This is a genomic window from Dyella flagellata (genome assembly GCF_030160275.1).
In the GTDB taxonomy this organism is placed as follows: Bacteria; Pseudomonadota; Gammaproteobacteria; order Xanthomonadales; family Rhodanobacteraceae; genus Dyella_B; species Dyella_B flagellata.
On the sequence record NZ_BSOA01000050.1, the window covers coordinates 114,111 to 203,153 of the forward strand.

75 protein-coding genes and 1 tRNA gene (1 of these 76 cut by a window edge) are annotated in these 89,043 nt (G+C 60.0%); 31 read left to right on the top strand and 45 right to left on the bottom strand.

Annotated features, from left to right (window positions below):
* Nucleotides 1–231, top strand: the 3' end of a protein-coding gene (locus tag QQJ96_RS21805) for an HlyD/EmrA/EmrK family protein (RefSeq protein ID WP_284334146.1). Its footprint begins 999 nt before the window's first position; the window shows 231 of its 1,230 coding nt (coding positions 1,000–1,230); the start codon falls outside the window, past its left edge; its stop codon occupies nt 229–231.
* A gap of 189 nt (nt 232–420) precedes the next feature.
* The gene (locus QQJ96_RS21810) at nt 421–1,941 is read left to right on the top strand and encodes a DHA2 family efflux MFS transporter permease subunit (protein WP_284334147.1); all 1,521 of its coding nucleotides are present in this window, start codon (nt 421–423) and stop codon (nt 1,939–1,941) included.
* A 69-nt stretch (nt 1,942–2,010) separates the two neighbouring features.
* On the opposite strand, the gene QQJ96_RS21815 is transcribed toward QQJ96_RS21810, so the two are convergent.
* Nucleotides 2,011–2,532: an acyloxyacyl hydrolase gene (locus QQJ96_RS21815; protein WP_284334148.1), complete on the bottom strand. Its 522-nt coding sequence runs from the start codon at nt 2,530–2,532 to the stop codon at nt 2,011–2,013.
* A gap of 280 nt (nt 2,533–2,812) precedes the next feature.
* On the bottom strand, nt 2,813–3,733 hold the full coding sequence (locus tag QQJ96_RS21820) for a LysR substrate-binding domain-containing protein (RefSeq protein WP_284334149.1): 921 nt from the start codon (nt 3,731–3,733) through the stop codon (nt 2,813–2,815).
* Between the two features lie 294 nt (nt 3,734–4,027).
* Between QQJ96_RS21820 and QQJ96_RS21825 the strand changes: the two genes are divergently transcribed.
* From QQJ96_RS21825 to QQJ96_RS21835, 3 genes are read left to right on the top strand one after another with little or no spacing between them, the layout of a single operon-like run.
* Nucleotides 4,028–7,231 carry an efflux RND transporter permease subunit gene (locus QQJ96_RS21825; protein WP_284334150.1) on the top strand — a complete coding sequence of 1,068 codons (3,204 nt, stop codon included), beginning with the start codon at nt 4,028–4,030 and terminating at the stop codon, nt 7,229–7,231.
* Entirely contained in the window at nt 7,221–8,411 is a 1,191-nt protein-coding gene (locus QQJ96_RS21830) for an efflux RND transporter periplasmic adaptor subunit (protein ID WP_284334151.1), read from the top strand. The genes QQJ96_RS21825 and QQJ96_RS21830 overlap by 11 nt, the downstream gene beginning before the upstream one ends.
* Nucleotides 8,398–9,825: an efflux transporter outer membrane subunit gene (locus QQJ96_RS21835; protein WP_284334152.1), complete on the top strand. Its 1,428-nt coding sequence runs from the start codon at nt 8,398–8,400 to the stop codon at nt 9,823–9,825. Before QQJ96_RS21830 ends, QQJ96_RS21835 begins: the two co-directional genes overlap by 14 nt.
* A gap of 136 nt (nt 9,826–9,961) precedes the next feature.
* On the opposite strand, the gene QQJ96_RS21840 is transcribed toward QQJ96_RS21835, so the two are convergent.
* Complete coding sequence (locus tag QQJ96_RS21840; protein WP_284334153.1) at nt 9,962–11,998, bottom strand: hypothetical protein; 2,037 nt, start codon at nt 11,996–11,998, stop codon at nt 9,962–9,964.
* 438 nt (nt 11,999–12,436) lie between these two features.
* Here QQJ96_RS21840 and QQJ96_RS21845 point away from each other — a divergent pair, with 438 nt between their 5' ends.
* Nucleotides 12,437–12,619, top strand: coding sequence for a hypothetical protein (locus QQJ96_RS21845; RefSeq protein WP_284334154.1), 183 nt, complete (start codon nt 12,437–12,439; stop codon nt 12,617–12,619).
* Nucleotides 12,620–12,704: 85 nt separating this feature from the next.
* Here QQJ96_RS21845 and QQJ96_RS21850 read toward each other — a convergent pair whose 3' ends face one another.
* The 5 genes from QQJ96_RS21850 to QQJ96_RS21870 all read right to left on the bottom strand — a co-directional run bounded on the left by QQJ96_RS21850 (nt 12,705) and on the right by QQJ96_RS21870 (nt 22,115).
* Complete coding sequence (locus tag QQJ96_RS21850; RefSeq protein ID WP_284334155.1) at nt 12,705–13,472, bottom strand: polysaccharide deacetylase family protein; 768 nt, start codon at nt 13,470–13,472, stop codon at nt 12,705–12,707.
* Between the two features lie 314 nt (nt 13,473–13,786).
* Nucleotides 13,787–16,876 carry a TonB-dependent receptor gene (locus tag QQJ96_RS21855; protein ID WP_284334156.1) on the bottom strand — a complete coding sequence of 1,030 codons (3,090 nt, stop codon included), beginning with the start codon at nt 16,874–16,876 and terminating at the stop codon, nt 13,787–13,789.
* Nucleotides 16,877–17,127: 251 nt separating this feature from the next.
* A complete protein-coding gene (locus QQJ96_RS21860) occupies nt 17,128–19,614 on the bottom strand; it encodes a protease pro-enzyme activation domain-containing protein (RefSeq protein ID WP_284334157.1) in 2,487 nt (828 codons plus the stop codon).
* Nucleotides 19,615–20,529: 915 nt separating this feature from the next.
* Complete coding sequence (locus tag QQJ96_RS21865) at nt 20,530–21,537, bottom strand: FecR family protein (RefSeq protein ID WP_284334158.1); 1,008 nt, start codon at nt 21,535–21,537, stop codon at nt 20,530–20,532.
* Complete coding sequence (locus QQJ96_RS21870) at nt 21,537–22,115, bottom strand: RNA polymerase sigma factor (RefSeq protein WP_284334159.1); 579 nt, start codon at nt 22,113–22,115, stop codon at nt 21,537–21,539. Before QQJ96_RS21870 ends, QQJ96_RS21865 begins: the two co-directional genes overlap by 1 nt.
* A 275-nt stretch (nt 22,116–22,390) precedes the next feature.
* Between QQJ96_RS21870 and QQJ96_RS21875 the strand changes: the two genes are divergently transcribed.
* Together QQJ96_RS21875 and QQJ96_RS21880 are read left to right on the top strand one after the other, a co-directional pair.
* A complete protein-coding gene (locus QQJ96_RS21875; RefSeq protein ID WP_284334160.1) occupies nt 22,391–22,594 on the top strand; it encodes a hypothetical protein in 204 nt (67 codons plus the stop codon).
* Nucleotides 22,595–22,891: 297 nt separating this feature from the next.
* Nucleotides 22,892–23,515: an OmpH/Skp family outer membrane protein gene (locus QQJ96_RS21880; protein WP_284334161.1), complete on the top strand. Its 624-nt coding sequence runs from the start codon at nt 22,892–22,894 to the stop codon at nt 23,513–23,515.
* Nucleotides 23,516–23,714: 199 nt separating this feature from the next.
* Here the strand turns inward: QQJ96_RS21880 and QQJ96_RS21885 are convergent, their stop codons facing one another.
* The 5 genes from QQJ96_RS21885 to QQJ96_RS21905 form a co-directional block, all read right to left on the bottom strand.
* On the bottom strand, nt 23,715–26,066 hold the full coding sequence (locus QQJ96_RS21885) for an isoamylase (RefSeq protein WP_284334162.1): 2,352 nt from the start codon (nt 26,064–26,066) through the stop codon (nt 23,715–23,717).
* A 314-nt stretch (nt 26,067–26,380) separates the two neighbouring features.
* Nucleotides 26,381–27,013, bottom strand: coding sequence for a DUF4142 domain-containing protein (locus QQJ96_RS21890; protein WP_284334163.1), 633 nt, complete (start codon nt 27,011–27,013; stop codon nt 26,381–26,383).
* A 146-nt stretch (nt 27,014–27,159) separates the two neighbouring features.
* Nucleotides 27,160–28,293: a CHASE2 domain-containing protein gene (locus tag QQJ96_RS21895; protein ID WP_284334164.1), complete on the bottom strand. Its 1,134-nt coding sequence runs from the start codon at nt 28,291–28,293 to the stop codon at nt 27,160–27,162.
* A 58-nt stretch (nt 28,294–28,351) separates the two neighbouring features.
* Complete coding sequence (locus tag QQJ96_RS21900; protein WP_284334165.1) at nt 28,352–30,001, bottom strand: FecR domain-containing protein; 1,650 nt, start codon at nt 29,999–30,001, stop codon at nt 28,352–28,354.
* Nucleotides 30,002–30,134: 133 nt separating this feature from the next.
* Nucleotides 30,135–32,576 carry a PAS domain-containing hybrid sensor histidine kinase/response regulator gene (locus QQJ96_RS21905; protein ID WP_284334166.1) on the bottom strand — a complete coding sequence of 814 codons (2,442 nt, stop codon included), beginning with the start codon at nt 32,574–32,576 and terminating at the stop codon, nt 30,135–30,137.
* A gap of 5 nt (nt 32,577–32,581) precedes the next feature.
* On the opposite strand from QQJ96_RS21905, the gene QQJ96_RS21910 reads away from it, so the two are divergent.
* The 4 genes from QQJ96_RS21910 (at nt 32,582) to QQJ96_RS21925 (ending at nt 35,424) form a co-directional block, all read left to right on the top strand.
* Nucleotides 32,582–32,677 (top strand) — tRNA-OTHER (locus QQJ96_RS21910).
* Complete coding sequence (locus QQJ96_RS21915; RefSeq protein WP_284334167.1) at nt 32,667–32,981, top strand: hypothetical protein; 315 nt, start codon at nt 32,667–32,669, stop codon at nt 32,979–32,981. Before QQJ96_RS21910 ends, QQJ96_RS21915 begins: the two co-directional genes overlap by 11 nt.
* Nucleotides 32,982–33,127: 146 nt before the next feature.
* Nucleotides 33,128–33,793 carry a response regulator gene (locus QQJ96_RS21920; RefSeq protein ID WP_284334168.1) on the top strand — a complete coding sequence of 222 codons (666 nt, stop codon included), beginning with the start codon at nt 33,128–33,130 and terminating at the stop codon, nt 33,791–33,793.
* A gap of 314 nt (nt 33,794–34,107) precedes the next feature.
* Nucleotides 34,108–35,424 carry a sensor domain-containing diguanylate cyclase gene (locus QQJ96_RS21925; protein ID WP_284334169.1) on the top strand — a complete coding sequence of 439 codons (1,317 nt, stop codon included), beginning with the start codon at nt 34,108–34,110 and terminating at the stop codon, nt 35,422–35,424.
* 107 nt (nt 35,425–35,531) lie between these two features.
* Here the strand turns inward: QQJ96_RS21925 and QQJ96_RS21930 are convergent, their stop codons facing one another.
* The 8 genes from QQJ96_RS21930 to QQJ96_RS21965 form a co-directional block, all read right to left on the bottom strand.
* The gene (locus tag QQJ96_RS21930; protein WP_284334170.1) at nt 35,532–35,681 is read right to left on the bottom strand and encodes a hypothetical protein; all 150 of its coding nucleotides are present in this window, start codon (nt 35,679–35,681) and stop codon (nt 35,532–35,534) included.
* Nucleotides 35,682–35,801: 120 nt separating this feature from the next.
* Nucleotides 35,802–37,529, bottom strand: coding sequence for a S53 family peptidase (locus QQJ96_RS21935; protein ID WP_284334171.1), 1,728 nt, complete (start codon nt 37,527–37,529; stop codon nt 35,802–35,804).
* Nucleotides 37,530–37,751: 222 nt separating this feature from the next.
* The gene (locus QQJ96_RS21940; protein ID WP_284334172.1) at nt 37,752–38,357 is read right to left on the bottom strand and encodes a DNA-3-methyladenine glycosylase I; all 606 of its coding nucleotides are present in this window, start codon (nt 38,355–38,357) and stop codon (nt 37,752–37,754) included.
* Nucleotides 38,358–38,371: 14 nt separating this feature from the next.
* The gene (locus tag QQJ96_RS21945) at nt 38,372–38,659 is read right to left on the bottom strand and encodes a YciI family protein (protein WP_284334173.1); all 288 of its coding nucleotides are present in this window, start codon (nt 38,657–38,659) and stop codon (nt 38,372–38,374) included.
* 27 nt (nt 38,660–38,686) lie between these two features.
* Entirely contained in the window at nt 38,687–39,265 is a 579-nt protein-coding gene (locus tag QQJ96_RS21950) for a TetR/AcrR family transcriptional regulator (RefSeq protein ID WP_284334174.1), read from the bottom strand.
* 134 nt (nt 39,266–39,399) lie between these two features.
* Nucleotides 39,400–39,780 (bottom strand): VOC family protein, encoded by a 381-nt coding sequence (locus tag QQJ96_RS21955; protein ID WP_284334175.1) that lies wholly within the window; start codon nt 39,778–39,780, stop codon nt 39,400–39,402.
* Between the two features lie 32 nt (nt 39,781–39,812).
* Nucleotides 39,813–40,610 (bottom strand): alpha/beta fold hydrolase, encoded by a 798-nt coding sequence (locus QQJ96_RS21960; protein WP_284334176.1) that lies wholly within the window; start codon nt 40,608–40,610, stop codon nt 39,813–39,815.
* Nucleotides 40,611–40,721: 111 nt separating this feature from the next.
* Nucleotides 40,722–41,342 (bottom strand): TetR/AcrR family transcriptional regulator, encoded by a 621-nt coding sequence (locus QQJ96_RS21965; RefSeq protein ID WP_284334177.1) that lies wholly within the window; start codon nt 41,340–41,342, stop codon nt 40,722–40,724.
* A 96-nt stretch (nt 41,343–41,438) separates the two neighbouring features.
* Between QQJ96_RS21965 and QQJ96_RS21970 the strand changes: the two genes are divergently transcribed.
* Nucleotides 41,439–42,515, top strand: a complete 1,077-nt coding sequence (locus QQJ96_RS21970; RefSeq protein ID WP_284334178.1) for an MBL fold metallo-hydrolase — start codon at nt 41,439–41,441, stop codon at nt 42,513–42,515.
* 13 nt (nt 42,516–42,528) lie between these two features.
* Here the strand turns inward: QQJ96_RS21970 and QQJ96_RS21975 are convergent, their stop codons facing one another.
* Complete coding sequence (locus QQJ96_RS21975) at nt 42,529–43,668, bottom strand: cysteine desulfurase family protein (protein ID WP_284334179.1); 1,140 nt, start codon at nt 43,666–43,668, stop codon at nt 42,529–42,531.
* Nucleotides 43,665–44,924: an MFS transporter gene (locus QQJ96_RS21980; protein ID WP_284334180.1), complete on the bottom strand. Its 1,260-nt coding sequence runs from the start codon at nt 44,922–44,924 to the stop codon at nt 43,665–43,667. The genes QQJ96_RS21975 and QQJ96_RS21980 overlap by 4 nt, the downstream gene beginning before the upstream one ends.
* Before the next feature lie 147 nt (nt 44,925–45,071).
* On the opposite strand from QQJ96_RS21980, the gene QQJ96_RS21985 reads away from it, so the two are divergent.
* Nucleotides 45,072–45,416, top strand: coding sequence for an ArsR/SmtB family transcription factor (locus tag QQJ96_RS21985; RefSeq protein ID WP_284334181.1), 345 nt, complete (start codon nt 45,072–45,074; stop codon nt 45,414–45,416).
* Entirely contained in the window at nt 45,406–45,924 is a 519-nt protein-coding gene (locus QQJ96_RS21990) for an SRPBCC family protein (RefSeq protein ID WP_284334182.1), read from the top strand. Before QQJ96_RS21985 ends, QQJ96_RS21990 begins: the two co-directional genes overlap by 11 nt.
* A gap of 74 nt (nt 45,925–45,998) precedes the next feature.
* On the opposite strand, the gene QQJ96_RS21995 is transcribed toward QQJ96_RS21990, so the two are convergent.
* Together QQJ96_RS21995 and QQJ96_RS22000 are read right to left on the bottom strand one after the other, a co-directional pair.
* A complete protein-coding gene (locus tag QQJ96_RS21995; protein WP_284334183.1) occupies nt 45,999–47,138 on the bottom strand; it encodes a Fic family protein in 1,140 nt (379 codons plus the stop codon).
* 250 nt (nt 47,139–47,388) lie between these two features.
* Entirely contained in the window at nt 47,389–48,234 is an 846-nt protein-coding gene (locus QQJ96_RS22000) for an SMP-30/gluconolactonase/LRE family protein (protein WP_284334184.1), read from the bottom strand.
* Nucleotides 48,235–48,526: 292 nt separating this feature from the next.
* On the opposite strand from QQJ96_RS22000, the gene QQJ96_RS22005 reads away from it, so the two are divergent.
* Complete coding sequence (locus QQJ96_RS22005) at nt 48,527–49,399, top strand: ATP-grasp domain-containing protein (protein ID WP_284334185.1); 873 nt, start codon at nt 48,527–48,529, stop codon at nt 49,397–49,399.
* Between the two features lie 131 nt (nt 49,400–49,530).
* Nucleotides 49,531–51,099: an HDOD domain-containing protein gene (locus QQJ96_RS22010; protein WP_284334186.1), complete on the top strand. Its 1,569-nt coding sequence runs from the start codon at nt 49,531–49,533 to the stop codon at nt 51,097–51,099.
* A gap of 549 nt (nt 51,100–51,648) precedes the next feature.
* Here the strand turns inward: QQJ96_RS22010 and QQJ96_RS22015 are convergent.
* Both QQJ96_RS22015 and QQJ96_RS22020 read right to left on the bottom strand, forming a co-directional pair.
* Nucleotides 51,649–53,601, bottom strand: a complete 1,953-nt coding sequence (locus tag QQJ96_RS22015) for an alpha/beta hydrolase family protein (protein WP_284334187.1) — start codon at nt 53,599–53,601, stop codon at nt 51,649–51,651.
* A gap of 111 nt (nt 53,602–53,712) precedes the next feature.
* Nucleotides 53,713–53,964, bottom strand: a complete 252-nt coding sequence (locus tag QQJ96_RS22020) for a hypothetical protein (protein WP_284334188.1) — start codon at nt 53,962–53,964, stop codon at nt 53,713–53,715.
* 513 nt (nt 53,965–54,477) lie between these two features.
* Between QQJ96_RS22020 and QQJ96_RS22025 the strand changes: the two genes are divergently transcribed.
* Nucleotides 54,478–56,274 carry a chloride channel protein gene (locus QQJ96_RS22025; RefSeq protein WP_284334189.1) on the top strand — a complete coding sequence of 599 codons (1,797 nt, stop codon included), beginning with the start codon at nt 54,478–54,480 and terminating at the stop codon, nt 56,272–56,274.
* A gap of 122 nt (nt 56,275–56,396) precedes the next feature.
* Here QQJ96_RS22025 and QQJ96_RS22030 read toward each other — a convergent pair whose 3' ends face one another.
* Nucleotides 56,397–56,717 carry a DoxX family protein gene (locus tag QQJ96_RS22030; protein ID WP_284334190.1) on the bottom strand — a complete coding sequence of 107 codons (321 nt, stop codon included), beginning with the start codon at nt 56,715–56,717 and terminating at the stop codon, nt 56,397–56,399.
* A 68-nt stretch (nt 56,718–56,785) separates the two neighbouring features.
* Nucleotides 56,786–57,319: a dihydrofolate reductase family protein gene (locus QQJ96_RS22035; RefSeq protein ID WP_284334191.1), complete on the bottom strand. Its 534-nt coding sequence runs from the start codon at nt 57,317–57,319 to the stop codon at nt 56,786–56,788.
* Nucleotides 57,320–57,878: 559 nt separating this feature from the next.
* Here QQJ96_RS22035 and QQJ96_RS22040 point away from each other — a divergent pair.
* The 5 genes from QQJ96_RS22040 (at nt 57,879) to QQJ96_RS22060 (ending at nt 63,590) form a co-directional block, all read left to right on the top strand.
* Entirely contained in the window at nt 57,879–58,091 is a 213-nt protein-coding gene (locus QQJ96_RS22040) for a cold-shock protein (RefSeq protein ID WP_284334192.1), read from the top strand.
* Nucleotides 58,092–58,715: 624 nt separating this feature from the next.
* Complete coding sequence (locus tag QQJ96_RS22045) at nt 58,716–60,605, top strand: hypothetical protein (RefSeq protein ID WP_284334193.1); 1,890 nt, start codon at nt 58,716–58,718, stop codon at nt 60,603–60,605.
* A gap of 83 nt (nt 60,606–60,688) precedes the next feature.
* Complete coding sequence (locus QQJ96_RS22050; protein ID WP_284334194.1) at nt 60,689–61,228, top strand: hypothetical protein; 540 nt, start codon at nt 60,689–60,691, stop codon at nt 61,226–61,228.
* 398 nt (nt 61,229–61,626) lie between these two features.
* Complete coding sequence (locus QQJ96_RS22055; RefSeq protein ID WP_284334195.1) at nt 61,627–62,685, top strand: methyltransferase; 1,059 nt, start codon at nt 61,627–61,629, stop codon at nt 62,683–62,685.
* A gap of 302 nt (nt 62,686–62,987) precedes the next feature.
* Nucleotides 62,988–63,590 carry a hypothetical protein gene (locus tag QQJ96_RS22060; RefSeq protein WP_284334196.1) on the top strand — a complete coding sequence of 201 codons (603 nt, stop codon included), beginning with the start codon at nt 62,988–62,990 and terminating at the stop codon, nt 63,588–63,590.
* Between the two features lie 62 nt (nt 63,591–63,652).
* Here QQJ96_RS22060 and QQJ96_RS22065 read toward each other — a convergent pair whose 3' ends face one another.
* The 3 genes from QQJ96_RS22065 to QQJ96_RS22075 all read right to left on the bottom strand — a co-directional run bounded on the left by QQJ96_RS22065 (nt 63,653) and on the right by QQJ96_RS22075 (nt 65,914).
* Complete coding sequence (locus QQJ96_RS22065; RefSeq protein ID WP_284334197.1) at nt 63,653–64,186, bottom strand: dihydrofolate reductase family protein; 534 nt, start codon at nt 64,184–64,186, stop codon at nt 63,653–63,655.
* A 212-nt stretch (nt 64,187–64,398) separates the two neighbouring features.
* Nucleotides 64,399–65,079 carry a response regulator gene (locus QQJ96_RS22070; protein WP_284334198.1) on the bottom strand — a complete coding sequence of 227 codons (681 nt, stop codon included), beginning with the start codon at nt 65,077–65,079 and terminating at the stop codon, nt 64,399–64,401.
* A 67-nt stretch (nt 65,080–65,146) separates the two neighbouring features.
* Complete coding sequence (locus QQJ96_RS22075) at nt 65,147–65,914, bottom strand: Hpt domain-containing response regulator (RefSeq protein WP_284334199.1); 768 nt, start codon at nt 65,912–65,914, stop codon at nt 65,147–65,149.
* A gap of 486 nt (nt 65,915–66,400) precedes the next feature.
* Here QQJ96_RS22075 and QQJ96_RS22080 point away from each other — a divergent pair, with 486 nt between their 5' ends.
* Nucleotides 66,401–66,742, top strand: coding sequence for a helix-turn-helix domain-containing protein (locus QQJ96_RS22080; RefSeq protein ID WP_284334200.1), 342 nt, complete (start codon nt 66,401–66,403; stop codon nt 66,740–66,742).
* Nucleotides 66,743–67,062: 320 nt separating this feature from the next.
* The gene (locus tag QQJ96_RS22085) at nt 67,063–67,911 is read left to right on the top strand and encodes a DNA adenine methylase (RefSeq protein WP_284334201.1); all 849 of its coding nucleotides are present in this window, start codon (nt 67,063–67,065) and stop codon (nt 67,909–67,911) included.
* Here QQJ96_RS22085 and QQJ96_RS22090 read toward each other — a convergent pair.
* The 7 genes from QQJ96_RS22090 to QQJ96_RS22120 all read right to left on the bottom strand — a co-directional run bounded on the left by QQJ96_RS22090 (nt 67,908) and on the right by QQJ96_RS22120 (nt 76,202).
* Complete coding sequence (locus tag QQJ96_RS22090) at nt 67,908–69,308, bottom strand: ParB N-terminal domain-containing protein (RefSeq protein WP_284334202.1); 1,401 nt, start codon at nt 69,306–69,308, stop codon at nt 67,908–67,910. The two genes, QQJ96_RS22085 and QQJ96_RS22090, sit on opposite strands and share 4 nt — an antisense overlap.
* 122 nt (nt 69,309–69,430) lie before the next feature.
* Nucleotides 69,431–72,052 (bottom strand): nucleoside triphosphate pyrophosphohydrolase, encoded by a 2,622-nt coding sequence (locus QQJ96_RS22095; RefSeq protein WP_284334203.1) that lies wholly within the window; start codon nt 72,050–72,052, stop codon nt 69,431–69,433.
* A 24-nt stretch (nt 72,053–72,076) separates the two neighbouring features.
* A complete protein-coding gene (locus tag QQJ96_RS22100; protein ID WP_284334204.1) occupies nt 72,077–72,745 on the bottom strand; it encodes a hypothetical protein in 669 nt (222 codons plus the stop codon).
* Nucleotides 72,742–73,428 carry an HIT family protein gene (locus QQJ96_RS22105; protein ID WP_284334205.1) on the bottom strand — a complete coding sequence of 229 codons (687 nt, stop codon included), beginning with the start codon at nt 73,426–73,428 and terminating at the stop codon, nt 72,742–72,744. Before QQJ96_RS22105 ends, QQJ96_RS22100 begins: the two co-directional genes overlap by 4 nt.
* 869 nt (nt 73,429–74,297) lie before the next feature.
* On the bottom strand, nt 74,298–74,603 hold the full coding sequence (locus QQJ96_RS22110) for a hypothetical protein (protein WP_284334206.1): 306 nt from the start codon (nt 74,601–74,603) through the stop codon (nt 74,298–74,300).
* Between the two features lie 564 nt (nt 74,604–75,167).
* On the bottom strand, nt 75,168–75,734 hold the full coding sequence (locus QQJ96_RS22115; protein ID WP_284334207.1) for a PIN domain-containing protein: 567 nt from the start codon (nt 75,732–75,734) through the stop codon (nt 75,168–75,170).
* The gene (locus QQJ96_RS22120; RefSeq protein ID WP_284334208.1) at nt 75,735–76,202 is read right to left on the bottom strand and encodes a helix-turn-helix domain-containing protein; all 468 of its coding nucleotides are present in this window, start codon (nt 76,200–76,202) and stop codon (nt 75,735–75,737) included. It abuts the gene before it with no gap.
* Nucleotides 76,203–76,504: 302 nt separating this feature from the next.
* Between QQJ96_RS22120 and QQJ96_RS22125 the strand changes: the two genes are divergently transcribed.
* The 3 genes from QQJ96_RS22125 to QQJ96_RS22135 are packed head-to-tail and all read left to right on the top strand — an operon-like array spanning nt 76,505 to nt 79,398.
* Entirely contained in the window at nt 76,505–77,539 is a 1,035-nt protein-coding gene (locus QQJ96_RS22125; RefSeq protein WP_284334209.1) for a two-component system sensor histidine kinase NtrB, read from the top strand.
* Nucleotides 77,532–78,929 carry a nitrogen regulation protein NR(I) gene (gene ntrC, locus QQJ96_RS22130; protein ID WP_284334210.1) on the top strand — a complete coding sequence of 466 codons (1,398 nt, stop codon included), beginning with the start codon at nt 77,532–77,534 and terminating at the stop codon, nt 78,927–78,929. Before QQJ96_RS22125 ends, ntrC begins: the two co-directional genes overlap by 8 nt.
* A gap of 16 nt (nt 78,930–78,945) precedes the next feature.
* On the top strand, nt 78,946–79,398 hold the full coding sequence (locus tag QQJ96_RS22135) for a GNAT family N-acetyltransferase (protein WP_345782723.1): 453 nt from the start codon (nt 78,946–78,948) through the stop codon (nt 79,396–79,398).
* Nucleotides 79,399–79,485: 87 nt separating this feature from the next.
* On the opposite strand, the gene QQJ96_RS22140 is transcribed toward QQJ96_RS22135, so the two are convergent.
* From QQJ96_RS22140 to QQJ96_RS22160, 5 genes are all read right to left on the bottom strand, one after another.
* Complete coding sequence (locus QQJ96_RS22140) at nt 79,486–81,381, bottom strand: phospholipase D-like domain-containing protein (protein WP_284334211.1); 1,896 nt, start codon at nt 81,379–81,381, stop codon at nt 79,486–79,488.
* 200 nt (nt 81,382–81,581) lie between these two features.
* Entirely contained in the window at nt 81,582–82,133 is a 552-nt protein-coding gene (locus tag QQJ96_RS22145) for a YceI family protein (protein WP_284334212.1), read from the bottom strand.
* Nucleotides 82,134–82,174: 41 nt separating this feature from the next.
* Entirely contained in the window at nt 82,175–82,648 is a 474-nt protein-coding gene (locus QQJ96_RS22150) for a SixA phosphatase family protein (protein WP_284334213.1), read from the bottom strand.
* Between the two features lie 60 nt (nt 82,649–82,708).
* Nucleotides 82,709–83,341 (bottom strand): nucleotide-binding protein, encoded by a 633-nt coding sequence (locus QQJ96_RS22155; protein ID WP_284334214.1) that lies wholly within the window; start codon nt 83,339–83,341, stop codon nt 82,709–82,711.
* Between the two features lie 157 nt (nt 83,342–83,498).
* Nucleotides 83,499–84,527, bottom strand: a complete 1,029-nt coding sequence (locus tag QQJ96_RS22160) for a hypothetical protein (protein WP_284334215.1) — start codon at nt 84,525–84,527, stop codon at nt 83,499–83,501.
* A 181-nt stretch (nt 84,528–84,708) separates the two neighbouring features.
* On the opposite strand from QQJ96_RS22160, the gene QQJ96_RS22165 reads away from it, so the two are divergent.
* Nucleotides 84,709–84,894 carry an antitermination protein NusB gene (locus tag QQJ96_RS22165; protein ID WP_284334216.1) on the top strand — a complete coding sequence of 62 codons (186 nt, stop codon included), beginning with the start codon at nt 84,709–84,711 and terminating at the stop codon, nt 84,892–84,894.
* 153 nt (nt 84,895–85,047) lie between these two features.
* Here the strand turns inward: QQJ96_RS22165 and speE are convergent, their stop codons facing one another.
* Nucleotides 85,048–85,899 carry a polyamine aminopropyltransferase gene (speE, locus tag QQJ96_RS22170; RefSeq protein ID WP_284334217.1) on the bottom strand — a complete coding sequence of 284 codons (852 nt, stop codon included), beginning with the start codon at nt 85,897–85,899 and terminating at the stop codon, nt 85,048–85,050.
* Between the two features lie 269 nt (nt 85,900–86,168).
* Here speE and speA point away from each other — a divergent pair, with 269 nt between their 5' ends.
* Nucleotides 86,169–88,058, top strand: coding sequence for an arginine decarboxylase (gene speA, locus QQJ96_RS22175; RefSeq protein WP_284334218.1), 1,890 nt, complete (start codon nt 86,169–86,171; stop codon nt 88,056–88,058).
* Nucleotides 88,059–88,160: 102 nt separating this feature from the next.
* Entirely contained in the window at nt 88,161–88,961 is an 801-nt protein-coding gene (locus QQJ96_RS22180) for a 3-hydroxybutyrate dehydrogenase (protein WP_284334219.1), read from the top strand.
* The last annotated feature ends 82 nt before the right edge of the window (nt 88,962–89,043 follow it).

The following is an 89,043-nucleotide window of genomic DNA, read 5'->3' on the forward strand; positions in this document are numbered from 1 at the left end:
CTGGACAAGAATCCGCTGCGCATCGGCATGTCGCTGACCACCGACGTGAACCTGCATGACCAGAACGGCCCGACGCTGTCGCAGTCGCCGCGCACCGAACCACGCTTCAGCACGGACGTGTACAAGGACCAGCTCGCCGATGCGAATGCACAGATCGAGCGGATCATTCACGAAAACCTGGGTCAGGCGGTGAATGCCAAGGGCGCCGCTCCCATGGCAAAAGCGCGCTGATTCGCTGGAGCAGCACCATCTATCACCCCTCTCCCTGCGGGAGCGGGGCAGGGGGTGAGGGTCCGGGCGGAGCGCGACGTTGAAGGTTCAGGCAAGTCTTGATCTACGCGCGCCAATCGCACCCTCGCTCCAACCCGCTCCCGTGAGGAGAGGGGCCAGCTATACGCATCGTTATGCAGGTGACATTTCATGAGCACCCATTTCCGTCCACCCAACCTGGTTCTGGCGACGATCGGCTTGTCGCTGGCCACGTTCATGCAGGTGCTGGACACCACCATTGCCAACGTGTCGCTGCCGACCATCGCCGGCAATCTCGGCGTGAGTTCGGACGAGAGCACCTGGGTGATCACCTCGTTCGCGGTGAGCAACGCCATTGCCTTGCCGCTGACCGGCTTTCTCACCCGTCGCTACGGCGAGGTGAAGCTGTTCGTGTGGGCCACGCTGGCGTTCTCGATCGCCTCGTTCCTGTGCGGCATCGCGCAGAGCATGGGCATGTTGATCGTATTTCGTACCCTGCAAGGCGCCGTGGCCGGTCCCATGTATCCGATCACGCAAGCCTTGCTGATCGGCATCTATCCACCCAACAGACGGCCGATGGCGCTGGCGCTGTTGGCGATGGTGACGGTGGTGGCGCCCATCGCCGGCCCGATTCTCGGCGGCTGGATCACCGACAACTACTCTTGGCCGTGGATCTTCTTCATCAACGTGCCGATCGGCATCTTCGCGAGCTTCGTGGTGGCCAACCAGCTGCGCCTGCGTGAAGTGGTGACCTCACGCCCGAAAATGGATTACGTGGGCTTGATCACGCTGGTGATCGGCGTGGGCGCGCTGCAGGTGGTGTTGGACAAAGGCAATGACGAAGACTGGTTCAATTCCAACTTCATCATCATCACCTCGATCATCTCGGCCATTGCCATCGCCGTGTTCCTGATCTGGGAGCTGACCGACAAAGAGCCGATCGTCGATCTGAAGCTGTTCCGCCATCGCAACTTCCGCATGGGTACCATTTCGCTGGTGCTGGCCTATGCGGCGTTCTTTGCCATCAACCTGCTGGTGCCGCAGTGGCTGCAGATCAACCTGGGCTACACCGCCACCTGGGCCGGCTTCGCCGCGGCGCCTCTGGGTATCCTGCCGGTGATTCTTACGCCTTTCGTAGGCCGCTACGCCGCGCGCTTCGATTTGCGCATGCTCACCGCGCTGTCCTTCGTGGTGATGGGGGCCACCTGTCTGATCCGCTCGGGCTTCTATATCGGCGTGGACTTCAATCACATCGCCTCGGTGCAGTTGCTGCAAGGCCTGGGCGTGGCGCTGTTCTTCATGCCGGTCACGACCATTCTGCTGTCGGATCTGCAGCCGCATGAAATCGCCTCGGGCGGCGGCGTGGCTACCTTCCTGCGCACAGTGGGTGCCAGCTTCGCCGCCTCGCTCACCAGCTTCATGTGGGAACGCCGCGCCGTGCTGCACCACTCGCAACTCGCCGAACAGATCACGCCCTACAACCCGACCGCGCAGGCGGTGATCAACCAGAGTGGCAATACGCAGACAACGTTTGCCAGGTTGAATGAAACGATCAGCGCGCAGGCACTGCAGATTTCCTTCAACGAAATCTTCCACGTGCTGGGCTTGATCTTCCTGTCGCTGATCGTGGTGATCTGGATGGCCAAGCCGCCGTTTGGGGCGAAAGCCGGGGCAGGTGGCGGCGGCCATTGAGTGTAAGCGTTCGCCGCAATAAAAAAGGCCTCACACGAGTGAGGCCTTTTCATTTAGCTGGTGCGCGGCTTAGAACGCGATGCCGACCACCGCCATCGTTTCGCCGCGATTGGGTTCATGCATGCCGGCGTTGGAGATATGGCGCAGGCCAACGCTCCAATGATCGCCCTGGTAGCCGAACGTGGTGGTGAATTCGAAGGCGCTGCTCAGTGCCATGGTGCGTCCGGTATGCAAGGTGGGCTGTTCGCTGATGAACAGGCGCCGGTACCACGCATCGGCGGGGCCGTAGTGGAAGCGCACGCCGGCGGCCACCAGGCCGATGCTGTCGCGGGTGGTGTAGCGGCTGCTGTCGAAGCGCTTGAGGTCGCGGCCGCTGATCCAGCCGGCGGTGATGTCGGGCGCCCAGCTGAAGTTGCTGCTGCCGAACTGATGCTGGTCGAAGATCACTTCGCCGAAGGCGGCAGGCGCGCTGTAACTATCCATGTAGCTGACGCCGCCTTGCAATTCGAAGCGAGCCGCCATGGCGGGGAGGGCCGGCAAGGCAAACATCAGCACGGCGGCGGCGAGGCGTGTAACGGGATGTAAGCGCATGTGGGATGCCTATGTAGGGGATCAGGAAGCGTTTATGTACTAGAAAGTTTACAAATGATTAAGGCGGCTTGCCAGCCATATTGGTGTCATTTGCGGCAACTCAATGTTGCGGAAGCTGGATCCGTACAACGAAAGCGGGATGTAAGCCTGCAATGCCTGTAGGTGTAGGCTGAGCCGATAGTCCCAGCTCTCTACGCAGCATCCCGATGCTGGGATTGCCATCCCAGCCTATGCGTGTAGCCAGGACGGTGACGGGTAGGCGGAATAGATCAGAGCATTCCTAGTGCTCTTCCAGGCTCCTGGACACCTGCCACTGCGTAATATCCAGGAACGCGCGCACCATCGGGTCATCCGCATCGTCGCGGTAGATCGCCCATACGGCCGTAGCCGCTTCCGTATGGGCCAAGGGGCGATACACCACGTTCTCCACCTTCATGCGCTGGATCGAGCCAGGTAGCACCGCTACGCCAAAACCGCCGGAAATCAGCCCGATGATGGTAGGCAGCTCGCGTACTTCATACAGGATGCGCGGACTGAAGTCGGCGCGCGTGCACAGAGCAATAATTTCGTCGTACAGACGCATGCTCAGGTGGCGCTGGTAGACGATGAAATCCTCGTCGGCCAGTTCGTGGATGCCGACCGGTCCGCTGGCGGCGGCCAGCGGGTTGCTGGCATGCATCGCTACCGTCAGCGAATCCTTGAATAGCTCCATGGCCTTGATGCCGGGCGGCAGCGCTTCCGGGCGGATCACGCCCACGTCGATCAGGCCTTGCTCCAGCGCGTCGATCTGCAACGACGTAGCCATTTCATGGATCAGCAGGCGCACCTCGGGCAGGCGTTCGCGAAAACGGGCGAGCACGCGCGGCACCACCACCGTGAACGGGACGGAGGACACCAGGCCCAGATGCAATTCGCCCAATTCTCCACGCTGCGAACGCGCCACGGATTCGGCAGCTCGCTCGGCCTGGGTGAGGATGGTGCGCGCACGAGGCAACAACGCGCTGCCGGCGCTGCTCAAGGTGATGCCACGGCCCTTGCGCTCGAACAACTTGGCGCCCAGGCGTGTTTCGAGCGCGTGGATCTGCTGGCTGAGCGGCGGCTGCGAAATGCCTAATCGTTCTGCCGCCCGGCCAAAATGCAATTCGTCGGCCACGGTGACGAAGTATTTCAGATGCCGCAGCTCGAGGTAATCATTCGTCATACATATCAAGCCATTCGCTTTACTGTATCGATCTTAGCAAGTCGTACAACTAACCTTCACGTCTGTCGGCGAATTCCCCCCGAGGCCCTGGGCAGGTGCCCATCCTTGAGTCGCCACAACGTCATACCCGCGTGACCGGCTTCGCCCTGAGGCCTTCTGCGAACGTGGCGGCAAGGCAAAAACGAGCACATGCAAAGGATTGCAGATAGTCATGTCCAAAGCGCCGCCCACCATCGGGACGCTTCTTGAATCCCTCTCGCCGCCCCGACGAGTCATCCCTGGAGTACATCCATCATGCTGAGGATCGTACGGCTTGCATTGGAGCGGCCTTACACCTTTGTTGTTCTCGCGTTGCTGATTCTGATTGTCGGGCCGCTGGCGGCCTTGCGCATGCCAACCGACATCTTTCCGGACATCAAGATCCCGGTCATCGCCGTGGCATGGACGTACACCGGCCTGCCGCCAGACCAGATGGCCGGTCGCATCGCCTCGCCGTTCGAGCGCGTGCTCACCACCACGGTGAACGACGTGGAGCACATCGAGGCGAAGTCGATGGCCGGTTACGGCATCATCAAGATCTTCTTCCAGCCCGGCGTGAACATCGCGACCGCCAACGCGCAGGTGGCGGCGGTGTCGCAAACCATGCTCAAGCAGTTGCCGCCGGGCATCACGCCGCCGTTGATCCTCAACTACAACGCGTCGACCGTGCCGATCCTTCAGCTTGCCCTGTCGGGCAAGGGCCTCAGCGAGCAGAACCTGGCCGACCTGGGCCAGAACATCCTGCGCCCGCAGCTCACTTCAGTGGCGGGCGCGGCGATTCCCTATCCCTACGGCGGCAAGACGCGCCAAGTGCAGATCGACGTGGATTCCGCAGCGCTGCAGGCGCGTGGCTTGTCTGCGCAAGATATTGCCAATGCGTTGGCGGCACAGAACCTGATCGTTCCGGTCGGCACGCAAAAGATCGGTGCGTTCGAGTATACCTTGAACCTCAACGACGCGCCGTCCGACATCAACGAGTTGGGCAATCTGCCGATCAAGCAAGTGAACGGCACCACGATCTATATTCGCGATGTCGCCCATGTGCGCGACGGCTCACCGCCGCAGACCAATATCGTGCACGTGGACGGCAACCGTTCCGTGTTGCTCACCATTATGAAAAACGGTTCGGCATCGACGCTGGCCATCGTGGCTGGGATCAAGCAGCGTCTGATCGACAGCAAGGGCCTGCTGCCGGATAGCCTCAAGGTAGCGCCGATCGGCGACCAGTCGTTGTTCGTGCGCGCGGCGATCAGCGGGGTGGCACGCGAAGGCGTGATAGCCGCTGCGCTGACCAGCCTGATGATCCTGTTGTTCCTCGGTAGCTGGCGTTCCACCGTAATCATTGCGGTGTCGATCCCGTTGGCGATTTTTGGCGCGATCGCCTTGCTGTCCGCCTTCGGCGAAACGCTGAACATCATGACCCTGGGCGGCCTGGCGCTGGCCGTGGGCATCCTGGTGGACGACGCCACGGTGACCATCGAGAACATCAACTGGCATCTTGAGCACGGCAAGGACGTGGAAACGGCGATTCTCGATGGCGCCAAGCAGATCGTGACGCCAGCCTTCGTATCGCTGCTGTGCATTTGCATCGTATTCGTGCCGATGTTCTTCCTGGACGGCGTGGCGCGCTTCTTGTTCGTGCCGATGGCCGAATCGGTGATCTTCGCCATGGTGTGTTCGTTCATCCTCTCGCGCACCCTGGTGCCGACGATGGCGAAATTCCTGTTGAAGCCGCATGCGCCGCACGTCGATGAGCAAGGCGTGTACGTAGAGCCGCCGCCGTCGCGTAATCCGTTGGTGCACTTCCAGCGTGCGTTCGAGGCGCGCTTCGAACGTGTTCGCGGCGTGTATCACGGTATGCTTGATCTTGCCCTGGCCCACCGCAGGCCGTTCGTGGTCGGTTTCCTGGCGTTCGTGCTGGTGTCGTTCCTGCTGGTGCCGTTCCTGGGTCGAAACTTCTTCCCCGACGTGGACGGCGGCCAGATCCTGATGCACGTGCGTGCACAGGTTGGCACGCGCGTGGAGGAAACCGCCAATCTGTTCAACCGGATCGAGGGCACCGTACGCACGGTAATCCGGCCGGAAGACCTGGGTACGGTGGTGGACAACATGGGTCTTTCCGGCAGCAGCATCAACACTACGTACAACAATACCGGACTGATCGGTGAACAGGACGGCGACATCCAGATCGCACTCAACCAAGGTCATCGCCCCACGGCCGAGTACGTGCGCCAATTGCGCGAATTGCTGCCGCGCAAGTATCCGAACGCGACGTTCTCGTTTCCGCCGGCAGACATCGTCAGCCAGATCCTGAACTTCGGTTCGCCTGCGCCGGTCAATCTGCAGATTCGCGGTCCCAATCTGGCAGCTAATTTCGCCTACGCGAACAACCTGCTGGGCCAGATCAAGCGCATTCCCGGCGTGGTCGACGCACGCATCCAGGAATCGCAGGCCAACCCAAGCTTCGACGTCAACGTGGATCGTACACAAGCGCAGTTGCTCGGCATCACTGAGCGTGACGTCACCAATAGCATGGTGGTTAACCTGGCCGGTTCCAGCCAGGTAGCGCCGACGTACTGGCTCAATCCTGCCAATGGCGTGTCGTATCCGATCGTGATGCAGGCGCCGCAATATGCGCTCGACAGCCTGGCGCAGCTGCGCAACCTGCCCATCAACGGCAGCAATGGCCAATCCCAGGTGCTGGGCGGCCTGGTTACGCTCAAGCGCAACAACACCAATGCGGTGGTCGACCAGTACGATATCCAATCGGTGGTGCAGATCTACGCAGCCACACAAGACCGCGATCTTGGCGCGGTAGCCGCCGACATACAGAAGCTGATTGCCCAAACGGCCAGCCAGCAGCCGAAGGGTTCCCATGTGATGCTGCTGGGCCAGGTTGAGACCATGAATAGCGCTTTCTCGGGCCTGCTGTTTGGTCTGTTGGGTGCAATCGTGCTGATCTATCTGCTGATCGTGGTGAATTTCCAGTCATGGAGCGATCCGTTCGTGATCATCACCGCGTTGCCTGCCGCCTTGGCCGGCATCGTGTGGATGCTGTTCGCCACGCATACACCGTTATCGGTACCGGCGCTGACTGGCGCGATCATGTGCATGGGGGTGGCTACTGCCAATTCGATCCTGGTCGTGAGCTTCTGCCGCGAGCGCCTGGCCGAACACGGTGATGCCGCGCTGGCGGCGCTGGAAGCCGGCTTCACGCGTTTCCGCCCAGTCTGCATGACCGCCCTGGCGATGATCATTGGCATGGCGCCGATGGCGTTGGGACTGGGCGAAGGCGGCGAGCAGAACGCGCCGCTTGGTCGCGCGGTGATCGGCGGCCTGATTTTTGCCACCGGCGCGACGCTGCTGTTCGTGCCGGTGGTGTTCAGCATCATCCATGGGCGCCACCACCATGCAGCAAAGAAAGCTGACGCCTCAGGAGAACCAAGCTATGTCGTCTGAAGCAACCCACCGTCCTTCACAAAATCTTTCAAAGCGCGGATTGCGCCTTACTGGCATCGCGTTGGTGATGGTTCTGCTGGTCATCGTGGTGATCGGACTCATTACGCGCGCCACGCAGGCGAAAAGCCTGAAAACCTGGACCCAGGAGCAGGCCGTTCCCACTGTCGCCGTGGTCATGCCGGAACCCGGCAAGGCCGGTCCGGTGCTGGATCTGCCCGGCCAGTTGCAGGCTTATACACGAGCGCCGATCTATGCGCAGGTCAGCGGCTACTTGAAAGAGTGGAAGACCGAAATTGGCGCGCCGGTGAAGGCCGGCCAATTGCTTGGTGAAATCTCCACGCCGGAATTGGACCAGCAACTGCAGCAAGCACGCGCAGACCTCGCCAGCACCAAGGCGAATGCGGACCTGGCTGCGGTGACCGCCAAGCGCTGGCAGGCGATGTTGGGCAGTGATTCGGTGGCCCAGCAGGACGTTGACCAACGTACCGCCGATTACACCGCCAAGCTGGCGCAGATGAGAGCGGCGCAGGCGAACGTGGAGCGCATGGAGGCGGCCAAGGCCTTCGCGCGCATCGTGGCACCCTTCGACGGCGTAGTGACGGCGCGTGATACCGACGTCGGCGCGTTGATCAATGCCGGCGGCGGCACCGGCCCCGAGCTGTTCGTGGTGTCGGACATCCACAAGTTGCGCGTGTATGTACAGGTGCCGCAGCGCTATGGGCCGTCCATTCGTCCCGGCAGCATGGCCGTGCTTACGGTGCCCGAATACGCGGACCGCCAATTCCACGCACAGGTGACCGCCATCGCCAATGCTGTCAACGTCACCTCAGGTACTACCTTGGTGCAATTGCAGGTCGACAACGTCGATGGCCAGCTGATGCCGGGGGCTTATGCACACGTGCGTTTCAACCTGCCGGTGGACGCCGCCGCGCTGCGCGTGCCGGCAAGCTCGCTGATTTTCGACAATGCCGGTTTGCGCGTGGCAACGCTCGGCAGCGGCGATAAGGTCGCCTTCAAGAAGGTGAGTATCCTGTTCGACTACGGCAAGTCGGTGGAAATCGGCAGTGGCCTCAATGCCGACGACCGCGTGATCGACAGTCCACCGGACGGCATCAAGGACGGTGATGCCGTGAAGATCGCCACCGAGGACGCCATGGCGAAGCCGCATGAAAAAGTTTGAGTCCCTGCTGTTAGTCGCGATCGCCGCGGCATTGGGTGGTTGCTCGCTTGCGCCACCGTATCAACCGCCGCCCACGCCGTCGGCGCAGGCGTATCGTGATCTCGGCCCGTGGGTAGCCGCGCAGCCAGCCGATCAGCTGCCGCGCGAAAACTGGTGGCAGCTGTACCACGACACCGAGCTGGATGCGCTGCAGACCAAACTGCTGGCAAACAACGCGGATCTCGCTGCCGCGCTGGCGCATTACCAGCAGGCCCAGGCCTATGCGATGCAGGCACGTTCCGATCTGTTCCCGCACATCGGCGCCGGTGCCACTGGACAGCGTCAGCGCCAATCCGATCATGCGCCGCCGCTGCGCAATCCCAGCGCGCCATCGGACTACAACAGTTACACCGTCGATGCGCAGGCGAGCTATGAAGTGGATCTGTGGGGCAGGGTGCGCAACTCGGTCGAAGCAGGGCGTGACAATGCGCTGGCTGCGCAGGCGGATCTCGCCGCGGCACAGCTGAGCCTGCAAGCTGGGCTCGCGGACAGCTATCTTCAGTTGCGCGGGCTCGACCAGCAGATCGAATTGTTGCAGCAGACCATCCAGGCCTACGAGAAAGCACTGAAGCTTACGCAGACGCTACATGGCGGCGGCATCGTATCCGGCCTGGACGTATCGCGTGCGCAAACGCAGCTTTCCGATGCGCGCTCCCAATGGTCGCAAACGCTCGCCCAGCGCGTGCTGATGCAGGATACGATCGCCGTGCTGGTGGGCGAAAATGCAGCGAACTTCAGCCTGCCGGCGCGCATCGAGCCGGTCGAAGTGCCGGTCATTCCGCTGGATCTGCCTTCGACCCTGCTGCAACGGCGCCCCGACATAGCCGCGGCGGAGCGCCGCGTCGCCGCAGCCAATGCAGGCATCGGCGTTGCGCGCGCCGCATGGTTCCCTTCGTTGACGCTCAATGCGCAGGGTGGCTACCAAAGCACCGGCTGGGCGAACCTGCTTACCGCGGGAAATAACATCTGGGCCTTGGGGCCGACGCTGGCCCTGAATCTCATCGATGGCGGCTACCGCAAGGCGACCGTCCAGGCGGCCAAGGCAAAGACCGATGAGGCCGGCGCCAGCTATCGCGGTGTCGTGCTGGGCGCTTTCCAGCAGGTGCAGGACAACCTTGCCCTGCTCGATCACCTGGGCACCGCCAGCGCCAATCAAAAAGATGCCGCCGATGCCGCCCGGCATGCACTGGATCTTTCGATGAGCCAGTACAAGCAGGGCGCGGTCAGCTACCTGGACGTAGTCCAGGCGCAGACCACTGAGCTGCAGGAGAAGCGCGGCCTGTTGGAGCTTGATACCCAGCGACTGCGCGCCAGTGTGCAGCTGATTCGCGCCCTCGGCGGCGGGTGGTCGGTTGAGCAGCTGGCGCAAAAATGATCGCCGCGCTTAGGCTCTCGTCGCTCCGGGTATTCACGTAGGCTGGGATGACAATCCCAGCTTACGTTCTCGCTGTAGCCGAATGTGCTGAATAAATCAGAGCAGCCCTAGTCGCGTGACCGCAACGTGGTGCGAACTACATGTCACGGTGCAACCAGCCCGAACTGTAGTAGAACTCGTGCAGCTGACTATCAGAGCCGACGTATTCGATTCGTACCGCACCGTCTGAACCCGTGAACTCAACCGGATCGCCGGCTAAAGGAATTGCGCCGCGCGTTGCCTTGGTCAAATCGTTGTGGACCCATGCGTTTGTCCACCACACGAGTTCATGAAGATCGTTGTCAGTACCGCGATAGATGATACGTGGCGCACCACCGGCCATGACCCCTCTGGGATTTCCTTGCGCCGGTGTCGCACCCGTCAGACTGGTAACGTCGGTGTGATGCCAGCCTGCGGAATCCATGAGAAATTCATGGACGTCGCCTGCATTGTCTCGATATACCACTCGGGGATTGCCGGATGAATCGACATATCCTTGCGGATCCGAGTAGGCGCTACCCGATCCTGCGATCCCCGTCATTTGCCACTGATTCCAGGCATTGTTGAAGTAGTACAGTTCAACCACCTGGTTGTTTATGTCCCTATAGACAATGCGGGGAACCCCATTGGCCACGTAACCCATGGGCTTCCCAATAGCATTTACTTGGGTAGGAGCACTAGGCAGGCTATTTTTACTCAGATCAAGGTCATGCCAGCCGGTGGAATCCAGCGAAAGCTGGTACACATCACCGGAAAGCTGGTAGACGACATGGGCTGCGCCAGTGGCGTCCGCGTAGGGCTTCGGATCGGATACCACACTATTTGGGGGCGGCGTCGACGTCATTTCCCACTCGGACCACGCACCATTTTGCTCGAAGATTTCCCGGATACATTGAGCCGTGTCGAGATAGACCACCCTGGCCTCGTTGTTGGCGAAATAGCCCGCCGGGTCTCCGGCGGCGCTACCGGAAGCCAAGTTCAGCAACGTATTGGGATTGCCACTGAGATCGCTGCTAAAGAGATTGATATTGGTACCATCTCGGTACACCACGCTAGGGCCAGGCTGATTGAAGGTGGACGGTGAGCCTGACACTTGATGGGGGATGGTAGGTGTTACGCGAAGCTTCGATACGGACATCCCCATTTGCGCATAGTCTCCGGCGGCCGGAGCAACCTCCCCATTTACGCCGATAAGCGTGACGGCATACTTCAGTGGGTCCGTTGAAAGCTTGTCATAGCCAGACTGACCGGAAGAAGCCACCGCACTGAGCACATGAGCGAAGTCGCTGGTGCTTATACGAAAATGCACCTTTTTCTCAGGAGAAAAAGTCCCCGATTGAAAGTTTATGGAGTCACTCGGCAAAGGCGATTGTAACCATTCCGAAGGATCGGTCGTGCTTTGGTTGATCGTGGTTTGGGCAATGGGGAGGAAGGTGGTGTTCGTAGCGTCTGTGTGAACTAGCTTTAAGCTGTCATCTCCCGGTTTTGGAGAGTAATAGCCTATTTGGTAGGTGAATTTGCATTTTACCTTCTGGTTGACACCGTTGACGACTATGTCGATGTAGCAGCCGCCACTCTCATCTTCCAGAATAAGCTCAAAATAAGCTTGTCTCGATGACCACTCGCTTTGAGTGGGGCCGTTTCCCGTGGATAGATCGTTTGCTACGGCAGTCCAGAACGAAATGTCCACGTCATAAGCATTCGACGGAAAGAGCATTGCGTAAGGCGGGATGTTGTACCAGCAACCTATATTCAGCGAGCCGGAACCTTTGGATAGCTGTGTAGTCGGGTCCTGGGTATTCAGCCAAAGGCCGACTTCATCACCAAGCACCTGGACGCCACTATATCCGTATTGATTCGTGTGACCGCGTTGATAGTCCGAGAGCGAAAGGGTTGAGGGGATGGTGAGATAAGTGTAGGTACCCAATGGCCAGCTAATGTCCACCAGAGGCGGATAACTCATATCCCACGCGTCCCTTACCACAAAGCGGTTATAGGCGGGAAAATCATCGGCGCCTTGAGGGCTCTGTACCACTTGATCAACCGTCGTCTTCTGGTCGACGGAAGGTTGATAGAACGGCAGCGATGGTGGCAGGCTTCCACTTGCATTGCTCGGTACCAGACCGATAGGCATACAGTCTGTTGGCCCAAGTGATACGGTGCCAACCGTCGATGGAGTGCTCGCTCGAACTGCGGCGGTTGGTAAACATAGCTGTGCTGCCGAAACCAGTAAGGCGAATACGCCTCCTATCCAACGATGCCTACTAGGTTGAACTTCCTGCATTTTGCTACTCCCCTGTCCATGAACGTCTGAATCCAGTCCGAGTTAATACTTTCGACTGAAGATGGCTTGCAGCTCAGATTCCCGCTTGAGCTGATATTGAGTCTAGCTGGAATTGTCTTGGGCCCAACTGCGTGCTCGCAGCAGCGCTTAACGCCTTTACTCGTCATGCCAGCATGCGCTGGGATAAAAATGAGGTGCTGTTGGGGCTTTGCTAATGAAATTGTATCGAGGAACGTATCTTTGTCGAACCCATGCAACAATAGGCGGACCAAGAGCCGAGAGCCACGCATGAGCACCAAGCCCAACGCCGATACCAGCGTCAACAAGGAAGGCGAGAAGGACGCCGCCAACCCGCCGGGTGGCATGCATGGTCCGCATCATTGTGCCTTGGATATGGCGGAGATCGCCGCGCAGGACGAAGTACAGCACGAAGACGCGCTACGCCACTCCTCGTTGCGGGTGCCTCGGTAGGCTGGGATACCTTAGCGCGTAGGCTGGGATGCTAATCCCAGCGTTCCATACGGCATGCTGCCGGGATTGCCATCCCAGCCGCGTCTTAGTTGATCGCGACGTTTTCGGAAGAAAGCTGGTCCGGCAGCACGAACTGAAAGCCGCGCTGCTCCAGCCGGGTGAGCATGGCATCGAGCGCCGCGGCGGTCGTCGGCTTTTCATGCATCAGCAGGATCGAGTGGTCTGCGGTCTGCTCGACGCTGTCGTTGAGGATCTGCTCCGGTTCCGTCGTACGACCGTCTTCGCTGTTGGCGTTCCACAGCATTTGTTTCATGCCGGATGAGCGCACGACCCCGGCGATCCGCGGCGAAGTCGAGCCAAACGGCGGCCGGAAGTAGTAGGGCCGCATGCCGGTGAGTTCCGCGATGCGGTTGCTGCAGCCACTGATCTGATGCTCCAGTGCCGGCGCCGCGAGCCGGTCCAGCCGCAGATGGTCGTAGCTGTGATTGCCGATCAGGTCGCCATCACTTTCGAGCCGGGCCAGCACGCCACGGTTAGCTGAGTTGATGTGACTGCACACCAGGAAGAACACAGCGTGCGCATGGTGCTTGCGCAGCGTCGTCATGATCTCTTCGTCCACGCCGTAGCCATACGGGCCGTCATCAAAAGTCAGCACCGCATACTTGCGGCCCGCCAGGAAGTCGCTGATCTTGCGCCAGACCTGTGTGTTGGCGTGCTTGAGGCTTTCGTTACCCTGGTCCAGTACAAAATGTGGCGCCGCGATGCCACGCCCGGTCAACAGCAGCGCGTAGAGCAGGAAGGTCAGCAAGATGCCGCAAAGGGCGACGTAGCGGCGGTAGGCATACCACAGCATGGGGGCTCACTTGTATTGGATGCTTCGGTGGTTGCGCCATCGGGCAAGGCAGGCGCGAAAACCTGCCAACAGACCGTACTGCTCCCCCGTGATCTTTGAGTCTTGATACGGCGTTGGCAGCCAAGTTCAAGCACGTGGCGTGCCAAATGCTTCGGGGCCATTTCGAAGGGCCCAGCCGCCACCCTGGCGCGGCGGCCATGCTTGAGCTGACGTAATGCGGCTTTTCACCTACTCGTCGCGGCAGTTTGACGCGTCGCTCTCAGCCATTTTGGATGGCCAAACATCTTCACATACGTGAAAGACTGGGCGTCCCTCTAATGCCCGTTGCCGCCCAATCGCAAATCCATTTGCAGCATGATCTCCCGCCCGTAGATGTTGTAGTTCTCGTTATTGAAATAGGGATATTCCACGTAGCCGGTATCGTTGGGCGGCATCTTGTTCGTAATGTTATTCACCAGCAACGATAGCGCCAGGCTGCGTGTGGGCCGATAGGTGGCGCTGGCATTGAACGTGACCCAAGGCGATACGTGAGAGGCGCCGGGATAGCCAATGCCGTTATTGTTGGCGAGATAGTTGGGTGACGGGCCGTAGCGATGCCCATACAGCGTGCCGCTCCAGCGCGCGGCAGGACTGGTCCAGGTAATGCTACCGCTGGCGATACTCTTGAATTCCGTACTCGATTGCGCATCGGCAAACTGATTGACCGGCGCCTGGCCGGGCGCTTCCTGGTAACTGTGATGCAGCATGTCGTTGTAATCGAAGTGAAGGTCGAGCGTGCCGAAATGAAAAAGCGCGAAGCGATAGCGCGCACTGCCCATGACGGACTCGGTCACTTCATTGGCGAGATTTTCGTAATAAGCGGCAATGCCGGTAATCGGGCCTTGGCCGCCCTGGCGCTGCACCTGGGCGAGCGCAGCACGGCATCCGGACGATGCAGCAACAAGTTGGCCAAGCAGGCATTGCGCATCGGTGCGCAGCAGCAAGTCCGTATCCTGCTGCAACACTTCGTTGCGGATGGCGATGTGCAGGTAATCCAGGCTGAGATCGAAATCGTCCAGCGGCGACCATACCATGCCCATGCTCCAGCTTTGCGCCGAGGTCGGCTGCAACTTCGAATTCGCTAGCGGCACACCGGGGATGGAGGGGATCTGATAATCCGTGCCGCAAGCCGTGCTGTGGGCCAGCGCGCAGTAGTAATAATCGTTGCCGGGGACATAGAAATTGGATGGCCCCAGTAAAATGGAGGCAAGATCCGGCGCCTTGAACGAGGTGGTGTAGTTGCCTCGCAACAGCAGGCTGTCCATCGGCCGGTACTCCACCCCAGCCTTGTACGTGAATTTGTGATTGTTGCTGGCTCGATCGAGCGCGTAATAGTCGTAACGCGCGGACAGATCGAGCGTCAGCGCTTTCAGTAGCGGCAGATTCCATTCAAACGCCGCTGCCGCATGGGATCGCTGTCCGCCGCCACTGGTGGCCGCGTGTGCGTAGATCGCATGCTGCGTGAACAGAGGGATGGTCGGTTCGTACCAGGCTTCGTCACCGCCCTCGGCCAGGATGGCGAAGCCCGCATCGCCCCCAGGCAGGGCGAACAGTGAGGCATTGCTGAGAGTCGCGCGGGTATTGTTGATCCAGCTGTTACTGTACTCGTCGACGCCGCGCGCGAAGCTCGCATATTGCGCAGGCGTGATCGCGCGGAAGAACGCCGCGTAATTCGGGTTGGATAGCACATTGACGCCGAATTGCGGATCCGCTCCGACGACCGGACCGAGCAGGCCAGTGAAGAACCTGTTGATGTCAGCCTTGAACCATACCGGTTCCACCACGTGCGTGCGATCGCCGGTACGCAGATAGTAGATGTCCCAGTTCCAGCCCGAGTCGCCCCATTGCCCGTTGGCGCCGATATCGGCCTGGTAAAGCTGATCGTTCTGGCGATCCATCTGGCCTGCCGCGCTATCTGGCATTTCCTCCGGCGCAAAGACTTTTTCCAGATAGAGGTAATGGCCGGTCGCCGCGTCCTGGATCCATCCGTGCCATTCGGAGACGCCGGGAAACCAGCGCTGCTGCTGCTGATTTATCAGAGCGTCGCCGTACAGCCTGATGTGATCGGAAAGCCGATAGGAAAGCTTCAACATGCCATCGATGTTGCGCAGCTGGTTGCTGTAGGTCGTATAGCCATCGACCTTGGTCGACCCGCAATAAGCCCCTGGCAATGGCGGATTGGCGACCAGCATCGTGCTACCGCCGAATAGCTGGCTCGCACAGCCATTGGGCGGGTTGTGATAGCCCTGCAGGTAGCCGTTGTAAGTGCCCGGGGAGCCGTAATCCTGGATGTCGGACTGCACGGCGGGCTGCGGCGCATCGTTGGCGGTCAGGGTACGTTGATAGCCCCATATCGGCGAGACGTTGTCGAATTCAAACCCGGCCAGTACGCGCCACTTGCCGATGTCGCGGCCATACGCGCCGCTGATGCGCTGATTGGCGCCTCCGCCATCCGTATAGCGGCCCACCCGCACCGATATTTCACCGCCATCCAGTTGTGACTTGGTAACGATGTTGATGACGCCGCCGATCGCCTGCGAACCGTAGATTGACGAAGCACCGCCCGGCATCACGTCGATATGGTCGATCAAGCCCACCGGAAAATTGGTTACGCTGGTGAAATTGACGGTGGCGTTGTACAGCCGTCCGAAATTCGCCACCGGCTTGCCGTCCAGCAGGATCAGCGTGAACTGCGGCCCCAGCCCGAACAGGCTCACCGGTTGGGCACCCTGCGTGAACGATCGGGCGGCTTGCGGCCCTTGCACCGAACCGGTTGCCAACACCAGGTTCTGCAATACCTCAGACAGGCTGTTGAAGCCGCGTGCGCGGATGTCTGTCGCGCTGATGGTGTAGGTGGGCGTGGCGGTCTGGATGTTTGCGTTGCTGATCAGGGAGCCGCTTACGGTGACGGCGTCGAGTGTCCGGGGCTTTTCGACTGCGGCGATGGCGGCGATCGTTCGATCCGGCCGTGGATGCAGGACGGCCGCGGGTTCCAGCACGAACGTGGTGGCATTGATGACTTTCCAGCTCAGCCCCGTGCCGGCCAGCAGCTGTTTCAAGGCTTCGGTTGGCGCAAAGCGTCCGGATACGCCGTGAGTGGTCTTGCCGGCTACCAGCGCCGGGTCGTAGACGAGCTGGATGTCGCCCTGCGCGGCGAACGCATCCAGGGCATTGCGCAAGACACCGGCCGCGACGGCATAGCTTTGCGCTTCGGCCTCCGATGGGCTGGCAAATACGGGAGACGTTACCGAAAGAGCGATGATTGAGCCCAGTAGCAGCGGACGCAGGCCCAGCATGGCATGACGAAGCAGGGAGGCAGGCTCTCCAATAGCATCGATGACGCGCGGCCGATAAAACCGCGGCATCCACCCCCCACAGCTCCCGCGCATTCGCGTCTTTTGCCTCCCCGCCCCATCCCCGCCAAGGGACATGTTCCACCCGCATGCTGCGGGCAGTTCGATGATAGGGCAACGCGGGTCGCTCGTGCGGCCTGATTTCAGAGCATGCTTAACCTAAGAGCCCGCCCGCGCGAACGCGGACGGGCTCCAGGCCCGGCTGGCAGGGGCTGCCGGAACTCAATCCATGGCACGCGTCCTTGCGCGCCCTAACGTGAGGCTTAGAAGCCCAGGCTCCAGCTGTTGAGCGTGCCGTAGTCGCCGTAGTAGCCCGGATCGTTGTCGATCACCTGCAACTGCCAGGTGCCGTTGGCCGGCACCGACGAAGCATCCACCGGCCAGGTCATGTCGATGTTGCCGTCGTTGTTGTAGTCGGGATTCTGCAGCACGAAGGTGGTGCCGTTGGGTGCCACCAGCTGGATGGTCAAGTCGCCCGACCAGTTGTGGGTGATGTTGGCGTGCACTTGCAGCGTGGCCGATCCATTGCCGGACAGCCCGGTGACCGGGATGTTGCTGGTGATGCTGGCGTTGTCGTTGATCACCACCGCATTGTTGTTGCTGAACGTGCCGCCCGTGCTGCCGCCGCTGCTTACCGTTACCGAGGTGGTCTTGGTATTGGTGGCACCGGTGCTGTCCGTCACCGTCAGCGTGACGGTATAAGTACCGGCCGCTGCGTAAGTGTGGCTGGGATTGGCGGTAGTGTCAGAGCCGTTGTCGCCGAAATTCCACGCATACGAGCTGATCGTGCCGCTGGTGTCGGTGGAGCTGTTGGTGAAATTCACCGTGAGCCCGTTCACTGCGTCGGTAAAGTTCGCCACCGGGGTGCCGGTGGTGGTGCCACCGCTGCCGCCCCAGTATTTGGTGACGTAGGCATTGAACAGGGAGATGTCCAGGCTGCCCCAGCCGGTGGCGGTGTCAAAGCCCGCGGCTGCGTTGTAGCCGTAGCCGTTGTAACCATTGTTGCCCGAGGTCACGTCATGCAGCGGCGAGGCATCCTTCGGGAAGTAGGTGTACATATTCTGCGTCGGCAGGCCCAGCGAATTGTTGTTGGCCGATTCGATGCGCGCCCACAGGCCCACGAACAGCGGGGAAGCCAGGCTGGTGCCGCCCACCTGCTGGTTGGCCTGGCCATTGATGACGATCAGCGCGCCCGAGCTGGAGGCGGCGTCGAAAGCCACGTCGGGCAGCTCGCGTTTGGTCACCGAGGCGCCGAGCGCGGTGGTTTGCCAGGCCGGCGCATTTTCGAACAGGCTCACGCCGCCGCCGGTTGCCCACAGGCGCTGGTTGTTGTCCGGCGTGCCATTGTTGTTGGCGCCTTGCGGATCGACGGCCGCCAGGCCTTCGTTCCATACCGTTTCACCGCTCCATGCGGTGTTGCCGTTGGTGCTCAGCGTGGTGCCGCCCACTGCCACGACATTGGGCGAGGCAGCCGGTTCGCTCACGCTGTAATGACTTAGATCGATCTGCACGGTGCCGCTGGCGTCGGCGACATAACCGGGCGAATGTTCGGTCGGGTCGCTGGACCATTGATAGACGCCTGAGTCGCCTGAGGACACCGAGAAGATCTGGCCCTGCGCCACTGCCTGGGCGAACACCTTGTCGTCCGCCGCCTGTGTACCGGAGTTGTTGGCGGCTGTTTCGTCCTCGCCCAGCGAGACGTTGATGATCTTGGCGACGTTGTCGGTGACCGCTTTGTTATAGGCGGCGGTGATGCCGGCATCCGTGAGCTGGCTGTCGCTGCTGTCGCCGTTGATCGCGGCATAGAAGATCAGCTGCTTCACGCCGCCAGACATGGCGACGATGTCCTGGCTGTCCAGATCCCACTCACCCGGATTGCCGTCATTGGCGAGCGTACCGGTGCCCGCCGCAACCGTCTGCGTGTTCACCGTTGCCATGCCAGCGCTCTGGGTGAAGCTATTGAGGTCGCTGATCGTCTGGGTCATGTCGCCCCAGGTGATGATGCCGACCACGGTGTTCGAAGCGGTGGGCGTATTGCCTGCGTCGTAGATCTGCGGGAAATCGGTCGGGTTATGGGCAACCACGCCGGCCGCCGCCTGGGCTTGTGCAGCATCGCTGCTGATGCGATGCGACATCACATGCGGCTTGACGTAATCCTGCAAGCCGAGCACGCCATCGACGATGCCGCCGAGCGATTGCGGCACGGTCACGTCGTTACCGTTGGCAAAGTGACGCTCGCCCTTGAAATTGAAGGTCTTCATGTTCGCGTTGAAGGCCGCGTTGGCATTGGCGGCGGTGCCGTCCGCAGAGACCAGCAAACGGTTCGGTGCGACCTTGATGTTGGTGAAACCGTAGGCTTCCAGATGCTTGACCACGGCTTGCACCTGCGCGTTGGTCGGTGCGAATTGCGCCTTGAACTGCTTGGGCGTCAGGTATTGCTGGTAGTTCGCGCTGCCGGGCTGATTCACCGTGGCGAGAAAGCTCTGCAATTGATCGACGTTGCGCAGGTTGAGGCTTACTTCCACATGCAGTGGCTTGCTGGCTTCCAGTGCCACGATTTGCGTAGCGTCGATGGAAGGATGCCCGGTCATGATCAGCTGGGAAACCTTGTTGTCGACGTGCTGGATACCGGCATGCGTACGGGTGCCTACCCGTGTTTCGGCGGCATGCGCCGTGGACAGCAAGGCCAGCGACAACGCGGCTGGCAACAGCAAAGAACGAATCCCCAATAGCGCGGAATGCTTAGACATGTATGAACTCCCCGATCTTTTTTAAGGGCGAACAAAGCCGATGCGGCTCGTAAGCCCCATGCGATAGTTGTTGCCGCGTTTGCGGCACATTGATTCACAGCAATGCCCGGCGCCGCTGATAGAACCCCTCCCGACGGCTGCGTCCCCTTGATCCCTCTACGCAAGCCGCGTTGAAGCGTCGCCGAACTTTAAGACGGAGGCCGGGAAGACATCCCTACCTGTGTGATGCAAGCTTGCACGTGGCTTGCGAAAGTTGGGACGTGTGCCCCAATGGCCCCCATTTTTGGTTCTCGCACGGTTGCTGCATGTCGCGAACGTGCTGCATTGCCTGCGGCGCTTTCGGACGCAAGCGCCCGAGTCACTTCTCTTTGCTGGCCCAAAGAGAAGTAACCAAGAGAAATGGCCTAAAAGGCTCGTGGCTCGGGGAGGGCAAAAGCCTGAACGTGTATGGCTAGACAGGTGGTTGGTCGCCCAGGGTTCCACGGCGCCGCTATACCGCGAGGCGTCGAAGCGCTGAGGAAGTAAAGAGCCCGCTTGCGGAAGCGCGTAGGCTGGGATGCCAATCCCAGCTTTCTCCATGGCATCCCGATGCTGGGATTGTCATCCCAGCCTACATGCTTGCCGCCTGGCTTTAAGCCCTCAGCGCTTGGACGCCTCGCGGTATAGCGGCGCCGTTTAAGCTTGGCCCGCCAACGATCAAAGCAAAGCGTGAACGTTCAGGCTTGTAACCCACACAGTGCCAAGAGTTCTTCAGGCCATTTCTCTTGGTTACTTCTCTTTGGGCCCGCAAAGAGAAGTGACTCGGGCCCTTTAGGGACCGAAAGCACCGCAGGCAATGCAACATCGTTGCGACATGCAACAGCAGTGCGACGACAACAAGGGGGGGCTGTTGGGGGCTTGTCCCCAAACCCACGCTCACCGCGATAGCACAATTTGCGCGTGGTTAACGCGGCGGGCGTGAATCGCCCACCCTTGCTGTAGCAGCAGCAAGAACGTCTGCTGATCGCTGGTGCGGAAAATGCCGCTGATGTGGATGTTCTGCAGCGACGGATCGCCAATGGCCAGCTTCGTGCTGCTGTAGCGATTCATCTCTTGCAGCAGTTGCTGCAATCGCCAGTCGTGCACGAACAGTTTGCCCTGGGTCCAGCCTTGGGCCTGCTGCAGGTCCAGCGGATGCACCGGGCTGATGTGTCCGGCTTGGTCGAAGCCCAAGCTTTCTCCGCCGATCAACGAGGCGGTTTGTGTCGTGCCATCGGCGGCCTGCGTGGCAATCGCCAATTTGCCTTTCAACAGCGCTACGCCGGTGCAAGCATCGTTGAGGCGTACCTGGAACTGCGTACCCACCGCTGTTACCGTTCCGCTGCCCGCATGCACCACGAACGGCCAGGCATGGTTGCCCTGCACGGTGAATTGCGCTTGCCCATGCAGCAGATCCACTCGCCGCGTACGCGAGCTGTAGCGAACGGAGACCTGGCTATCCGTATCGAGCAGGATCGACGAACCGTCCGCCAGCTGCACTGTGCGCTGCTGGCCCGCGGCCGTGCTGTAAGCGGTGCCAGCCGGATCGGCCGAGGTCGACAGCCAGCGGGGCAGGGCGACTACGGCGACAAGTATCGCCAGGCCCGCGGCCAGGACCGGGAACGCCCAGCGCCGAGGCGCACGCGTACCGGGCTCAGGAAGTAGGGCGCGGCGCGCGGCCGCCATCACGGCCGGGTCCCGGGTGGCCTCTTCGCTGCGCTTCCATAGCAGCTCCAGTTCGCGGTATGCCTGCGCATGGGCCGGATCGGCGTTGCGCCAGCGCTCGAACGCGGCATGCTGCTCGGGCGGACAGTTGCGGTCGAGCAGGCGTGCAAACCATTGCTCCGCCTCGTCTTGCGAGCCGGCTTGCACCCCCCTGTTGGCGTTTTCCCTGTCCATGTTCATCAAGACGTTTCAGCCGTCGAATCACCTACCTTGCGCCGCAGCTGGGCAAGGGCCGTAGCCAGGTGCTTTTCGACCATCTTTACCGAGATATCGCAGCGCTTGGCGATCTCCGCGTGGCTCATGCCGTGCACACGTTTGAGCAGGTACACGCGCTGGCATTTGGGCGGCAGTTCCAGGATGGCCTTGGACAGCCGTGCCACTTGCTGGTCGTAAAGGGCCCGCTGTTCGGGCGTGTGCTCGCCGGTGGCAATCTCCAGGCCATCCAGCCCCACGTGGTCGCGGTTATGGTGGCTCAGCGCGACGCGGTACTGGTCGTGGGCTACGTTTACCGCAATTCTGTACAGCAGCTGTTTCCAGGCTGTCGGCGGCTCCGACTCGCGATAGCGCAGCAGCTTGGTCATGCTTTCCTGCGCCGCGTCTTCGGCATCCTGTTCGCTGGCTGTGCGCGCGCGCAGAAACTGCAGCAGCCCACGGAACTGGCCGCGCAGGAACGTATCAAAATGATGCGCGTTTTCGCGTGCACCGACGACTGGAATGCCCGGTCCCCCCATCGGCGCACTCTCCTGCTTATTCTTCATTCCCGCTTTCGCACTCGCACCCCACCCAGCGTGGGACGACTGTGGCGCAAAACGGGGTGCTATGCAAATCGCGCCATTCAAACGGAAGCGATGGCCTGCCTCGGGCGCCATACCCGCGTCCACCGCTTCGAGCGGTCTTCGGACAGCGCCAAGATCGATCCAAACAGGGCCATCCCACGGCTGCTTGTGCATGGCGGCGATTCACGCAGCAGGCAGGACTTTGTCACACACTCCGATGCAAGCTGCCTGCATCCATCCTCCGAAGCAGGGCACCCGTGAACGTGGCGATCCAGCTTGAAAAGCATGAAGTATCTGGCCTGGAAAGCGTCGCGGTAGGACGTGCTTCGGCGGTACCCGAATCGATCGCCTCGCGTCTGCTCGCCATGGGCCTGGTCCAGCCAGTGCATGAACAAGAACGCGGCGTGACGTTGCAGCTGACGCCCATGGGTCTGTCCTTCATTCGCTCCAGTGATCAGTGAAGGCGTTTAACTCAGTAGCACAATGCCGCCTGGCAGCGACGTAAATTCGCCCCGTGGCGGCCTGGATCAGCACCGACAGATCGGCCAGCGGCTGCACTATGCGGACAGGCTGTACCAGCAGCGTTATGACCCTCGGTCCGCATCGGCCAAAAAAGCCGTAGCTGGGATGTCAATCCCAGCATGGCTGCCTGCCGGAAGCCGGGATCGGGAGCCAAGCCCATGGGTTGCTGCAATTGCAATTCAAATAGCGTACGGTGGCTCTTTTTCGACCACCCGTTTCCATCTGAAGGATTCAGCATGCGCATTGACCGAACCCTCTCCGCCGTTGCCGCCATCCTCCTCGCCGGCCTCCCGGCCGCCGGCGCCCACGCCCAATCCAGCGACAACGGCTCTTCGTTCGGTGGTCCGGCCATCTCCGGCGTCTGCTTCTTGTCGCGCGAGGCGATCTTCGCCAACGCCAAGGTCGGCCAGGCCGCGTCCGCACGCCTGGCGCAGCTGACGCAACAGGCACAGAGCGAAATTGACGCGGAGCGCAAGCCGATCGATGCCGACGTGCAAACCTACCGTTCACAGGCGGCGTCGCTACCCGCCGATCAGCGTCAGTCCCGTGAGCAAGCGTTGGCACAACGCATGCAAAAGGTGCAGGCAGACCAGAATCTGCGCGCACGCGAACTGGAAGCCACGCGCGCCAAGGCCATGAGCCAGATCGGGCAGTACGCGCAATCGGTAATCACTGCCGCCTATCAAAGCAAGAAGTGCGGTTTGTTGCTGGATCGCACCGTGGTGCTGGGTGGCAATACCACCAACGACCTGACACCCGTGGTGATACAGGGCCTGGATGCCAAGGTCACGACCATTTCATTCAACTTGGAGCAGGCCCCCGCCAATAGCGGCGGCGTTTCGGGTGGCGGCCAGCAGTAAGCCGGTGACGAAACCATGCGTGTGGTGCAACCCGTTCTATGGCCAGGCACATTGTGCAACGGCTGCAAAGGGCTCAACGAATGTCGTGTGGCGTCATTGATCGCCGCTTGTTTAGTCGACTGAGCGACGGGTTTGTTCTGCGGAAAGCGCAAAGGGAGGGGGCAGCCCCTCCCTTCTTTTTTGCTTTGCGTAAGCGCGGCTATTTGGAAATCAGCAGCAGCAGCGATTGTCCGCATTGGCCATAGGTGGCGCCAGCCCCGCCGATCAGCGTTTCGTTGCCAGGGGTGACGAAGGTGTTGGGGCCGTCGTTCCAGTCGCAAGTGTCGGTCACTCGATACCAGTTGGTGCCGGTGGGTGGTGGCGGCAGGGTGAAGGTGACGCTGCCGGACCAGCCGTTGTAGGCGATGTACATGGAATTGCCGTCGCCGAGCGCGGAGCCGTTGACCGTGTAGGCAATGGCGTAGTTGCTGGTGTTGTTCCAGTAGCTGCTGTCGGCGACCGCACCGCTGGGTTCGTACCAGACGACCTGGCTTGAGGTGTACCACGTGGCTGGGCGCAATGCGGGGTGGGCCTTGCGGAAGGCAATCAGGCGCTGCGCGAAGTTGTAGAAGTTAGATTGATCCGTGGTCCAGTTGTAGTCGAGCCAGTTGGCGCTGGAATCGAGGTTGTAGGCGTTGTTGTTGCATTGAAGCGAGCGCATGTATTCGTCGCCGCCCTGCATCAACGGCGTACCTGCGGAGAGCATCACGAACGCCAGGCCGGTGCGTGCAGCGCGGCGTTGATCAACCGCGGTGCCGGTGCCCTTGGACATGCCCTGGTCCCAACTGTAGTTGTTGCTGATGCCTCCGTCGGACGGGCCATAAGGCCACGGCTGGCTGTTATTGGAGCCGTTGCAGGAATACACGTCCTTCAACGTAAGTCCATCGTGGACATCGATGAAGTTAGTGGAATTCCAAGGGGATCGGCCGCCGGACTGGAACAGGTTGGATGAGCCGGAGAAGTCGTTCGCATCCTGCGTGATGTGAATCGTCATGTTGCCCAGCTCGTTCTGCGCCTGGCGCAGGCTGTCGCGGAACAGGCCATTCCATTCCGACCAGCCTTGCGGGAACTGGCCCTGGTTATCGCTGCCATTGGCGGCCCACGGTTCGGCGAACAGGTCCAGGCCGCTGCCACCGCCTGCCGGGCGTACGGTGAGGTTGCTCAGGATCTGATTCAGCGCGATGTTGGGATCGGCCGTATCGAAATTGAAGCCGCCATTGGGACAGTTGGGTGCGGCCGACTCGTAGGACTGATTGAGGCAGCTGTTGCCCAGTATCGGCCCTTCATCAAAGCGGAAGCCGTCGACGCCCATCGTCGTGCTCCAGTAAGCGAGCGAGTCGATGATCATCTGCTGCGCTACCGGATTGTAGGTATTGAAGGTGTTGCCGGTGCCGGTGGCGTCGTAGAAATACTGGTTGCCGGTGGTCAGCTCGTAATAGGTGGCGTTATCCAGGCCGCGCCATGAGTATTCGGTAGCGACGGTGGGGTCGGTGCTGCTCCAGGTGCCGCCTTCGGAAGTGTGGTTGTACACCACGTCCATGTACACCTTGATGCCGGCATCATGAAAGGCTTGCACCATGGCCTGGAACTCCGCCGTAGGGCCGCCGGGCGATTGGTCGTACGCATAATGGCGATCCGGCGCGAAGTAGTCTTCGGTCATGTAGCCCCAGTAGTTCTGGTTGGCATCCGAATTGGGCACCACGTCGTTGGCGTCGTTCTGGGTTTCCTGGATCGGCAGGAATTCCACCGCGGTCACGCCGAGGCTGGCGAGATAATTGGCCTTCAATCCCGCGCCGTAATAGGTGCCTTGGTATGGCGAAGGAATGCTGGAATCCTGCTTGGTGAAGCCGCGTACGTTTACTTCGTAGATCACATCGTCTTTCTGTGCGCCGGTCGGCTTGGTGCCCGTGCTTTGCGTGCTGGGCGCAAGCACGATGCCCTTGGGCGCGTACGTGCCGCTGTCGATCAGGCGATAGGCCACGCCGAAGGAGCTATCGACCGTGCCGCCGGTGGCAAAGATGTGGGTGTTCTGGTTGCTGGTATTGAGCGGGTCCTGGCTGATTTCCTGTGCATACGGGTCCAGCAGCAGCTTGTTCGGATCGAAGCGGTTGCCGTTGCTGTCGACATCGGAGATGAAACCTGCTGAAGAGCCTTTGCTCCAGCTCGCGTCATACGGCCAGTTCGGGCCCCAGGCGCGATAGCCGTAGTACACCGCGCCGGTGATGCCGGCGCCTTGAATGGCCGACACCGGCACGATCGCCTGCCATACGCCGTCACCCTGGTTGGTCATCAGGTAGGTGGCCGATTCCTGCGCACCATAGCCACTCGCGTAGAGATACAACACGATGCGGCTGGCTTGCGAGGAGTAGACGCGAAAGGTGATCTGGGTTTGCTGTGCGTCGTAACTTGCGCCCAGGCTCATGCTGTTGATCGCCGCGTGAGCGGGCATGGCGGGTATCGCCGCGAGGCTGGCGCATGCCAGCAAGGCGGCAAGTAGCTTCGAGAACTTCATACGGGCGTGCCTCCTGCTTCGTGGTTGAACAGGTTCTGCGCTGGATTTCCCTCAAGGTGCAATGCAGGTATGAGCATCTGCATGGCCGCAGCTTGCCGCACGCCGAATCGATCTCCCCATCGATTGCGTGTGTGTGGCTATGCGTAAAGCTGGTGCGCCGGATGGTAGGAAGCATCGCGGTGCAGCAACCAGGGGCTGCATACGTATTCATTGAGAATAGTTGTCGTGTTTTCACGCATTGCCTACGCGCAAAAAAAACCGCCGCGATCTTACGATCGCGGCGGCCTGCAAGGTTCAGCCGGATTAGCGGTGCATCACCATGGTGCCGCCACCAACGAGATCGGTTCCCAGAACACCGGTGCCTTCGACCCGGCATGCGCATCGGCCGAAGCCAGCGCCTCCTGGTGCCGCGTGGTCCAGCCGGAGGAGCGCAACACCATCATCGCCACCGTCAGGTTGCCGCGCAGCGCCGGGATCGCGTCGTGGGCGAAATCCTTCAACGCGGGATTGCTGGCGTTGAGCTTCATGGCTTCATAGGCCGAGATCATGCGGCAATGGCTGCGCACTGCCGCGCTGGCGAAGGTCCTATCGAAGGCTTCGCCGTTGAGAGCCTGCATATGTTCCAACATGGCTTGGCCCGAGGGCGTCGGCGCAGCCTGCTGATCGCTGCCCGGCAGCAGCTGCGCCATGCGAGCGCTTAGCGCGCTGCGCTGCTGGATGATGGTGTTGGCCAGTTCGATCACGCGCGGGTTGCTGGATTTGGCCAGGGCCAGTTTCGCCATCGCGACCTGGCTGGCGTTGTCGTTCATGGCGCGGCTGAGAAAGGCCTGTTCGTCTGCCTGCAACGGTGGATTGGCGTCAGTGGCTTGTACCAGTCCCGCCGCCATCGTCATCCATAGCAAGACCATTGAGACGGGAACGAACCGTGAGAACCTTGCAACGCGCATGACGTAACGCCTTTATTGCCGAGCTGTGCCCCTTATGGCTCCCAATCTGAACTTGCACTAGTTCAAAAGGTGTTTAGAAATCGTCAGACAAGTATCGTCCGCTGCTTGCTGGCTGACTTTTCTTCAGCAAGCTCAGTCCAGCGTCTTCACTCACGCGTCGGGCGGCGATGGCGCATTAACAATTGCCAGGCGACGAACTCGACGGCGATCACCGCCAGGCAGCTCACCGGCGGCCACCACAGGTAGTACCCGCGCAGCATGCTTACGCTCACTGCTAACACCAGGGCCGTGCTGATCAACAGCAACAGCCAGTTCCGGCCAATGCCGGGCAATCCGTACAGCAACAGTGGCAGCGTCAGCATGGCGGCGCCAAGTCCGAGCTGGCGCAAGAAATCGAGCGGCGTGACGAGCATGCCGCGCTCCAGCGATTCCAGGACGTTCGCCTGATACTCCACGCCGGGCATGGGCGAATCGGGTGTCTGCAGGATGTCGCCCAGGCCCACGGCGGTGGCGCCGACCAGTACCCAGCGATCCTTGAGCAGGTTCACCGGCACCCGGTTATTGAGCACATCCACGTACGACAGTCGGCCAAAGGCGCCGGCCCGGCCGGCGTAGCGCAGCAGCACGTAGTTGTCGCGCATCCATAGATACGGAGAAGCATCGTTGTGGGCGGGATCGTGCAGGCCGGGCAGGGTGCTGCTGGACGCGTGGTTGCCGAGTTGCAGCAACGCCAGCGCTAGCGATGGCCAGTAAGGACTGCCGAGTCCGGCCTTGAGATAGGCGCCGCGCACCTGCTCGTCGTTGTCCTTGGCGACATCCACCTGGCCGAGCGCCGCCACGTTCTGGCCGATGCTGCTCACCGGCAGCGCCTCCTGCAGCTGACCGCCCAACGAGACCGATTCGGCGAACACCGGCAGCACTACCTTGCCGTTGCGCTGGATGGCGGCGGCAACCTGTTTGTCGTCGTCCGGATTATTGGAGGGCGTCGACATGGTGACGTCCATGCCCACACCGCGCACGCCATAGGCGCTGAGGCGGTCGATCAGCTGCGCATGCACCGAGCGCGGCCAGGGGAAGCGGCCGATCTCATCCAGACTCCTGGCGTCGATCGCGACGATCACGACGTGATCGTCCGGCGTGTAGCGCCAGTAGCGCGCATTGAGGTCGTAGAGCGCGTTGTCCCATGGTACGGTGACGCCGCTGACGATCAGCAACACCAGCAGGCCGGTGCCGGCCATCCACAGCATGCCGCGGACCAGCCAGGCAAAGGTGGTGGGCATTACCTGGCGATCCCACAGCTGGGCCAGCCGCCTTGAGAAAGGCGGAACATGCTGCTGGCTACAGCAACAACCACAACACCACCCCGCCGCCGGCGGCGACCGCACCGATACGGCAAGCAATGCAACCGCCCAGCCGAACCTTCTGCACTGCCCCCCATGGCCCCGCATAACCATCGGTGTCCAGCGTCTGTACGCGCACGTACCAGGTACCCGAGCCAGGCTTCTTGATTTGCAGCGTCGGCTGGTCCAGCGTCTGGTCGATCCGCGGATGCGCGAAGTCGGGGTGGCGGTCGAGCTGGATGCGATAGCGCTGCCCCGGCGTGCCTGCCTGCCAGCCCAGGCTCACCTCGCTCTTGGAGGCCTTGGGTTTGCCCACTTCCGGTGCGGGCGGCTGGGGTACCAGGTCGAACGGCATCGGCTCGGTGAACGGACCGAGCTTGCCATGCCTGTCGCGGGTGGCGATGCGCCAGTAGTAGTGGCCATACGGCAACGCATTGGGAGCGCGCACGTTATCGCCGGTGAGCTGTGCTTCGCTGGCCAAGGGCTGCGCGAATTGTTCGTCGCTCGCAAGCTGCCATACGTAGGAGCTGGCTTCCAGGCTTTCCGTCCAGTGGAAGCTTGGGCGAGTGTCGCGCACCTTGCCGCCGGGCAGCGGCTCCATCACCAGCGGCGGTTGCGGATGGGCATTCATGTGCAGGCTGCACACGGCATCTTCGCCCTCCAGCTTTTGCCCATCGATGCCACGCACGCGCACGGCGTAGTCGCCGTCCGGCACATCGGGCAGGTTGAGCTGGGCGGCGCTGGTGACGTGATCGAGCAGCAAAGCTTCGAATTTGTTACTGGAAGCCAGTTGCACGCGATAGCGCGTGGCGCCATCAAGCGATGCCCAGGCCAATACGAACGGCAGCTTGCTTATCGGCTGCGCCGGACAGTGCAGGGCCGGCGCGGGCAGCAGCAGTTGCGCCTGGGTCGGCCTGGCGCCATCGTTTACGGCCACGCCATGTTCCTTGGGCACCAGCACGTGCGCGTGATCGCCGCCCACGTCCACTCGCCCGGTCAGCACTTCGGTGCGCGACTGGCTCTCTTCGGCGGTGACCCGAAAATGCGTGCCGCGCACGCTGGAAATCGTCCCCGGGGTTTCCACGCTGAAATGCGCACCCACACCGGTCATCGGCGTTACCGTGTTGGTAACGCGGCCGTGTTGCAGGCGCAGGCGCGTATCGACCATGCCGGTACGGCCGTAGGCGCTCATCTGGTCCAGGTCCAGCGCGCTGTTTTCTTCCATCAGCACGCGCGAGCCGTCGGCGAACTGCAAGCTGAGGCTGGCGTTGGCATCCGTACTCAGGTGTGCACCGTAGCCAAGCGTCATGCCGGGCGTAACGTTTTCCGCCTGCGACTGACCGGCCAGCTGCACGTGCGCGCCACCCATCACCGCTACCACCGTCGCGCTCGCGGGCTGCACCCGCAGCCAGCTGATCGGAACGCGCAGCGTCATGCCCGGAGGAAGGTGATACGGGTCGGCCACCTTGTTGTACTCCTGCAGTTTCTGCCAGGGTACGTCGGGTTTCAGGTAGCGGCCGGAAAGATTCCAGATGTTGTCCTGCGGTCGGACCCGATAGGTCCAATCCGTGGCGAAGAGTATCGGCGGTACAAGCAAGAGCAGCGCTGCCAGCCATGGCAACCAGCTATTACGGGTGGGATGCATCATTCCCCCTTAAGATCCATCAAGACGCCCCCTTTCGCCATCGGCCGGCAGCAGCGGACAACCTTGGGTCCAGGGGTTGTCGATAGCGCCGAATGGAAGGGGATTGTGCGGGATATGGCGACGTGACGCCAGATCGTCAGTCTATGCTTGGCGTTTTTGCAATATCGGACAGCAGCTTCTGCAGGTTTTCGCGATAGCCCGGCAATTGCCGTAACGCGCGATCCGCATCGGCATCGCCGAGCGCTGCCATCAGCTCGCGCCCTTCGGCCATGATGCTGCCATTCGTAAACAGCTGCAGCGCGCCCAGCATCCGGTGCAGCGTGCGTTGTGCCTGCGCACTGTCGCCTTGCGCAATGGCCTGGTCGAGCTTCTCCAGGTCCGGGCCGCTGGTCCTGAGCATGGCCCGTAGCATTTCCGCGCGCAGGTCCTGCATGCCCGGTTCGGCGAAGACATCTTCGAACAGCGAAACCCCATCACTGGAGGTATCGATGGCGCCGGGAGCCCAGGAACTCAGCTTTTCCTCCAGCGGGCGCAGTTGCACCGGCTTGCTCAGATAATCGTCCATGCCCGCTTCGCGGCAGCGTTCGATTTCGCCGTCGAGCGCGTTGGCGGTCATGGCAATGATGGGCAGGCGGGTGGAGCGTTGCGTGACTGATTCATGCTGCCGCCAAGCCGTCGCCAGCTCGTAACCGTTCATCAGCGGCATCTGGCAGTCGGTAAGCAGCATGGCGTAATTGCGCTGGAGCAAGGCCTCCAACGCGGCGCGGCCGTCGCCCACCGTATCGCAATGCCAGCCCAGCAGATCGAGCTGGCGGCGGATCAGCGACTGGCTGATCGGATGGTCTTCCGCGACCAGGATGCGGCCGGTGCCATGCTTTGTAGCTGGCGGCGCCGAAGTGACCGGCGAGGCGGCATCACGCGGAACGGGTGCCAGCGGCTTCAGGGCCTGCGCGCAGATGCGCGCAACGGCTTGCCATTTCAGCGGATTGGCGTTGAGCCATAGACGATCGTCGCGACCACCGCTGACGCCATTTGCACTGGCGTCGACCAGGATCGGTTGCGCGGCGATCAGCGCGGCGCTTTCCTGATCGCTGCCATCGATAAACAGCAGATTGGCCGCCACGCCACGCCGCATCGGCTGCGCGGGCGGTATCTGTTCCACCGTCAAGCCGAGCGAGCCGAGGTGAGCGGCCAAGGCATTGGCGGTCGCGACCGAGGCGAGCCGCACGATGGCATGCCGCCCGGGCAATTCCGGTGGGCGCTCCACCTTGCGTTGCGCCACCGGCAAGCGCAGCTCCAGCGTTACCTTGGTGCCTTCGCCGAGCCGGCTGCCGAGTTCGACGCTGCCGCCCATCAATTGCACCAGGTGCCGGCAGATCGCCAGGCCCAGCCCGGTGCCGCCGTAGCGACGTGTGGTCCAGGATTCGGCCTGCGAGAAGGGAGTGAACAGATTGGCCTGCTTGTCGGCGGCGATGCCGATGCCGGTATCGATCACGCTGATGCGCAGGCGTTGCGCGTGGCCATCGTCGCCGATCACGTGCAAGCTCACGGCGACACTGCCGCTTTCGGTGAACTTCACCGCATTGTTCAGCAGATTCATGAGGACTTGCCGGATGCGCACGCTATCGCCCAGCAACTTGCCGGCCAGCGTACCGTCCGCACCCACATCCAGGACTAGGCCCTTCTTGTGGGCGGTGCCGGCCATTACACCGACGACGTTGTCGATCAAGGTGCGCAGGTCGAACGGTGCATCGTCCAGGTGCACGTTGCCGGCTTCCAGCTTGGAGAAATCCAGCACATCGTTGAGCACTTGCAGCAGCACGCCGGCGGAATCCTCCACGGCGTGCACCAGCTCGCTCTGCTCTTGATCCAGTTGTGTGCGGCCCAGCAATTCGAGCATGCCGATCACGCCGTTCATCGGCGTGCGGATCTCATGGCTCATGGTGGCGAGGAAATCGGCCTTGGCCTTGGAAGCCCGCTCGGCCGCGTCACGTGCGGCCAGCAACGTCTGGTTGTGGGCGTTGATGCTGGTGGTGTCGATGCAATAGCCGATCCATTCCACCCGGTGGTCGGGCAAACGGCGCGTGCCCATCACCAGATGGATCCAGCGCAGGCCCTCGGCGCCATAGGCGCGAAAATCCAGCGTGACAGTGCCGCGGTGATGGGTCGCGCGCTGCAGCAGGCGGCGCAGGGCGGGGGCGTCTTCGGCGTGGATGCGGTCGTGGAACGGCCAGTCGCGCAGCACGTCGCCGGTTTCCAGCAAGTCGTCCGGCCGCAGGCCGAACAGCGCATGCAGATTGCCGGCGATGAAGGCCAGCCGTTGCTGTCGGTCGTCGCCACGGCGCACGGCGAACACCACCACCGGAATGCGCTGGGTGATGTCGCGCAGGCTTTGTTCGGTGGCGCGCGCGCTCAGTTCGACCTGGCGGTACTCGGTAATATCCAGCAGCATGCCGATCGAGCCGTTCACACTGCCGTCCGGCGCCTGCGTGGGCGCTTCCAGGAACAAGCCGGTGCGTTGCCGTCCGTCGCTGCTCAAGTAATCCAGTTCGCAGCGCTGCACCTTGCGCTCGCGCACCGCATCGGAGCCAAGCTGGTGCAGGCGCTGCGCTGCCGGTGTGCCGTCGGTCAGCGGCAGCCAACGCTGTTGCGGCAGTTCGAGGCTGCCATGTCCGACCATCTGGGTGGGTTCGATCCCCAGCCGCCGCTCGCAGGCGCTGTTCAGCGCCAGATAGGTGCCGGAGGCATCCTTGATCAGCACCGGGAAGGGCACGGCATCAAATTGCGCCTGCATCAGCGCACTTTGCCGCTGCAGCGCGTGCTCGGCTTCGGCCAGCTTCTCCCGTTGCAGGAACAGCATGCGCAACACCACCAAGGCGAGCAGGGCGGTAAGGCTAAGCATGAGGGCCAGCACCACCACCGCCATGGAAAGCGGGCTGGCATCGAACCAGCCGGAGGCCGCGTCGCTGAGGAGGATGGCTAGGGTCACGGCGGTAGGCTGAAAAAGGGCTTGCCCGCATGATGCCCAAGTTTCGCCGATGGCGGGAGACTGTCGCGTACTTTCGGTAGAATCCTACATAACGAGCGGCTGGACCTGCCGCCAATGGGGGACCGCAAACGTCACCGGCTATGCCTACGAATGGCGAGACAACCCGAATCGTCATTGCCGACGACCATCCCGTCGTGATGCTTGGCATCCGCGCGCTACTGAAGGAGCGCAGCGGCATGCAGGTGATAGGTGAGGCGAGCAACGGCCGCGAGCTGCTGGCCGTGCTCGCGAGCGAGCCTTGCGACCTGCTGATCACCGACTTTTCGATGCCCTACGAGGACGGTTCCGGCGACGGCCTGCCCCTGCTCCGGCGCGTGCGCCGCGATCATCCTCGGTTGCCGATCATCGTGCTGACCATGGTGCACAACGCGGCCCTTACCCGCGGCATGCTGGCGGCGGAGGTGAACGGCCTGGTCGCCAAGGTGGCGATGACCAAGGAACTGCAGCTGGCGATCGGTGCGGTGATGAATGGGCGCACTTATATCTGCGAGGCCATGCGCGAGCACGTGGTCGACTGGTCGGCGCAGGAAGGGCCGGAGCGCGCTGCTGAAGCGGTCGTGCTATCCCAGCGCGAGGCGGAAGTGGTGCGCCTGTACGCCCAGGGTTTGTCGGTGACGCAGATTGCCGAGCAGCTGCACCGCAGCGTGAAGACGGTCAGCCAGCAGAAGAACGACGCAATGCGCAAGCTGGGGATTACCAGCAATACGCAGTTGTTCGAGTACGCGCGAACGTACGGACTGCTGTGACCGTAGGCTGGGATGACAATCCCAGCTTCTTACACAGCTCCGTGAATGCTGGCATTGTCATCCCAGCCTACCTGGCTCGATCCAGGGCCATGCTGGGCGCATTTTAGGAATTGTCCGATATATCCCCCCACCCCTCGCGACGCATGCTTACCGCCACTAGGCAACGCCATGCTCATGGCGTTCGAAATTTCCCGCGCGCCCACGGATGGACGTGTGTCGGCGAGCTTACGCCGGCGGCAGGCATGCATTACCCCCTGTGAGTTATGTCTGCCGGGATCTCCTGTTCCACAAGGAAAGGGTGCGAGGTGTCGGCAATGTTCATGGACATGCAAGGCTCGGCGCTCGAGCGGCTCAACACGGTGATCCACTCGCATCCCCAATGGCAGTGGGAAATCGATCAGCGCCACCGCTTCACCCAAGTGGCCGACGGCCTGCTCCAACTGATGGGCCGCGAGCGTGAAGCCGTATTGGGCGAGCCGGTGAATACTTTCATGACGCCGGCCGAAGCGACCCGTGCCGCGCGCTTCTTCGCTTCCCGGCCCAAGGCCTTTTCCTGTGCCATCAGCCGCCATCGGCATGCCAAGGGCCACATGGTGGCGCTCGAATCCGATGCGGTGGCACTGGCGGACGAAGACGGCGAATTCTCCGGTTACCGAGGTATCGCGCATGGCGTGATGGATCTGGCGCATAGCGAAAACGTGTATCGGATGATGGCTATCTACAACACGGCCCCCAGCGCGCTGTGCCTGATCGGCCGTGATGGCCGCTATCTGGCGGCCAATGCTGCTTACGCCACCATGCTCGGGGTACCCCAGGATGCCCTGGTCGGTCGCAAGGTAGCGGAATGGATGCCCCATGCCGGCGAAGGCTTTCGCCGCAGCCTCAAGCTACTGGATGCGGGGCAGGAGGTGCCTGCGCAGGAAATCGAGCACCAGGATCGGTTCTACCAGCTGCTCGCCAACCCCGTACACAACCTGATGGGGCAAGTGATCGGCATCACCGCCGCGCTTACCGACATCACCGAACGCAGGCAGGCCGAGCAGAAACTCGCCGATATCAACCGCCAGCTCGAGTACTACGCCAACAACGACCACCTTACCGGTTTGCCCAATCGCCGCCACGTGGACGAAGTGCTGGCCGATGAAGTGCACCGCGCGATGCGCAGTGAACATCCGCTGTCGGTGCTGATGATCGACGTGGATTACTTCAAGAAGTACAACGATCACTATGGCCACCTGCGCGGCGACGACTGCCTGCGCATGGTCGCCGCGCAATTGCGCCAATCCCTATCACGCTACTGCGACGTGGTCGGTCGTTATGGCGGCGAGGAATTCATTGCCATCCTGCCGGGCACCGATGCGATCGGCGCGTTGAAAGTATCCGGCGCGATCCTGCATGCGATCAGCGCGCTAGACATGCCGCACGCGCAAAGCCGTTATGGCAAGCTCACGCTCAGCATCGGCGCGGCCAGCCTGGATAGCGTGCCGCATGTGCAAGGCGTGGAGGAAATCCGCGACAGGTTGCTGCAGACCGCCGACCGGGCGCTCTACACGGCCAAGCTGTCCGGCCGTAATACCGTCTATGGCATGTCGACCGGTGAGTTGGGCGGGTTCTGGAGCGATCAGGGCTGAGCATCCCTAGGGATGCCCTGATCTATTCCACGTGCCCAGCCTGCGGGCCTTCTGGACGTCACCCCGTCCGCAGTGGGTTCGTCCACAAAGCGGCCGTTTGGCGCGTATTACATGCGCACCAGGGAAGCAGTGAGAAATTCGAAACGCGCATGGCCTGCGACGATGCTTGAGGTATCCGACGTCCGCGAATTGGCAGCCAGCGGGGGCGATACGAAGCCGAGCAGCGCAATGAAGATCAGATTACGCAACACTTTCACGCGAGGTCTCTTGCCGGGTTAGGGAAAGACCCTGCACTTATACGCGCCGAAACGGGTCAAGCACAGCCTGCAGGAGGTAGAGGCCACTCGCCTCCACCTCCGTCCCGTCCCGCCGTCGTGTTACGGCGAATTTACCAAGGTGGTGATCAACCCCGCCTTGGGGCTACCCCAGCCCGTCACCAGGTCGTAGCCGACCACGGAGGAAAAGCTGCCGGACTTGCCGCTGGTGATATCGTGGAAATCCGTGGCATAGGTGGTCGTCAACTTGCCGCCGGCTTCGTTTTCCGGATAGACCGCGGCATTGAAGTTGCCGATGCGTTTCTTGCTGTCTGCCACGCGTTGCTGATTGATCAGCGCTACGAAGCCTGCCCACATTGGCGCGGCAAAGCTGGTGCCGCCGTAGGAATTGGCGGTGCAGGTAGTCTGGTCGGCGCAGACGTAGAAGGTGAAGTTGGCATTGGCCGATACGTCCGGTCCGTTGCGGTAGATCTTCGAGCCTTTGTTGTTGGTGTTGATCACGCCGGTGATCTTCTGCCAGGAGGGAATGGCGATTTTGTCCGGTGAAATGCCGCCGCCGCTGTCGACCCACGCCGTTTCCGATTTCCACGGGCCGGCGGCCCGGGTGGTGACCAGATCGGTGCCGCCGACGGAGATGACATAGGCATCGTCAGCCGGCCACGCCTCGTTGCTCGCCGACCAGGTCGAGGCGTCGCCGGATGCTGCGAAGAAGGTTTGACCTTGCGCGATCATCTTTTCGAAATACGGATCGAGCGTGGTCGGGTCTGCCGGTGTCCAGCCCCACGAGCAGCCGATAGTGGTTGGCAGCGGGCTGTGCGTGGTCATCTTGCTGATCATGGCGGTATCGGTGGAGCCTACGTACATCGTCAAGCTAGCCAAGCCCGGCGCCATGCCAAGTGCCTGGGTCATGTCGAGCGTCTGCTCGGTGTCATCGCAGCTTTGCGAGGCGAGGCAGGCGGTGCTGGTGCCATCGGTCGACAACAATGTAATGGGCACCGTGCGAGTTTGGTGCGCGTTCTTGTAATACGTGGCCAAGTCGTTGAGGTCGGTGCCGTAGAACTCCAGCAGACCGAGGTTCTGGCCTTTGCCGGTAAGCGCCGTGCCGCCGTAATACGCCGCACGCATGTCGCTACCCAGGAACGAAGCCGAAGGGCCTGAGCCGGTGGTGGCGTGCGAGACGACGGCTTCCGGGCTGATGCCATGCGCTGCCGCGTAATCGCTCTTCTTCACATACAGCGGCTTGGGAATCGAATAATTGTCTAGGCCTGAAACATGCCACAGTGGAATCGCCAGCGAGGTGGTCGGTTCGCGATCCGGGCTGTAGAACATGCGATTCTCGGTCGGATGCTTGTAGCTGCGCATCTTCAGGTTGAACGCCGCTTCCACCGCGGAGACCGGACCGCTCACCTGGATATCCATGCCGTCGCGGCTGCCGCCGGTCACGCTAAATCCATAGTGCTGTAGATACTGCACCACCGTGTCATAGTCGTTCCGCGTCGGGCCGAAGCGCGCCGTGAATTCCTTGGGCGTGATGTAGTGCTGGTAGTTCAGACTGTTCGGGTTGGTGACATCCGCCACGAACGCGTCCAGGCCGGCCTTGTCGCGCAACGGCAGCACAATGTCGAGGTTCATCATTTTGCTGGCGGGAAGGCTGCTCACTTGCTGCGCAAGATTGCTATGCACCACCTCGCGCACGTGGTGGGTGTAAACCTCCCCGGCAGACGCTGCTGTGCTTGCTCCAAAGGCCAACGCAATGGCGACCGAAAGGCCGCAAGTCTTGCGCGCCAGTCCCTTTGAAAGACGCGTTTGCGTCGAGTCTGTTCTGGTCATCGCAATTCACTCCCATAAGGAAATCTGCCACGTCGTGGCAGTGACGGTGATCGAATCGAGGAACAGCAACGATGCCCCTCTCCCCAAAAAGCGCCGAATGGCTTTAGCAGCGTAGGTCCGCCGTCGTCGTTTTCGAGTGAAACATTCAGGGGTGCTGCGAGGGGCGCCACATGATCAGCGTTCAATAATGAACGACTATGACACCCTTGTCCTAGGCAGCGCTCAGGGCCTTTCAAAGCGCTTGCGGGCGCGTTCAATTTTTGGCCTTATCACGCAATCGGCCACGTGATCGTTGACCAAGCCCATCGCTTGCATGAAGGCGTAAACAGTCGTGGGGCCGACGAACTTCCAGCCCAGTTTTTTCAGCGCCTTCGACAAGGCGATCGATTCGGCAGAAGTGGATGCCGTCTGCGGAGCACTCTGCTGCCGGGTATCGGGTGCATAGCGCCAGACGAAGGTGGCCAGCGAACCCTCCCGCTCCACCAGCTCCACGGCACGCTTGGCATTGTTGATCACAGCCTCGATCTTGCCACGGTGGCGGATGATGCTTGCATCTTTCAGCAAGCGCTCGACGTCGCGTTGCGTAAAGCGCGCGATCCGATGGAAATCGAAGTGATGAAAAGCGGTGCGGAAATTTTCCCGCTTGGCCAGGATGGTCCGCCAGCTCAATCCGGATTGAAAACCTTCCAGGCTCAGCTTTTCGAACAAGCGAAAGTCGTCGCTTACCGGATAGCCCCACTCCGTGTCGTGATAGTGGAGAAATTCCGGCGCGGCGGCGCTCCAGCGGCAGCGCAGCTTGCCATCGGGTTCTGCAGTCGTGGCACTCATTGGTGGCCTTTCGATCAGCGCAAAAGAAAGGCCATCTGTTCGCTGGCCTTGGAAGGGGTGATTTGCATGATTTCCGCCGTGACGACATCGGCGACGACGAAAGGATCGTCGTTCACCCTTTGCTGCAGCTCTTGAAGCGAGCTGCCGTGCGCAACGATGGCGCCGCCCAGCTTGGGCTGAAGGCTGCCGGCCAGCAAGAACACCTGATCATCAAAGCCACGCTTGAGCCATGCGTTGTGACCCTCCATGAACCGGCCGGCGTCGGCTTGATGGGCCGAAAATCGAAGCAATACGATGAACATAGGAGGCTCCCTGTCGGACACGCTTGATCAATGAACGGCGTTTTGTCGGCACGCGTCCAGCCAATCGCACATCAGCGCTACTTCGCGCTTCACGAACGTCTTGTCGTGAAAAGCATGGGCGAGTGAGGCGATGCCCTGGCTGCGCATCAGCAGATGCATGGCCAGGGCATCTGCGTCGGCGGCGCGGCCGAGGCGGATGAATTGTTCGCGCAGCCAGCTGCGAAAGAGGGTAAACAGCGCGTTAGCCTGGTCCTTGGCGACGTGGTCCAGTTTGGCCAGTTCAGCGCTAAGCGTGCCGACGGGGCAGCCGTAGAGCATGATGTCCGCGCGATGGGCGATCAGGATGCGAATGAAGCAGCCAATACGCTGTTCCGGCGTGCTGCCTTCGGTCTCCCACTGTTGGAGCATCTTGCGCGTATTGGCCAGGCGCAGGGCTATCACCGCAGCGAGAATTTCATCCTTGCTCTTGAAGTGATAGTAGAAATTGCCGCGCGAGATGTTTACCGCGGCGGCGATATCGGCGAACGAGGTGTATTCAAAACCGTGTCGATAGAACAGGCGATCCGCTGCTTCGACGATCTGATCGCGGGTGCTGTTGTCGCTCAAGCGGTGCCCCTTTTGCCTAGGCTCGAATCAAATTAGGACATTTGTCCTAATGCGTCAAGCAGCGCGTGGGCTGGGATGACAATCCCGGCAACGGGAGGCGCATGGAAAGCTGGGATGGTCATCCCGGCCTGCGTTCAGTCCCAACGATTGGCGTTCTTGGGAAATCCAGGGCGCTGCACACGAACAACACAGAAGCGTTGCCCCGAGGGTGCCTGCATCACGACCCAGCGCTCAAGACGGTCCACTACTTGCGCACCCAGCTTCTCCAGGCGAGCTACTTCGGCGGGGATATCGTCGGTCTCAATGTCTATATGGACCCGGCTCTCGTGGGTGACGCGTTGGATTTGAACGATAGGTTCGTCCTCAGGCGTGGCGAGCATGCGGTAATTGCCGCGAGTACCTGGGTGCTCATAGTCCACGGGTCGCCCCAAGGCGTCCGCCCAGAACAGGGCGGACTGGTCGATATCATCGGTATTGCAATCGATGAGCAGTGCGCAAAGTCGGGAGTAGTGCATGGCTTCCTCATTGGGGTTAGGCGTAGCGTAGGCTACGTGGCAAGGGTACCCAGCCAGCGGACGATAAAGTCTATGACGGCATCGGCGTTCTCCCGATGGGGAACATGACCACCGCCGTGTAAAACCTTGAGCGTGGTCCCACCCTTTGCTAGTCGTTCGATGTGCTCAGGATGGCGCAACGAGCTGTATTCGTCGTGCTCCCCGTAGATAGTCAGTACAGGGCACGGCACTTGTCGTAGTTCGGCGTCGAGATGCCAATCGGCAAAGTCGGGCGCGAGCCAGGTGTCGATCCAGGCTCGCAGCACCCAGGCTGCCTTGTCACCGTGGTACTTCTTCAAGCGTTCCAGCTGTCCTGGCTGCTGGAAGAGTTGTTGTGCCTGGACAATACCTTCGAGCGTGTGCTGTTCAACGAAAACTTGCGCGGACTCCAGGATCAGGCCCATGCAGTCGCCGGCGCAAGCGGCGACCGCAATAGCCATGCCGCCGCCTACACTGTGGCCGAAGGCGATAAATGGGCCTATCTGCAGTTGTTCACGTACGGCGCGGAAACCTACGCGCGCTTCGTCATGAACGAAGCACTTACCCAAGTTGTTCGGATTGGGATCGGACTGGCCAAAACCAAGGCGGTCATAAGCCACTACGTCTCTTCCTGTTGCGAGGGCGAGTTGCTCGGGAAACTCGCGCCATAGTGCAACGCAGCCTAGCGAATCGTGAAAGAGCACGATGGGTGCAGCTTCGCGCGACCGATTCGTCCCCGCAAGCCAGCGCTTGGCGTAGAGGCGGCCAAGCTCGGTGGTAATCCAATAATCTTGCGTCGGAAGGGAAGGCATGCAGTGTTTTCAGGGAAGAAACTAGGCAGCGCGTAGGCTGGGATGACAATCCCAGCTTTCCCCGCGGCATCCTGGTGCTGGGATTATCATCCCAGCCTACGCGCTCCGATCCTAGGCGGCGTAGTAAGCCAAAAACATGTCCACGGCCGACTCGGCCACTTTCTTTTGAGCCGTAGCGTCCAGCGGCGGCTGGGCCAGCGTGATCTGCGGCCAGAACGCAAAACCCTTGATCAGCCCTTCCAATTGATGCGAGGCAAAAACAGGATCGTTGGTCTTCAGCCGGCCAGCAGCGGCGGCAGCACGTATCCACACGGTCAGCCCCTCTTCGCGCTCGTTCATGCGCGCGACCATGTCCCGAGCGCGCTCGGGCGAATGGATGCCGGCGGCGATCGCAACGCGAGCAAGCGATACGAACGCCTCGTCATTGAGCAGACGAAACTTCAACGCGATCAAGTCAAGCAACTGATTGCGCAACGGGCGATCGGCGCGATAAGCGATTACGTCGTTGCCGGCGATCGCATCCCACAAGTGGTGCAGGATCTGCGCGAACAAGGCTTCCTTGCTGGGGAAATGGTTGTAGACGGTGCGCTTGGACACCCCGGCACGGGCCGCTATGCGGTCCATGCTGGTGGTTTCGTAACCGGCAGCGCGAAATTCGTCGATGGCGGCCTCGATGATCGCGCCGCGCTTGCGGTCGGTTAAGCGGGGCGTTGTGGATGAGGGCCTGTGCATAAACCCATTTTACACCGAGTAGTTTACTTTCCTCAAAGGATAAACTACACTGTGTAGTGTAGACATACACACGCGACCCCTCCGCAGGATTTCGCCATGTTTTCGCGCCACGCCACTCCGTCCCAAGCCAAACCAGACAAATACCAGTCCTCGCCGCAGCGTCGAGGAAAGCGCTTCCGGAACATGGCGCCGAAGCCAACCGAAGGGCTGGCAAAAATGTTGCGCATCACCTGGAACATGCTGTTCAAGAAGCCGGCCGGTACCCATCCGAGCGGATCGATACCGTTGCGTACCTTGACTCGCGCGCAGCTTGAGGCGGCGCCCGAACGCAGCCTCTACCGGCTCGGCCACTCCACCATGCTGATCAAGTTGCGCGGTGGCTATTGGTTGACCGATCCGGTGTTTTCCGAGCGCGCATCCCCGTTCACCTGGATGGGCCCCAAGCGTTTTCATCAGCCGCCGATAGCGTTGCACGAACTGCCCCTGCTGCGCGGGATCATCCTGTCGCACGATCATTACGATCATCTGGACCGCTGGAGTATCGAGCAGCTCGCCGCCACAACGGACGTCTTCCTTACCCCGCTTGGCGTTGGCGATCGCCTGATCGAATGGGGCGTGGACGCCGCCAAAGTGCATCAGCTCGATTGGTGGCAAGGCATTGAGATCGACGGCCTGCGCATGACTGCGGCGCCGGCACAGCATTTCTCGGGGCGTACGCCATTCGACGGCAACAGCACGTTGTGGGCCTCGTGGGCAATCTTCGACGACGATCTGCGTGTGTTCTTCAGCGGAGACACTGGCTATTTCGAAGGCTTCAAAACCATCGGCGAGAAACTTGGACCCTTCGACATCACGCTGATGGAAACCGGTGCCTACGATGCGCAATGGCCGTACGTACACATGCAGCCGGAACAAACCCTGCAGGCGCACAAGGATTTGCGCGGGCACTGGCTAATGCCGGTACACAACGGCACGTTCGACCTGGCGATGCACCGCTGGGAAGAACCCTTCGAACGCATCGCCATGCTCGCCTTGGAAAACAACATTCCGCTTGCGACTCCACGTATGGGAGAGCGCTTGGATCTGGCGTCACCGCATGCAGGAGAACGCTGGTGGCGTGAAACCGAACGGGCGTCGGCTACTCATTGGGAAAGCGCGATGTCCGTGAAGTAGAAAATGCCGTGGCTCATGCTGCGGCCGCTACCTGCCAGGCGGCAACGAGCGCATCTGCGGCCTGATCGATATCGGCTTGCGTTGTTCCGCGTCCTAGCGACAAGCGTATCGATCCGAGCGCCGCCGCTTGCGGCACACCCATGGCCAGGATGACGGCCGGCGCCGTGACGTCACCGGAATGACACGCTGATCCGGTGGATGCCGCCACCGAGTTGGCGGCGGCCAGCACCGCGCTGCCGGTACAACGCGGAAAACGCACATTCGAGGTATTCGGTAGCCGCAGTTCGCGATGGCCGTTGAGTGCCAGGCCCGGAATCGAAGCGGCAAGCCGTTGCTCCAGCCTGTCGCGCAACAAGCGCATGCGCGTCGCCGCTTCGGCAAGGTCACGGCCCACGGCGGTGCATGCCGCGCCCAAGGCAACGATCGACGCGACGTTTTCGGTGCCCGGCCTGAGGCCGCGCTCCTGGTTTGCGCCCCTCGTCCATGGCGTTAGCGGAGTGCCGCGGCGTACATAAAGTGCGCCAACGCCTTTGGGCGCGTAGAGCTTGTGTCCTGCGATCGACAGCAGGTCGACGTCGAGTTCACGTACACGGATCGGCACTTTGCCGACTGACTGGGCCGCGTCGGTATGGATGGGCGCGCCGGCTGCATGCGCGATGCGCGCAAATTCGTCGACCGGCTGCAAGACACCCGTTTCATTGTTCGAGTGCATGATCGTAACCAGCGCGACGTCACGATTGATTTCAAGGCGCGCCGCGTTCACATCCGCGCGACCGTCGGCATCGACACGAATTGGGACGACACGTCGGCCGTGTGCCTGTAGCGCGTCGCAAGCTTGTGCCGTCGCCGGGTGCTCGATCATCGTAGTCACGATGCAAGGCCGGTCCGCCCGCGCCCCGGCCACGCCGTGGATCGCCAGGTTGTTTGCCTCCGTGCCGCCGGAAGTGAAGACAATTTCGTCGGGATCGCAGCCGATGAGTTCGGCAACGCGCTCGCGTGCGCGGGCGACAGCTTTTTGTGGCTCCTGCCCGTAGACGTGTGCACTGGATGGATTGCCAAAATGCGTTGTCAGATAAGGCAGCATGGCCTCAACGACTTCCGGCAACAGCGGCGTTGTTGCGTTGTAGTCCAGATAGATCGGCTGCGAGGTCATGGTGTTTGCTCACGTTCTTGCATCGCAAGGGCAACGACGATTCCGGAAAGAAAGGTCAGCGCCGCAATGGCGAGGATGGCGGCGGCATAGCCAAAGCGATCCGCGATCAGGCCAGCTGATAGCGCTCCGATGGCATAGCCGAGGTCGCGCCAGAAGCGATACACGCTGAGAGAACGCGCACGCCAGCTGGGATGAGAAGCATCGGACACGGCAGCAATCAGGCTCGGATAGACCATCGCCGTGCCGACGCCAAGCAGCGCACTACCAAATAGCCACGCTGCAAAGTGCGTCGATGCAGCGGTGACGAACAGCCCTAACGCCTGCACCCACATGCCCGCGGCGATCAATCCCTTGCGCCCCCAGCGGTCGCTCAGCGGGCCGGTAACGACTTGCAGCATGCCCCAGATCACCGGGTAGACAGCCTTGAGCACGCCAATGCGTTGCACACCCAGGCCCAGTGAGGCAAAGAACAACGGAAAAATGCCCCAGCTCATGCCGTCATTGAGGTTGTTCACCAGGCCTGCCTGGGAGGCGGCGAGCAAACTGCGGTTGCGAAATGTCGTCAGTGCGAAGACCTGCCTGAAACTCAGTTGCGAGGCTGCTGTTGTCATGCTCGCCACTTCGGTACGGACATGCGTGCGCGTGTCCTGTACGACAAGCATGGACAGCATCGTGCCGGCGATGGCGTAACCCACGCCAAGGTAGATCGGCACAGGCCGCAATCCGTAGCGGCTGGCGAGATATCCGGTAAGAAAGGCCGTGACGCCAACCGCGAAATATCCAGCGAACTCGTTGAGACCCACGGCAAGGCCGCGCCCCTTCGGCCCCGCCAGATCCACTTTCATGATTACCGTCATCGACCATGCGAAGCCTTGGCTCAATCCCAGCAAGGCATTGGCGGCAACGATGTAGGCAAAGCTCGGCGCCCCGATGATGATGAAGGGGACAGGCAGCCCGATCAGCCAACCGATGACCAGCACACGCTTGCGGCCCCACGTGTCCGCCAGGTGGCCGGATACGAGATTCGCAAAAGCCTTGACCACACCGAAGCTGACGATGAACGAGGTCACCAGCGCCGTGGAGACGATATGAAACTCTTCGGAGCCGATCAGCGGAACCACGGTCCGTTCGATGCCGACCATGCCCCCGACAAATGCATTGATGAGCACGAGCAGCGAAAACTGCCGCCAGTTTTCGCGCAGACCAAGCCGAACCGCGGGCTCGGCCGAATCCGTAACGATGGGAACACCTGCCATGGTCAGCCTGCCCGCCCCGCATTCACAGTGATGGATCACTCCTGGCTCTTCAGCTTTCTTCGTCTCGCGTTCGCTTCAAGCGTCGTGCGATAGCGCGGCAAGGATAGCCTCTTGCGGGCATGGATGGCCGGGACTATAGTTAGCCACATGGCTAACAATGCAATGGCGTTGGATTCGATCTTCCAGGCGCTTGCCGACCCGACGCGCAGGGCCGTTCTGCAACGGCTCGGCAGGGGGCCCGCAACGGTGGGTGAGCTGGCGGAACCATTCCAAATGGCGCTGCCGTCCTTCATGAAACACGTGGGGATACTGGAAAGGACCGGGCTGATCCGTTCCAGGAAGAGTGGCCGTATCCGCACATGCACGCTCGAACACAAGAACTTGGCGGCCGCCGAGCGCTGGTTCGCGGACCAGCGCGCGATTTGGGCAAGCAGGTACCAGAACTTGGACAGCCTTTTGGAAACACTCACTGGAGAAGAGCATGACCGCTGACCTTCGCTTTGATTTCATCGCCGACAAGGAAAAGCACAGCATTACCGTGAAAAGAGAGTTCGCAGCGGGGCGTCAACTGGTGTGGGATTGCCATACCAAGCGCGAATTGCTCGATCGATGGTTTGCGCCCAAGCCGCTTACCACCAAGACCAAGCACATGGAGTTCAAGGAAGGGGGCTATTGGCACTACGCCATGATCACACCCGAGGGAGAGTCTTTCTGGAACCGTCTGGACTACCAGGCGATCAGGCCGATCGACGGCTACATCGCTCTGGATGGCTTCTGTGATGAATCCGGTGTCGTGAATCCCGATATGCCTCGGTCACGATGGAGCGTCGCTTTCAGTGATGCGCAGGAGCGCACGCTCGTAACGACGGTTGTGCAATACAACTCGGCGGAAGATGTGCAAAAGGTCATCGACATGGGCTTGAAGGATGGCATGGCCTCAACCCTCGAACGACTCGATGAGCTGTTGCTTACCATTGGCGCTACGGCAGAGCCGGTCTAAGAGCCAAGTATCGAGGTTGCGTGAGAGCGGTGGGGTTTGGGCTCTGAGATATCCACTTGATTTTTGGCAGCTATTTAGATGCGATAGCTCAAATTTAGCGTGTACCTCGCACCAGGACCCTTGCCGCTCTCTATCCCAACAATGCAGCCCTTGTCCCTCAAGTCAGCGAGGTGTCTGGTCGCCGTTGGCTTGGATACACGCGTTATGGCCCGATAGTTGCGGGCGCTGAAGGTGGGGTCTGCTTCGTCATCCAGATCCCGGAGGATACGAGCGAGAAATACCCGCTGTTCCTGCAACAGCGGGGTTGCTTCGTGGTCCCGCCAAAAGCGCGTGCGTGCGACTACAGCGGTGATGCGCCCCAAAGCCTGGTCGAGGCTGGTCCTAAGTGTTGCAAGAAACCACAAGAGCCATCGAGTGATGTCCATGTCAGCCTTCTGGCTGGTTTCGAGGACGTCGTAGTAGCCACGCCGGTCATGCAGGATGCTCAACGACATGGTGTAAAGCCGTATCGATTGATGCTCGGCCTGTGCCAGCGCAAGGTCCGTGATGGCGCGAGCGATGCGCCCATTGCCGTCCTCGAAGGGATGGATCGTGACGAACCACAATTGCGCGATCGCCGCCCGCAGCAGTGGGTCGGTCTCTCGAGACTTCCGTGATGTCTCAAACCACTGCAGGAAGGCGCCCAGCTCGGACTGAAGAACGTTCGATGGTGGGGCGACAAAGTGGACGCGTCGGCGGTTGATCGGCCCAGAGACAACCTGCATCGGGTCCGCGGACCGCAAATCTCCCACCACGATTGGCTTGTGGAGGTAGCCGGTTTGATCTCCAGGAAATAGCAACGCATGCCACCACTTCAACCGCGCCAGGTCCAAGGGCTTGGCGTAATCGGTGGTGGCGTCCAGGATGAGCTCGGCCAAGTCCTCGCTTTCAGTAGAGGGGCGAGCGCCAGTGGCGGCCAGGCCCAACCTTTTGGCGAGAGAGGAGCGCACAGCATCCTCATTGAGGATTTCGCCCTCAATCCGGGACGAGTTCACGATGTTTTGCAACAGCGTGTTGAGTTCGCGCTGGACGAGCTCATCTTCCCCCACCGTGCCTGCCATCCCCAGGAGTTTCCCTTGCGCGAGGTAACACTCGGCAAGCAAGGGCGTGAGCGCGGTCTGGTCCCAGTGAAACCGGGGCCAGTCGGGCTGTTGCCAGATCCATTCGACGCTCATGAAGAGGCTCCTGGGCGAGAGGTGAGCCCATTTCCTTACCAAATAGGCTCATCTAATGAGCCCATTATAGCAAGAAATAGGCTCACTCACTGAGCCTATTCGGCTAAGGAATGGGCTCATCCCGACGGCCATTCAAGCTGTGATGGGCTGCCTGCTTAGCGCTGGTGGCACTATAAGCGCATGAATTTTTTGAAATTATTCAAATAGGACAGATGGTTGAGGAGGCAAAGGCATCCACCTGGCACCTACTTCAAGGCCGTCCCGCCGCCGCCGCGGGTGCCCGCACGGTCAGTATCAACCCCGTCCGCTCGGCTGCAACGGCCGCCGCTTGTGCCATGCCGCGCCATTCGGTGGCCACTATAAATAGCGTTTTGCCGTCCGCGCCGCCGAGCATGCACGCGAAGCAACCGCGATCCACGGCAACGGTTTGCAGCACTTCGCCGCCTTCGCGCACACGCACGCAACGTTTGTTGGGCACATCCGCGTACCACACGGCGTTGTCGGTATCGATGCAGATGCCATCCGGCACGCCATCTACCAGGTCCGCCCATATGCGGCGATGCGAGAGACCGCCATCGACGTCGATATCGAACGCGGTCAGCCGTTTGCCGTGGGATTCGGCAATGATCAGTGTTTTGTTGTCCGGCGTAATCGCCATGCCGTTGGGAAAGGCGATGTTGTCGGCTACTTGTCGTGCGGAACCATCCGCATTCACCACGGCGATGATGCCGGGTCCGCCGTTGACGTAAGCACGGCCGTTTCGATCGACCACGATTTCGTTCCAGCCCATGTCGGAAACGCTGCGCAAATCGGAGTGCGTTACCACAGTGCCGTCGTTTTCCTTGCGCAAGATCAAGCTCGCTCGCCCTGCCACGAGGAGTAACCGGCCATCGGGCAGCCAATCGATGGAGAAGGGCAGGTCCAGATGGGTGTCCATCATCACCTCGCTAGTTCCCGCCAGGTCCACCGCAACGATCTGTTGTGCGCCCCAGTCGGCAAACCACAAGCGCCCCTGATGCCAGCGCGGGGACTCGCCCATGGCGATGCCGTTCATCAGCACCAGCGCTTCAGATGAGATAGGTTGTTTGGAAGTCATACGGCCTTTTCTCCGCAGTGGGGTTCAGGGGCTGCCTTATGGATGACGATCAGAACCCGCGGATTTAGACATCGGATGGTGTTCGGAGCGCAGTCTTCTTGAGTGGGAAAGACGTTGACGGGCGGTACCTCGTCGGTGAAACTAGTTAAGCATTGTCAATTCAATGCGTACCCGTTGCGCGCCACCTGGTTGGCGCGCAGTCGAGGCCGAGGGGTGCTGCGACGGATGAAATCCGCCACGCTCGGTTCCGATCCATCAGACAAGGGCGCCCTCCATTGCTGGAGGTTTTGTCATGTCCGTTCCTGTTACTCATCGTCTCGCGATCGCTACATCCTCGATCATTCCAGGCATTCATCCCGATGATGTTCACCTGGCGGCCTCGCTGCGACGTCTTGGCATCGAGGTAACTGCCTGCGTATGGAATGACCCTGCCGTGGTTTGGTCGCAGTACGACGCGGTGCTGATGCGTTCGACTTGGGATTACTTCAAGTACTACGCCGACTTCATCCGTTGGCTGGACGAGCTGCCCATTCCGACGATCAACAATAAAGCACTGCTGCGCTGGAATAGCGACAAGCGCTATCTGCTCGAACTGTCGGAACAAGGCGTCGAGATCATCCCGACGCAAATCGCGGCGGCAAGGGACTTACGAAAGACGCTGGCAGCGATGCCCGGGCAGGAGGTCGTAATCAAGCCAACGATCAGCGGAACAGCCTGGCATACGGCGCGCGGCGTGGTTGGTGATGCGGAGCTTGACCAGGCGATCGCGCAATTGCCGCTGGAATTTGAATACCTGGTGCAGCCCTACGTGCCCGAAGTGGTTAGCGAGGGCGAATGGTCCCTGCTGTTTTTCGAGGGTGAATACAGCCACGCCGTGATCAAGCGCCCAGCGGCGGGCGACTATCGAGTGCAGGGCGAATTCGGTGGCACCGCCGAAGCCGTCGATGCGGATGCGACTCTTATCGCCTGTGCGAAGCGGGCGCTCTCTGCCGCCGCCACCATCGGCCATGCCGACATTGCCTACGCTCGGGTGGATGGCGTGATTTCCGGGGGCAACTTCCTGCTGATGGAATTGGAGATGATCGAGCCCCTGCTGCATCTAGGGGCCCAGCCGGTGGCGTCGGAACGTTTCGCTGGCAACCTACGAGCGCGTTTGACCACCTAAAGCCCGCTTCTAAAGACTGGTCGCCGTTGGCCGATGTATGGCTTAGGGTCTGTTCGGCCGCGCTCCAGCGCGCGCCGGCGCCTTATCCGTATGCGACAGATCCTTAGATTGAAGGCACCATGGCGAGCACCTTGGCGGTTACCGACAGAGAAACCTTGAAGCCCCTGGAGGCGGTCCTGCGCCGCCTAAGCGAGTCCTCGGGCTTCCCGACACTTTCCACTACCATCAGCGACGTCAATCGCGTCGTTTCCTCCGATTCCCATAGCGCTCAACAGATCACCCAGGTCATCCTGCGGGACGTCTCGCTCACCACAAAGTTGCTGCAACTGGTCAACTCCGCGGTTTACGGCCAATTCCACGGCCGCATCCGCACTATTTCCAGGGCTGTGCTGATACTCGGTTGCGAAGCGATACGCAACGCCACGATGACCCTGATGATGCTTGAGTTTTCCAAGGGCCGTCCGCAGGAAAGGTCGGTGCAGGATGAACTCGTCGGCGCCTTCTTCGCCGGCGTGTTATCCAAAGCCCTTTGTGCACGACTCGGTATGCCCAATGCCGAGGAAGCGGTCATTTGCACCATGTGCCAGAACCTCGGCAAGCTCCTGGTGACGTTTTTCCTGTACGAAGAGAGCCGGAAGGTACAAGCCCTGGTGGAGCAGGGAATAGCTGAAGAGCAAGCAGCGGAGCAGGTGCTTGGGATCTCCTACCGCAACCTCGGCGTCGGTGTCGCACGGCACTGGAATTTCCCGGACCGGTTGGTGGAAGGCATGCAGCGCATCACCGCGCGTGACATGACGCCGCCAACCAGCGATTCCGACAATCTTAGATTGGCGGCCAACCTGGCCAATGATTTGTACTTCACCGCGCTACGCAGCTCTCAAGAGGACAAGACGGCAGCGTTGGAGGCGTTGAGTAAGCGCTATAGCGCCGCGATCAAGCTGGACACCAAAGATCTCATCGCGGCCGTGGATCAGGCTCTGAAAGAAGTCGCGGATTGCTCGACCACGGTCAACCTGCCCATAGCAGGTAGCTCAGCATTGCATGCGGTGCGCGTCTGGACCGGTGGTGCGGTAGACGAGGAGGAGCCCGAAGCAGGCCTCGCCCTTGCCGCCGATCCACTGATGCGTGATGTTGCAGCGTTGGATGCGCTGGAGAATGCCAATGAAGCAAGCACCGGAGCGCAACACATCATTTCCGCCGGTATCCGCGACGTAACCGAGGCATTGACGTCGGACTTCGCTCTCAATGATGTCTTGCGGATGGTGCTTGAGACGATGCACCGCGGGTTTGGATTCAGCCGTACGATGATCTACATCCGCGACACGCGGCTCAACACGATGCGCGCGCGTTTTGGCTTCGGTGCCGAAATCGACCGCCTCATCCCACGTTGTGACTTCCCGCTGGCGTTCGCGCCGGATGTGTTCCACGTCGCGCTGGAGAAGGGCGTGGACATCGTGATCGAGGATGCCCACGCCGACCACATCACCCGCCGGATTCCCGATTGGTTTCGCCAGGGCATCAACGCGAAGAGCTTCCTGCTGTTGCCGGTTCCCATCCGGGGTACGGCGATTGGGATGCTGTATGCCGATTCAGAGCGGGGAGCGATCAAGCTAAGTGCGGAGCAACTCGGTTCGCTGCGTACCTTGCGCAGTCAGGTAGTGCTGGCATTCAAGCACGGCGCCGCTTCCGGTCGGCTCTGATCGGCAGGCTGGGGCCGAAGCGCCCCTTTTTTGGGTCCAACAACAAGATCTGGCGGTGCACCAAGTTAAGCTTCATTAATAAACTTATGGGTATAGTTATTCCATGTCGAGAGACATCAGTCCCACCGCTTGGCCGGGCCTCCCCTCCCCGTCGAGCAGAGCAAAGATGGATGACCCCCAAGCCCGCAGGTTCCCCCCTGCGGGCTTTTTATTGCCGGTACTCCTGAATGGAACTCAGCATTCCGACCCTTTGGCCGGTACCCGTTTGATCAAGCGGGCCCAAGCAGAGCAGGCTGCTACTCCTGATTGGGCCGAACGAGAGTCACAACGAGGCGGCTGACAAAACTGTCGAGCGACATGGACATCGTCAGGATCAACTCTCTCATGGATTTCTTCTCAAGGTAGTCCGGCCCATCGCCGGCCTTTGCTATTAGGTCGAACGGCAGGAGCCGAATTCGACAAGCCCATACATAGGCTGGGATGGCAATCCCAGCATCGGGATGCCAAGTGGAAAGCCGGGATTGTCACCCCTGCCTACGTGCAGACTGCTCAATTCCCAGCGCTCACCTTGGTGTCCCCACTTCTGGTTTTTCCATCACCTTTGCCTTCCGGCGCCGCTCCAAGGTTATTGGCCAGGAACGTGAGCATGCGGGTGTAGAAATCCTGCTCGTTCGCTGGATCGGCGAGGCCGTGCCCCTCCCACTCATAGCTTACGAATTCCGGTGGGCGACCGGCCTTCTTCAATGCCGATTGCATGGCGTTGGCATACTGGATCGGCACACGAGCATCCAGCTCCCCATGCGCCAGCAGAACGGGAATCGTGATGGAGGACGCGTGTGAGACTGGCGAGTCGGCGAGTAGGGCAGCCTTGTCCGTACCGAGCACCACATTCAAGTAGTACATGCCGTAATCACTGCGATGGATATCACCCCAACGATAGAGTTTGCTCAGGTCATACGGGCCGGCCAGCCCGATTGCGCAACGATAAAGCCCGGGTTCGCGCGCAGCGCCCATCAACGCAGCGTATCCGCCATAGCTCGCACCATAAATGCAGATCCGTTTCGGATCCGCCACGCCTTGCGCGATAGCCCATCGGGTTGCATCCGTGACGTCGTCCTGCATGGCTAGCCCCCACTGGCGATAGCCAAGCCGCATGAAACGCTGGCCGAAATTCGCCGAGCCGCGAAAATTCACGTGCAGCACGCTGTAGCCGTGTGCCGCCAGCAGTTGGGTTTCCTCATCGAAAGTCCAGTCGTCCGCGACGAAGAATGGACCGCCGTGGACAATTACCACCATTGGCGCCGGACCGCTCACGCCCTGCGCATGCGTAAGGAATCCATGCAGGACCAATCCATCCCTGGCCTTGAACTCGAACGGCTCCATCGTGGCCATGCGAGCAGCGTCCAGCCAGGGCCGGGCATTAAATAACAGCGTCGCCTTGTGCGTCGCCCGGTCCAGCAGGTACCACGAGCCGTCATCCCGATCGCTGTAGGTATGGACGACGACGGTCGAACCATCGGCGTTACTGCTCTGCACACTGACTACACTGCCAGGAAAAGCCTTCACCAGTGCCCTGTGCCACTTGGCGTCCTCGCTGTTCGGAGCCCAATAGCGTGCTTGCGGAACGCCAGGGCCGAACCAGGCGCCGATGGGCTCCTTGCCATCCATGGAATAAATGGTGACGAGCGGATCGGACACCGGGTCGCTCAGCAGCTCGGTTCGATTGCCGCTGGCAAAATCATAGCTCTCGATGACATCGGGACCGTCGGTGCGCTCGCGTTCCAGGAAGGCGGTCTTGTTGTCACGGGAAATGCCGATCGGAACCTCTTCGACGTGCGTGGCATCGCTGTCGTTGAGCGAGGACCACTGCCCGTCGTTGCCATGCACATAAAGCTGGCTGCGCGCCGTATTACTCCAGGCCCAGGCAAAGCGGACCTGCCCGGTATGGTCGACCATCATCGAGGCGTCGCCCAAAGGGGCCACGCCCAGCTCTTCCCCTTTGGCCGACCAGTGGTCGATGTCCTGCCGCCACAAGCTGTAGCGGCACTCATGATCCGCGGAGAAGTCCTTGCACTCCCTGACCAGGATATGGTGCTCATCTCCGCGCACGGTACCGAAGAAGTTCGACGCCAGGATCTTCGGATGCTTGGCGTGAATATCCACCAGATAAATCAGGGCGTCGAAGATGGGCTGGTGATACGTACCCGAGGCGCGGTTGGCCGCGATCACCAGGTGGTCGGACCCCAGCCACGACAGCGCCTCAATCTCCCCACGACTTCCCGAGCCGATCTGTGCAACCACATGCATGTCCGAGCGCTGCAGTATCGTGACTGTCGTGTTGTCGTCCTCCCGATGGGCAATGGCCAGTAGCGCCCCATCGGGCGATATCGCCGCACGTTCGTATTCGGCGCGCTGCAGGAAATCCGTGGTCTTCGGAGCGTCGTCCGCCATGCAGGCAAGCGCCACCGAGAGCAGCAACCAGGCCACCCAAAATCGCTTCATCGTACATTCCCCTGATCTGCTGCCGGTCGATCGATAGCGTGTAGGCTGGGATGCTAATCCCAGCATCGGGATGCCAAGTGGAAAGCTGGGATTATCATCCCAGCCTACGCGCTAGCGCGGATTGAACATGATGATGGGACCAAGCACCAACAGAAGCACGCCAAAATACTTCGGTACCCGCATGAATGATTCAATGGTGCGAACCGATGCCGACATGCCCTGGGTATTGGCGTTGTACATGACCGAAGCAAGCAGGTTGATGCTGATCCCCAGTTTGCGCTTGAGGTAATAGACGTAGGTATACATCAGGGCGATTCCGATCAGCGAGGTGATCAGGCCCGAAAAAAAGCTATCAAGTGTCATGCTCTTATCCTTGAGTAGTTGGAAGGATACAGAACAGAATGAAGAGGACGATCGCACGTAGCGGTGCGACCTTCCGGTACTGCTCCGACTTCTCTTCCATGCCCCGTTGTCCTGGCAGGTGCAAGCCTGCCGCCCCTGTAACCAAACCATCTTCGCGTGCTTTATCGCCCTGTGCAACTGCCCTAAGGATGTTGCTTAAGGCCATCGCCAAGAAAAGGGTAGCCGCAACCGGGCTTCTGCTCGTCATTCCGCCCTTCGCCGGAATGACGGAGAGGTACTAGCCACCTCTTCGAACAACGTAACGCTGACTTTTGCGGGGATGCCCCCACCTCCGACGTTCCCTTTTCATGCCTGCGCGGCCGTGCTGCGGCGCACCTGATGTTCACGCAGGAATACGCTACCCTGATCCGGTCGCATCGGCAGCCGCCAGTCCGGCTCGCGCTGGCATGCGTTGAACCCGGGCGGCTTGCGCGATACCGGTCGGGCCTTGGTTGGTAGTCTCCCGGGGGTCTCATGACCGGCATCACCCACCTCATGCGGCGCATCTACGAGAAGTGGAAGCGAGATACGCTCAGTCAGAGCGATTTCCGCCCCAGTGTCAGCATCCTCAAGCTTTCCCTGATGGCAGTGTTTATCGGCATAGCCGCCGCGCTCGTGGCGTTCGCGCTGTATCACATGATCGGCTTCGTCACCAACCTGGCGTTTCTGCACCGCTTCTCATTCGACTTCGTGCCGCCTTCGCTCGGCCATTCGGCGTGGGCGATTGTGATCGCGCCGATGGTGGGTGGCTTGATCATCGGCTTGATGGCGCGCTTCGGCTCCGATCGCATTCGCGGCCACGGCATCCCCGAGGCGCTGGAAGCGATCCTGTTTCGCAAGAGCAAAATGATGCTGAAAGTGGCGATTCTTAAGCCGCTGTCGGCGGCGATCGCCATTGGCACGGGCGGGCCGTTCGGCGCCGAAGGGCCGATCATCATGACCGGTGGCGCGGTGGGCTCGCTGTTCGGCCAGATGTTCTACCTCACCTCGATCGAACGTCGCACCCTGCTGGTGGCTGGAGCCTGTGCCGGCATGGCTGCCACCTTCAGCACGCCGATTGCGGCCACGCTACTTGGCGTGGAGCTGCTGCTGTTCGAGTGGCGCCCGCGCAGCATCATTCCGGTGGCGATTGCATGCTTCGTGGCGGATGCGCTGCGACCATTCCTGCTCGGCCCCGGCCCGCTGTTTCCGTTGTCGGTGGAATTTCATCCTCAGTTGATGGATCTGGCTCTGGCCGCCGTATGCGGATTTCTTGCCGGCCTGCTGGCAACGGCGCTCACCGCAGCCATCTACAAAGTCGAGGATGGCTTCAACAAACTGCCGATTCATTGGATGTGGTGGCCCGCCATCGGTGCGATTGCGGTCAGTATTGGCGGCTGGTTCGAGCCGCAGGCGATGGGCGTGGGCTACAACGTGATCGACCAGTTGCTGACGGGGAAGTTGGTAAGCAGCGCGATCCTGGTGTTCATGTTCGCCAAGTCGCTGATGTGGGTGATCTATCTCGGTTCCGGCACCTCCGGAGGTGTGCTGGCACCCTTGCTCGCGCTGGGCGCGGGCCTGGGCGCGCTCGAATCGATGGTATTTCCGGGAAACGAGCCGCTGCTGTGGCCGTTGCTCGGCATGGGCGCGATGCTGGCCGGCGTGATGCGCTTGCCATTTACCTCAATCCTGTTCGCACTGGAACTTACGCGCAACGCAAGTGCGTTGCCGGCCCTTCTGGTCGCCTGCACCTCGGCTTATGGCGTGAGCGTGTTCCTGATGAAACGCTCGATCCTCACCGAGAAGGTAGCGCGCCGAGGCTTCGATATTTTTCGCGAGTACTCGGTGGATCGGCTCGAACACATGGCGGTTAGGGACGTGATGAGCACCGAGGTCGTGACTGTTTCCGGCGACATGAGCGTGCGCGACGCTACGCAGAAGTATTTCGGCGCCGACCAGAAATACCGTGCGTATCCGGTCGTCGACGGAGAAGGCCGGTTGCTCAACATCATCAATCGGGATGAACTGGCTCGTCTGTGGGAGGCCGATCCGGATGGCGCGCATCGACTGGCCGATCTGCTCGGCAAGGACCCGGTGGTGTCCTTCCCCGACGAGAGCTGCAAAAGCGTGGCGATCCGCACTGCGGTGGAAAAACTCGACCGCATTCCGGTCGTCAGCGCCGACCGGCAATTGCTGCTGGGCATGGTGACTCGTTACGACTTATTGAAGCCCTATACGCACCATCACGAGGAAGAGCGGATACGGGAGCGGTTTTTCGGTAGCGGCAAGTAGTCGGCCGATGCAGAGGGCGATCGTTTTCTACGAGCGGTTACTTGAGGGCTCTAAGATGAGCTGCCATTGGCATGTCAATCAGAATCATGTAGGCCACGCACCGTTCTCTCCATGCCGCCCTCTCAGGACGACATCCCTGCGAGCGCGATCACGGAGGCGAACACACCAAGTGGCACAAGGTGCGCAAATTCGCGGTGGCGCAGAACAGTCAAAACCGCAGCCGCAATGATCACCGCTCCGAGCACCAGGCCAATCAGGCGACTGACCGGAAGCGCAATCAGAACAGCGCTCATCATCTCCAGTCCGCCAGTAACACGACCCCACCAGCGCGGGTAACCCCATCGGGCGAAACCGCTTTGCGTCGCGGGCGTGTTGATCGCGTTAAAGACGCCAGCACCGAAGAAACCGACAACAAGAAACCAGATCGAAAGCGTATGGATCATTTCAGAGTGCACTCATTATCATGGGATAGGCCAAGGCCAGCAGCTCCTGAGAAGGACGCTTCGCGCCATCAAGCAGGAACGTAAGTCAACCTGATCACGTCCTTGCCGATTAAATCGTTGGCCACCAGGCGCAGTCGTGACCGAGGCCCCGCGAAGAACGGCTTACCGTGACCAAGCACGATGGGGTGGATGTAGAGTCGATACTCATCAATGAGACCCAGGTCAGTCAGGCTTTGTGCCAGCCCGGATCCGGCGACATCGATCTCTCCGGTGAGGTCGGCTTTCAATTTTCGTATCACCGCTTCAATATCGTCGGCGACAAGGGTAGCGTTCGGGCCGACTGACTTCAGCGAGCGTGACACCACCCACTTCGGTTGGCTCCGCCATACCGCCGCGTAGTCGCGGCTATCCTCGTCCCAATCCGGATGGTCATCGTCCCAATAACGCATGACCTCGTACATGCCGCGACCGTACACCATGCCCGTCAGGCTGCGCGCCAGCTCGATGAAGTGATGAAAGAGCGACGGATCAGGTGGTCCTAATGCCCGGTGGTCGATGTAGCCATCCAGGGACTGGTTCAATGCGAATACAAACTTAGCCATGGAGCATCTCCATGCCGGGGTGTTCAGGAGGATAGCTTGAGTTGCCGCTGTGAAGAAGTCAGGCTGGACCTCATCTGAGGGAGTATGGTGAACCCACCTTCCTATCCTGCGGGTCATCAAATGAGCGATAGCACCAAACCCCTGACGGCGGCCGCCATTCATTCGATTTACTCCGGCCAGAAAGTCACGCTGAACTCAGCAGAGCCGCATGCGTTCGGGAAGACGAACCGTTTCGCACGTGATCCATCGCACTCCGGGCAGGCACCCAAGGACCCTAAAGGGGCCAGCAAGCTGCCCAGGCGCGGTTGGTGATGCCCTGCGCGGTGATGTCACGAAACCGGATATCAGTCATAGCCGCGGCATCGGGCGCTGTCGCCCTAACGGTGGGTGATTTGCCATTTGGCTAGGCGACCTATATTGTGCGCCTGCTGAGTTCCAAGGGCCGCCGTGGATTGCCGCCCGATGCTAGATCCTGATTTCGCTACGTCGTTGTACGCGCTTCTTCCTTGCGACCAGCCTATCCGCCGTTCTGCGGCTTCATTGTTACAAGGGAAATACTATGTCTCAACAAGAAACGGGCACTGTGAAGTGGTTCAACGACGCCAAGGGCTTTGGCTTTATTAGCCGTGACCAGGGTGGTGATGACCTGTTCGTGCATTTCCGTGAGATCCAGTCCCAGGGCTTCAAGAGCCTGGCCGAGGGTCAGAAAGTCTCTTTCAACGTAACGCAGGGCCAGAAGGGTCTGCAGGCTTCGCAAGTCCGAGTGATCTGAGGCGGCGTGCCTACTTGAAGGACAAAAAGCCCGGCCTTATGCCGGGTTTTTTTTTCAGCGCCATCAGGGGCATCCAAGAAACGGTCCCTAGCCAGCCAGACGCCCATGTCAGTTTGCGGTCCGAGGCGGGTAACCAGGCCTTTACCGATCACCATCGGTCGAGTGATCAGGCTTCGTCGGTCCCGTGACGCCATCTGGCCGGCGTGCGTCATAACGCAAGCCAGCCTTCACATGCCAATCACGACATGCCCTCCACAGTCCGGCAGTTGTGGTTAGACAGGGGGCCACAGGGGAAATGCCAACGAGCGAGTAGCCGTGAATGCCAAGTTCTCGGTGTGCCGTTGTCTGCGCGCGTTGGTTTCCCTTATCCGGATACCGTGCGATGGCCGTCTTGCCGGGCGCGATGTTCTCCTTTCCTTCTCGGGTCGACCCATCTTTGAAAAAAGATGGCCCTTCGTATGCACTGCATTTGCGCGAGGCCCGATTAATCGCCGGCATCGCCCATGCAGCGGGCCATCCATGCACGCAAGCCATCGCTCGGCGCGATATGTGACAGCCGAGGTTTCAAATTCGTTTCGATCAACGCGTTATTGACTTTCATCTCAATCACAGATGGAGAGACATATGACCACGTTATCCCTCAGTGCATCCGTCACCGACACCCCGCCGCTAACGACCGCCCAGCTTTATGCCCCGGCGTCCACACCCGGTAACGTGGGCCTGTGTCTCTCGGGTGGCGGCACGCGTGCCTGCAATGCCGCCATGGGACAGCTTCGCGCACTGGCCAACATACAGGCCAACGGCACAAGCCTTCTCTCGCAAATCAGAGTCCTTTCGACCGTATCGGGAGGATCCTGGCTTGGCGTGCCCTACCAATACATGCCATCGGCGGGGCCGACGGACCCTGATTATCTTGGCACCTACAACAGCAACCAGGGTGCGTTGACCGTAGCTGATCTGGCCAGCTTGCCGAACGGTAATGCCGGCAATCCCATGACCACCATCATGTTTTCACTGGAAGGCATTGCCGGAACCGCGATCTTGCTCTACGAGCTATTCCAGACCCTTCAACCGAATAATCCGCTGCCGGCAAACATGCTGTGGCAGACGGTGATGGGCTTGAACATTCTCGATTCCTACAATCTGTTCGACATGAATGTCCAAGCTGGCGGCCTGCCGCAGGACATGTTCTCGGCAACGAAGGCCTCGCTGCAAGGCATCGTCAACGCAAACGGAAGTCTGTCGTCGCAGACGGCTTATTTGTTCGCCGATCAGGTCGGTATATCGCGCACGCAGCGGCCGCTGCACATTTGCAACATGGGCATGTTTGTCAGCGTTCCCGGTGTTTCCCTTCAGCTGCTGGTGCCGGTGCAAGCCAATGGATTGATCGCCGGCGTAGTCGGGAAGCCGGCCAATGCCACCGATGCCAACGGACTCCCGGTGGGCGGCGGTGGTGTTCAATCGTTCGCCTATAACTCTTCTTTCGCGTCGCAATCCGGCGACGTTGCAACCGTTACGCAAACGCGTCAGTGGTCACTCGTCGATATCATGGGTACCAGCAGCGCGGCGTTTGCCGAAAAGGTGAAGAACCTAATCGCGGAGTGGAAATCGGACAAGGCGAAGTTCCTCGAATGGCTCGCCAAAGAGGGGCAAGCCATTCTCAAATGGATCGAGGACCATTTGCCTTTTGAACTGCACGCCCACGCGAAAGCGATCGTCGCGCGAGGTGCGCTTAGCGTTGAATCGGTGGCCGATTTCAACTTTCCCAATCCCGACGACCTGGTGCCTCAGTACCCGTCGTGGCCCGTGGCCGACGGTGCCGCCAATCCTAATCCGAATACCTACGCCGACGGCGGCAGCCTTGAGAATACTGGCCTAGCCAGTTTGCTTGCGTACGGCGACATCGGTAGCGCCATTGTTTGCGTCAACTCGGAAACCGCGATGGTGCAAGGGAGTGCCGGCATCTCCAACGGGCAGGGTGGCTGGGTCAGCGGAACCATGGTGGTTGTCGACGACGCAGTGCCGCCCCTGTTCGGCTATCAACCTTACGACGCTACCCTCGGCTACGTGCCGTACTCGTCGGGCAACGTCAGCCCGGACAACCAGCTTTTTGGTAACAATCAAGTGTTCGCCAGCAGCGAATTCGCCGGGTTCCTGATCGGACTGTGGGAAGCGGCAGGTAGCGCGGCACCCGCAACGCAGCCGGCGATTCTTTCGCAGAGCCTGACCGTGCAGGGCAATGCGTGGTTCGGCGTAACGGCCGGCAGCGCCCCGATAACGATTGTATGGGTGTATCTCAATTACGCGAGCGATTGGGGTGCGTTGTTCGACAACAACCAGCCGGTCCAGCAAATCATCGACGCGGAACTATCCGCCCACCAGTTCCCGCACTACGACACGTTCTCCACTCAGTTATCGGCGACGCAGATCAATCTGCTCGCGCACCTGGCGTCGTGGTCGCTGGTGACGGCCGAACAAAATGGCGGCGTGTTTTCCAGCTTGTTCAAGTCGTAGCAGGCACTTTCGACCAGGTTGCACTGAATCGAGCAACCTGCTGGCCCCAAGGCTGTATCCCATAGACGAAGGAGTGACTTGGTATGAGCGCAGTTGTCTACAACACCTACTACACCTTGTATATGCAACAGGGCGTCAATCTCTACCTGTCCTGGAAAGTCCCCCTTGTATATTGGGCCTATCTATACGATAGCCCCAAGGACTTATGGTTCATGAAGGTCAACGGCACCAACAGCGGGCCGGTCATGACCGGAGACGTTTTGCAAATTGCCTGTCACCTTGCCGTTGCCGGACGAGTCGCCTTTCTACAGAGCCGGGGCTTGAACGACTGGACCGTGGAATGGGCCAGTGCCACTCAAAGTACGGTCATGCAGTGGCAGATCTGGACGGATGCGGATAGGACGCCTGGATTGCCGATCAACGTAGACGATACGGTCTATTTCACCAATGTCGGTTACGACAATAACTTGCTCATTCAATACCTGCCGCAGTACCCGGATTACCTGACCACCGGACCTGGCACCGTCCCGTGCCAGTTCCAGATTCAACCGGAAGGCGGTTCGCAACTCGCCCGCAGCGGGGGTGCCGTGCCGAAGGACACGCTCAAGGAAGTGATGGCTTGATTTGCACCAAGCGGGAAGTGCAGACCACCACCATGTTGAAAGCATTTCTTAAAGCCCTGCTCCAAGCGGGGCTTTTTTATTTGTCAGATGCGCGCATTGCACGGTCGAGGCGCAATCGGGGACATCCAGGAAACGGTCCCCAGCCAACTAGGCGCCAATGTCAGATCACGGTCCGGAACTCTTAGGCAAGGCGATACCTCGCGAGCTTTTTGGCGGATGTCCCCAATTAACCCCTTCCCCGATTGGCCCCCAATTGCCGTGCCCAATTGCCTTCTAAGTCACGTTTCTTGCGGTGATCGGTCGTGCTAAATTCATCACTTCACGACAATATCCGTGCGTCGGATAGCGCCTCAAGTCCAGGGATTGGCGCTTTGCAAAGCAGCGACTCTGGAGGGCTTATGCAGCACACGCAGAATGCTTCTCACACAGCGCCGGTCAACGATTCCACGGGGACGACCGAACTCACGCCTGACCGGCTTCTTCAGCTTGGCATGGGCTTCTGGGCTTCCAGGACCATGCTTTCCGCCGTTGATCTTGGTGTGTTTACACATCTGGTGGGCGGCGGCACCGCGAAGCAACTCGAGGAGGCCATCGGTTTGCATTCGAGATCGTCACGGGATTTTTTGGACGCCCTGGTTGCGCTGGGGGCCCTTGAACGTGATGGCGAAACGTATCGAAACACCCCGGACGCCGATCTTTTTCTCGACAAGGCGAAACCAAGCTATGTCGGCGGTCTGCTGGAAATGATGAGTTCGCGTCTGTATGCCCATTGGGGCTCACTGACCGAGGCGCTTCGCACCGGCGAGCCGATGAATGCGGCAAAGCACGAGGGATCTCCATTTGATGAGCTTTATCGCGACGAAGCATCGTTGCGCAGTTTTCTTCAGGCGATGACGGGCGTCAGCCTAGGGGCAGCGAAGGCTATCGCAGAAAAATTCCCGTGGAAGGACTACCGCACGTTCATCGATATCGGTGCAGCTCAAGGCGCCTGTCCGGTGCAGATTGCACTTGCTCACCCGCACTTGAGCGGCGGCGGCTTCGACCTGCCCATGGTCGCGCCTGTCTTTGAAGACTACGTGGCATCGTATGGGCTTGAGGATAGGCTGCGTTTCTATCCGGGTGACTTCTTCAACGACCCATGCCCAACGGCGGATGTGCTGATCATGGGGCACATCCTTCATGACTGGGATCTCGAACAAAAGAAAGCGCTACTGGCGAAGTGTCACAAGGCACTTCCGCCCGGCGGGTGTCTGATCGTCTACGACGCAATCATCGACGATGATCGCAAGAAAAACGCCTTTGGCCTGCTGATGAGCCTGAATATGCTCATCGAAACACCCGGTGGCTTCGACTATACCGGCGCTGATTGCTGCCAATGGATGAAGAACGCTGGCTTTCGCGACATGCGCGTCGAACCGCTGCTTGGTCCGGATTCCATGGTCATTGGTGTCAAGTAAGGTGCAGCCGCTCCTTGGCTGCCTGACCGTCCGTTAAAGCGAGGAGCACAATCGGGGACCATCCAAGAAGCGATGCCCAGCCAACTAGACGCCAATGTCAGATCACGGTCCGAAGCCCGTGAGCAAGCCCGTACTTCGCGAGCTTTTTGGTGGATGTCCCCAATTGGCTCCCCAATTGGCCCCTTGCGGTCTCAGGAGGTCCATGCGATCGGCTATCTGAGCCCCAGTGGAACGGCTCTTCTAACGCTGATAGATTGACCGGGAAATGTCGCGTCGTATCACTTACAGGGAGAAGTAGCTCAATGAAACTTGGTCATTTTTTTCTGGCGGGCTTGATCGGGCTCACCGCCGGCAGCGCCCACGCTGACAAGTTGGGCATCGGCACGACTTGTTTTGGCCTGGAGACATTCGTGCCTCCGGTCATTGCCGGAACACCGATGGAAAAGCAGGTTTCCTGCGGCAACTTTAGCGAGGGTCCAAAGAGCGAATGGAATCGGACCCTGGTCGCCGAGGGAGGCCCCTCCTCAAGGGTCACCCTGACAATCGTAAGGAGTACCTTCCCCGTCGCGGCGTGGGGCGACTTGAGCCAGAACGCGAAAGCGGCGACGCAGAATGAGCAGGTGATCGCCACGCTCAAGCAGGCGGCCGGAGCCGATCCCAAGTCGGTCGCGCCGATGATAGCGACCCTTGAGAACACCCGCTATTTCACGGTGGCCCGGCAATACGACTCCATGGTCATGTGGGACAAGGAAAAAAGCCGCGCCACCCTGAGCATCTATATTTCGGCCACGGCGATGGTCCAGGCGGAATATCCGGCCGCCAGCCCTGATGAGGCCATAGCTATCGCCAAGGATCTTTATCAGAAAGGCGCCATGGCTGGGCTTGCTTCCTTCGTGCCCAAATAATCGGCTAAAGGGCTGGGCGGTGATGAAGTCGGAGGTTGGCTCGACCGCATTTCGGTCCGCTGTTAAGCCGGAACGTACGTCAGCCTGATCATGTCCTCGCCGATTAAATCGCTGGCCACGAAGCGGAGCGGCGGCCGAGGACCCGTGAAGAATGGCTTGCCATGGCCCAGCACGAAAGGGCGGAAGTAGAGTCGATACTCATCGATAAGGCCCAGGTCGGCCAGGCTTCGCGCCAAGTCTGGTCCGGCGACGTCGATCTCCCCGGTGAGCTTGACCTTCAGTTCCCGTACTGCCACCTCGATGTCATCGGCGACAAGGGTGGCATTCGGGCCGACTGACGTCAGCGAGCGTGACACGACCCACTTCGGTTTGCTCCGCCATGCCGCTGCAAAGGCGCGGTCGTCCGCGTCCCAATCCGGAAGGTCATCGTCCCAATAGCGCATGATCTCGTACATGCGGCGGCCGTACAGCATGCCCGTCAGGTTGCGCACGTGTTCCATGAAATAGCGAAAAGCCGATGGAGCGGGAGGTCCTAATGCCTGGTGGTCGACATAGCCATCCAGGGACTGCATCAATCCGAACACAAGCTTTGCCATGGGAAGTCTCCCCTTGAGAGGCCTCGGGATGAGGGTGGCAGCCGTAGGGCACGGATTTGGTTGAATGATACCTCTTGCCCACCTTAGTCCTTTTTTGTGGCGACATGGTGCTGCAAAGCACCCAATGCCTGGGCATCGTCAACCGCGAAAACATTTCGTGCAGCATCAGCATGGTGAGCGATACTCCTGTATTGACTCGTTGCTGAGCCTGCTCACTCCCGCAGATACCGCAGCTTGAACAATTCGTGGTCGTTACCTAAGCCAAGCTTGCGGAAGGCCGAATGCTTCTGCGCGCTGATCGTGGTGACCGAGCGGGAAAACTTTTGGGCGATGGCCTTGATGGACATGCCATCGAGCATGCAGCGCAGTACCTCATGTTCGCGTGCGGAAAGTTTGACGGCGTACAGCAACTCGTCGCCGAGATCCTTGCCGGACTCGTCACTCTGATGGATGGAATTGATAGGACCGGCAAGGTCGGTCAGGTGCCGGCTGAAATAGGTCCGGCCCGCGGCTACTGCTCGGATGGCCACGTACAGTTCGGACTCATGCTCCGTCTTGCCAATGAAACCATGTGCGCCGGCCCTCTGCGCCACAGCCATCGTAGCGGTGTTGCAGTGGGAAGACACCACCAAGACCGGTACACGCGGATGATGCAGATGTAAGGAGCGTAGCAACTTGGCGCCATCGATCTCCGTCGCACCGAGCGCGTAGTCCGTCACAATCACGTCGGGCCGATCTTCCTTTAGCGCCTCGAAGAGTTGCCGCGGCGTGCAAAAGCTGCCGGCCACATCCAAGCCGTATTCAAGCTTGAGCAGCAGCTCCATGCTATGGCGTACCAGTACATGGTCTTCAAGCAACATCACACGCAAGCGTGGCGATATGGTGCCGGACATGGCCTACTCCCTTTTCAGATTAGCCTGACGTTGCCTATTTCCCTTTCTCGTCGCCCGCATCGTCAGCTCATTCAAAATGGCGGGCGATAGCCTCTTTCAACACGGAGAGCGTGCGCTGTATGTCAGCTGGTGCAAGCGGTGCATAGCCTCTTGCCGCGAGTTCCAGCCGATCCGCCAACTCGGCCGCCCGATCCGCATGCAACACCAGCGCCGCACCCTTCGCGCGATGCGCAAAGTGCGCCATGGAGGACGTGTCTTGCCTGGCCAGAGCCCGCTCGTACTCCTGGATGTCCACGTCGATACAGGCTCGGCGCCATCGGGACGGCAGAGGTTCATCCGGTGCTAGTCCGGCAGGCGGTGGCAGATTGAGCCAGCGCGCGAGGGTGGCATACAGCTCTTCGGAGCGTAGAGGTGTTTGCAGAACACCATCCAGCCGGCTATCCAAGGCGCGACGCCAGTTCTCCCCATCTGGCCCCACAACGGCAACGAGGGGAATGTAGGCGTGCCTTGCCAGGTTGGCGACGCCCAGGCGCAGCACGGCTTGATAGACGGCCTCATCCGGCCCCTCCAAGGCCATCAGGATCACGTCGGGCGCCTCAATATCAATGGCATTCAAGGCCGCCTGGCTGTCAGCTACGGGGAGCGGGTCCAGGCCAAGCGTCTTGAGTTCGCCGATCAAACCGCAGCGCGTTTCAGAATCATCCGCCACTATCAGGATGCGCGCCGGCTTCTTGGGTCGTGCGTTGTACACGGCGGAGGGTTCTCTCACTGCCAAAGGCTTGAACCGCTCCGCTGAGCGGAAACCGTAAGCAATGAGGTTGGGAGATGCGTTCATCACGAGTGCTCCAAGGTGCACACGCCGTACATGGCGAACGGCGCGTCCCGTTAGCGGCGGGGTTGAATGGTGGGCATGGCTGGGGGACGGGACCGGTGCTGTTGCTGGGGGTGTAGTACCCACGGGCGAATTTCAGCGTGGCTGTCGCCGAGAAGGCTGCGAAGACACAGCCAGGCTGTGGCGGCCGCCATGGATGTTGTGATCAGGGCTGCCAAGTGGTCGCCCACGCTGATGAGGAAGTAATCCAGAGTGAGGATGGGGACGGCAAGGCTGGTAAGGACTGCGGCCGTGATTAAGACAACACGTTTCATATGTCCCCAGTCTTGGGAGCAGGCAGAGGAGGTCGCCATGGCTTCGCCTGCTCCAGCCTTGGCGCGGATCGGGGGAATCCAGAAGGCATGGGGCCGGTCCGTTACGGTGAAGTATACGAAAAACAAATGAATATTAGAAAAACAAATTATTATGCTTGGTTGATAGCGTGGCGACATGACCAAGCCACCCGCCAAGCGCGCCAAAAAGCCGAAACCGCGGCCTAAGGCGACGTCTGTCCATCGGAAAGAGCACCGCCTGGTGGCTCAGATGCTGCGGGAGTTGCGATTGGCGGCTGGGATGACTCAGGAGCAGGCCGGGGTGGCGGTGGGGCTTACTCAGGCCGGAATCTCTGAATTGGAAAACGGTGCGCGCGGGCTGGACCTCCTGGTGGTCCGGGACCTGGTCATCTTTTACGGCGCCGACTGGCATGCCGTGGTCGCGGAATTGGATCGGCGGATTGCGGCCGATCCGAAGCCGGCGGCAGCGCTTATGAAGCGCCCAGCAACTGACCCCTAGGCTGATCTTTCTGCCATTAGATCCGGAAAGCACAGGTTATTCTGGGTCGCGGATGGTGGCCGAGGTGTCCGGGTTATTCGGTTAGGGAAGGGGGCTGGGGTAAATCCTGCGGGTCACTTCGCGCCAGGTGCTGGCCGAATGCCATGTGGGCTTGGGCTGTATGTAGTCATTTAACTACCCTTCCTCTTTCGACCGGACTTTTTGATAGATCACTCGGACGCTATCAAAAGGTATACATTTCGGAAAATGTGCGGGGCCGGTGGGCGGGGCTCACTTCAACCGTTAAACTTGTTAAGGGTGTAATTTCAGGGAAGCGCAGCATGTCTTTCGTAACTCCGCTGCGGTACCCGGGCGGCAAAGGACGTCTTGGACCATGGCTAGCTCAACTAATGCGAGCCAACAAGGTCAGTGGTGGGACCTACGTCGAGCCATACGCCGGCGGTGCGGGTGCCGCAATCTATCTTCTCACTCAAGGCTTCGTTGACCGGATCGTGATCAACGACATAGATCCTGCCATCCATGCCTTCTGGTGGGCGATATTGAATGACACTTCGGCTTTCGTTAGACGCGTCCGTCGGTGTGCTGTAAGTCTTCGACAATGGGAAATACATCGGAAAGTGCTCGAGAATCCTGCGAAGCATTCTTTGAGCGAGGTTGGCTTTTCAACTTTCTTCTTAAATCGGACCAATCGTTCGGGAATCCTGAGCGGCGGAGTGATCGGCGGGAAAAATCAAGATGGCAATTACTTGCTAGATGCCAGATTCAATCGCGAGGATCTCGCTGAGCGAATTGAGCGTATAGGATCAATGCGCGACCATATCGAGCTTTATGATTTGGACGCGATGAAGTTGCTGCGTCAGCTACAGCCAGAGCTTCCAAAAAAAAGCCTCATTTACTTTGATCCTCCTTATTACGCGAAGGGATCACAGCTCTACAGAAATTTCTACGGTCCCGAGGATCATCAGCAAATCGCTGAAAAAGTGAAATCTCTTAGATCTCCGTGGCTTGTAACTTATGACAATTGCAAAGAGATCAAGGCTCTATACAGAGGGGCATCTAAGCTTGAGTTTTCACTTTGCTATTCGACCCATCTTGCTAGGCCGCAGGCGACTGAAGTCATGTTCTTCGATAACTTGAAGATTGTGGAAAAACCGTTCTTACGTCGCTAGCCAGCCCAGCACGCCTTAACATACGCATCAACTTCGTCCCATAGGGTATTGAGTCCCTGAGCATGTGGGTGCGCTTTATCGGAATGCATGTAAGCACCGAGGGTTTCGTAATTCATGAGCCCCTCGTTTTCGCGTGTGCGTCTTAAGACGACTTTTAGTTCCGCAGCATTCAACATACCTTTTTCAGCCATATGTTCGGCAACCGCGGCAATTTGAAGATGCGTTTTGTTCTCCCTTTTTACCCCTCTATGCGTACGCATGTAATGATTTGTGCTGAACTCAAGCAGCATTCGAAATAGGGCCGCCACTGCTATAGGCGTCTTTGCAGGCTCCAGTCGACGTAACTCAGCAACGATGTTTGCCGCTTTAGTCACGGATGGATTAAAGCCGGGGGCGCCGGTCTTGCTAAAGAGATATTTGCGGTCCCAAGAGGGTTTTGCTGGCCCTTTTCCTTCTTCTTTACCTTTGCCGGTAGCACCGCGTTCCTTCGAATCCTTTCCTCCGTTGGTTTTTCCGGGGCTTTCTTTCGCTTTGCGCCCGCGTCCTCCGTTTTCCTCATCACCATCAGGGCTGTTGGTTGAGCCGTTTCCACCATGATTCGTGGCCAACCCAACTGCAGCTCGCACATGCGCGATGTAAGCGGCCTGCTGAGAATTTTCAAAAACGTCATCTACGCTCTTTCCGCCACCTGGGGCGAAGTCGGCCGCTAGATGCTGAGCGACGGCAATGGCCTTGTCCAAATCGACTAACGGGGAAACATTGTCGTCAGTAACGTCAAAGCCAAGCGCCTTGAGATTCGCTTTTGATAGGAAACGAGTGATGCTGGTGATTGGAAAGTCATCATCAACCTCTACGCCGTGCTCTTCGGCCCATAGAAACAATTGACCGGCTCGTTTATCAGCGGCAGAGTGTCCATGCCCGATTAAGAAGATCGTTCGTAAGAATGCCGACCAGTTAACCTGCCCCGCGCCATCGCGCTGTCCAGCATGTCGCTTAAGGACCTCTGCAAGCAGCGCGTCCGTATCAGTAGACGCATAAACATCTACGCTGGAGGGTATGTCGATCACTGCACGATTACGAATGCCTTCGATCTGATGCCGAAGTGCTGTTATGTGGCACAAAGTTGGATCGTTCAGCAGCTTAAGTGCAGTGACGCGTCTGTTTCCGTCCCAAACTCGATAGCGCCTGCGCTCAGTTGGTTCAACAAGAATAGGGGCTGTCGACAAACCTTCCGACGCTATATCCGAAGCTAATGCTAAGAGTAGCTTTGGCTTACGCAAAATTCGGGCAATACAATCGGCTTGGTCGGCACCAGATCTTATTCGAGGATTATGCATGTCCAAAAGCAAGTTTTGAACTGGCACATCCTTGACGAAATTGAACTTTGCCCGCGTCATAAATTCCCCTGTTTCTAACGTCCAAGTGTTGATTCATCTAGTGTAGCTAGTCTGAACGAATCTAACTGCCCATTCAGCCATTAAGACTTCATGGCATATCAATCTGCCTGCAGCGCGGAGCACTAGGCCTTCTTGCGCTTTCGATTTTGGGGCGGCGTATGCGGACTGCCCGTATCTACACCATCGGATGCTAGTAGGGTTGCTTCCTCAGGGAATAGTGTTAACTGAACTGGGCTGTTAGTAAGCCGGAGTCGAAGCTTTAAAGTAGAGCTAGTTCTAGTCACCGTGGCGCTAAAAAAAAGATCATGCCTCTCGCCGGACTGTGTCGCCAAATCAAATCTATGGTTACCTGCTGCGTATTCATTAATGTATGCAGGCATAGTAAGTGTGATTTGTCGTTCTGGAGAACCAGTGATGTCAATCCGGTGATCGATATGAAAGTCGCTTTCCGGTCTAGGTAGCTGTTCCTGTCGTGCAATATTTCTCGGCGGCTCACCAGTTTCTTCGATGAGATCTTCGGCTAGTGCAGGGGGCAGTGAGGTCCTGATTAACATGAGGGCCTCTTTGAACCCACCTCGCTTTGCCCTTTTTTTCTCCTGAGTTCTTAATACCTCGCGCGGCTCGATGTCGAGAGCGCGCAAAAGAGCATCTACTACTTCCTTAAGATCTGCTACTTCCTCACAAATCGAATCCGCCGTTCTTGCATCAAGTACCTCAAACGCTTCCTCTAAGAGTTTGTCCTTTAAGGCTTCAATCAGTGCATCGCCCGTAAGATGAACAACTTCGACTTGTTCGCCTCGACTTTTAATGTCTTCAGGAATTTTATCCCGGACAATTTTGTTGTATTCGATTTGCTCTTCTTTTATGCCCACTAGATCGACGAGCTCGACGTTGCATCTTGCTTTCGACAATATATAGAAGACGTGTGAAAGCAAGCCGCCACTTAGCTCAACAACGTAATCGTTCTGTTTCGAATGTTCCGCCAAGGCTAGTACAAAATCGCGATCCCTGACGATTTCACTGTCCTCGGGGCTTATGAAGACTCTTTCAACCTTAACGCCATCCGCCAAATCATTCTGCAACTGTATCCACGAGGCTCGATTGGTGATTTTTCGAAACTGCGAGCTCTGGCGCTTCTTTCGTTGGAGGGCGCTTTTATAACCATCGGATGGGCGTTCCCATTTATCATGAAACCACGGCAGAACCTGATGTTTTGAGTGCCCGATGGGTAAATCGATAAACCACATTGCCACGACAGGGTAGCCAGCTTTGGCCGCAATCAACCTAGTCGTCCAAGCGATTTCCTGAACCCATGATTGCTTAGTGATACTACCTGTCCAATCTGAATCTTCATCGGTGTGATGAACAATCCAGTCACCTTCTTCGCTCGGTGCAATGAACTTGCCTTTGTATCGTTCTCGCTTGAGAATCACTTTGCACTTTGTTCGGCTTCCCTTCGATACGTCGATAACTCCCGTATCCACGTCATAGACATCATGGGCGAAGTAGTAAAGGCCTTCCGGAATCCCCCAAAGCGCTTCGATGCGAACGCGACGTTTGTTTGGCAACGCCTGTGCCCAAGCTGAAGCTGTTGCGGGTATGAAATGATGGCCCATCAGCACGATATTCCTAGCGCTTTCTAACTTAAGCATCGCACTCCGGAAAGAAGTAGTGAGCCACTGAATAGCAGCGTCTGCAGATCTAAGCTCATCGCTCCTAGGAAGCATTTCTCGCTCACCGGGCTGCAGATCGGTGGCGTCAGTTCTAAGAACAAATGGGCGCGAACATAGTGTTTCAAGGTCATCCTTTAATGACGCTGGGATCACTCCGTCTTTGATGACCGACTGCATGACCTGTTCATCATTCATTACAAAGAACGTTGGCATTGAATAGCCAAGTTCTTGGTACATTCGCGCGTTCGCTAATTTTCTGTAGCTAACGAAATGCTCTTGTTTTGCTGAGCCAAAATGCTTCAGGTTCGAATCATCAATCGGTGCGCGTTTCGATTGGGAAACCAGAGCTTTCGGCGTTACACCAATTAATTTTTGGGTTAAGAAGTCGAGTTGAACGATCCATACATTTGTGCCGTCCCATATCCACTCGAAGTGTGCTCGGTGTGGATGTGCCCATGATGCTACGGCTCGCAGTGCTCTCGTAATTCGGGGGTGAGAATCGCAAGACAGGGGGCTTAGTGAAGGTGTTGACGCATCACGCCAATGTCTGATCCCCAATGGCTCCATGCCACCATCTTTTTCGAACTCGACTGTCCAGTCGCGAGGATGGCGTGAAAGGCGCCTCTCATTTGAAAGATGTCCTTTTTCCGGAGAAGGAACACGTTCTTGGACAATAAAATGGACTGTCTGGATGCGCTTTTGTGCTCGAATGTGCGGCGAGGCGGCCAGTCGTTTTATATATTGCGATGCTTCAACTAGTGAGCAAGTCCAACTGTCAAGTGATCCACGCTCTTCAATTCCCTCCTTGGTGCCGCTGGATCTCACGTATACGGTTGCAAGATCACTGATTCCGCACTTCTTTGCTGCTCGACCTATTGCGTCTTGGGAAGGCTTTTCTTTACCTGATACAACGAAAAAGCGGGGAACCCATGGCTCTGGAAGTTGGAGTAGGCCGTAAGCTTTAATCCCCACGCGCTCGGTCGTAATTTTGCTTGAGCTAAGATTGAGGCAGCGATTGCTGCTGACTAGAATGACCGACCTATTAACCGGATGTGATTCGTTCAAATCCATCTGACTTGTCATTCTTGGTGAGCTTTACTTTGTGGGCGTCTTATCTCGCCGTACTGCGTGTGCTTGCCCGAAGAGGATGTCGGCAATTTCCTGCATCTTCCTCGAGGCGCTATCACCGAAGTAGCCTGCGATAAACCCGAGCGATACGAATGATGCTCCACCGTGACTGTGGTTAACGTCAAAACCGAAAAGCCCAGCGTCCGCTAGTGCACCAACTGCAAAAGCAAAACCACCAGCTAGTAGTGGAGAAAGAACTCGCCATAGTTCGCGGTCCTCGTTCCAGTATCCGCGAGCGGCGACCTTGTAAAGGTATTTCAGGCCAAATAGTGACCCGCCAAGCACGCCGGCAAACACCATATACGCATATCTGTTTAGTGTTGCCGCGCGTAATGTATGGCCTTTGCAGTCAAGCCAAATAGCCAGATCTCCGTGCCACGTCAGCAGGATACCCACTAAGGCCAGCGCAAACACTAATGTTACGTATGCTGCTTCGCAACGAATTCGGATGATGATGTGTCGGGGATAACGAGTTTCCCAATTAAATCTGGGGCGCTCATCATCATTGATCTTTTCGTCCTCTGAGCTTGGAGGAGTGGAGTTTGCCTGCGCTCTTGCGAATATAGCCTTGTCGTCGGCATTTGAAGGGCCGGCGGGCTTGTTCTGTTCAGGCGGCGGGCAGTCACCTTCGCTCACGCAACTGAGGCCAACTCGGCATTGCTGAAGTTAAGTAGCCTTCTTGCGCTTTCTTTGGTTAAGTCGTACTGAGGATGGGTTTTATAGTCAAAGAGATCTGGGCAGCCAAGGCGCGTTGCTATGACTTGCCGAAAAAACTGCGATCTACCTTCACGCAGAATGGCTAACTGTCCAACTGTTGCGTCGGAGTCGTACCTATCGGCAACGAATAGATATTCGTTCCCGGCCACGACCGAGCTTATTTCTGTTGCGCGGCAGGTCTGCCAACGTAGCGTTTCGTCAAACTGTTCTGACGCAGATTCGAGGCTGAATGAGAGCGGTACCAGATGCATATGTGCATGTGCAGTACCGCAACTGGTTTGAGACAAGTGGTGCTGGCTACCGTGCTCAAATACCACAGTGGGTCCGAAGTCCTTGGTGACAATTCGGTGAGCTTGGTCTAAGAAACGAAAGAATGCTTTGGAGCCGTACTGCGACAACAGGTTGAGGGTGTGTTGCCGAGGTGCGACCAGCGACCACCCTTTCACTAGGGCGCCGACTGAGACAAATGCCGCGTACTGCTCTCCCTTAAGCCAAGGGGAGTCATGGAGAGCCGCGATATCAGCCGTACCTTCAACAATCGAGCAGAACCGGCAGGTGCCCCGCGAGGCGGTTGGCATTTGTATCTCCAGATCGGGCTTCATGTTGATCTTATCATTTGAGGTTGCCGGCGAGCATCCTAGCCTTCTAGCCAGAAAGGTCGCCTAAATCTTTGTTATTGAAAAGATATAGGGTTCCTCCGCCCTTTCGCAAGTAGCCCCATTGTGGTTCAGCTAGGCTGCGTCTCCACCGCGAGCAGCTCTGGTCAACGCACGCCAGAGCAGTCTGGGGGTAACTATGGGGGTAGGCCAGCTCTTGCCGACTCCATATATCAAGGTTTATCCGGTAGTTGTTTGTTTTATGTGAGTCCACCCATACCGCCATTCTTTCAAGGCGCATCGCCGCTAGCCGTCGTCTGGGCCAGATGGCGCGCGGCTTGGCTGGACGCGGGCTAGGACATCGTAAAAAATAACCTGGTGGGGAATTGCGGTGCAGGAAATGCGCCCAGCGAGAGCGTTAGATAGGGCGCAATCGGGAACATCCAAAAGAAGCGGTCCCTGGCCAACTAGACGCCAATGTCGGATCACGACCCGAGGCTCTTTGAGTGGCATGCCCCAAGCCAGCGTCGACTGGCAGGTTTCAGGCTCCGGTTATGCCCGCCTCCTTCTGATGCAGGGCCGACGCCGTCGGGCGGGGAATCTTGATGGCGCGCGCAGACAGCACGCGGTACAGCCTTACATCTTCTCCGTCATGTTTAATAACCGCCACGTACGGCAGCGGCGCGAGAATCCACTCTTTAGTGCCGGGGCGGCGGCCTTCGACACCGGGGTTCTTGATGGCGTATTGAGTTCGATCTTGCTTCGCAGGGTCGCCATATAGGCTATAGAGTCGGGGTGGCCGCCCTTTAGTGCAAAGTCTCGGGCAGCGCGCAGGTCCCTTTGACGGTGCGATCCAAATAGTTGATTTCCATGCGTTAAGCCCGCTTCTTTACTCCACTGTGCGATGCAGGTTTTGCCTTGCGCTTTCGCAAGTCGCGTCGTTGGCTGGAGTCTTGACCGGCTTCTCGCTCTCGCACGAGCCTTGCGGTTTCTGCCTCCAGTTCCGCCCAGACTTGATCGTGCGGGTGCCAGGTCGCCTGACCGCTCGCCTCCTCGGTCAGCGCTATATCGACCTGCTCGCGAAACCATTGGTCGTGGGCGAGCGCTGCGGCCGCTAGCCGCGCATTGATGGTCACATCCGGTCGGCCTGCGCGCACGCGGCCTTTTTCATAAGTGGACATGTCTACCGTGAAAGTCGATATAGACTGCCGTTCGCATTTCCATCCTCTGGAAAAGGCAACGCCACCTCGAAGGGTGGCGTGCGGCCCGGCGACCGAAACCGCCGGGGATGTGCTGTCCATGCTATTGGGATGGCAAAAAATTGCAATGACGCTCTTTTGAGCCTATTCACTTTTTTTGTGACATTAAATTTTTGAGCCCAAAAAGTTGAGGGCTAAATCCCCGTGCTGTTAGCTCGGCTGAGAGCACTACGAAGACCTCAACTGACATCGTGGTGGCCTTTTTTGTCTCGTCCGAACGAATCTAAGTATTTGATAAAGTGCCGGTATCTAGCTGTTGGAAATCCTTTGTCGTTTATGACATTTGCACCAAGCCAGCGCGTTGTCCATGGTGGTGCAATGAGCGAGCAGGTGTCCCCAAGCTGGGTGGAGAAGATGTCAACCAGGTTGGCGGTGGCCGATGGGGATTTGCGCGTGCAGTGGATCAATCCGGCGCAGGTGGAGTTGCTGGGGCTGGGGCTGCCCACGACAGGTCTGGATGCAGATGTATTTGTCCGCAAAAGACGGTTACAGGGCGTCGATGTACGGTTCCAAAGCTGCCACGCTCGCAGTCAGTTGTTGCTGCAGAAAAGTGTCTAGCAGTTCGCGTGCTGAGCGTGGCGGCCTCGTAAGCGTTTCGCGTTGCGCGCGAACGGCAGCTACGACGGTACCTACATGCAAGTCGATCAAGTGCCGGATAAAGTCGTCGGGGTGTTGTGCATCCATGCCTTTGGGCTTCAATACCTTATCTGGGAAGTCCCTCACGTTGTACGTCACGATGACGTCAGCACGGCCACAAATGGCAGCCGCAAAGACGTGGCGATCGTCCTCGTCGGGAAGCTGCAAGGAAGCTTCGAGATCTTCGTATCCCGTAATGAGGCAATCGGGGATAGCCTGGTTCATTAGCTCTCGCGTGCGTTGCAGCTGTTCCGGCTTCAAATCGGAGCGGTTTTTCAGGACGTTTCGTGTCCATTCGTCGTGGATGCGCTCCGTCCACCGTGCTCGAAACAAGCCGGTTATGGCCAAATGCATCAGCAAATCACGCAGTGGTGCGGGGTACAGAACACATGCATCGTAGAGCGCGACAAAGGCCATTCAGTAGCCCATATCCAGCTCTTGTGCCTGTGCGGCCAATTCCTCCAGGGCGACGCGGCTTTGTGCGTCCCGCTGCTCTTTGTATTTCAGGACGTCGCTGACTTTGAGCCGGCGGTGCGTGCCGGTCTTATGAAACGCAATGTGGCCTTGCTCAATCAGTGAAACAAGGTAGGGGCGGGAGACGTTGAGTAAGTCCGCTGCCATCTGTGTAGTCAGCTCGGCATCCGTTGGCATGATGCTTACACCGCGGCCTTCGGCCATGTTTGCCAGAATATCGACCAGCATGCGCAAGGCGCTGATGGGCACCTCGATGGTTTCCTCGTCGCCGTTGTGGATGCGTAGCCGTGCCGTCTCGCCGGTTCCCAAGCAGGCGGCCAGAAGCCGGCTGCTGGTACGGGCTAGTTCGACCTCGCGGACGGATGGCGATGGTGCCGCGTCCACGGTTTGGCGTTTGCGTGTGGCGGTCATGAGAGAACTCGCTGTCTGCGTGTGTGAGGGAGCGATTCGTGCCGCAGTTTTGGCGCCGTAGTTTCCCACTTCGAATTTAAGCCCCTTAAGTTAGCGGCCTCTATTTCGACGTCTCCATTCTGGCACCCATCCGAAATAAGCGCAATATTCGAAATAATCGAAAGGTGAGGGAGCCCATGTTTCAGTCATCTGTTTGAGAGAGGGGTTAGTTCAGTCCTAGAGGTATCTCAGCTCGCCTCGACAGTTGGCCTTTGTCGTTTTAAGCATTTGCACCAAGCCAGCGCATTGTCCATGATGGTGCAATGAGCGAGCAGGTGTCCCGAGGCTGGGTGGAGCAGTTGTCGACCGGGTTGGTGGTGGTCGACGGGGAATTGCGCGTGCAATGGATCAATCCGGCGCTGGCCGAGCTGCTGGGGCTGGGCTTGCGGCATGCCCAAGGGCAGCCGCTGCAGGGTTTGTTGCAGGATGCCGGGGTCGCGGAGCAGGCGGCGCGGAGTCTGGCCGAGCAGCGTTCGGTGCAGTGTCGCGGGGTGCTGTTGCCTGGGATTGCGGGTGGCCAGCGGGTGGATGTGGCCTTACAGCCGCTGGAGGAGGGCGGCTTGCTGGTGGAGTTGCACACGCTGGCGGAGGTGCCGTCTACGGTTTCGCCGCTCTCGGCGACCTTGCGTGGCTTTGCGCACGAGGTGAAAAACCCGCTGGCTGGCCTGCGTGGCGCGGCCCAGCTGTTGCAGCGCCGGTTGGAAGATCCGGATATGCAGGCCCTGGCGGCTATGGTGATCAACGAAGCGGATCGTCTCGCGGCGTTGGCGAACCGTCTGCTGCATCACGACGGCGCGCCGCGCCTGGCGCCGGTGAACCTGCATCAGTTGATGGAGCGGGTTGGCGAATTGATACGTGCGGAGCCGAAGCCGCCGCGTTTGCGGCATGACTACGACCCCAGCTTGCCGGACGTGGAGGGTGATGCCGATCGCTTGCAGCAGGTGTTACTCAATCTCGCGCGCAATGCCATCGAGGCAGGTGCGAAGACGCTGAGTTTGCGCAGTCGCGTAGAGCACGGTGTGCGTCTCGGCGAACGCATGTTCCGCAGCGCGTTGCGGCTGGATGTGATGGACGATGGTCCGGGCGTGCCGGCAGCGTTGCGCGACACCTTGTTCGAGCCGTTGGTTTCCGGACGAGTGGATGGAACCGGCCTTGGCCTCGCCTTGTCGCGCGAAATCGCGCACGAGCATGGCGGCGAATTGCGCTACGTCAGTCGTCCAGGCGAAACAGTGTTCTCGCTTTACCTGCCTTTGCCGCCGCGCATGGGCGTTGCAACCACGGGGCGTGCTCATGGCTAAACCGAATGACCGGGCCGGCATCTGGATCGTCGATGATGATCGCGGTGTGCGCTTTGTATTGGCTGAGGCGCTGCGCGATGCCGGCATGGAAGTGCGTGAGTTCGAAGACACGGCGAGCGTACGCAAAGCCCTGCGTGAAGCTAGGCCGGCACTGCTGATCACCGATGTGCGGATGCCTGGCGAAAGCGGGCTGGCGCTGCTGGAGGAGTTGCACGCGCAAGGCGTTGGTCCGGTGATAGTGATGAGCGCCTACACCGATGTCGCCACCACCGCCGCGGCGTATCGCGCCGGTGCGGTGGATTATCTGGCCAAGCCGTTCGATCTGGATCAGGCGTTGGCCTCGGTGCAGCGTGCATTGGCGGATGCGCCGCAAGCGGAAGTCGCAGCTGCCGCCACTCCGTTCCCCGCGCATGCCTTGCTGGGCGAAAGCGCCGCGATGCGCGAAGTGTTTCGCCTGATTGGACGCGTTGCCGCAAGCGATCTCAATGCGCTGATTACCGGTGAAACCGGTACCGGCAAGGAGCTGGTGGCGCGCGCGCTGCATGAGGAAAGCGCGCGGCGCAGCAAGCCGTTCGTGGCCTTGAATACCGCGGCTATTCCCAGTGAGTTGCTGGAAAGCGAACTGTTTGGCCACGAAGCCGGCGCCTTCACTGGCGCCACGCGACGTGTAGCCGGGCGCTTCGAGCAAGCTGAAGGCGGCACGCTGTTTTTGGACGAAATCGGTGACATGCCGCTGATCCTGCAGACGCGCCTGCTGCGCGTGCTGGCGGGCGGCGAGTTCTATCGCGTCGGCGGGCGCGAGTTGATCCGCTGCAATGTGCGCATTGTTGCGGCCACGCATCAGGATCTGGATGCGCGCGTAGCTGCGGGACAGTTTCGTGCCGACCTCAAGCATCGCCTCGACGTGGTGCGGATTGAATTGCCAGCGCTACGGCAGCGCCGTGCGGATATTCCGTTGTTGGCACAGCACTTTTTGGCCAATGCTGCGCAGGAATTGAAGCTGCCGCCGAAACGGTTCTCGAAAGCGGCGCTGAAGGCGATCGCGCAGCGGGATTTTCCCGGCAACGTGCGTGAGCTGGAGAACCTGTGCCGACGCCTGGCCGTGATCGCGGCGGGTGCGGAAATTCTGCCGGCGGACCTGGGCAAACCGGCCGAGGCGCAGGGCGGTGGTGACTGGACAGACGCCTTGCGCGACTGGGCTGAGCGTGCGCTGGAACGTAACGAGGCGGATATTCATACGCGTGCGCGAGAGGCGATGGATCGCGTATTGATGGAGGCGGCGTTGGCGGCCACTGACGGGCATCGCCAGCATGCCGCAGCGGCGTTGGGTGTGGGCCGCAATACGCTCACGCGCAAGTTGGGTGCGTCGCGTGCGCGGCGCAAATCCTGAGCAAAGAGGGCAAGAAGTGTCGAATTTGATAGTGCGTCCCGCCGAACGCGGTGACAGGGCCAGCATCGCCGAGTGGAACGTGGCGATGGCCTGGGAAACGGAGCAAAAGCAACTGAATCTGGAAGTGCTTACGCGCGGTGTTGCGGCGGTGCTGGATGAACCCAAGCGCGGGTTTTATCTGGTGGCCGAGCTTGACGGGCAGGCCGTAGGTTGCTTGCTGGTTACCTACGAGTGGAGCGATTGGCGCAACGGCGATTTCTGGTGGTTCCAGAGCGTGTATGTAGCGCCGGAAGCGCGCCGGGCCGGGGTGTTTCGCGCGATGTACGCCGATGTGGCGCGGCGTGCCAAAGAGGCCGGCGCGGTGGGTTTGCGGTTGTACGTGGAAACGGAGAATGCGCGGGCGCAGCGAACGTACCGGGAATTGGGCATGGAGCAGTGTCACTACTTCATGTATGAGCAGATGCTTTAGGCGATTTCACCTGATTTCGTAGGCTGGGATGCCAATCCCAGCATCGGAATGCAGCATGCATGGCAATGCTGGGATTGTCATCCCAGCCTACAGGACGCCCTTCACGCCCGCACCGAACGCCGTGATCAAGCGCGTATAGATCAGCTTCGGTGAAATCGCCACGTCCGGGAAATCACCCACCGAGTCATAGCAGCGCGTGAAGTCCGGATCGGAGGGCTGCAGCGGTGGGCAATTGACGCCGGTTTTCGCCTCATAGCTGGTGGCGTAGCGGAAGGGCCAGATGTCGAACAGGGGCAGCCTGGCCGATATGTCGCCGATCACCTGACTGATCTGGCCGAGGATGGGAATGACCGGTCTGCGTGGTGCGATCACCCATGCATTCTGCGGCTCGGTGGCTTCCAGCACGGAATCGCGCAAGATCTGTGCAAAGCGCGGGTCATACACGATTACCCCGCTTTCGGTGTTGTAGTGATCCGAGCGCGGGTCGAAGTTGTGCGAGCCGACCATCCCCAGGTCGTCGTCGATCACCAGCGATTTGGCATGCAGGCCGAAGCGGCGGCCCGGACTGGTCAGCGGCGCGGGGCGATTGCGACTGCCTTGGCTGCCGAAAAAGCCGGGGCGCCGTTCGGTGCCGGGAAAGCGCTTGCGCCGCGAGCCTGCCGCACCAGCCACGATCGGGCCGTCGTCGTCTTCATCCTCGACGTTGGCTTGCATGTACGCGTTGGTGGCCAATTCGGCGCGCGGTTTCAATTCGTAGATGTTGAAGCCGTACTTGTAGAGGTAGCTTTTGCGGTGCTTGTAGGAGAGGGCATACACCGCGAAGGCGTCGGTGGAGGCCAGCGAATTGGTCGATACGATGATTTGCGGCGCCGGATTTTCGCGGTGCAGGTACTTGAAGATCTTTTCGGCGCGGCGGCTCATCACCAGGTAGGGTGTCTGCAGCACCACTTCTTTCTTGGCATGGTTGACCAGCTGCATCAGGTGGGCAGTGAATTCCCGCGCCTGGCGCCGTGTGGGCTGCTCGGTCTTGGCGGGCAGGTCGCTGAAGTACTCCACTTTGCTGGTGTGGAGGCTTTCGCTGAGGAGGTGTTCGTAGAGCCAGTCCGGGTCTTCCGCCTCGTCCTGGGCGGCGGCGACGCGGGCGGGGTAGACATAGCGTGGGCCGGGCCATGGCGGCGGCGAGGGATTACGCAGAATCAGGCGGTTCACGTCGCGCAGATGGGTGAGGGGCACGGCGCGCTTGTGATTCCAGAACAGATCGAACTTCTTGCCCATTTCCTGAGCGGCCGGCCCGCCCACCATCACGTCGCGATCGACGTAGTCGAAATCGTTGTCCCAGTTGAAGTAGCGGTCCTGGTAGTTGCGCCCGCCGGTGATGCCGATGGTGTCGTCCACCACCAGCACCTTGTTGTGCATGCGCTGGTTGAATTTCATGAAGCAGCACAGGATGCCAGCGGCGAATTCCAGCGGTGGCGTACGCGCATTGTGAAAGGTGGGGTTGTATAGCCGCACCTGCAGGTTGGGGCTGGCGCGCGCGAGCAGGGCGAGCATCGCCGGGTCATCGAACGAGAACAGCTGGTCGGCGAGTATGCGCACGTTCACGCCACGCCGCGCCGCGGCAATCAGTTCGTTGAGGGCAAGCTGACCCAGGTCATCCTCGTCCCAGATGTAGCTCTGTACGTCGATCGAGGTTTTCGCGGCGCGGATCAAGTTGATGCGGGCCGCCAGCGAAGCTTCGCTGTCGTCGAGCAGGGTGACGACATGCTGGGGATGGTCGGGGGTGGAGTCGGCCAGGGCCTTGCTGGCCGCGTCGAGCAGGGGTGATGGCGTGGCGCAGTGATCATCGCTGTTGCAGGTCACCTGGCGATCGACGCTGGCGGCGACAACCGCATCCGCTTGGCGGATTTTTGCGTGGTCCAGCGTGCAGCCCTGCAGCGCAGACGCCAGCAGGAGGAGGAACAGAAGGCTGCAACGTGTGCGCATGGACAAACCCGTTCAATGCTTGCGCGACGTTGTACCGGACGCAACCTGAAGGGCGCGCCTGCACGCCTGCGCTGTTGTCCGCTCACTTCTGCACATACGGTTCACCTTCCCTATTGGCGTACAAACAGAGCCTGCGGGCTGCAGGCTAAGGCCGCTCGGTGCGAGCAGCCCCATGATAACGGCCGATCAGCAACGGCCGTTCAACGGGTTTGGGGGCGCAGCGTGATGCTGAGGTTGAGGTCGACGCTATCGGACACGGCCAAGCGGTCGCTGGTCATGCCGTAGGTGCTGCGTTGAAGCGCGCCACGCAAGATGATTCGGCACGGCGTCACGGTGAACCCTCCGCAGTGCACTGGTTCCACCGCGAACTGGATGGGGGCGGTGATGCCGCGCAAGGTGAGGTAGCCGGTGAGGGTACCGCCATGGTCGAGCTGGGCTTGGGCGAAGGGGTTGGAAACGAAATGGATGGTCGGGTGATGCCGGACGTCGAAGAACGCCTTGGCCAGCAACCATCTGCGCATCCGCGTGGAAGGCATCGCCACGCTGGCCACCGGAATGGTGGCGTTCACCACCCAGTCGCCGGAACCTGGGCCCTGCTCCACGTCGCCGTCGACATGGGTGAACTCGCCGCTGACGTTGTCCACCCAGAACACGCGGACATGGAACATGGCTTCCGAATTGACCGGATCAATGCGGTATTCGGTGCCGGTTGCCGCTGCAAGCAGCGGCAGCAGGAGTAAGAAGAGAGCCATATGCCGCGGTGCATGACGCTGCAGCGCTGGCACATGACGCTTCATGGCGACCAGAACGCATCCAGTCGTGCGTTGCCCGGTTCCAGCGGGCCATCCAGGTGTAGCACGGCCAATCCGGCCGGCGGCATGCCACGAAATTCGTCGGAGCGGCCCTCCACCAGCAAGGCGACCAGTCGTTCGATGCCCGGGTTGTGACCGACCAGCATCACGGTGTTCGCATCGCCGTGCTGGTCCAGCAGGGCCAATAGTTCGCCGGGTGTGGCGTTGTAGATCTCGTCCGCGGTCAGCATGGACGGGGCGCGCTCGAGTTCGCCCAGAGCCAGGTTGGCGGTGGCGCAGGTGCGTTCGGAAGGAGAGCACAGCACCCGATCGGGTTTTTTGCCATGTTGCTTCAGCCATTCACCGGCGGCGCGCGCTTCCTGTTCGCCGCGTCCGCTAAGGCGACGCACCTCGTCTTGCCCGCCGGGCGGCGCGGGCTGGGCTTCGGCGTGTCGCAGCAGAATCAGTTCGTGCATGACTGTGGGTGCTCCCGAAGAAAGTTCTGGTTCATGGTGAAGATAGCGCCAAGGGGCTTCTCAATGCTGTCGCTTGATCCAGCGCAGCAGTGGCGTCCAGTCCTGCTGGTGGCCGCGGACCTGCTCGGAGCCGTAGTCGAAGATGCCCTTGCCCAACGAGGTGAGCAGTACATAAGCCTGGGTGTCGCGTAGTTGCGCCACCACCGGGAACGGTGCCTGTTCGGCCAGTTGCGCGATGGCGTCCTGGCTGGCGTGGGTCCATGGCTTGAGGCGGTTGCCGACCAGGGCCACCGGCAATTTCCCGCGCTTGATGCGACCGATGCCGCGCAGGTGCTGCAGGAAGTTCAGGGTGGCGTGCAGATCGAACGAGGAGGGCAAGACCGGCACCAGCACCATATCGGCCTGTTCCAGGTACGGCTCGAGTTCTTTTTCATGCGAACCGGCGGGGGTATCGACCAGTACGCGATCGGTGTCCTGGGGCACTTTTTCCAAGGCCCGGCGGCCGCCTTCCATCGCCAGTACGCCCGGCACGTTGTCCGGCCGCAGGCTCGCCCAGCGGTAGCTGGAACCTTGCGGGTCGCTATCGACGATGGCCGTGCGCTTGCCATCTTGTGCCCAATGGGAAGCGAGCTGGGTGACCAGCGTGCTCTTGCCGCAACCGCCTTTGCTGCTTGCTACCAACACCGTAAGCATCGGTTACCCCTGGTGATGTGAGGTGAACCAAGGGTAGCGGAGGAGCGGGAAACGGGGAACAGGGGGTCGGCAGCGTGGCGATCCCCGCTACGGCTTTGCTCAGGTCCGATTGTGTGGCGAATGGGAGTCTCGCCACACGAGTCATGTCCCCGGTTTGCTAGCCGCCATTATGTTGCGGTTGCCAATCGGTGGGTGCGTCCGTAGCAATACCCGCGTCGTGCAGGGCCGCCAGCACCAGGCTCATTTGCGTGCCGCCACTGCGGGCGAGGGCCAGCATGTGCTGCGCCTGGGCTTTGTCTTCCTGTGCTCGAAAGGACAGCGAAGCGAAGTTCTGCACCTGCCAGATCAGGTTGCGGCGCGCATTCTGGGCATCCTGCTGCTGGGCCGCATCGGCGTTGAGCACTTCGCGCAAATGCAGCCCCAGCGAGCGGGCCAGGGGGCTGGAACCCCATTCCAGCAGCTGCCCCAGTTTCAGGCAGTCATTCTTGACGGCGTCGTCCTTGGGTGCCTTTTCTTCGCAGAAACTGGCGGTATCACGCAAAGCGGGTTGCGGCATGCCGGTGGCGCTGCCATAGGCGATCAGTACCTGTACGCCATTGACGCCGGCGTTGGAGCTTGGGTCCAGCGTAGCCGTTGGCGGCGGCAGCATGGTGGCGGCATTGGCCAGCGCTTTCAGCGCTACGCCACTGTAGTCGTCATACAGCTTGGCGGCAGCGGCCTTGGCCAAGTCCTGGCGGGCGTCGTCATTTTTCAGCCCATTGGCATCCTGGCTCAACTTGACCAGCCACACGGCGGCGTTATCCGGAGCCTGCTGCGCCAGCTGGGTGACAGCGTCGCCGTTGGGGCAGGCGTGTGGAGTATTGCGGTCGCAATCTGCCAGGCGCGCCCAGGTGACGGCGGGGCCGGCCCCATCAACGCGGGCAGCCCGTTCGATAAGGGCATGAAAGCTGTTCAGCTTGCTGGGGTTCGGCAGGGGGCGGGCCAGCAGGGCCGCGGCCAGCAGACGGTCGGCATCGCCGCTGGGGGCCAGCACGTTAATCAGGTCGTTCTGAAAAGCGAGCAGTGCTTTTTCGCGTGCCTGCGCGGTCTTGCCGGCGTTGGGGACCGTCTGCGGCTGGTTGGCGGCGGCGGCCGCCGTGCTGAGAACAACGGCCAGGGTCAGGGCAGTCAGGCGCCGTCCACGCATGGGAACTCCATTGTCATAAAAAAGAGGGAAAGCATAACCTGAGGGGATTGAGGCCGTTCTGAACGGGAAGTTCTTCGATTTTTCGCTGAACGCGATATCTTGGGTCTGTCGCGCCGGCTCCTGTAGGATGCAGGGCCGCTGCCCACGAGGATCACAGGAGATAGCTGTGGAGTCGCTTTCGATGTTGGCCCAGGGGAATGCTGCCCCGTGGTTCGTGGGATGGGGCACACTGGCCTTGATCAATGCCGGCCTGGCGCAGGGCAAGAATCGCAACGGCCTGTTGTGGTTCGTGCTGTCGCTGTTTTTGGGGCCGTTCGCCACGCTGGCGATCGTGCTGATGCCCAAGGTGCGTAACCGGATTTTTTGAGGCGCAGGCCGTGAGGCACTGTGACCCCCCGTGGCCGTCATTCCCGCGAAAGCGGGAATCCATCTTGGCTGTCTGCACGAGAGCAAAATGGGTTCCCGCTTTCGCGGGAATGACGACCGCTCTCAGGTTGGGATTTGCATCCCAACCTACTGCTTATTCGCCCAGCGCCTCGCGCATGAATTCCGGCATCGCCAGCGCACCCTTGTGCACTTCGGCGTTGTAGTAGCGGGTGGAGAAGTTCTTGCTCAGCGCACCGCGTTCGCGGAAGCCGGCCAGGTCGCCACCCTTGCGCGCCATGCTGCAGCTCCACCAGCCGGTGGGGTAGCAGGGCTGCGGGAACGGTAGCGTTTTCACGGCGCTGAAGCCGGCCGTGCGCATCGCGGCGCGCATCGACTTGATCAGTTCCAGGTGCGCCATCGGCGATTCGCTCTGCTGCACCAGGATGCCGCCGTGACGCAGCGCCTTGTAGCAGCTGGTGTAGAAAGCCGCATTGAACAGGCCTTCGGCCGGACCCACCGGGTCGGTGGAATCGACGATGATCAGGTCGAGCGATTCGGGCTCGGCTTCGGCCATGTACTTGATGCCGTCGATGAACAGCAACTCGGCGCGCGGATCGTGGTTGGATTCGCACAGCTCCGGGAAATACTGCTCGGCCAGGCGCGTCACGCGCTCGTCAATCTCCACCTGGGCCGCGTGTTCCACTTCCTCGTGCTTGAGCACTTCGCGCAAGGTGCCGCAGTCACCGCCGCCGATGATCACCACCCGCTTGGCGCGTGCATGGGTGAACAGCGCCGGGTGGGTCATCATCTCGTGGTACAGGAAGTTGTCGCGGCTGGTGAGCATCACGCAACCGTCGATCACCATCAGGTTGCCCCAGTCGGTGGTCTGGTAGATCTCGATGGTCTGGAACGGGGTCTTCTCGGCATGCAGCAGCTTTTCAACGCGATAACCGATCGAGGAACCGGAAGCCTGGTGTGCTTCGGTGAACCAGCTGGGCTGCGACATGGGGGAGCGATCCTTGGAACTTGGGTTAAAGGAAGGTGATTGTAGCGGCTAGGTTGGCGTCGTGCCGATGACAGGCTTAGGACGCGGCGCCACTTAAAGGGTGACCTCAAATTGTCGCAGCAGACCGTTACAATACGCGACCGGCCGCCATAGGCGGCCGCCAGGCTCTTCCGGCCCCGCGGCGTGCGAGGCTTCCGGCCGGCGAGCTTTAAGTTCGTCAAGGCTCGCCGCTGCGACGACGACATCCCCCTCATAGGAGATACCGTCTCATGGCGAATGCCTGGAATATCGACGCCGCCCGTCACACCTATGCCGTGCCTTACTGGGGCGACGGCTACGTCGACATCGACGCCGCCGGTCACATGGTGATCCGCCCGCATGGCCCGAGCGGCCCCGGTTTTTCCCTGCCCGACATCGTCGAGCGGGCTCGCGCCGAAGGCCTGCGCCTACCTTTGCTCGTGCGCTTCCCCGACATCCTGGCCGACCGGCTCGCACGTCTGCAGGGTGCGTTCGCCAAGGCGATCGGCGAATGGAACTACGCGGGCAGCTACACCGCTGTCTATCCGATCAAAGTGAACCAGCAACGTGGCGTGGTGGCCGAGCTGGTGGCGGCTGGCGCGCACGGTTTCGGCCTGGAGGCCGGCTCCAAGCCGGAGCTGATGGCGGTGCTGGCGATGGCGCGGCCCGGTTCCGTGGTGATCTGCAATGGCTACAAGGATCGCGAATACATCCGGCTGGCCTTGATCGGACGCAAGCTGGGTCTCAGCATCCACATCGTGATCGAAAAGCCGTCCGAACTCGATCATGTGATCAGCGAAGCGAAGGCCTTGGACGTGGAGCCGCTGCTCGGCGTGCGCGTGCGCCTGGCTTCGATCGGCGCCGGCAAATGGCAGAACACCGGAGGTGACAAAGGCAAGTTCGGCCTTTCACCCGCGCAAGTGCTGGACCTGGTGACACGCCTGGAACAGGCCGGCCTCAAGCACACGCTGAAGCTGCAGCACTTCCACATGGGCTCGCAGATTTCCAACGTGCGCGATATCGCCAACGGTATGCGCGAGGCCACGCGCTATTTCGTGGAACTCATTCGCCTGGGCGTGCCGCTGGAAATCGTCGACGTGGGCGGCGGCCTCGGCGTGGATTACGAGGGCTCGCGTTCGCGCAGCCACAACTCCATCAATTACTCGATCGAGCAGTACGCCGCCACGATCGTGCAATCGCTGGCCGAAGCGGTGGAAGCCGAAGGGCTGCAGGCGCCGCACATCATCACCGAGGCGGGGCGCGCGATGACCGCGCATCACGCGGTGATGGTGGTGAACGTGAGCGAGGTGGAAGCCGTGCCGGCCGGCAGCTTGCCGCCGGTCGATGGCGACGAGCCGACCGTGCTGCGGCATTTGCGCGAAGTGTACGAAGAACTGGATACGCGCCCACCGCTGGAGCTGTTCCACGAAGCGCAGCATCACCTGCACGAAGGCCAGACGTTGTACGCCTTGGGTCAGCTCTCGCTGGCAGCGCGCGCTCGGCTGGATGAGCTGTATTACGCCATCGCCAACGCGGTACGCGCGCGCCTGTTGCCTGCGGAGCGTTCGCATCGCCAGGCGCTGGACGAACTGGACGAGAAGCTGGTCGACAAGTATTTCGTCAACTTCTCCGTGTTCGAGTCGATCCCTGACGTGTGGGCGATCGACCAGATCTTCCCGATTGCGCCGATCACCCGCTTGAACGAGCGGCCGGCGCGCCGCGGCGTGCTGGTGGATCTCACTTGCGATTCGGACGGCCGCATCGACAACTACGTGGACGCCGAAGGCGTGGACGTCAGCCTGCCACTGCATGCGCTGAAGGAGGGCGAATCCTACCGGCTCGGCATCTTCATGGTCGGCGCGTACCAGGAAACCCTGGGCGACATCCACAACCTGTTCGGCGATACCGATGCCGTGAACGTGCGCGTGGATGGCGGCAACTACCTGTTTGCACACAAGCGCCGCGGCGACACCACAGATCTGATGCTGGACTACGTTGGCTACGACCTGGAAGTGTTGCGTCGCAGTTATCGCGAACGTATCGCGGCGGCCGGTGTCGAAGGCGAACTGGCGGAAAGCCTGTTTGTAACATTGAATGAAGGCTTGACCGGCTATACCTATCTCTCCGAGGGCGTGCGCTAGCAAAGGCCTTGGGATGTTTCGAAAGCTTCGGCGATCGAAACATCCTGCGGCCCGGCGAGATGCTGCCCAAGGTTCCCCTTTTCCCATCCGAAGGAGTGGCACATGGCAAGTCTCGACGGCAAGGTTGCATTGATCACGGGTGCCGCCAGCGGCCTGGGCAAGGCTATCGCAGAGCTTTATGCGAAGAACGGCGCAGCGGTGGCGATCGCCGACATCAATCAGCAGGCGGCGGATGCCGCGGCGGCGGAGATCAAGGCAGCCGGCGGTAAAGCCATCGGCATTGCCATGGATGTCACCAACGAGGAAGCGGTGAATGCGGGCACGGATAAAACCGTGGAAGCGTTCGGCAGCCTGGACGTGCTGATCTCCAACGCGGGCGTGCAGATCATCAATCCGATCGACCAATTCGCTTTCGCCGACTGGAAGAAGATGCTGGCGATCCATCTCGATGGCGGCTTCCTCACCACTAAGGCCGCGCTCAAGCACATGTATAAGGATGACGGTACTGGTAAGAGCCGTGGCGGCACGGTCATCTATATGGGCTCGGTGCATTCCCATGAGGCCTCCAAGCTGAAATCCGCCTACGTCACGGCGAAGCACGGCCTGCTTGGTCTTGCGCGCACGCTGGCGAAGGAAGGCGCGGCGCATAACGTGCGTTCGCACGTGATCTGCCCCGGCTTTGTGCGTACTCCGCTGGTGGAGAAACAGATTCCCGAGCAGGCCAAGGAGCTGGGCATCAGCGAGGACGAAGTGATCAAGAACGTGATGCTGAAGGACACCGTGGATGGCGTATTCACCACGGTCGAGGACATCGCGCAGACGGCGCTGTTCCTGGCTGCGTTCCCGAGCGCGGCGCTGACCGGGCAGAGCATCGTGGTCAGCCATGGGTGGTACATGCAGTAATCATGCGTCTCGTCATCGCTCCCTCCCCTGCTTGGCACCTGATTAGCGTCGAGTCTCAGCTGGGTTTCGCAAATCCTGCTCG

Coding starts and splice junctions, on each gene's coding strand:
- QQJ96_RS21810 (WP_284334147.1), top strand. CDS start 421: ATGAGCACCCATTTCCGTCCACCCAACCTGGTTCTGGCGACGATCGGC.
- QQJ96_RS21815 (WP_284334148.1), bottom strand. CDS start 2,532: ATGCGCTTACATCCCGTTACACGCCTCGCCGCCGCCGTGCTGATGTTT.
- QQJ96_RS21820 (WP_284334149.1), bottom strand. CDS start 3,733: ATGACGAATGATTACCTCGAGCTGCGGCATCTGAAATACTTCGTCACC.
- QQJ96_RS21825 (WP_284334150.1), top strand. CDS start 4,028: ATGCTGAGGATCGTACGGCTTGCATTGGAGCGGCCTTACACCTTTGTT.
- QQJ96_RS21830 (WP_284334151.1), top strand. CDS start 7,221: ATGTCGTCTGAAGCAACCCACCGTCCTTCACAAAATCTTTCAAAGCGC.
- QQJ96_RS21835 (WP_284334152.1), top strand. CDS start 8,398: ATGAAAAAGTTTGAGTCCCTGCTGTTAGTCGCGATCGCCGCGGCATTG.
- QQJ96_RS21840 (WP_284334153.1), bottom strand. CDS start 11,998: ATGCCTATCGGTCTGGTACCGAGCAATGCAAGTGGAAGCCTGCCACCA.
- QQJ96_RS21845 (WP_284334154.1), top strand. CDS start 12,437: ATGAGCACCAAGCCCAACGCCGATACCAGCGTCAACAAGGAAGGCGAG.
- QQJ96_RS21850 (WP_284334155.1), bottom strand. CDS start 13,472: ATGCTGTGGTATGCCTACCGCCGCTACGTCGCCCTTTGCGGCATCTTG.
- QQJ96_RS21855 (WP_284334156.1), bottom strand. CDS start 16,876: ATGCCGCGGTTTTATCGGCCGCGCGTCATCGATGCTATTGGAGAGCCT.
- QQJ96_RS21860 (WP_284334157.1), bottom strand. CDS start 19,614: ATGTCTAAGCATTCCGCGCTATTGGGGATTCGTTCTTTGCTGTTGCCA.
- QQJ96_RS21865 (WP_284334158.1), bottom strand. CDS start 21,537: ATGAACATGGACAGGGAAAACGCCAACAGGGGGGTGCAAGCCGGCTCG.
- QQJ96_RS21870 (WP_284334159.1), bottom strand. CDS start 22,115: ATGAAGAATAAGCAGGAGAGTGCGCCGATGGGGGGACCGGGCATTCCA.
- QQJ96_RS21880 (WP_284334161.1), top strand. CDS start 22,892: ATGCGCATTGACCGAACCCTCTCCGCCGTTGCCGCCATCCTCCTCGCC.
- QQJ96_RS21885 (WP_284334162.1), bottom strand. CDS start 26,066: ATGAAGTTCTCGAAGCTACTTGCCGCCTTGCTGGCATGCGCCAGCCTC.
- QQJ96_RS21890 (WP_284334163.1), bottom strand. CDS start 27,013: ATGCGCGTTGCAAGGTTCTCACGGTTCGTTCCCGTCTCAATGGTCTTG.
- QQJ96_RS21895 (WP_284334164.1), bottom strand. CDS start 28,293: ATGCCCACCACCTTTGCCTGGCTGGTCCGCGGCATGCTGTGGATGGCC.
- QQJ96_RS21900 (WP_284334165.1), bottom strand. CDS start 30,001: ATGATGCATCCCACCCGTAATAGCTGGTTGCCATGGCTGGCAGCGCTG.
- QQJ96_RS21915 (WP_284334167.1), top strand. CDS start 32,667: ATGTCCGACCATCTGGGTGGGTTCGATCCCCAGCCGCCGCTCGCAGGC.
- QQJ96_RS21920 (WP_284334168.1), top strand. CDS start 33,128: ATGCCTACGAATGGCGAGACAACCCGAATCGTCATTGCCGACGACCAT.
- QQJ96_RS21925 (WP_284334169.1), top strand. CDS start 34,108: ATGTTCATGGACATGCAAGGCTCGGCGCTCGAGCGGCTCAACACGGTG.
- QQJ96_RS21935 (WP_284334171.1), bottom strand. CDS start 37,529: ATGACCAGAACAGACTCGACGCAAACGCGTCTTTCAAAGGGACTGGCG.
- QQJ96_RS21940 (WP_284334172.1), bottom strand. CDS start 38,357: ATGAGTGCCACGACTGCAGAACCCGATGGCAAGCTGCGCTGCCGCTGG.
- QQJ96_RS21945 (WP_284334173.1), bottom strand. CDS start 38,659: ATGTTCATCGTATTGCTTCGATTTTCGGCCCATCAAGCCGACGCCGGC.
- QQJ96_RS21955 (WP_284334175.1), bottom strand. CDS start 39,780: ATGCACTACTCCCGACTTTGCGCACTGCTCATCGATTGCAATACCGAT.
- QQJ96_RS21960 (WP_284334176.1), bottom strand. CDS start 40,610: ATGCCTTCCCTTCCGACGCAAGATTATTGGATTACCACCGAGCTTGGC.
- QQJ96_RS21965 (WP_284334177.1), bottom strand. CDS start 41,342: ATGCACAGGCCCTCATCCACAACGCCCCGCTTAACCGACCGCAAGCGC.
- QQJ96_RS21970 (WP_284334178.1), top strand. CDS start 41,439: ATGTTTTCGCGCCACGCCACTCCGTCCCAAGCCAAACCAGACAAATAC.
- QQJ96_RS21975 (WP_284334179.1), bottom strand. CDS start 43,668: ATGACCTCGCAGCCGATCTATCTGGACTACAACGCAACAACGCCGCTG.
- QQJ96_RS21980 (WP_284334180.1), bottom strand. CDS start 44,924: ATGGCAGGTGTTCCCATCGTTACGGATTCGGCCGAGCCCGCGGTTCGG.
- QQJ96_RS21985 (WP_284334181.1), top strand. CDS start 45,072: ATGGCTAACAATGCAATGGCGTTGGATTCGATCTTCCAGGCGCTTGCC.
- QQJ96_RS21990 (WP_284334182.1), top strand. CDS start 45,406: ATGACCGCTGACCTTCGCTTTGATTTCATCGCCGACAAGGAAAAGCAC.
- QQJ96_RS21995 (WP_284334183.1), bottom strand. CDS start 47,138: ATGAGCGTCGAATGGATCTGGCAACAGCCCGACTGGCCCCGGTTTCAC.
- QQJ96_RS22000 (WP_284334184.1), bottom strand. CDS start 48,234: ATGACTTCCAAACAACCTATCTCATCTGAAGCGCTGGTGCTGATGAAC.
- QQJ96_RS22005 (WP_284334185.1), top strand. CDS start 48,527: ATGTCCGTTCCTGTTACTCATCGTCTCGCGATCGCTACATCCTCGATC.
- QQJ96_RS22015 (WP_284334187.1), bottom strand. CDS start 53,601: ATGAAGCGATTTTGGGTGGCCTGGTTGCTGCTCTCGGTGGCGCTTGCC.
- QQJ96_RS22020 (WP_284334188.1), bottom strand. CDS start 53,964: ATGACACTTGATAGCTTTTTTTCGGGCCTGATCACCTCGCTGATCGGA.
- QQJ96_RS22025 (WP_284334189.1), top strand. CDS start 54,478: ATGACCGGCATCACCCACCTCATGCGGCGCATCTACGAGAAGTGGAAG.
- QQJ96_RS22030 (WP_284334190.1), bottom strand. CDS start 56,717: ATGATCCATACGCTTTCGATCTGGTTTCTTGTTGTCGGTTTCTTCGGT.
- QQJ96_RS22035 (WP_284334191.1), bottom strand. CDS start 57,319: ATGGCTAAGTTTGTATTCGCATTGAACCAGTCCCTGGATGGCTACATC.
- QQJ96_RS22040 (WP_284334192.1), top strand. CDS start 57,879: ATGTCTCAACAAGAAACGGGCACTGTGAAGTGGTTCAACGACGCCAAG.
- QQJ96_RS22045 (WP_284334193.1), top strand. CDS start 58,716: ATGACCACGTTATCCCTCAGTGCATCCGTCACCGACACCCCGCCGCTA.
- QQJ96_RS22050 (WP_284334194.1), top strand. CDS start 60,689: ATGAGCGCAGTTGTCTACAACACCTACTACACCTTGTATATGCAACAG.
- QQJ96_RS22055 (WP_284334195.1), top strand. CDS start 61,627: ATGCAGCACACGCAGAATGCTTCTCACACAGCGCCGGTCAACGATTCC.
- QQJ96_RS22060 (WP_284334196.1), top strand. CDS start 62,988: ATGAAACTTGGTCATTTTTTTCTGGCGGGCTTGATCGGGCTCACCGCC.
- QQJ96_RS22065 (WP_284334197.1), bottom strand. CDS start 64,186: ATGGCAAAGCTTGTGTTCGGATTGATGCAGTCCCTGGATGGCTATGTC.
- QQJ96_RS22070 (WP_284334198.1), bottom strand. CDS start 65,079: ATGTCCGGCACCATATCGCCACGCTTGCGTGTGATGTTGCTTGAAGAC.
- QQJ96_RS22075 (WP_284334199.1), bottom strand. CDS start 65,914: ATGAACGCATCTCCCAACCTCATTGCTTACGGTTTCCGCTCAGCGGAG.
- QQJ96_RS22080 (WP_284334200.1), top strand. CDS start 66,401: ATGACCAAGCCACCCGCCAAGCGCGCCAAAAAGCCGAAACCGCGGCCT.
- QQJ96_RS22085 (WP_284334201.1), top strand. CDS start 67,063: ATGTCTTTCGTAACTCCGCTGCGGTACCCGGGCGGCAAAGGACGTCTT.
- QQJ96_RS22090 (WP_284334202.1), bottom strand. CDS start 69,308: ATGACGCGGGCAAAGTTCAATTTCGTCAAGGATGTGCCAGTTCAAAAC.
- QQJ96_RS22095 (WP_284334203.1), bottom strand. CDS start 72,052: ATGGATTTGAACGAATCACATCCGGTTAATAGGTCGGTCATTCTAGTC.
- QQJ96_RS22105 (WP_284334205.1), bottom strand. CDS start 73,428: ATGAAGCCCGATCTGGAGATACAAATGCCAACCGCCTCGCGGGGCACC.
- QQJ96_RS22110 (WP_284334206.1), bottom strand. CDS start 74,603: ATGTCCACTTATGAAAAAGGCCGCGTGCGCGCAGGCCGACCGGATGTG.
- QQJ96_RS22115 (WP_284334207.1), bottom strand. CDS start 75,734: ATGGCCTTTGTCGCGCTCTACGATGCATGTGTTCTGTACCCCGCACCA.
- QQJ96_RS22120 (WP_284334208.1), bottom strand. CDS start 76,202: ATGACCGCCACACGCAAACGCCAAACCGTGGACGCGGCACCATCGCCA.
- QQJ96_RS22125 (WP_284334209.1), top strand. CDS start 76,505: ATGAGCGAGCAGGTGTCCCGAGGCTGGGTGGAGCAGTTGTCGACCGGG.
- ntrC (WP_284334210.1), top strand. CDS start 77,532: ATGGCTAAACCGAATGACCGGGCCGGCATCTGGATCGTCGATGATGAT.
- QQJ96_RS22140 (WP_284334211.1), bottom strand. CDS start 81,381: ATGCGCACACGTTGCAGCCTTCTGTTCCTCCTCCTGCTGGCGTCTGCG.
- QQJ96_RS22145 (WP_284334212.1), bottom strand. CDS start 82,133: ATGGCTCTCTTCTTACTCCTGCTGCCGCTGCTTGCAGCGGCAACCGGC.
- QQJ96_RS22150 (WP_284334213.1), bottom strand. CDS start 82,648: ATGCACGAACTGATTCTGCTGCGACACGCCGAAGCCCAGCCCGCGCCG.
- QQJ96_RS22155 (WP_284334214.1), bottom strand. CDS start 83,341: ATGCTTACGGTGTTGGTAGCAAGCAGCAAAGGCGGTTGCGGCAAGAGC.
- QQJ96_RS22160 (WP_284334215.1), bottom strand. CDS start 84,527: ATGCGTGGACGGCGCCTGACTGCCCTGACCCTGGCCGTTGTTCTCAGC.
- QQJ96_RS22165 (WP_284334216.1), top strand. CDS start 84,709: ATGTTGGCCCAGGGGAATGCTGCCCCGTGGTTCGTGGGATGGGGCACA.
- speE (WP_284334217.1), bottom strand. CDS start 85,899: ATGTCGCAGCCCAGCTGGTTCACCGAAGCACACCAGGCTTCCGGTTCC.
- speA (WP_284334218.1), top strand. CDS start 86,169: ATGGCGAATGCCTGGAATATCGACGCCGCCCGTCACACCTATGCCGTG.
- QQJ96_RS22180 (WP_284334219.1), top strand. CDS start 88,161: ATGGCAAGTCTCGACGGCAAGGTTGCATTGATCACGGGTGCCGCCAGC.